Source organism: Klebsiella sp. M041, from assembly GCF_059759695.1.
The window spans coordinates 226,678-342,020 of sequence record NZ_JCAXWU010000003.1; the positions used below are offsets into that span (position 1 = coordinate 226,678).

The window sequence follows — 115,343 nt, forward strand, 5'->3', positions numbered from 1 at the left end:
GTTGAACGGATCGCGACCGAGAAGTTGCAGATGCAACACGTCGATCCATCACAAGAAAATATCGTTGTACAGAAATAAGGATTATTGCGACGGATGAAAGCAGCGCCAAAAACGCCAAAAGCAAAACGTCAGGAAGAACAGGCCAACTTTATCAGTTGGCGTTTTGCGTTGCTGTGCGGCTGCATTCTGCTGGCGCTGACTTTCCTGCTGGGGCGCGTTGCCTGGCTACAGGTGGTCAGCCCGGATATGCTGGTGCGTCAGGGCGATATGCGTTCCCTGCGCGTACAGGAAGTGTCCACCGCGCGCGGGATGATTACCGACCGCTCCGGACGTCCACTGGCGGTCAGCGTGCCGGTGAAAGCTATCTGGGCCGATCCGAAAGAACTCCATGATGCCGGCGGGGTAACCCTGGATACGCGCTGGAAGGCGCTGGCGGATGCCCTCAATATGCCGCTGGATCAGCTGGCGACGCGCATCAATACCAATCCGCGGATGCGTTTCATCTATCTGGCGCGTCAGGTTAACCCTGACATGGCCGACTACATCAAAAAACTGAAGCTGCCGGGCATTCATCTGCGTGAAGAATCCCGTCGTTACTACCCTTCCGGGGAAGTGACCGCTCACCTCATCGGTTTTACCAACGTCGACAGCCAGGGGATTGAAGGGGTCGAAAAAAGCTTTGATAAATGGCTCACCGGCCAGCCGGGCGAGCGTATCGTGCGTAAAGACCGCTATGGCCGGGTAATTGAAGACATCTCTTCCACCGACAGCCAGGCGGCGCACAACCTGGCGCTGAGTATCGACGAGCGTCTGCAGGCGCTGGTCTATCGTGAGCTGAACAACGCCGTGGCCTTTAACAAAGCCGAGTCCGGCAGCGCGGTGTTAGTGGACGTGAACACCGGCGAAGTGCTGGCGATGGCCAACAGCCCGTCCTACAACCCAAACAACTTCGCCGGCACGGCGAAAGACACCATGCGTAACCGCGCCATCACCGACGTCTTCGAACCGGGTTCGACGGTGAAGCCGATGGTGGTGATGACGGCGCTGCAGCGCGGTATCGTCAACGAAAATACCGTGCTCAATACCGTGCCTTATCGAATTAACGGCCACGAAATTAAAGACGTGGCGCGCTACAGCGAATTGACCCTGACCGGGGTGCTACAGAAGTCGAGTAACGTCGGTGTTTCTAAGCTGGCGTTAGCGATGCCGTCCTCAGCGTTAGTAGATACTTACTCACGTTTTGGGCTTGGAAAGGCGACCAATTTGGGGTTGGTCGGAGAACGCAGTGGCTTATATCCTCAAAAACAACGGTGGTCTGACATAGAGAGGGCCACCTTTTCTTTCGGCTACGGGCTAATGGTAACCCCGTTACAGTTAGCGCGAGTCTACGCAACGATTGGCAGCTACGGCATCTATCGCCCGCTGTCGATTACCAAAGTTGATCCACCGGTTCCGGGCGAGCGTGTCTTCCCGGAATCACTCGTTCGTACCGTCGTTCATATGATGGAAAGCGTGGCGCTGCCCGGCGGCGGCGGCGTGAAAGCGGCGATCAAAGGCTATCGCATCGCGATTAAAACCGGTACGGCGAAAAAAGTGGGGCCGGATGGCCGCTATATCAACAAATATATTGCTTACACCGCAGGCGTTGCGCCCGCCAGCCATCCGCGCTTTGCGCTGGTGGTGGTGATCAACGACCCGCAGGCAGGTAAATACTACGGTGGCGCCGTTTCCGCGCCGGTGTTCGGTGCCATCATGGGCGGCGTATTGCGCACCATGAACATCGAACCGGATGCGCTGGCAACGGGCGAAAAAAGTGAATTTGTAATTAATCAAGGCGAGGGAACAGGTGGCAGATCGTAATTTGCGCGACCTTCTCGCTCCATGGGTGCCAAACGCACCGGAGCGCATTCTGCGAGAGATGACGCTGGACAGCCGGGTGGCGGCTTCCGGCGATCTCTTTATCGCGGTACAGGGTCATCAGGCGGACGGGCGTCGTTATATCCCGCAGGCGATAGCGCAAGGTGTGGCTGCCATTATTGCTGAAGCGCAGGGCGAAGCGAAAGACGGTGAGATCCGTGAAATGCACGGCGTGCCGGTTATCTACCTGAGCCAGCTTAACGAACGTTTATCGGCGCTGGCCGGGCGTTTTTATCATCAGCCGTCGCAGCAGCTGCGTCTGGTGGGCGTGACCGGTACCAACGGCAAAACCACCACCACCCAGCTTCTGGCGCAATGGGCGAAACTGCTCGGCGAAACCAGCGCGGTGATGGGGACCGTCGGCAACGGGCTGCTGGATAAAGTGGTGCCGAGCGAAAACACCACCGGCTCTGCGGTCGATGTTCAGCACGTGCTTTCCGGCCTGGTCGAGCAGGGGGCAACCTTCGGCGCGATGGAAGTCTCTTCCCACGGGCTGGTGCAGCACCGCGTGGCGGCCGTGCAGTTTGCCGCCTCGGTATTTACCAACCTGAGCCGCGACCACCTCGACTACCATGGCGATATGGCGCACTACGAAGCGGCGAAATGGCTGCTGTACTCCACCCACCATTGCGGCCAGGCCATCGTCAACGCTGACGATGAAGTCGGTCGTCGCTGGCTGGCGAAGCTACCGGACGCGGTGGCGGTGTCGATGGAAGATCATATCAATCCGAACTGCCACGGCCGCTGGCTGAAGGCCACCGCGGTCAACTATCACGACAGCGGCGCCACCATCCAGTTTGACTCCAGCTGGGGCAACGGTGAAATCGAAAGTCGCCTGATGGGCGCCTTTAACGTCAGCAACCTGCTGCTGGCGCTGGCCACGCTGCTGGCGCTGGGCTATCCGCTGGCCGATCTGCTGAAAACGGCGGCTCGTTTACAGCCGGTATGCGGCCGTATGGAAGTGTTCAGCGCGCCCGGTAAACCGGCCGTGGTGGTGGATTATGCCCATACGCCTGACGCGCTGGAAAAAGCGCTGCAGGCCGCGCGCCTGCACTGCAGCGGCAAGCTGTGGTGCGTCTTCGGCTGCGGCGGAGACCGCGACAAAGGCAAGCGTCCGCTGATGGGGGCGATTGCTGAAGAGTTCGCCGATATCGTGGTCGTCACTGACGACAACCCGCGTACCGAAGAGCCGCGGGCGATTATCAACGATATTCTGGCCGGCATGCTCGATGCAGGTCATGCAAAAGTGATGGAAGGCCGTGCGGAAGCGGTGACCAACGCCGTGATGCAGGCGCAGGAGAACGACGTGGTGCTGGTGGCGGGTAAAGGCCATGAAGATTACCAGATCGTCGGCAACCGTCGTCTGGATTATTCCGACCGCGTCACCGTCGCGCGTCTGCTGGGAGCGGTAGCATGATTCGCTTTACGTTAAGCCAGCTCGCCGCGATCGCTCATGGCGAACGGCAGGGTAGCGATATCGCTATCGACGAGGTGACCACCGACACCCGTAAAATCACGGCGGGCTGCCTGTTTGTGGCGCTGAAAGGCGAGCGTTTCGACGCCCATGATTTTGCCGAACAGGCGAAAGTGGCAGGCGCCGGCGCGCTGCTGGTGAGCCGTCCGCTGCCCTGCGATCTCCCGCAGGTGATTGTGAAAGATACCCGGCAGGCTTTCGGCGAGTTGGCCGCCTGGGTACGTCAGCAGGTGCCGACTCGCGTCGTCGCCCTGACCGGCTCGTCCGGTAAAACCTCGGTCAAAGAGATGACCGCGGCGATCCTCAGCCAGTGCGGCAACACGCTGTATACCGCCGGCAACCTGAACAACGATATCGGCGTACCGATGACCCTGCTGCGTCTGACCAAAGAACATCAGTACGCGGTGATTGAGCTTGGCGCCAACCACCAGGGCGAAATCGCCTGGACCGTCAGCCTGACGCGTCCGGAAGCGGCGCTGGTCAACAACCTTGCCGCCGCGCACCTTGAAGGTTTCGGCTCGCTGGCGGGCGTGGCGAAGGCGAAGGGCGAAATCTATACCGGTCTGCCGGAAAACGGCATCGCCATTCTCAATGCCGACAACAACGACTGGCTGAACTGGCAGGCGGTGATTGGCGATCGCAAAGTGTGGCGCTTCTCGCCGAACGCGGCCAACAGCGATTTCACCGCGACTAACGTGCAGATCACCAGCCACGGCACCGAATTTACGCTGCAGACCCCAACCGGCAACGTTGACGTACTGCTGCCGCTGCCGGGACGCCACAACATCGCTAACGCGCTGGCGGCGACCTCGCTGGCGATGGCGGTAGGCGCCGATCTGGCGGCGGTGAAAGCCGGTCTGGCGCAGCTGCAGGCCGTTCCGGGACGTCTGTTCCCGATCCGCCTGACCGAGAGTCAGCTGCTGCTGGATGACTCCTATAACGCTAACGTCGGTTCGATGACCGCGGCGGTGCAGGTGCTGTCAGAGATGCCCGGCTTCCGGACGATGGTGGTCGGCGATATGGCGGAGCTTGGCGCGGAAAGCGCGGCTTGCCATCGTGAAGTCGGCGAAGCGGCGAAAGCGGCAGGGCTGGATTGTGTTCTCAGCGTCGGCGCCTTGAGCGCGGATATCAGCCGCGCCAGCGGCGTGGGCGAACATTTTAACGATAAAGCTGCCGTGGTGGCTCGCCTGCGCGAGCTGCTGGCGGAGCATAAGATAATGACCATTTTAGTGAAGGGTTCACGTAGTGCCGCCATGGAAGAGGTAGTACGCGCATTACAGGAGACTGGGACATGTTAGTATGGCTGGCCGAACATTTGGTCAAATATTATTCCGGCTTTAACGTCTTTTCGTATTTGACGTTTCGCGCCATCGTCAGCCTGCTGACCGCGCTGTTCATCTCTCTGTGGATGGGCCCGCGCATGATCGCCCGTCTGCAAAAACTCTCCTTCGGCCAGGTGGTTCGTAACGACGGTCCGGAGTCCCACTTCAGCAAACGCGGCACGCCGACCATGGGGGGGATCATGATCCTCACCGCGATCACCGTGTCAGTGCTGCTGTGGGCTTACCCCTCCAACCCGTACGTCTGGTGCGTGCTGACGGTATTAATCGGCTACGGGATCATCGGCTTCGTTGATGACTACCGTAAAGTGGTGCGCAAAGACACCAAAGGCCTGATCGCCCGCTGGAAATATTTCTGGATGTCGGTGATCGCGCTGGGCGTGGCGTTCGCGCTCTATCTGGCCGGGAAAGACACCCCGGCGACCGAGCTGGTGGTGCCGTTCTTTAAAGACGTTATGCCGCAGCTGGGGCTGTTCTATATCCTGCTGGCCTACTTTGTGATCGTCGGCACCGGCAATGCGGTTAACCTGACCGACGGTCTCGACGGCCTGGCGATCATGCCCACCGTCTTCGTCGCGGCGGGTTTTGCGCTGGTGGCGTGGGCGACCGGTAACATGAATTTCGCCAACTACCTGCACATCCCCTATCTGCGCCACGCCGGCGAACTGGTGATCGTCTGTACGGCGATCGTCGGCGCGGGGCTGGGCTTTCTGTGGTTTAACACCTATCCGGCGCAGGTCTTTATGGGCGACGTCGGTTCGCTGGCGCTCGGCGGCGCGCTGGGCATTATCGCCGTGCTGCTGCGTCAGGAATTCCTGCTGGTGATTATGGGCGGCGTTTTCGTGGTGGAGACCCTGTCGGTGATCCTGCAGGTCGGCTCCTTTAAGCTGCGCGGTCAGCGTATCTTCCGCATGGCGCCGATCCACCACCACTATGAACTGAAAGGCTGGCCGGAGCCGCGCGTTATCGTGCGCTTCTGGATTATTTCGCTGATGCTGGTGCTGATTGGCCTGGCGACGCTGAAGGTACGTTAATCATGGCAGATTATCAGGGTAAAAAAGTCGTCATTATTGGGCTGGGCATGACCGGCCTGTCATGCGTGGACTTTTTCATGGCGCGCGGCGTAACCCCGCGCGTGATGGACACCCGCGTCGCGCCTCCCGGGCTGGATAAATTGCCTGAATCGGTCGAATGCCATGTCGGCGGCCTCAATGATACCTGGCTGCTGGCGGCGGATCTGATTGTCGCCAGTCCCGGCATCGCGCTGGCTCATCCTTCGTTGAGCGCGGCGGCGGACGCTGGCGTAGAGATCGTTGGCGATATCGAACTGTTCTGCCGCGAAGCGCAGGCGCCGATCATCGCCATTACCGGCTCGAACGGCAAAAGCACCGTCACCACCCTGGTGGGCGAGATGGCGAAAGCGGCCGGGGTTAACGTCGGCGTGGGCGGCAATATCGGCCTGCCGGCGCTGAAGCTGCTGGATACCGATCGTGAGCTGTATGTCCTGGAGCTCTCCAGCTTCCAGCTGGAAACCACCTCCAGCCTGCAGGCGGTGGCGGCAACCATCCTCAACGTGACTGAGGACCATATGGACCGCTACCCGCTGGGGCTGCAGCAGTATCGCGCGGCGAAGCTGCGGATTTACGAGAATGCGAAGACCTGCGTGGTCAACGCGGACGATGCGCTCACCATGCCGGTACGCGGCGCGGACGATCGCTGCATCAGCTTTGGCGTCGATGTCGGTGACTACCACCTTAACCGTCAGCAGGGCGAGACCTGGCTGCGCGTTAAAGGTGAGAAAGTCCTCAATGTAAAAGAGATGTCTATCACGGGTCAGCATAACTACAGCAACGCCCTGGCGGCGCTGGCGCTGGCCGATGCCGCGGGCCTGCCGCGTGCCAGCAGCCTGAAGGCGCTGACCACCTTTACCGGCCTGGCGCATCGCTTCCAGCTGGTGCTGGATCACAACGGCGTGCGCTGGATTAACGACTCGAAGGCAACCAACGTCGGCAGTACCGAGGCGGCGCTGAACGGCCTGCAGCTTGATGGCACGCTGTATCTGCTGCTGGGCGGCGACGGCAAGTCCGCTGATTTCACCCCGCTGAAGCGCTACCTTGGCGGCGATCGTATCCGCCTGTACTGCTTTGGTCGCGACGGCGCCGAGCTCGCCGAGCTGCGTCCTGAGGTGGCGGTACAAACTGAAACCATGGAACAGGCGATGCGTCAGATTGCGCCCCTGGTGAAAGCGGGCGACATGGTTCTCCTGTCGCCGGCCTGCGCCAGCCTGGATCAGTTTAAGAACTTTGAACAACGGGGCGAGATGTTTGCCCGCCTGGCGAAGGAGTTAGGTTGATGCGTTTCTCTCTCCCACGCCTGAGAATGCCGCAACTGAGCTTGCCTCGGTTGAGACTGCCGCGACTGCCGGGGATGTTTATCTTCGCCTGGCTGTTCGCCGCGCTGAAAGGCTGGGTGATGGGCTCGCGCCCAAAAGATAACGACAGTCTGGTGATGTATGACCGGATGCTGCTGTGGCTGACCTTCGGCCTGGCGGCGATCGGCTTTATTATGGTGACCTCGGCGTCAATGCCGGTGGGGCAGCGTCTGGCGAACGATCCTTTCCTCTTCGCCAAGCGTGACGGCCTGTACATTGTGCTGGCCTTTGTCCTCGCGCTGGTGACGCTGCGACTGCCGATGGATTTCTGGCAGCGCCACAGTACCGCGATGCTGATCGCCTCGATCGTCATGCTGCTGATCGTGCTGGTGGTGGGTAGCTCGGTAAACGGTGCATCGCGCTGGATCGCCCTCGGTCCGCTGCGCATTCAGCCGGCGGAGTTCACCAAGCTGTCGCTGTTCTGCTACATCGCCAACTATCTGGTGCGTAAAGCTGACGAAGTGCGCAACAACCTGCGCGGCTTCTTAAAACCGATGGGCGTGATTTTCGTGCTGGCGATCCTGCTGCTGGCGCAGCCTGACCTCGGTACGGTGGTGGTGCTGTTCGTTACCACGCTGGCGATGCTGTTCCTCGCCGGCGCCAAGCTGTGGCAGTTCATCGCCATTATCGGCATGGGCATCTCGGCGGTGGTCCTGTTGATCCTCGCCGAACCGTACCGTATTCGCCGCGTGACCTCCTTCTGGAACCCGTGGGAAGACCCGTTCGGCAGCGGCTACCAGCTGACCCAGTCGCTGATGGCCTTTGGCCGCGGCGAGATGTGGGGGCAGGGACTCGGTAACTCGGTGCAAAAACTGGAGTATTTGCCGGAAGCGCACACTGACTTTATCTTCGCCATCATCGGCGAAGAACTCGGTTATATCGGTGTGGTACTGGCGCTTTTAATGGTATTCTTCGTCGCTTTCCGCGCCATGTCGATTGGCCGAAAAGCGCTGGAGATCGATCATCGCTTCTCCGGCTTCCTCGCCTGTGCGATTGGTATCTGGTTTAGCTTCCAGGCGTTAGTTAACGTCGGGGCGGCGGCGGGGATGCTGCCGACGAAAGGTCTGACGCTGCCGCTGATCAGTTATGGTGGTTCCAGTCTGCTGATTATGTCGACGGCCATCATGTTGTTGTTGCGAATTGATTATGAAACGCGTCTGGAAAAAGCCCAGGCGTTTACACGGGGTGTTCGATGAGCGGTCAGGAAAAGCGGTTGATGGTGATGGCGGGCGGTACCGGCGGGCATGTGTTCCCGGGACTGGCGGTCGCGCACCATCTAATGGACCAGGGCTGGCAGGTTCGCTGGCTGGGTACCGCCGATCGTATGGAAGCGGATTTAGTGCCGAAAAACGGCATCGAGATTGATTTTATCCGTATCTCCGGCCTGCGTGGCAAAGGGATTAAAGCACAGCTGCTGGCGCCGGTGCGGATCTTCAACGCCTGGCGTCAGGCGCGGGCGATCATGAAGCGTTTCCAGCCGGACGTGGTGCTGGGCATGGGCGGCTATGTGTCCGGGCCTGGCGGTCTGGCGGCGTGGTCGCTGGGGATCCCGGTGGTCCTCCACGAGCAAAACGGCATTGCCGGCCTGACCAACAAGTGGCTGGCGAAGATTGCGAAGAAAGTGATGCAGGCGTTTCCCGGCGCCTTTCCGCATGCGGACGTGGTCGGGAATCCGGTGCGCACCGATGTGCTGGCGCTGCCGCTGCCGGGGCAGCGTCTGGTGGGCCGTCAGGGGCCGATTCGCGTACTGGTGGTCGGTGGCTCTCAGGGCGCGCGCGTCCTGAACCAGACCATGCCGCAGGTGGCGGCGAAGCTCGGCGATACGGTGACCATCTGGCATCAGAGTGGTAAAGGCGGCCAGCAAACCGTGCAGCAGGCCTATGCCGCCGCGGGGCAGCCGCAGCATAAAGTGACGGAATTTATTGATGATATGGCCGCGGCGTATGCCTGGGCAGATGTCGTGGTTTGCCGTTCCGGCGCGCTGACGGTTAGCGAAATCGCGGCCGCGGGCTTACCGGCGCTGTTTGTACCGTTCCAGCACAAAGATCGTCAGCAGTACTGGAATGCGCTGCCGCTGGAGAAAGCCGGCGCGGCGAAAATTCTCGAACAGCCGGCATTCACGGTAGAGGCGGTAGCCTCTACTCTGGCGAGCTGGGATCGGGAAACCTTGCTGGATATGGCGGAACGAGCGCGTGGCGCTTCGATTCCGGACGCTACCGAGCGGGTAGCAGAAGAGGTCAGCGCCGTAGCTTTGGCGCGCTAATTGCGGTGATTTTCACCGCCCGAATACAGAAGTTGATGGCGTAAAGAATGAATACACAAGATTTGGCAAAACTGCGTTCCATAGTGCCCGAGATGCGTCGCGTCCGGCACATTCACTTTGTCGGCATCGGCGGTGCCGGTATGGGCGGTATTGCCGAAGTGTTGGCTAATGAAGGTTACCAGATCAGCGGCTCCGACCTGGCGCCGAATCCGGTGACCCAGCAGCTGTCGCAGCTTGGCGCCACCATTTATTTCAACCATCGCCCGGAAAACGTGCGCGATGCCAGCGTTGTGGTCGTTTCCAGCGCGATTTCCGCCGATAACCCGGAAATCGTCGCCGCGCACGAAGCGCGCATCCCGGTGATCCGCCGTGCGGAAATGCTGGCGGAGCTGATGCGCTTCCGTCACGGGATCGCGATTGCCGGAACTCACGGCAAAACCACCACCACCGCGATGGTGTCCAGTATTTACGCCGAAGCCGGGCTGGACCCGACCTTCGTCAACGGCGGGTTGGTGAAAGCGGCGGGCGTGCATGCCCGTCTCGGCCATAGCCGTTACCTGATTGCGGAAGCGGATGAGAGCGATGCGTCGTTCCTGCATCTGCAGCCGATGGTCGCGATTGTGACCAACATCGAAGCCGACCATATGGATACCTACCATGGCGACTTCGAAAATCTGAAGCAGACCTTTATTAATTTCCTGCACAACCTGCCGTTCTACGGACGCGCGGTAATGTGCGTGGACGATCCGGTTATTCGTGAACTGCTGCCGCGCGTCGGCCGGCAGATCACCACCTACGGTTTCAGCGACGACGCCGACGTTCGCGTAGAAGACTACCGTCAGGTTGGGGCGCAGGGGCATTTCCGCCTGGTGCGTCAGGATAAAGAACTGCTGCAGGTGACGCTCAATGCCCCGGGACGCCATAACGCGCTGAACGCGGCGGCGGCGGTTGCCGTGGCGACGGAAGAGGGGATTGACGATCAGGCGATCCTGCGCGCGCTGGAAAGTTTCCAGGGAACCGGACGCCGCTTTGATTTTCTTGGCGAGTTTCCGCTGGCGGAAGTCAACGGCAAAGCGGGCAGCGCGATGCTGATCGATGACTACGGCCACCACCCGACGGAAGTCGATGCCACTATCAAAGCGGCGCGTGCCGGCTGGCCGGATAAAAATCTGGTGATGGTATTCCAGCCACACCGTTATACCCGTACTCGCGATCTGTACGATGATTTCGCCAACGTGCTGACCCAGGTCGATGCGCTGCTGATGCTCGATGTCTACCCGGCAGGCGAAGCGCCGATCCCGGGCGCCGACAGCCGCTCGCTGTGCCGTACGATCCGCGGTCGCGGTAAAGTCGACCCGATTCTGGTGTCCGACCCGGCGCAGGCCGCGGCGATGCTGGCGTCGGTGCTGACCGGTAACGATTTAGTGCTGGTGCAAGGTGCCGGAAACATTGGAAAAATCGCCCGTCACCTGGCTGAAATCAAACTGATCCCGCAAAAAACGGAGGAGGAGCGCCATGGCTGATAAAATCGCGGTGCTTTTCGGTGGAACCTCCGCTGAACGTGAAGTGTCGCTGAATTCAGGCGCCGCGGTGCTGGCCGGGCTGCGTGAAGCCGGGGTGGATGCCCATCCGGTTGACCCGCGCGATGTCGATATTACCCAGTTGAAAAAGCTGGGCTTTAAGAAAGCGTTTATTGCACTCCACGGCCGCGGCGGGGAAGATGGCACGCTGCAGGGGCTGTTGGATCTGATCCAGCTGCCTTATACCGGCAGCGGCGTGATGGCTTCGGCGATTTCAATGGATAAACTGCGCAGCAAATGGCTGTGGCAGGGGGCCGGATTACCGGTCGCGCCGTGGGTGGCGCTGACCCGCGCCCAGTTTAGCGCCGGATTATCTGCTGATGTCGAACAGCAGATTGCGGAGCTGGGTCTGCCGCTCATCATCAAGCCCAGCCGCGAAGGCTCCAGCGTTGGGATGTCGAAAGTCAGCGAAAGCTGTGATTTAGCGAGTGCACTGGCGCTGGCTTTTCAGCATGATGATGAAGTTTTGGTCGAAAAATGGCTCAGTGGGCCGGAATTTACCGTCGCCATCGTCGGTGAAGAAATTTTACCGTCAATACGTATCCAGGCGGCTGGAACCTTCTATGATTATGAGGCGAAGTATCTCTCTGATGAGACGCAATATTTCTGCCCAGGATTGGAAGATCCAGCGCGTGAGTCAGCCATTCAGAGCCTGGTGCTTAAAGCCTGGAATGTTCTGGGTTGCAAAGGCTGGGGCCGTATTGACGTCATGCTGGACAGCGATGGCCAGTTTTATCTGCTGGAAGCGAATACTTCCCCGGGCATGACCAGCCATAGCCTTGTACCGATGGCGGCGCGTCAGGCAGGAATGAGCTTCTCCCAGCTTGTTGTACGAATTCTGGACCTGGCGGGGTGATATGTCGCAGGCTGCGCTGAATACGCGGAACCATGAAGAGGACGTTTCTTCTTCGCGTCGGAGTAATGGAACGCGGCTGGCAGGGATCGTTTTCCTGCTGGCGGTGCTGTTTACCGTGCTGGTCAGCGGGTGGATGGTTCTTGGCTGGATGGAAGACGCGCAGCGTTTACCGCTGTCGAAGATGGTGGTGACCGGCGAGCGTCACTATACGCGCAATGATGACATCCGCCAGGCGATCCTGGCGCTGGGTTCGCCGGGCACCTTTATGACTCAGGATGTGAACATCATTCAGAGTCAGATTGAACGTCTGCCATGGATTAAGCAGGCGAGCGTCCGAAAGCAGTGGCCCGATGAATTGAAGATTCATCTGGTTGAATATGTTCCGATTGCACGCTGGAATGATCAACATATGGTGGATGCAGAAGGAAATGCCTTCAGCGTGCCGGCGGATCGCACCAGCAAACAGAATTTACCGATGTTATATGGCCCGGAAGGCAGCGAGAACGAAGTGCTGCAAGGGTACCGTGACATGGGGCAGGTGCTGGCAAAGGATAAATTCACGTTGAAAGTGGCGGCAATGACCGCCCGTCGTTCCTGGCAGTTGACGCTTAATAATGACATTAAGCTCAACCTTGGCCGTGGCGACACCATGAAACGGCTTCAGCGCTTTATGGAACTCTACCCGGTTCTTCAGCAGCAGGCGCAGACCGACGGCAAACGGATTAGCTACGTTGATTTGCGTTATGACTCGGGTGCGGCAGTGGGCTGGGTACCTGCTCCCGCAGAGGAAACTAATCAACAACAGAATCAGGCACAGGCAGAACAACAATGATCAAGGCGACGGACAGAAAACTGGTAGTTGGACTGGAGATTGGCACCGCCAAGGTGGCCGCTTTAGTAGGGGAAGTTCTGCCCGACGGCATGATTAATATCATCGGCGTGGGCAGTTGCCCATCGCGTGGTATGGATAAAGGCGGTGTGAACGACCTCGAGTCGGTGGTGAAATGCGTACAGCGCGCCATCGACCAGGCCGAACTGATGGCGGATTGCCAGATTTCATCAGTTTATTTGGCTCTTTCGGGTAAACATATAAGCTGTCAGAATGAAATCGGGATGGTACCGATTTCGGAAGAAGAAGTGACGCTGGACGACGTCGAGAACGTGGTCCATACCGCGAAGTCAGTTCGCGTACGCGATGAGCATCGCGTCCTGCACGTGATTCCGCAGGAATACGCCATTGACTACCAGGAAGGGATAAAAAACCCGGTAGGACTGTCCGGCGTGCGTATGCAGGCGAAGGTACATCTGATTACCTGCCATAACGATATGGCGAAAAACATTGTTAAAGCGGTGGAACGTTGTGGTCTGAAAGTTGACCAACTTATTTTCGCCGGTTTAGCGGCCAGTTATTCCGTATTAACAGAAGACGAACGTGAGCTGGGCGTCTGCGTGGTGGATATTGGCGGTGGTACAATGGATATCGCCGTCTATACCGGCGGCGCGCTGCGTCACACCAAAGTGATCCCGTACGCGGGCAACGTGGTGACCAGCGATATCGCCTATGCCTTCGGTACGCCGCCGAGCGACGCCGAAGCCATTAAGGTTCGTCACGGTTGCGCGTTGGGTTCCATCGTCGGTAAAGACGAAAACGTCGAAGTACCGAGCGTAGGCGGACGGCCGCCGCGTAGCCTGCAGCGTCAGACGCTGGCTGAGGTGATTGAACCGCGCTATACCGAACTGCTTAATCTGGTCAATGAAGAGATCCTGCAGCTGCAGGAACAGCTCCGCCAGCAGGGGGTTAAACACCATCTGGCGGCGGGGATTGTGTTAACCGGCGGCGCGGCGCAAATTGAAGGTCTGGCGGCCTGTGCGCAGCGCGTGTTCCATACTCAGGTGCGCATTGGCGCGCCGCTGAACATCACCGGTTTAACGGACTATGCCCAGGAGCCGTATTATTCGACGGCGGTGGGGCTGCTGCACTACGGAAAAGAGTCACATCTGAGTGGTGAAGCGGAAGTCGAAAAACGCGTGACGGCGTCGGTGGGCTCGTGGATTAAGCGACTCAACAGCTGGCTGCGAAAAGAGTTTTAATTTTTTAAGAGAACGCAGACAATTAGCGTTCTCAGGCGACAGGCACAAAACGGAGAGAAACTATGTTTGAACCTATGGAACTGACCAACGACGCGGTGATTAAAGTCATCGGCGTCGGTGGCGGCGGCGGTAATGCCGTTGAACACATGGTGCGCGAGCGCATTGAGGGTGTTGAATTCTTCGCGGTGAACACCGATGCGCAGGCGCTGCGTAAAACGGCTGTTGGCCAGACTATCCAGATCGGTAGCGGTATTACCAAAGGTCTGGGCGCTGGCGCGAACCCGGAAGTCGGCCGTAATGCGGCGGACGAAGACCGTGAAGCGCTGCGTGCGGCCCTTGATGGCGCAGACATGGTGTTCATCGCGGCAGGCATGGGCGGCGGTACCGGTACCGGCGCGGCGCCTGTTGTTGCCGAAGTGGCTAAGGATCTGGGGATCCTCACCGTGGCGGTGGTCACTAAGCCGTTTAATTTTGAAGGCAAGAAGCGCATGGCGTTTGCTGAGCAGGGGATCACCGAGCTGTCCAAGCACGTTGACTCACTGATCACCATCCCGAACGACAAGCTGCTGAAAGTACTTGGCCGCGGCATTTCTCTGCTTGACGCGTTCGGCGCGGCAAACGACGTCCTCAAAGGCGCGGTGCAGGGTATCGCCGAACTGATCACCCGTCCGGGCCTGATGAACGTCGACTTCGCGGACGTCCGTACCGTGATGTCAGAAATGGGCTACGCGATGATGGGCTCCGGCGTGGCGAGCGGTGAAGACCGTGCGGAAGAAGCGGCTGAAATGGCTATCTCTTCTCCGCTGCTGGAAGATATCGACCTGTCCGGCGCGCGCGGCGTGCTGGTTAACATCACCGCGGGCTTCGACCTGCGTCTGGATGAGTTCGAAACCGTGGGTAACACCATCCGCGCATTTGCTTCGGATAACGCTACCGTGGTTATCGGTACCTCTCTGGACCCGGATATGAACGACGAACTGCGCGTCACCGTAGTGGCGACCGGTATCGGCATGGACAAGCGTCCGGAAATTACCCTGGTGACCAACAAACAGGTTCAGCAGCCGGTGATGGATCGCTACCAGCAGCACGGTATGTCCCCGCTGACGCAAGAGCAGAAGCCGGCGGCAAAAGTGGTGAACGACAATACGCCGCAAACCGCGAAAGAGCCGGATTATCTGGATATCCCAGCCTTCCTGCGTAAGCAAGCCGATTAAGAATCGACTGGAAGTTGGGCATCTGCGCTCTTTGTGCTAAACTGGCCTCCCGATAGTGGTGTACACTTCGGTTGGATAGGTAAATTGGCGAGATTATACGATGATCAAACAAAGGACTCTTAAACGTATCGTTCAGGCGACTGGTGTCGGTTTGCATACCGGCAAGAAAGTCACACTGACGTTACGCCCTGCGCCGGCAAATACCGGGGTCATCTATCGTCGCACCGACTTGAATCCACCGGTAGATTTTCCGGCTGATGCCAAATCTGTGCGTGATACCATGCTCTGTACTTGCCTGGTTAATGAGCATGACGTGCGGATTTCTACGGTTGAACACCTGAACGCCGCATTGGCTGGTCTGGGTATCGACAACATTATTGTTGAAGTCGATGCACCGGAAATCCCGATTATGGACGGCAGTGCGGCTCCGTTCGTTTATTTGTTGCTGGACGCCGGCATCGATGAACTGAACTGCGCCAAGAAATTTGTACGTATCAAAGAGACGGTTCGCGTCGAAGATGGCGACAAATGGGCTGAATTCAAACCGTACAATGGTTTTTCGCTGGACTTTACCATCGATTTTAACCATCCGGCGATTGATGCCAGCACCCAGCGCTATACGCTGAACTTCTCGGCCGATGCGTTCATGCGTCAGATTAGTCGTGCGCGTACCTTCGGTTTCATGCGCGATATCGAATATCTGCAGTCCCGCGGCCTGTGCCTGGGCGGCAGCTTCGATTGTGCCATCGTTGTTGACGATTATCGCGTACTGAACGAAGACGGTCTGCGCTTTGAAGACGAATTTGTTCGCCACAAAATGCTGGATGCGATCGGTGACCTGTTTATGTGTGGTCACAACATTATCGGCGCATTCACGGCGTACAAATCGGGTCACGCGTTGAATAACAAACTGCTGCAGGCTGTTCTGGCAAAACAGGAAGCCTGGGAGTATGTGACCTTCGAAGACGACGCAAAACTGCCAATGGCGTTCCGCGCACCGTCGATGGTTTTGGCGTAAGCCTGACCATTCAGTAAATTCGACTGGTAACCTGGTACTCTCTCCGACCAGGGAACCAGTCGTTTTTCTTTTATAGCCTCTTCCCGTTATTTTTCGCTGCGATTTCTGGGTAATAATTAGCGCGCGTTCGCTGCTTTATTAAGCGTTTTCCCCGGGCAACAGCCTTCATTCATGCTGCCTCAGCGCGCTATTAATGTTAGTATTTGAGCGCAAAATTATTTCTCCGGGTTGCTTTACCCCGTGGACATCAGGTTGTCCTGCGAAAAACGTTAATAAAGAGACAGCCTGAACGACAACGGGTATACCAAAGAAAGGTAATGAACGTGAGTGGATTGCTGACGCGCTGGCGACAGTTTGGCAGACGGTATTTTTGGCCGCATCTCCTGTTGGGGATGGTCGCGGCCAGCCTCGGCCTGCCTGCGCTAAGCAACGGCCATGAGACCGCGACGCCAGCGAAGGCGACCGCCAGCAACCATAATCCGAGCAAAGTTAATTTCTCCCAGCTGGCGCTGCTGGAGACGAATCGCCGGCCAAACTTTACCGTCGACTACTGGCATCAGCACGCCATTCGCACCGTTATTCGTCATCTCTCTTTCGCCATGGCGCCGCAGGCCTTGCCGGTCGCGGAAGAAGCGTCCCCGCTGCAGGCGCAGCATCTGGCGCTGCTCGACACGCTCAGCGCGCTGCTGACGCAGGACAGCACGCCGCCGGTGGTGTTCCGCCAGGCGGCGTATATCCCTTCCTCATATTCTGCCTTCCGCGTCAGCGCCTGGATAAGCCAGGTGGCGGGGATCCGCGCAGGGCCTCAACGTCTCAGCTGAAAATAACCACGGACTATCCTATTTTTTGTGACTCCGCACCGCGGGGCGTTTGAGATTTTATTATGCTTATTAAAATGTTAACCAAGGTTTTCGGCAGCCGTAACGACCGTACGCTGCGTCGTATGCGCAAAGTCGTCAATATCATCAACGGTATGGAACCGGCGATGGAAAAACTCTCTGATGACGAGCTGAAAGCGAAAACCGCTGAATTCCGCGCGCGCCTGGAAAAAGGCGAAGTGCTGGAAAACCTGATCCCTGAAGCTTTCGCCGTCGTTCGCGAAGCCAGTAAGCGCGTGTTCGGCATGCGTCACTTCGACGTTCAGCTGCTGGGCGGTATGGTGCTTAACGATCGCTGCATCGCCGAGATGCGTACCGGTGAAGGTAAAACCCTGACCGCGACCCTGCCGGCCTACCTCAATGCGCTGACCGGCAAAGGCGTTCACGTGGTGACCGTCAACGATTATCTGGCCCAGCGTGACGCCGAAAATAACCGCCCGCTGTTCGAATTCCTCGGCATGACCGTTGGCATCAACATGTCCGGCCTGCCGGCGCCGGCGAAGCGTGAAGCCTACGCTGCCGATATCACCTATGGCACCAACAACGAATACGGCTTCGATTACCTGCGCGACAACATGGCCTTCAGCCCGGAAGAGCGCGTTCAGCGTAAACTGCACTATGCGCTGGTGGATGAGGTGGACTCCATCCTGATCGATGAGGCGCGTACCCCGCTGATCATTTCCGGCCCGGCGGAAGACAGCTCTGAAATGTACCGCAAGGTCAACAAGATCATTCCACACCTGATCCGTCAGGAAAAAGAGGATTCGGACACCTTCACCGGCGAAGGCCACTTCTCGGTGGATGAAAAAGCGCGTCAGGTTAACCTGACCGAACGCGGTCTGGTACTGATTGAAGAGCTGCTGGTACAGGAAGGCATTATGGATGAAGGTGAGTCCCTGTACTCCCCGACCAACATTATGCTGATGCACCACGTTACCGCCGCGCTGCGCGCCCATGCGCTGTTCACCCGCGACGTTGACTACATCGTTAAAGATGGTGAAGTTATCATCGTTGATGAGCACACTGGCCGTACGATGCAGGGCCGCCGCTGGTCCGATGGCCTGCACCAGGCCGTTGAGGCCAAAGAGGGCGTGGAGATCCAGAACGAGAACCAGACCCTGGCCTCTATCACCTTCCAGAACTATTTCCGTCTGTATGAGAAACTGGCGGGGATGACCGGTACCGCCGATACTGAAGCCTTTGAATTCAGCTCCATCTACAAGCTGGATACCGTGGTCGTCCCGACCAACCGTCCGATGATCCGTAAAGACATGGCGGATCTGGTCTATATGACCGAAGCGGAAAAAATTCAGGCGATTATCGAAGATATTAAAACCCGTACCGCAGCCGGTCAGCCGGTGTTGGTGGGGACAATCTCGATCGAGAAATCGGAAGTGGTTTCCCGTGAGCTAACTAAAGCCGGCATTAAGCACAACGTTCTGAACGCCAAGTTCCACGCCAGCGAAGCGGATATCGTCGCCCAGGCAGGCTATCCTTCCGCGGTGACCATCGCTACCAACATGGCGGGCCGTGGTACCGATATTATGCTCGGCGGTAGCTGGCAGGCGGAAGTCGCGGCGCTGGAAAACCCAACGCCTGAGCAGATTGAACAAATCAAAGCCGACTGGCAGGTGCGCCACGATGCGGTACTGGCCGCAGGCGGCCTGCACATCATCGGTACCGAGCGTCATGAATCGCGCCGTATCGATAACCAGCTGCGCGGCCGTGCCGGTCGTCAGGGGGATGCCGGTTCTTCCCGCTTCTACCTGTCGATGGAAGATGCCCTGATGCGTATCTTCGCCTCCGATCGCGTATCCGGCATGATGCGTAAACTGGGGATGAAACCCGGCGAAGCCATTGAGCACCCGTGGGTCACCAAGGCTATCGCCAACGCACAGCGTAAAGTCGAGAGCCGTAACTTCGATATTCGTAAGCAGCTGCTGGAATATGATGATGTGGCCAACGACCAGCGCCGGGCAATTTACACCCAGCGTAACGAACTGCTGGACGTGTCTGACGTCAGCGAAACCATCAACAGCATCCGCGAAGACGTGTTTAAGGCGACTATCGATGCCCATATTCCGCCGCAGTCGCTGGAGGAAATGTGGGATATCGAAGGCCTGCAGGAGCGTCTGAAAAACGACTTCGACCTCGACCTGCCAATCAAAGAGTGGCTGGATAAAGAGCCGGAGCTGCATGAAGAGACCCTGCGCGAACGTATTCTGCAGAGCGCGGTAGAGACCTACCAGCGTAAAGAAGAAGTGGTCGGCGCCGAAATGATGCGCCACTTCGAGAAAGGCGTGATGCTGCAGACCCTGGATTCGCTGTGGAAAGAACACCTGGCGGCGATGGACTACCTGCGCCAGGGTATCCACCTGCGCGGCTATGCGCAGAAAGATCCGAAGCAGGAGTACAAGCGCGAATCGTTCTCTATGTTTGCCGCGATGCTGGAGTCACTGAAGTATGAAGTGATCAGCACCCTGAGCAAAGTGCAGGTGCGGATGCCGGAAGAAGTCGAGGCGATGGAGCAGCAGCGTCGTGAAGAGGCCGAGCGCCTGGCGCAGATGCAGCAGCTCAGCCATCAGAGCGATGATGAAGCCGCTGCACAGGATCTGGCGGCGCAAACCGGCGAACGTAAAGTGGGGCGTAACGATCCCTGCCCGTGCGGTTCCGGTAAAAAATACAAACAGTGCCATGGCCGTCTGAGCTAAGGGCTGATAAAAAAACAAAGGCGCAGAGTTCTGCGCCTTTTTTATGGAGCTGATTCAATGAAAAAACTGCAAATCGCCGTAGGGATAATTCGCAATCCAGAAGGCGACATCTTTATTACCCAGCGCGCCGCCGATGCCCATATGGCGAATAAACTGGAGTTCCCGGGCGGGAAGATTGAATCTGCTGAAACGCCAGAGCAGGCATTGATCCGCGAGCTACAGGAAGAGGTGGGGATTACGGTCACCACGTTTTCACTATTTGATAAGCTGGAGTATCAGTTCCCCGATCGCCACATTACGCTGTGGTTTTTCCTCGTGGAAAGCTGGGAAGGCGAGCCCTGGGGCAAAGAGGGGCAGCCGGGACAGTGGATGGCGCGGCAGGCGCTGGATCCGGCGGCGTTTCCCCCGGCGAATGAACCGGTTATCCGCAAACTTATCTCCCAGGGCTGAGCCCCGGGTCGGGAGACTAACCCAACAGGCGTTGGGTTAGCGTGCCGTCAAATCAGGGCTGCTGTTCGCTCCAGTCATCGCTATCGGAGAGATCGCCCGCGCTGGGGATGCGCTTCTCCTCTGCTGCCCATTCTCCCAAATCGATCAGCTGGCAGCGCTTGCTGCAGAACGGACGATAGGGGCTTTGTTCACCCCATACCACATTTTTGCCGCAGGTCGGACAATTGACGATAGTCTCTTCTGACATGTTATCTCCTTAACAGCAGGCCAGTTCAAAATCAAAGCGCTCCGGCACGATCCCATACTCACTGTCCAGCGGCAGGAAGCGGATGGCGAAACGGCTCTTATGGCCGGAGATCTGCGGATAAAGCTGGTGGGCCAGATCGAGACGCAGGCGCAGCAGATCGGCATCTTCGCCATTATCCTGATAAAAGCCATTGAGGCTGGTCTGTTTGCGAAACTGCCCGGAGTTACGGATCAGATCGAGGATCAGGCTCAGGGACTGGACCAAAGGATCGAGGCTGGCAAGCCAGCTGGCCACCTGCTCGTCACGATGCGCCTGCGGCATATGGAGCCAGATATGCAGGGTCGGTAAATCGAAGCTGCAGCAGCCTCCAGGGATACTCAGACGCTGACGCACTAGCGCAATCAGGCGATCTTCACGCAGAAACTGACCAATGCGCGGCGCGGCCATCAGGGTGCTGGAAGACTGCTTGAGCTGCTGGCGCAGCGCGTTAATACGCTCCTGATCGACTCCCGGCACTTCTGCCCAGGACTGGAGCTTACGCTGCTGGCGCTCCAGCTCTTTGACCAGATCGGTACGCACCTCGCCGCGCTCCAGGACATCCAGCAGATCGCCGGCGTTACGGAAAAAATGGAGCGCATCGGCATGGCTGGCAATCATCGGATGGAAAGCCATCTGCTGGATCAGAAATTCGATGCGCAGCCAGGTGCGCATTTTCTCATTAAGAGGATGTTCAAACAGAACGGGGGTATGCATTACGAGTTTTCCTGTGAGGCGGCCTGCGATGCCAGCGTTAAGTACTTTTCGTGCAGGCGGGCAACATCCGATGCCACTGCATCCGGCGTGCCAGTGTTTTCAATAACATCGTCCGCGACGGCCAGGCGCTGCTCGCGCGTGGCCTGGGCGGCAAGAATATGTTCAGCATGTTCGCGGCTGACCTTATCGCGCAGAATGGTGCGTTCGATTTGCGTCTCTTTTGGCACATCGACGACCAGGACGCGATCGGCCTGGCTGGACAGGCGGTTTTCGACCAGCAAAGGTACGACCCAGAGGAGATAAGGGGAGGTGGCGGCCTGCATCTGGCGGCGCGTTTCCTGCTGAATTAGCGGATGCAACAGCGCGTTGAGCCAGGCTTTTTCCTCCACCTGAGCAAAAATTTTTTCCCGCAGCAGACGGCGGTTTAGCGTGCCGTCGGGCGCGATCATCTGTGGCCCGAAGTGGCCGGCAATGGCCTGGAACGCCGGGGTGCCGGGTTCGACTACCTGGCGGGCGATAACATCGGCATCGATAACGTTAATCCCGAGCTGCGCGAAGGCGTCGGCAACCGTACTTTTACCGCTGCCAATCCCGCCTGTTAACGCGACTGTGTACCCCATATCTTCTGACCCTGAAACGGATTGCTCGTATTTTTTGGTATTCAGACAGCGAGGACGGGCAGTATGCCGGAGAGGCGACAGCGATCTTGTCGTGATGTCCCCGTGCCAACCGGGAGCGCCGTCCGCTATTCTGTTTATTTTAATCAAGCAAATCAAATGGTTAAAAATAATACGCTGGCGGGTGGAGACATAAGCGTTTTTTTCTCCATTCACCAGGTAAATTTATACGATTGTAGCGTAAAAAAAGTGAAAATCGCAGTCTTGCGCGGGCCTGATTCGTGCGTATGATAACGTCACTGGAGTTGTGCTCTCACATTAATGCCATTAACCCCAGGAATTCGCACATGCGTATTGAAGAAGATCTGAAGCTTGGTTTCAAAGACGTTCTTATCCGCCCGAAACGCTCTACCCTCAAAAGCCGTTCTGATGTTGAGCTGGAACGTGAATTCACCTTTAAACATTCAGGCCTGACCTGGTCCGGCGTGCCGATTATTGCGGCAAACATGGATACCGTCGGCACCTTCAGCATGGCGAAAGCGCTGGCCACTTTTGGCATTCTTACCGCAGTACACAAGCACTACACCGCTGAAGAATGGCAGGCGTTTGTCCAGAGCGTATCCGCAGACGTTCTCAAGCATGTGATGGTTTCCACCGGTACTTCCGACGCGGATTTCGATAAAACGCAACAGATCCTCTCTGAGAACCCACAGTTGAATTTTGTGTGCATTGACGTCGCCAATGGCTACTCTGAACACTTCGTTCAGTTTGTGGCGAAGGCGCGCGAAGCCTGGCCGCAAAAAACCATTATCGCCGGGAACGTGGTCACCGGTGAAATGTGCGAAGAGCTGATCCTCTCCGGCGCCGATATCGTCAAAGTTGGCATTGGCCCGGGGTCCGTTTGCACCACCCGTGTCAAAACCGGGGTCGGCTACCCGCAGCTCTCCGCCGTGATCGAGTGTGCTGATGCCGCACACGGCCTTGGCGGCCAGATCATCAGCGATGGCGGTTGCACCATGCCGGGCGATGTGGCGAAAGCCTTCGGCGGCGGCGCTGATTTCGTGATGCTCGGCGGTATGCTGGCGGGCCACGAAGAGAGCGGCGGTACTGTGGTTGAAGAGAACGGTGAAAAATTCATGCTGTTTTACGGTATGAGCTCCGAGTCGGCGATGACCCGCCATGTGGGCGGTGTCGCGAAATACCGCGCGGCGGAAGGGAAAACCGTGAAGCTGCCGCTGCGTGGCCCGGTGGACAATACCGCGCGCGACATTCTCGGCGGCCTGCGTTCAGCCTGCACCTACGTTGGCGCCTCGCGACTGAAAGAGCTGACCAAACGCACCACCTTTATCCGCGTTCAGGAACAAGAGAACCGGGTATTCAACAGCCTGTAACCGGCTGCGCTGGCGCCTGCACGGTGCCAGCGTTTCTCATCCTCCCGCCCCGCCAATGGCATCGCCCAGGTGAAAAACGGGCAAATACATCGCCACCACCAGGATCCCAACCAGCGAGCCGGTTATTACCAGCATCAGGGGTTCCAGATGCGCAGCCAGACTGTCGGCTCGCTGATGGGTCTGCTCACGATGATGATGCGCCAGGTTTTCCAGCATCTGATCCAGCGCCCCCGCGCTTTCCCCCGTACGGATGAGCTGCAGACACAGCGGTGTAAAACCGCCGCAGCGGCTTAACGCCTGCCAGATCGGATCCCCCTGAACGATCAGCGCGCGGGCCTGCGCCAGGCGCTGGCGCCACAGCGGGCACGACAGGGTCTCTTCAACGCTTTGCAGCCCCTGCAGAAAGCTGATACCGGCGCTTTGGGTTAACGCCAGAACGGTGAATATCAGGCTCAGCTGTTGGCCGCCGATCAGGGGGCCGACGAGAGGGAGCGCGTTAAGCAGCTGCTGGCGACGCAGCAGCCAGTCGGCGCGCTGCCGGACCAGCTGGTTGAGCAGCAGCGGGCTCAGCAGAAAGGCCAACAGCAACGGCCAGCCGCGGCTCAGCATGTCGCCTGCCGCAATAACCATTCGCGTCAACAACGGCAGCGGCGTATTGAACGTCTGGTAGATGGCGGTGAATTCGGGAAGGACAAAATAGAGCATTCCAAGCACCACCAGCAGCGCCAGAGTGAGCACGATTAGCGGGTAGCGCAGCGCCTTTTTGACCTTGCCGGCAAGCCGCTGCTGCTCCTGCTGCTGGTTGGCCAGCTGCTGGCAGCAAATATCGAGCTTGCCCGTCAGTTCGCCGGTGCTAATCATCGCCAGATACAGTGGCGGAAAAGCCTGCGGCCACTGCGCCAGTGCGGCAGAGAAGGCTACGCCCTGGGCCAGTTCGCGGCCCAGCGCCTCAAGCAGCGCCTGCCACTGCGCATGCGGTTGCTGCTGCGCCAACAGCGATAACCCTTCCGCCAGCGGTAGCCCGGCCTGCAGCAGGGTTGCCAACTGGCGGATGGTTTCGCTGCTGTAGCGCGGGTGCCACAGGCTTTGCTTCACCGAACAGCGGCGTATAGCCAGCGGCATGATGCGCTGCTGCTGGAGGTGATGCAGCACCTCCGGACGACAGGCTTGCCATAGCATCCCCTGACAAGGAGCGCCTTGTGCATCGACGCCTCGCCAGCGCCAGAGACGCTTAGTCGCCATGGGGGATCCCCAGCACCCGCACCACCTCTTCGAGGCTCGTCAACCCCTGTTCGATAGCCTGACATCCGCTTTCAAAAAGCGTCATCATGCCCGCGGCTCGCGCCAGAGATTCGATCTCAAGGGCGTTGAGTCCCTGGACTATCCCCTGACGTAGCCCCGGGGTGACAGGCAAGACCTCAAACAGCGCCAGACGGCCATGATACCCGTGATAACAGTTTTCGCAGCCTGCTGCCTGCCAGCGCGGCAGCGGGCGGGGCCACAGACTGTGCGGCAGGTCGGCGGCGCTGCCGGCATTGCGCCGGCAGTGGGGGCACAGCTTGCGGACCAGACGCTGGGCGATAACCAGCGAGAGCGCAGAAGAGATCATCCAGCGGGCGATGCCCATTTGCTGCAGGCGAGTGAGGGTTTCGCTGGTGGAATTGGTGTGCAGGGTAGAGAGCACCAGATGGCCCGTTTGAGCGGCTTTCAGCGCGATTTCAGCGGTTTCGGCATCGCGGATTTCACCCACCATCACAATATCCGGGTCCTGGCGTAACAGGGCGCGCAGCACGCTGTGAAAGGTCAGCCCGGCGCGCGGATTGATTTGCGTCTGGTTCATCCCGGCGATAGGGATCTCCAGAGGATCCTCGACGCTACAGATGTTCACTTGCTCCCGGTTTCGGGCCTGCAGGGCGCTATAGAGGGTCACCGTTTTCCCGCTTCCGGTTGGGCCAGTGACCAGCAGCAGCCCCTGCGGCTGATTCAGGGCCTGGCGAAAGGCCGCCAGCTGAGAGGATGAGAGGCCGAGAGCCTCCAGATCCAGCGCCTGGTCAACCTGATGCAGAAGGCGCAGGACAATTTTCTCGCCATAGCGGCAGGGCAGGGTGGCGATGCGAAAGGAGAGCGGCCGTCCGGCGAGGTTCAGCGCGAACTGGCCATCCTGCGGCAAACGATGCTCGGCGATATCGAGATTGGCCATCACCTTGAGTCGTGCGATAACCGGCGCGGCCAGCTCGGGCGCCAGCAGCGGCAGAGCGTGTAGCACGCCATCGACACGCAGGCGGATCCTTAAGTGCGCTTCCGTGGGCTCGATATGAATATCGGACGCCCGCTGACGCAGGGCCTGCTCGAGGATCTGGTTGACCCGCTCGGCGATGTTTTCCGGCCCTGCATTTTGCGCCAGCAGCGCCTGCTTTTCCTGGACTTGCAGGCGCTTATCCATCTGCTCCTGGCTCCAGCATTCAATATCGATCCGTTTTTGCGTCGCGAAACGCAGTGCCTCCATTAGCTCCGTCGGTGGGGTATCGACCACCGCAATGGATATCGTCTGCTCATCGCTGTGCAGCAGCAGGGCGTGATGGCGACGACAGAGAGGGATCAGCTGTTCTGTTTTCATGTTGTCGCCCTCACTTCACCCGGAAGACGTCTTCGCAGGCCTGCTGAAGTGCGCTGTTGTCGGTGATAGTGCAGACCCGCTGCCAGCCGGTGACGCCTTCGGCGTTATCCCAGGTCGGGGTCAGGGTGACGCCCAGTCCGTTGAGACTTTCCTGGCCGGTGAGGGTAACGACGCCTTTGGCCACGCTCATGGCGGAGAGGTAGCGCGTGGTTGTTGGCGAGGGGATGCCATTGCTGCCGCCGTCGCATGTCGTCAGGCCGCCATGATCGAGCGCGCAAAGTTCGATTGCCGTCCGGTAGGGGACAAAGGTCTGCAGCAGGTCGGTGAGGGCGGCTTTACGCAGGTAGTTCTGGTAGGCCGGGATGCCGATGGCGCTGAGAATGGCGATGATGCCGATGACCACCATCAGTTCAATCAGGGTAAAACCTCGTTGTTTATCCATAAGTCGCTCCTTGTTGTGACAGGAGCACTGTGACGGGATTCTGGGGGGCAGGCGAGGAGATGAAAACGATCCGGGAAACCGGGTTCCAGGGTTTTTACCGGGATTGCATGGCGAGCAAGAGCGACTGCGAGTCGGGTCGCAAATTCAGGCCTTCACGCCCGGAAGCGTGAAGGCCAAATCCTCAGCGGAAACGCATCGACAGGTCGAGCGCCTGCACATGTTTGGTCAGGGCCCCGACGGAAATATAGTCGACCCCGGTCTCGGCAAATTCGCGGATAGTGTCAAAGGTGACGTTGCCGGAGACCTCCAGCGCCGCCTGGCCAGCGGTGATTTTCACCGCCTCGCGCATCAGGTCGGTGGTGAAGTTATCGAGCATAATGATATCGGCCCCGGCTTTTAACGCCTGCTCCAGCTCATCCAGCGTTTCCACTTCCACTTCCACCGGCACATCAGGATGCAGCCAGAACGCCTTCTCCACCGCCTGACGGATCGAGCCGGAGGCGATGATGTGGTTTTCTTTAATCAGGAAAGCGTCGAACAGCCCCAGACGATGGTTGGCGCCGCCGCCGCAGAGAACCGCGTATTTCAGCGCGGTACGCAGCCCTGGCAGCGTTTTACGCGTATCCAGGAGTTGGGTTTTGGTGCCGGCCAGCAGGTCGACATAGCGGCGGACGACGCTGGCGACGCCGGAGAGGGTTTGCACAAAGTTCAGCGCCGTACGTTCGCCAGTGAGCAGAATGCGCGATGGGCCTTCCAGCTCGAACAGGGGTTGATCGGCTTTGACCGCGTCGCCATCGGCGACGTGCCAGGTGATAGTCACGTCGTCACCGGCGAGCTGAATGAAGACCTCTTCCACCCAGCGTTTACCACAGAAGACCCCATCTTCGCGGGTAATGACCACCGCATGGGAGCGAGCATCCTGCGGCAATAATTGTGCGCTAATATCGTTGCTGGCGTCGACTTCGCCGCCCAAATCTTCCCGCAGGGAGTGTGCGACAGCATCGGTAATATCGAGATTAATTCGTTCCAGCAGCACGTCACGGCGGCGGTCGGGGTTGTAACGACGAGGCGACATGATAAAGCTCCAGATAGATAAGATTCAGAAGTGGGAAACATGCTAACCTGAACGACGTTTCAGTACCATACACACTTCATCCTTTGGGCCGGCGTGTGGCCCGGAAGCATGAGTTCGCGAAAGGAGATCCCGCATGCAGTTGAACGAGGGATGGCTGGTCGGCGCGCGTCGGGTTCCCTCGCCGCACCATGACTGCCGTCCGGATGAAGAAGCCCCTTCCTTACTGGTGGTGCATAACATTAGCCTGCCACCAGGTGAATTTGGTGGTCCATGGATTGACGCGCTGTTCACCGGCACCCTGGATCCGCACGCGCATCCTTTCTTTGCCGAGATCGCTCATCTGCGCGTTTCGGCGCATTGTCTGATTCGGCGTGATGGTGAAATCGTGCAGTATGTGCCTTTCGATAAGCGTGCGTGGCATGCGGGGGTCTCCTGCTATCAGGGGCGCGAACGCTGCAATGACTTTTCCATCGGCATAGAGCTGGAAGGCACGGATACCCTGGCGTATACCGATGCGCAGTACCAGCAGCTGGCGGCGGTGACGGATCTGCTTATCACGATTTATCCTGCCATCGCCACAAACATCACGGGCCATAGCGATATCGCGCCCGTGCGCAAGACAGACCCGGGACCGGCCTTTGACTGGAAAAAATTTCGTGCGCTGCTCAGCGCGCCGTCAGAAAAGGAGACCTCATGACGCTGTTTACTACGCTGCTGGTGCTTATCGCTGAACGCCTGTTTAAACTGGGCGAACACTGGCAGCTTGATCATCGGCTGGAGGTGGTGTTCCGCCGGATAAAACATTTCTCGTTGCCGGGAACGCTGCTGATGACCCTGGTCGCCGTCGCGGTGGTCTACCTCGTTCAGCGCTTGCTGCAGGGGCAGCTGTTCAACGTACCGCTGCTGGTGTTCTGGATCTTGCTGGGTCTGCTGTGCATCGGCGCCGGCAAGGTTCGGCTGCACTATCATGCCTATCTGAAAGCGGCGTCGCGCAATGACAGCCGCGCCTGCGATGCGATGGCCAGCGAGCTGACGTTGATCCATGGCGTCCCGCCGGGCTGTGATGAGCGCGAGTACCTTAGCGAACTGCAAAATGCGCTGTTATGGATTAACTATCGTTACTACCTGGCGCCACTCTTTTGGTTTGTGGTGGGTGGGGCGTGGGGGCCGCTGACGCTTATCGCTTATAGCGTTCTGCGTGCCTGGCAGACGTGGCTGGCGCGCTACCAGACGCCGCATCACCGTTTGCAGTCTGGAATCGATGGTATCCTGCATATTGTCGACTGGCTGCCGGTGCGTCTGGTGGGGGTTGTCTATGCCCTGGTGGGGCATGGAGAGAAAGCGCTTCCGGCGTGGTTTGCATCGTTAGGCGACCGCCATTCGTCGCAGTATCAGGTATTGACCCGCCTGGCGCAGTATTCCCTGGCCCGTGAACCGCACGTGGATAAAGTGGCGACCCCAAAGGCCGCGGTGTCGATGGCCAAGAAAACCTCGCTGGTGGTGGTGGTGATCATGGCGCTGCTGACGATTTACGGCACCCTGGTGTAACGGCCTGCGCCCGTACTTTATCTGTCAGGATACCCCACCTGCGGGGCTTTGATTGCCGGATGGCGCTGCGCTTATCCGGCCTGGGGCTCACACCACGCAGGCCGGCAAGCAATAGCGCCGCCGGGCGCTATATCTGACGCCGTGCATGTCATGTTGCCGGGGGGCGGCTTCGCCTGACCCGGCCAGGAAAATCCGCGCCCGCGGGCAGCATACCGAACCGCTACAGCGTATCCGCCGGCGGGATGCCGAAGTCGGGCATGCCGTCCTCTCTCCAGGCGACGAGTTTTAGCCGCGTATGACGATTGGGATCATACAGCGGGTCGCCTTCAATCTCGGTGTAATTCCGCGCGTGATATACCAGCACATCTTCCCCCGCCGGCGTTTGGGTAAAACTGTTATGGCCCGGGCCATACTGGCGGTTTTCATAGCTGGTCCGGAACACTGGCTGCGGGGCTTTATGCCAGTTTTCCGGCTGCAGCGGATCGGCCTCCCGGTCGATCCAGAGCAATCCCATGCAGTAGTTTTCATCGGTGGCGCTGGCGGAATAGCTGATGAAAAGCTTATCGCCATGCACCAGCACCGCGGGTCCTTCATTGACCTTAAATCCCCGGCACTCCCAGTCGAACTCCGGCTTGCTCAGCATGACCGGCTCGCCTTTTAGCGTCCACGGGTTGGCCATTTCAGCGAGATACAGGTTTGAGTTGCCCTCGATATGCGGAGATTTTTGCGCCCACAGGTACCAGCGTTTGCCCTGATGGATAAAGGTGGTGGCATCGAGGGCGAAGGTATCGAAAGGCGTCACCACCTGGCCTTTTTCCTGCCAGCGGCCGGTCAGCGGATCGCTGTCGGCGCACTCGATAACGAACATGCGATGCTGGAACATGCCCAGCGCATCCAGATCGTGGGTATGGGTGGCGGCAAAATAGATATACCACTTACCGTCTATCTCATGTAGCTCCGGCGCCCAAATCAGCTGGCTCATCGGCCCGCTTTGCGGTGCGCGCCACACCACTACCGGCTCAGCATCGCGCAACCCCTCAAGGGTTGCCGCGCGCCGGATCTCCAGCCGGTCGTATTCCGGCACTGAGGCAATAAAGTAGTAATGATTCAGGTGGCGCAGAATAAAGGGATCTGCGCGCTGCTCAATAAAGGGGTTTGGCCAGTTGTTCATCAGGCTTTCCTTACGTGTTCACTGGTTTTCAGTTCCTGGTATTCATTCAGCTCGCTGTAGTTGCTGCGGCGCTTCTCTAAATCGCTCTGAATCTGGCGCATCAGGGTGCGGTCAACTTTAAGCAGGCGCACCACGCCGGCGGTGATCAGGTAGCCGACGCCGGGGATGACCGAGAACAGCAGCACGATGCCGTTGAGGGCCGAGGCGCTTTGCGCTTTGGCGCCGGCGTCGTAGCCGTACCATGACAGCAGGAATCCGACCATCGCCCCGGCGACCGCCAGGCCGACTTTAAGGAAAAACAGATTGCCGGAGAAGCTAATACCGGTGATGCGCTTGCCGGTTTTCCACTCGCCGTAGTCGTCAACATCGGACATCAGCGACCAGTGCAGCGGGGAGGGGATCTGATGCAGGATATTGAGCAGGAAGTAGAGCACCATAATCAGCGTGGTGGCGTGCGGATTAAAGAAATAGAAGGCGCAGGAGAAGATCGCCAGCACGATGTTGGTCCAGAAGAAGACCTGCAGTTTGCACCAGCGGTCGGTGAGGACTTTTGCCAACATACTGCCAATCATCATCCCGACCACGCCGAGGCTGATAAACAGCGTGGCAAAATGGGTGCTTTGCCCCATCACCCAGGTAACGTAGTACATGGTGGCGGCCATGCGGATAAAGCCCGGACAGACGTTGCATAGCGTGAGCAGCAGGATGCGTACCCACTGGTCATTTTTCCACACGTCTTTGAGATCTTTTTTCAGTTCATCATTGGTCTGCACCGCCGGGTGGATGCGTTCGCGCACGGTGGCGAAGCAGAACAGGAACATACACATGCCGATAAAGGCCAGCACGGTCATCGCCATCTGATAGCCTTTCGCTTTATCGGCGCCGCCGAACCAGTCGGCCATGGGCAGCAGCGTCAATGACAGCAGCAGCGTGGCGATACCCACCATCACGAAACGATAGGACTGGCAGGCAACACGTTCTTTCGGGTCGGCGGTCATCACCGTTCCCAGCGAGCAGTAGGGTATATTAATCGCGGTATAGGTAATCGACAGCAGAAAGTAGGTAACAAACGCATAGATGACTTTGCTGTTATAGGTCCACTCAGGAGTGGTGAACATCAGCACGCTGAACAGGGCGTAGGGGAAGGCAATCCACAGCAGCCATGGACGAAAGCGACCATATTTACTGCGGGTGCGGTCGGCGAGGGCGCCCATGATCGGGTCGGTCACCGCATCGATGACGCGCACCGACAGCAGCAGTACGCCCACCAGCGCTGGCGCCAGGCCGAAGATATCGGTATAAAAATAGTTAACAAACAGCATGATGGCACCAAAGATGATATTGCATCCGGCATCCCCCATCCCATAACCAATCTTTTCTTTTATTGAAAGTCTATTGTCTGCCATGTGCGGTCTCTCCGTTGCAGTATGGAGAGAATTATTGGCTGCTATCGAGAGAATTACGTTGCAGGAACGCGTTGACGATATGGATAAATAAGCTATGGAAGGGAAAGTGTGAAGCAGATAACAATGCTCTGCGCCCGTTATTAAGGGAGGGGGCGCAGAGCAAAGAGAATTATTGATGAGATGTATTATTGTGCTTTTATGGTGGCGGCGGCTTTCTGTTTAAACAGATAACCCACGCCCAGCACTGCGATCCATACCGGGATCAGCCAAACGGAAATCGCCATCCCCGGGGTCATCAGCATAATGATCAGCACCGCGGCCATAAACAGCAGGCACACCCAGTTACCCAGCGGGTAGAAGAGGGCGGGGAAGCGGGTGGTGACGCCCTGCTGCTGTTTGGCGCGACGGAATTTGATATGCGCGAGGCTGATCATCGCCCAGTTGATCACCAGGGCGGAGACCACCAGCGCCATCAGCAGGCCAAATGCGGATTCCGGCGCCAGGTAGTTGATCAGCACGCACAGGGCGGTGACCACGGCGGAGACGAGAATGGTATTGACCGGCACGCCGCGTTTGTCGACGCTGAGCAGCGCTTTCGGCGCGTTCCCCTGCTGGGCAAGGCCGAACAGCATACGGCTGTTGCAGTAGACGCAGCTGTTATACACCGACAGGGCGGCCGTCAGCACCACCACGTTGAGGGCGTTTGCCACCAGCGTATCGCCAAGCTCATGGAAAATCAGGACGAACGGACTGGTGTCCGCGGTCACGCGCGTCCACGGCAGCAGCGAGAGCAGGACCGCCAGCGAGCCAACATAGAAGATCAGGATACGGTAGATAACCTGGTTGGTGGCTTTCGGAATGCTTTGCTCCGGGTTATCCGCTTCCGCCGCGGTGATACCCACCAGCTCGAGACCGCCGAAGGAGAACATAATGATCGCCATCATCATCACCAGCCCGGTAAAGCCGTGTGGCAGGAACCCGCCTTGATCCCACAGGTTACGTACCGTCGCCTGCGGGCCGCCGTTGCCGCTGAACAGCAGCCAGCCGCCGAACAAAATCATCGCCACGACGGCGACCACTTTGATAATGGCAAACCAGAACTCCATTTCACCGAACACTTTCACGTTGGTCAGGTTAATGGCGTTGATGGCGATGAAGAAAACCGCCGCTGAGGCCCAGGTCGGGATTTCCGGCCACCAGAACTGGATATATTTGCCGACGGCGGTCAGTTCCGCCATGGCCACCAGGACATACAGCACCCAGTAGTTCCAGCCGGAGGCGAAGCCGGCAAAGCCGCCCCAGTATTTATAAGCAAAGTGGCTAAACGAACCGGCTACCGGCTCTTCCACCACCATTTCGCCCAGCTGACGCATGATCAGAAAGGCGATAAAACCGGCAATCGCGTAACCAAGAATGATACCCGGGCCGGCGGACTGAATGACGGACGCGCTCCCCAGAAACAGGCCGGTGCCGATAGCCCCGCCCAGCGCGATGAGCTGGATATGGCGGTTTTTGAGGCCGCGCTTCAGCCGATCGCCGTGCTGTTGACCTTCCATATGAAACCTCGTGTGTGGTTATTTTTTGTGTACGTCATCCGTCAGGTTGCTGCTTCACTGCTGTCCCTGCCAGAAAGCATAGCCAGCGAAAATTTGGGCGAAGTGGCCCACTTTTTACCTGAGTGATGGCGCGCACATATTGTTGTGTTTGTGTATTTTTCGACTTCCGTTTCTGTATTGTTTTGTTTACGGAAGGCGGTGCAGTAATTCAGAAAAAGGCCTTTCGTCTCAGGGAGAATAGTGGTAAGCGCGCTTGAATGCACCTGCTTTATGAAGGGATGATGACCATGTGTTTAAAAAGACATCAATAGACACATTCAGTATTATTCCGACGCATTGTTCTCATTTGGTTATTTATTCGTATTTACTGACTTTATATTCACTTATCTGGTCGTTGAATCGGTTCAGATAGCGTAATTTTTCGTTTCCATTAAGTTAATGCTACCTCTTTATGAGTAAACGTAACATTTGTGCAAGGTTACATTTCTGAAATGTTATTTCTGTAAGGTTGTTAAAATGTCCGTGGTTTACTGATTTCAATCAAAACCTGTATGGACAGAAGGTGAATACTTTGTTACTTTAGCGCTACGAACTTTAAATTGGTAAGACCAATTGACTCCGGGCTAATGGCAGAGACAGGGAATATGGCCTACAGCAAAATCCGCCAACCAAAATTATCCGATGTGATAGAGCAGCAGCTGGAGTTTCTGATCCTTGAGGGGACCTTGCGCCCCGGTGAAAAACTCCCGCCTGAACGCGAACTGGCTAAACAGTTCGACGTTTCCCGCCCCTCGCTGCGTGAGGCGATTCAACGCCTCGAAGCCAAGGGCCTGTTGCTTCGTCGTCAGGGAGGTGGAACGTTTGTACAGAGCCGCCTGTGGCAGAGCTTCAGCGATCCGCTGGTCGAGCTGCTGTCCGATCACCCTGAATCCCAATTCGATCTGCTTGAGACCCGTCACGCGCTGGAAGGCATTGCGGCTTATTACGCGGCGCTGCGCAGCAATGATGAAGATCGCGACCGTATCCGCGAGCTGCATCAGGCTATTGAGCGGGCTCAGCAGTCGGGCGATCTGGACGCCGAGTCCGGCGCCGTCGTCCAGTACCAAATCGCCGTCACCGAGGCGGCACACAATGTGGTTTTGCTCCATCTGCTAAGGTGTATGGAGCCGATGCTGGCGCAAAACGTGCGTCAGAACTTTGAATTGCTGTATGCCCGCCGGGAAATGCTCCCGTTGGTCAGCAACCATCGCACTCGCATTTTCGAGGCGATAATGGCCGGGGAGCCGGAGCAGGCGCGTGAGGCGTCGCACCGTCACCTGGCGTTCATTGAGGAAATTTTGCTGGACCGTAGCCGTGAGCAGAGTCGTAGAGAACGCTCGCTGCGTCGTTTACAGCAACGAAAGGACGAGAACTCCGGTTCTTAAGCGCCATTTTTAGAGCGCGGCAACTAAACGCAGAACCTGTCTTATTGAATTTTTGGTTGTTCAAAGGTGAAGAACGAAGAGTTCAATGGGACAGGTTCCAGATTAATCAACGATTAGATAGATAAGGAATACCCCCCATGTCAGAACGTTTACCAAATGACGTGGATCCGATCGAAACTCGCGACTGGCTACAGGCGATCGAATCGGTCATCCGTGAAGAAGGTGTTGAGCGCGCTCAGTATCTTATTGACCAACTCCTTTCTGAAGCCCGCAAAGGCGGGGTGAAAGTGGCTGCTGGCGCATCGACCGGCGGTTACGTAAACACTATTGCCGTTGAAGATGAACCGGAATATCCGGGTAATCTGGATCTGGAACGTCGTATCCGTTCTGCGATCCGCTGGAACGCCATCATGACCGTTCTGCGCGCATCGAAAAAAGATCTCGAACTGGGCGGCCACATGGCTTCTTTCCAGTCTTCCGCCACCTTCTACGAAGTGTGCTTCAACCACTTCTTCCGCGCACGCAATGAGCAGGATGGCGGCGACCTGGTGTACTTCCAGGGTCACATCTCTCCGGGCGTTTATGCGCGTGCTTTCCTGGAAGGTCGTCTGACTGAAGAGCAGATGAACAACTTCCGTCAGGAAGTTCACGGTAAAGGTCTGTCCTCTTATCCGCACCCGAAACTGATGCCGGAATTCTGGCAGTTCCCGACCGTTTCTATGGGCCTGGGCCCAATCGGGGCGATTTATCAGGCTAAATTCCTGAAATATCTGGAACACCGTGGTCTGAAAGACACCTCCAAACAAACCGTTTACGCGTTCCTGGGCGACGGTGAGATGGACGAGCCGGAATCTAAAGGCGCGATCACCATCGCGACCCGTGAGAAGCTGGACAACCTGGTCTTCGTTATCAACTGTAACCTGCAGCGTCTTGATGGCCCGGTCACCGGTAACGGCAAAATCATTAACGAACTGGAAGGCATCTTCGCGGGCGCTGGCTGGAACGTTATCAAGGTTATCTGGGGCGGTCGTTGGGATGAGCTGCTGCGTAAAGACACCAGCGGTAAGCTGATTCAGCTGATGGAAGAAACCGTTGACGGTGACTACCAGACCTTCAAATCCAAAGACGGCGCTTATGTGCGCGAGCACTTCTTCGGTAAATATCCGGAGACCGCCGCGCTGGTTGCCGACTGGACTGACGAGCAGATTTGGGCTCTGAACCGCGGCGGCCACGATCCGAAGAAAGTTTACGCTGCACTGAAGAAAGCGCAGGAAACCAAAGGCAAAGCGACCGTCATCCTCGCCCATACCATCAAAGGTTACGGCATGGGTGATACTGCTGAAGGTAAGAACATCGCTCACCAGGTTAAGAAAATGAACATGGACGGCGTTCGCTACGTCCGCGATCGTTTCAACGTGCCGGTTGCCGATGCCGATCTGGAAAAACTGCCGTACGTAACCTTCCCGGAAGGTTCCGAAGAGCACACCTATCTGCACGCTCAGCGTCAGAAACTGCACGGCTATCTGCCGAGCCGTCAGCCGAACTTCACTGAGAAGCTGGAGCTGCCGACGCTGGAAGATTTCCGCCCGCTGCTGGAAGAGCAGAATAAAGAGATCTCTACCACTATCGCGTTCGTTCGTGCCCTGAACGTGATGCTGAAGAACAAATCCATCAAAGACCGCCTCGTGCCGATTATCGCCGACGAAGCGCGTACTTTCGGTATGGAAGGTCTGTTCCGTCAGATCGGTATCTACAGCCCGAACGGTCAGCAGTACACCCCGCAGGACCGTGAGCAGGTTGCTTACTACAAAGAAGACGAAAAAGGCCAGATCCTGCAGGAAGGGATCAACGAGCTGGGCGCAGGCGCATCCTGGCTGGCTGCGGCGACCTCTTACAGCACCAACAACCTGCCGATGATCCCGTTCTACATCTACTACTCGATGTTCGGGTTCCAGCGTATCGGCGACCTGTGCTGGCAGGCAGGCGACCAGCAGGCTCGCGGCTTCCTGATCGGTGGTACTTCCGGTCGTACGACGCTGAACGGCGAAGGTCTGCAGCACGAAGATGGCCACAGCCATATTCAGTCTCTGACTATCCCGAACTGTATCTCTTACGATCCGTCCTACGCCTACGAAGTGGCGGTCATCATGCATGACGGCCTGGAGCGTATGTACGGTGAGAAACAAGAGAACGTTTACTACTACATCACGACCCTGAACGAAAACTACCACATGCCGGCGATGCCGGAAGGCGCCGAGGAAGGTATCCGTAAAGGTATCTACAAACTCGAAACCATCGAAGGTAGCAAAGGTAAAGTTCAGCTGCTGGGCTCCGGTTCTATCCTGCGTCACGTCCGTGAAGCAGCGCAGATCCTGGCGAAAGACTACGGCGTGGGCTCTGACGTGTACAGCGTCACCTCCTTCACCGAACTGGCGCGTGATGGCCAGGATTGCGAACGCTGGAACATGCTGCACCCGCTGGAAACCCCGCGCGTGCCGTACATCGCTCAGGTGATGAACGACGCTCCGGCTGTGGCATCCACTGACTATATGAAACTGTTCGCCGAGCAGGTTCGTACTTACGTACCGGCTGACGATTACCGCGTACTGGGTACCGATGGCTTCGGTCGTTCCGACAGCCGTGAAAACCTGCGTCACCACTTCGAAGTTGATGCTTCCTATGTGGTCGTTGCAGCGCTGGGCGAACTGGCTAAACGTGGTGAAATCGATAAGAAAGTGGTCGCTGACGCTATCGCGAAATTCGACATCGATGCAGAAAAAGTTAACCCGCGTCTGGCGTAAGAGGTAAAAGAATAATGGCTATCGAAATCAAAGTACCGGACATCGGGGCTGATGAAGTTGAAATCACCGAGATCCTGGTCAAAGTTGGCGACAAAGTAGAAGCTGAACAGTCGCTGATCACCGTAGAAGGCGATAAAGCCTCTATGGAAGTCCCGTCTCCGCAGGCTGGCGTCGTAAAAGAGATTAAAGTCTCCGTCGGCGACAAAACCGAGACTGGCAAACTGATTATGATTTTCGATTCCGCCGAGGGTGCAGCAGCCGCTGCACCTGCGCAGGAAGAGAAGAAAGAAGCCGCTCCGGCCGCTGCTGCGCCAGCCGCCGCCGCGGCAGCGAAAGAAGTGCACGTCCCGGATATCGGCGGCGATGAAGTTGAAGTCACCGAGATCATGGTTAAAGTGGGCGACACCATCGCCGCTGAGCAATCCCTGATCACCGTAGAAGGCGATAAGGCCTCTATGGAAGTGCCAGCGCCGTTCGCGGGTACCGTGAAAGAGATCAAAATCAACACCGGCGATAAAGTGTCCACCGGCTCCCTGATCATGATCTTCGAAGTCGCGGGCGCTGCGCCTGCGGCCGCTCCGGCACAGGCTGCCGCTCCGGCTGCCGCGGCACCGGCTGCTGCTGCCGGCGCGAAAGACGTTAACGTCCCGGATATCGGCGGCGACGAAGTTGAAGTCACCGAAGTGATGGTGAAAGTCGGCGATAAAGTGGCTGCAGAGCAGTCCCTGATCACCGTCGAAGGCGACAAAGCGTCTATGGAAGTGCCGGCGCCGTTCGCGGGCACCGTCAAAGAGATCAAAATCAGCACCGGCGATAAAGTCAAAACCGGCTCCCTGATCATGGTCTTCGAAGTGGAAGGCGCTGCGCCTGCCGCCGCTCCGGCTCAGGCTGCTGCACCGGCACCGGCTGCTGCGCCGGCTCAGGCCGCTAAGCCTGCCGCGGCGCCGGCTGCGAAAGCAGAAGGCAAAACCGAATTCGCTGAAAACGATGCTTACGTTCACGCGACTCCGCTGATTCGCCGCCTGGCGCGCGAGTTCGGCGTTAACCTGGCGAAAGTGAAAGGCACCGGCCGTAAAGGTCGTATCCTGCGCGAAGACGTTCAGGCCTACGTGAAAGAAGCCGTTAAACGCGCTGAATCCGCACCGGCGGCTGCCGCTGGCGGCGGTATCCCGGGCATGCTGCCATGGCCGAAGGTTGACTTCAGCAAGTTCGGCGAAATCGAAGAAGTGGAGCTGGGCCGTATCCAGAAAATCTCTGGTGCTAACCTGAGCCGTAACTGGGTCATGATCCCGCACGTTACCCACTTCGATAAAACCGATATCACCGATCTGGAAGCGTTCCGTAAGCAGCAGAACGCCGAAGCTGAGAAGCGTAAACTGGACGTGAAATTCACCCCGGTTGTCTTCATCATGAAAGCCGTGGCCGCTGCGCTCGAGCAGATGCCGCGCTTCAACAGCTCGCTCTCCGAAGATGGTCAGCGCCTGACGCTGAAGAAATACATCAACATCGGTGTGGCGGTTGATACCCCGAACGGTCTGGTGGTTCCGGTCTTTAAAGACGTGAACAAGAAGAGCATCACCGAGCTGTCTCGCGAACTGACCACCATCTCGAAGAAAGCGCGCGATGGCAAACTGACGGCGGGAGAAATGCAGGGCGGTTGCTTCACCATCTCCAGCATCGGCGGCCTGGGTACGACCCACTTCGCGCCGATTGTTAACGCGCCGGAAGTGGCCATCCTCGGCGTGTCTAAGTCCGCGATGGAGCCGGTATGGAATGGTAAAGAGTTCGTGCCGCGTCTGATGCTGCCGATCTCTCTGTCCTTCGACCACCGCGTGATCGACGGTGCTGATGGTGCCCGCTTCATTACCATCATCAACAACACCCTGAGCGACATTCGCCGCCTGGTGATGTAATCGAAAAAGCCGGCCTGACGGCCGGCTTTTTTCTGATAACCTCAGGCTGTTTGGGATTATCAGCAACAAAGGACAAAATCGTTTGCCGTTTGTTGTTTAAAAATTGTTAACAATTTTGTAAAATACACGCGGATAGAACGTCCCGGTGGACTTGGGCGTAAGAATAATAGCGTCAGACCCGCCGGATATAAATTACAGAGGTCATGATGAGTACTGAAATCAAAACTCAGGTCGTGGTACTTGGGGCAGGTCCTGCAGGCTACTCTGCAGCTTTCCGTTGCGCTGATTTAGGTCTGGAAACCGTCATCGTAGAACGTTACAGCACCCTCGGTGGGGTGTGCCTGAACGTGGGTTGTATCCCTTCTAAAGCGCTGCTGCACGTGGCAAAAGTTATCGAAGAAGCGAAAGCGCTGGCCGAACACGGCATCGTTTTCGGCGAACCGAAAACTGACATTGACAAGATCCGCACCTGGAAAGAAAAAGTCATCACTCAGCTGACCGGTGGTCTGGCTGGCATGGCCAAAGGGCGTAAAGTGAAGGTGGTTAACGGTCTGGGTAAATTCACCGGCGCTAACACCCTGGAAGTGGAAGGCGAAAACGGCAAAACCGTGATCAACTTCGACAACGCCATCATCGCGGCGGGTTCCCGTCCGATTCAACTGCCATTTATCCCGCATGAAGATCCGCGCGTATGGGACTCCACCGACGCCCTGGAGCTGAAATCCGTACCGAAACGCATGCTGGTCATGGGCGGCGGTATCATCGGTCTGGAAATGGGTACCGTATACCATGCGCTGGGTTCAGAGATTGACGTGGTTGAAATGTTCGACCAGGTTATCCCGGCGGCCGATAAAGACGTGGTGAAAGTCTTCACTAAACGCATCAGCAAGAAATTCAACCTGATGCTGGAAACCAAAGTGACTGCCGTTGAAGCGAAAGAAGACGGTATTTACGTTTCCATGGAAGGCAAAAAAGCGCCAGCGGAAGCACAGCGTTACGACGCCGTACTGGTGGCTATCGGCCGCGTACCGAACGGTAAAAACCTCGACGCAGGCAAAGCGGGCGTGGAAGTGGACGATCGTGGCTTCATCCGCGTTGACAAACAAATGCGCACCAACGTGCCGCACATCTTTGCTATCGGCGATATCGTCGGTCAGCCGATGCTGGCGCACAAAGGCGTCCACGAAGGTCACGTTGCCGCAGAAGTTATCTCCGGCCTGAAACACTACTTCGATCCGAAAGTGATCCCGTCCATCGCCTACACTGAGCCAGAAGTGGCATGGGTCGGCCTGACTGAGAAAGAAGCGAAAGAGAAAGGCATCAGCTACGAAACCGCCACCTTCCCGTGGGCGGCTTCCGGCCGTGCTATCGCTTCCGACTGCGCAGACGGTATGACCAAACTGATCTTCGACAAAGAGACCCACCGTGTTATCGGCGGCGCGATTGTCGGCACCAACGGCGGCGAGCTGCTGGGTGAGATCGGCCTGGCTATCGAAATGGGCTGTGACGCTGAAGACATCGCGCTGACTATCCACGCTCACCCGACTCTGCACGAGTCTGTTGGCCTGGCGGCAGAAGTCTTCGAAGGCAGCATCACCGACCTGCCGAACGCCAAAGCGAAGAAAAAGTAACTTTTTCTTTCAGGCAAAAAGCATAAGCGGCTCCCGGAGCCGCTTTTTTTATGCCTGATGTTTAGAACTATGTCGCTATTCATAAACCGCTACACCTCATACATACTTTGTAAATAGTCACTCAGTAAACTTATAGGTAGTTAACGATATCGATGAGGTGTGTGATGAAACGCTTTTTAACCAGTGCGCTGGTCGCAGCAACGTGCTTATCCGGTGTAGCCTGCGCGGCTGACGCCACGATTCCATGGGCGGATAACAGCGGCGGCACGGAAACGACCCATATCGCGGCGATGGGCCAGGATCTGAATGCCCAGCATCAGCAGGTGACGAAGACCAGTGAAGGGGTATGGGCGGCGAATTCCGGCAGCATCAGCGCTGACGAAGCGGCATTGTCCAGTACGAAACCAGCCTTTGCCGGCGATCCGTCTCTGATGCCCCACCAGGGCTAAGTGAATGAAAACGCCCGGTTGCGTATACGTAACCGGGCGTTTTTTTATGGCTTGACCACCTGCCAGCCGGCGTCAGCGTCGGGGGCAAAGCGCGTTATCGCCTGGGCCTTTGCCGCACTCTCTTCACCGAGATTGGCCTGATAAACCGTATCGTGCTGATCGATCATAAAGCTCATCACGCCGGTTTCCCCCCACGCCACCGGCCATGCCAGCAAGGCGACGCTCTGCTCATCTCTACCGGTGATAATGCGGAAGCGGTAGCCATGGTAGCCGCTGCCGGGTACCGTCGGGCTAAAGGCGGGCCCAAGCGGACTTGGCGCTTCGCCCGGCGAGGTGGGCCAGTACAGACCATCTTTTTTGCCTTCGCTACTGATGATTTTCTGCGCCCAGCGGTGGTTCAGTTGATAGTAATCCTGCTGGGCGTCAACGTAGGCGTGCATGGCGGCTATTGCCGACAGTTCATTACGGCCGATAGCGCGGGTGAGGATCTCCTCTTCGCCAGCGGCCATATCAAAGCGCCAGCCCTGGGATGATTTGACGATGGGGACGGGCAGGCGCCATGCTTCGCTACCAACGTCGAGCCAGGCGTTATCACCCTGCTGCACAATCACATGTTTCACCTGCCAGTCGCGCTGGAAGCGGTCGACGGCAGTGGGGTCGATCCCGTCGGGGGGTAAAAAATGCTGCCAGTTATCGCCAAGCACCTCGCTCAGCGCCGCGTCATTTTGCTGGCCGATCGCCTCGGCCAGCGCGCTCGCGGCCTGCTCGGGGGTGGCATATTGTTGCTGGGCGAAGGCGGCAAGCGGTGACAGTATTAACGTGAACAGGGCAATAGGTAATGGGTTTCTCATTCTGCTCATCCTCAGCGGCGGCGTAGTTCATGGTGTTCAGAAAGACGCTCTCTGGCGCCGTCGCGCTGCTCGCGGTTTACGCTGGAAAACTGACGACTCTGTCGTCCCCGTTCCTGCTGCGCTTGCCAGGAGGGGGCGCGGCTTTCGTTGCCGCTAAGGGCGCTGGCGCGCAGATGATTGACCGTCTGCTGACGCTGGGCGGGCGTGGCGGAATGGAGCTGCTGCCGGCGCTGTTGCTGCTGCGGTGTAGCATTCTGCTCGTGGTTCTTAATGGTTTCCCTACGCTGCTGTTGCTGCGGCGTCGGGTTTTTCAACTGCGCTTTCGCCGCGTCTCGACGCTGCTGGGTTGATGTCGGCGCGCTGTCGTAACCGCGGTAGTTGCTGCGCTGGGTGGCTTGTTTCAACTGCGCCGAGGCCGCCTGACGCTGGGCATCGCGCGAGGGAGTGTTTGCCGCCAGGTTGCCTGCCATGGCGGTCGACGCGCTGCGCTGCTGAAGCTGGGTCATTGCCGCCTGGCGCTGCGCCTCACGATCGACCGGCGCATGCTGGGTCGCGCTCAGTCCGCCGGATACGTTGGTCTGATGAAAGCGCTGGGCGACGGTATTATCGGGGTATGGCACGTGACCGCGATAGGCGGGATTGTGCTGCCAGTTTACGTGGTCGCCCGGCAGGTTTTGTCCGGTAATGCGGTTAAAATTATTCACATTGATATTGATGTTATCGCCATTATGCGAGTATTCCCCGCGGTGGTAGTCGTCATCGTGATGGTGGTAGTCATCATCATCATCCCAGTCGATGCTGCTGAACAGCGCCCAGGTGGTCGCCACGCCCAGGCTGTAACCGAAGCCTTTGACGAAGCTATCGGTAAACTGCTCCCCGGGAGGGGGCGGCAGATAGACCGGAGGATAGGCGCTGTTCGGCCAGGTACCATAGACGGTGGAGGGGTTGTAGTTGGGAACATAGACCACCTGCGGGTCGGTCGGTTCTATTTTTATGACCTGCGTCGGCGCAGGCGCCGCCGCGGTAGTGCTTGACGTTGATACGGTGCTGCTTTTCGAAGTGGTGGCCGGCACAGGCGCCGCTGCGGCGACAATCACTTTTTGCTGCGGCGTGGATTTCAGCGTCCCTGTCTCCTGGGCGATGGCACGCAGGCGCTGTACCGAGTCCATCACATCATGCGGCTGGGCCAAAAACGCATTACCCAGATTTTCCACCCAGGGCGGATTCTCGCCCATCATCGCCAGCAGGGCAGGGAAAGCGACAAGCGATTTGACGCTGGGATCCCATGGCTGGCTGGCAACAGCCTGAACGGCGGGATCCCCTTTCATGGTGGGGTTATCCTGGGACCACTGCACCGCCTGCATGACGTTGTCCGGGTAGGTGGAAGCCATCAGCACCTGCGACAGCAGACTGTCCGGGTAGAGCGCGATGGGGGCAACCCACTGGTCAATCTGCGCCTGGGTGTAGGTGGCGGCCACCGGCTGCGCGGCGGCGGGTGCGGCTGGCGTTGGCGCTGGCGCAGGCTGCGCCGTCGGCTGAGTGACCGTCTCTGGAGTACGGCTTTGCACATAGAGTGTTCCCGCCGCCGCGAGTAAGCCAGCGCTACAGAGCAGGGCGATAATATGGGGTTTGAACGGCAGTGACATAGAAGCTCCTGACCCAAAAAGTAACCCATCTCGCTAAAGTATCGGCGAAAACGGCGCGTTTGCTGAGTATAAGTAAGCGGTATGGCTTTTTATTGATGATTGTTGGGATCGGCCCATGGCGTTGTACGCGGAAAGGAATTTTTGTCGCGGGATTTGAACAGAAAGCCTGCAATATCCTGCCCTTAACGATTCAGCTAAATTTTAATGTTGCTTTTTTGTAAACAGATTAACACCTTTCAAAAATCCTGCTATGCTGCCGACGCGGTATCGGGCATTTACCCTACAAACTGCTGTCTCACAGGAGCGTGAAGAAAATCGCCCAGCCACTAAATCCTTCAAGATGCGTCAAGGCGGCAAACTGCCAATACCGAAGCAGATTGATTGAAGAGGTGTAGGCCGCATTATGACAATGAGAAGCGAGGAGAACCGTCGTGCTAGAAGAATACCGTAAGCACGTAGCTGAGCGTGCCGCCATGGGGATTGTTGCCAAACCCTTAGATGCAACCCAAATGGCCGCGCTGGTAGAACTGCTGAAAAACCCGCCTGCGGGCGAAGAAGAATTCCTGTTAGACCTGCTGATTAACCGTGTACCGCCGGGCGTCGACGAAGCCGCCTATGTTAAAGCTGGATTCCTTGCCGCGATCGCCAAAGGCGAAACGACCTCCCCCCTGGTTACCCCTGAAAAAGCCGTTGAACTGCTGGGCACCATGCAGGGCGGTTACAATATCCACCCGCTGATCGATGCCCTGGACGACGCGAAACTGGCGCCGATTGCCGCGAAAGCGCTGTCCCATACTCTGCTGATGTTCGATAACTTCTACGACGTGGAAGAGAAAGCGAAAGCGGGTAACGAGCACGCTAAACAGGTTATGCAATCCTGGGCCGACGCTGAGTGGTTCCTGAACCGCCCGCAGCTGGCAGAGAAAATCACCGTTACCGTTTTCAAGGTCACTGGCGAAACGAACACTGATGACCTGTCTCCGGCGCCGGATGCCTGGTCGCGTCCGGATATCCCGCTGCACGCCCTGGCGATGCTGAAAAACGCCCGCGAAGGCATTGAACCGGATCAGCCGGGCGTGGTTGGCCCGATCAAACAGATCGAAGCCCTGCAGCAGAAAGGCTACCCGCTGGCCTACGTCGGCGATGTGGTCGGGACCGGCTCTTCACGTAAATCGGCCACCAACTCGGTGCTGTGGTTTATGGGCGACGATATCCCGAACGTGCCGAACAAGCGCGGCGGCGGCCTGTGCCTGGGCGGCAAAATCGCGCCAATCTTCTTCAACACCATGGAAGATGCGGGCGCGCTGCCTATCGAAGTGGATGTGTCAAACCTGAACATGGGCGACGTCATCGACGTTTACCCGTTCAAAGGCGAAGTGCGTAATCACGAGACCAACGAACTGCTGGCCAGCTTCGAGCTGAAAACCGATGTGCTGATCGACGAAGTCCGTGCCGGCGGCCGTATCCCGCTGATCATCGGTCGCGGCCTGACCACCAAAGCACGTGAAGCGCTGGGTCTGCCGCACAGCGATGTCTTCCGTCAGGCGAAAGACGTAGCGGAAAGCACCCGCGGCTTCTCGCTGGCGCAGAAAATGGTTGGCCGCGCCTGCGGCGTTGCCGGTATCCGCCCGGGCGCCTACTGCGAGCCGAAAATGACCTCCGTCGGTTCTCAGGACACCACCGGTCCAATGACCCGTGATGAACTGAAAGACCTGGCGTGCCTGGGCTTCTCCGCTGACCTGGTGATGCAGTCCTTCTGCCACACTGCGGCCTATCCGAAGCCGGTTGACGTCACCACGCATCATACTCTGCCGGACTTCATTATGAACCGCGGCGGCGTCTCGCTGCGTCCGGGCGATGGCGTGATCCACTCCTGGCTGAACCGCATGCTGCTGCCGGATACCGTGGGCACCGGCGGCGACTCCCACACCCGTTTCCCCATCGGTATCTCCTTCCCGGCGGGCTCTGGTCTGGTGGCCTTCGCCGCCGCGACCGGCGTGATGCCGCTGGATATGCCGGAATCGGTGCTGGTGCGTTTCAAAGGTAAAATGCAGCCGGGCATTACGCTGCGCGACCTGGTCCACGCGATCCCGCTGTACGCCATCAAGCAGGGCCTGCTGACCGTTGAGAAGAAAGGTAAGAAAAACATCTTCTCTGGCCGCATCCTTGAGATTGAAGGTCTGCCGGATCTGAAAGTGGAGCAGGCGTTCGAGCTGACCGATGCCTCCGCTGAACGTTCTGCTGCAGGTTGCACCATCAAGCTGAACAAAGAGCCGATCGTTGAGTATCTGAACTCCAACATCGTCCTGCTGAAGTGGATGATCGCCGAAGGCTACGGCGACCGCCGTACCCTGGAGCGTCGTATCCAGGGCATGGAGAAATGGCTGGCGGATCCGCAGCTGCTGGAAGCCGATGCTGACGCGGAATACGCGGCAGTGATCGACATCGATCTGGCGGATATCAAAGAGCCGATTCTGTGCGCGCCGAACGATCCGGACGATGCCCGCCTGCTGTCTGACGTACAGGGCGAGAAAATCGACGAAGTGTTCATCGGCTCCTGCATGACCAACATCGGCCACTTCCGTGCCGCCGGTAAGCTGCTGGACAGCCACAAAGGCCAGTTGCCGACTCGCCTGTGGGTGGCGCCGCCAACCCGTATGGACGCCGCGCAGCTGACCGAAGAAGGTTACTACAGCGTATTTGGTAAGAGCGGGGCGCGTATCGAAATCCCTGGCTGTTCCCTGTGTATGGGTAACCAGGCGCGCGTCGCCGACGGTGCGACGGTGGTTTCCACCTCTACCCGTAACTTCCCGAACCGTTTAGGTACCGGCGCTAACGTCTATCTGGCCTCTGCCGAGCTGGCAGCGGTGGCTTCTCTGCTCGGTAAACTGCCGACGCCGGAAGAGTACCAGACCTTCGTGGCGCAGGTGGATAAGACAGCGGAAGATACCTATCGCTATCTGAACTTCAACCAGCTGGATCAGTACACTGAAAAAGCTGATGGCGTGATCTTCCAGACCGCGGTGTAAAACCAGTCGGTCAGCCTGGCTGACCGACTGGCTACAAACTCCCCAATGCCCGGTGAACATTGCATCACCGGGCATTTTTATTTCCAAACCTCCTGCCTGTTACGCTTTTTTTCTTTCGGTCTGCTGCGATAATTACTCCATGGGTACAGTGCAGCGGTGACGCATTGCCCTTGCAGAGGAAAAGACGATGGACTACGAATTTCTGCGCGATATTACCGGAGTGGTAAAGGTGCGAATGTCGATGGATCACGAGGCGATTGGCCACTGGTTCAACGAGGAGGTGAAAGACAATCTTGCTCTGCTTGACGAAGTGGAGCAGGCTGCGCGCACCGTGAAAGGCAGTGAACGTTCCTGGCAGCGTGCCGGACATGAATATACGCTGTGGCTGGATGGCGAAGAGGTGATGATCCGCGCCAATCAGCTGGAATTTTCCGGCGACGAAATCGAGGAGGGGATGAGCTACTACGACGAAGAAAGCCTCTCTCTGTGCGGTGTTGAGGATTTCCTGCAGGTGGTTGCCGCCTATCGTGAGTTTATGCAGCAGCGTTGATGACTCGTTTTGCGCCGGGCTGCGGAAAACCGTAGCCCGGCTAAGCGTCGCGTGCGCAGGGCACATCTCCGGTCGCGACGAGTACCTTTCCCCCGCTACCTGCCGGCGCAGAACCCAGGCCCGGCAAGCAAAAGCGCCGCCGGGCATTTGAGGCATTACACGGCAGGAATATTGCGGCCGTAGTAAATCTCGCGCATCTCTTTCCACAGCAGGTCGGTAATGACCTTGCGCTCTTCAGCGGTCAACTCTTCCGGTCGGGTATGGAACATGTAGTGCTTAAGGTCGAACTCCTTAAGCAACATTTTGGTATGGAAGATATTTTCCTGATAAACGTTGACGTCGACCATGTCATACAGCGACTTCATATCGTCAGACATAAAGTTCTGAATTGAGTTGATTTCATGATCGATAAAATGCTTCATCCCATTGATGTCGCGGGTAAAGCCGCGCACGCGGTAGTCAATGGTCACAATGTCCGATTCCAGCTGGTGGATCAGATAGTTCAGCGCTTTGAGCGGTGAAATAACCCCGCAGGTAGAGACTTCGATATCGGCGCGGAAGGTGCACAGGCCGCCTTCCGGGTGGCTCTCCGGATAGGTATGCACGCAGATATGGCTTTTATCGAGATGGGCGACCACGGTTTCAGGCAGCGGGCCGGGGTGTTCGGTCTGGTCGATAAGCCGCGGGTCGACGGGCTCTTCGCTTACCAGAATGGTCACGCTGGCGCCCTGGGGTTCATAATCCTGGCGGGCGATATTCAGGATATTAGCGCCAATAATAGAGCAGGTTTCGCTCAGGATCTCTGTCAGGCGATTGGCATTATAAAGTTCGTCGATATAGGCGATGTAGCCGTCGCGCTCTTCTGCCGTTTTGGCGTAACAGATATCGTAGATACAAAAACTCAGGCTTTTGGTCAGGTTGTTAAAGCCGTGCAGCTTCAATTTTTTCAATTTAGTTCACCCCCTTATTTCGCTTCACGGTGCGGACAGAGCATCATGCAGATATTGTGGTAAGGCGAAGGCCGCCGTATGGATTGCCGGATTGTAGTAACGGCAGGTCAGGTTGGCTTTGTGAAAGCGCGCCTGAATGATTTCGCTGGAAAGATGGCGCAGCGCCTCGTTGTCGCTCGCCCAGGCAAAGGTCATTATCCCGCCGTAATAGGTCGGAATCGCCGCCTGGTAGAAGCTGACGTCGCGAAAATAGTGGCTCAGTTTGCGATGGCTGCCGACCGCTTCATCCTGCTGCAGGAAGCAGACGCCGTTCTGCGCAACGAAAATCCCTCCCGGATTCAGGCAGCGTTTGCAGCCTTCATAAAAAGCCGAGGTGAAGAGGCTTTCCCCCGGGCCAATAGGGTCGGTACAGTCTGAAATGATCACATCAAACGTTTGCGTCGTCTGGTTAACAAAATTGACGCCGTCATCAATCACCAGCGTAAAGCGCGGATCGTCATAGGCGCCGGCGCTATGGTTGGGCAGGTACTGGCGGCAGAATGAGACCACCCCGGCGTCGATTTCCACCATGGTGATGCTTTCGATGCTGCGATGACGAGAGACTTCGCGCAGCATCGCGCCATCGCCGCCGCCGATGATCAGGACATGCTTGGCGTTGCCGTGAGCCAGCAGCGGCACGTGGGTCATCATTTCGTGATAGATAAACTCATCGCGTTCGGTGGTTTGCACGACGCCATCCAGCGCCATCACCCGGCCAAAGGCGTGGTTGTCAAAGATGATCAGATCCTGATGATCGGTTTTTTCGTGGTACAGCACGTTATCAACGCTAAAGTACTGACCAAAATGGTCATGCAGCGTTTCATGCCACAGTGGATTATCGGCCACGGTGAGGCTCCTCCTTCGTTAACATCTGTTACACTCGTAAAACGAGTGCAACATCATAGACAACTATAGATGAGGATGCACGGCGGTTATTGCAGCAATTCGGCAGGAATAACAGCACCGCCCGGAGAGGGCGGTGGGGAGACAGGGCTATTTTGCCGGCGCGGGTTGGCTATCCACTATCCGCACGGAATAGACCATGGTGGCGCCTGGGGGGATCTTCGGTGGCAACCCTTTACTGCCATAGGCTTTGTCGGGCGGGACGACCAGCGTCACGGAGCCGTGGTTCTGCAGGCGCTTCAGCGGCCCGCGAAATACCGGGGGATAGGCATCCAGTTTCTGGGTAAGCGCCTGATCTTTCGTCTCCATATCATTGATCACCGTTCCGTCCGTCAGCATCTCTTTGATCACCACGGTCACCAGATCGTTGCCGCTAATCTTTCCTTTACCCGGGTAATCGATACGGCTGTAGACGCCCTCTTTGAAGACCACACCTTTTTTGCGCGCAAACGCCTGCTGGTATTTCTGACCGGCGCTGATGTTTTTCTGCTCGATTTTATTCAGGTTCTGGAAAACCTGCTGTGAAATGTCAAACAGCGCTTTATTACGCGCCTGTTCGCCGAGGCGAAGCTGGCCGCTGAAAGCATCTTCGATGCCCTGCAGCACCAGGCCAGCGTCGACGTTAACTCCCTGAGTGCGACGAGTCGTGAGGACGTTAAGCGCCTCTGTACCCATCGAGGCGCCGATGGCGTAAGCCTGCTGTTCACCTGGCGCGCTGAGTTTGGCGGCGGTTTTGCCGGTGGTATTTCTCGGCGTGACCGTCAGCTGCGTCCGCAGCAGCTGGATTTCATCCTCTTTCATCCGCAGCTGGGCGTTATCTTTGTCCGCCTGCAGGCGATAGGCCGCCACTATGGCCGCCATCTCGGGGGGCTCATCTTTTGCCGCCACGGCGGCATCGGCGCGGCTCGATGGCGCTTTCTCCGCCGCGGCGAGCCGGTTAGCCAGCGACTGCTTATCGGCGTTAAGGGTTTTGATCTGGTCGAGGGCGGTCTGCTTCTCTTTTTCCGCCGCCGCCAGCCGGTTGACCAGCGGCTGTTTGTCGGCGTTAAGTGCTTTGACCTGGTCGAGGGCGGCCTGTTTCTCTTTTTCGGCCGCCGTCAGCCGGTTGACCAGCGGCTGTTTATCAGCGTTAAGAGTTTTGACCTGGTCGAGAGCAGCCTGCTTCTCTTTTTCCGCCGCCGCCAGCCGGTTAGCCAGAGACTGCTTATCGGCGTTAAGGGTTTTGACCTGGTCGAGGGCGGTCTGCTTCTCTTTTTCCGTCGCCGCCAGCCGGTTGACCAACGGCTGTTTGTCGGCGTTAAGGGTTTTGACCTGGTCGAGGGTGGTCTGCTGCGCCTTCTCTGCCGCGGCGAGCCGGTTAGCCAGCGTCTGCTTATCTGTATTCAGAGCGGTGAGGCTGGCGCTGAGCCGTTTATTTTCAGCTGCGGCTTGCTGAAGCTGTAACGTTAATTGTTGGATCTGCTTCAGCGCGGCGGCCTGACTTTGCTGCAGAGTCGTATTCTGGACTGCGCCTTCTTTTTTAATTAACGCCTCATTTTTCGCGGTGGCGGCGGTTAAGGCGATCTGTAATTCTTTTATTTTGTTATTTAAGGCCGCATGCTCATTCGCGATGGAGGTTTCTGTGGCCGGAGTGTTAGCAAGCTGTTTTTTTAATTGCTGAATAGTTTTATTTTTTTGCTCAATCGTCGCCTGCTGGTTGACGATTCTTTTTTGCAATTGTGCGGTATTGGGCGTCTTTTTTTTATTATCTGCAGGTTGACGATCGCCTGACGTTTGCTTTGCGGTTGCAGCATCGCTTTTTTCATGCGCCTGGGTTTGCTGCTGGGCGTAGTCAAGAAACGCCGGCGCGGCGCCGGCGAAGAAAGGTGTTGAAAGCGCCAGCGCCGCGACGAGCATCAGCAGGGGCGCGTTGAGGGTCAGCGTGGCGGCTCTGTTCATGGCTGCTTGCTTTCACCCCGCTGTACCAGGCTATCGATTAGCGTTTTCTGAATATCGGCGCACAATTTGATGGATTTAAACTGATACATGGAGTCAATGCCAAGCCGGGTGGGATCCGCCACTTTCTCGCGCACGCTGTTATATTGTGACGCCGCACGCACTAAGGCATTGAAGTCATTGCTGAGTTTGGTTGCCTGCTGTGGGTTAACCTCTTTTAGCGAGTCCAGCGCCTGTCGGCAGGATTCAATGCGCGCTTGTTCGCTGGCCGCTCGCTCCTGCTCTGCCTGCTGCTGCGACGTTAGCGGGGTGGTGAGCGGTTTTACCTGCTGGCGAGGGGCGGTATTGCTACAGCCGGCTAATAACATAGCGGCAAGTGGAATAATACGAAGAGTCAGCGAGATATTCACAATTTCAGTCCATGAAGTAGATATATTTTCAACGGATTCTAAAAGGCTGCTTTTTATTTTGCAATATATCATCTGGGATATTTTATTGTTTTTATCTGGCAGGGCTGTTAGTACGGGTTTAATTTATTTATTGGCTTGATATATTGCGAGGTAGATAAAATTTATTTTGTATAAAATAATAATGGTAAATACTAAAGGCGGGTGAGTCGGGGAAAAGCGCGGCGCGTTGCCGCCCGCGCGGGAAATTATTTGACGTAAGCCAGCAGGCTAAGTGAATCGCGGGCCAGCGCTTTACATTTTTTTGCCGTCGGAAGGTTAATGCCGCTGAGATCGCGATAGCTGTCTTCGCCAAGGGCTTTCATGTTGTAGCTGTCGTAGTTGCTCAGATCCCATTGGTTCTGCTGAGCAAAGAACACCAGGGCGCGACGGATCTGCGTGTTGGGCAGGTTCTGGTAGCCACAGTCGTTTTTCAGAAACACAAAAACCGCGGTTAAATCAGCCATGTCTTCCGCTTCTGATTCGCTGAGCGCGTAGCTGTTGGCGGAGAGAGTAAGCAGGCTGCCGAGTACCATTGTTCTGAAAAGCGTCTTCATTTTTTCTACCGTTAGATCACCGACGCTTCAAATTAGCATACTTCTTTACACAGCGCCGATCTTTATTCTTACTCTTCTGCTTGACCTTCCCGTTACGGTAGGGTTTAAGCTCAAATATTCGCCCGCAGAATAAAAGGATGTGAATATGCAACGTCGAGACTTCCTCAAACTGACCGCTGCGGTCAGCATGGCCAGCGCGTTACCGCTTTGGAGCCGTGCGGTCTTTGCGGCCAGTCGCCCGGCCCTGCCGGTACCGCCGCTGTTGACGGCTGATGCGCGCAACCGTATCGCGCTGACCATCCAGGCGGGCAAAACGCAGTTTGGCGCTTTGAACGCCACCACCTGGGGGTATAACGGTTCGCTACTGGGTCCCGCGCTGCAGCTGACGCAGGGGAAGGCTATCACGGTGGACATTACCAACCAGCTGGCAGAGGAGACGACGCTGCACTGGCATGGTCTGGAGGTACCCGGCGAGGTCGACGGAGGACCGCAGGGGGTCATCGCCCCGGGCGCCACTCGGACGGTGAGCTTCACGCCAACGCAGCGGGCGGCCACCTGCTGGTTTCACCCGCATCAGCACGGGACCACCGGTCGGCAGGTGGCGATGGGGCTGGCGGGGCTGGTGCTGATCGAGGATGAAGAGAGCGGACGCCTGCTGTTGCCGAAGCAGTGGGGAATCGATGATGTACCGGTGATTGTTCAGGACAAGAAGTTTACCGCCGCTGGCGAAATTGATTATCAGCTGGATGTGATGAGCGCTGCCGTCGGCTGGTTTGGCGATACGCTGCTGACCAATGGCGCTCTCTATCCTGAACATGCCGCCCCGCGAGGCTGGCTACGTCTGCGCTTGCTGAACGGCTGTAATGCCCGTTCCCTCAATTTTGCGACCAGCGATAAGCGCCCGCTGTACGTGGTGGCCAGCGACGGCGGTCTGCTGGCAGAGCCGGTGAAGGTCAATGAATTGCCGGTCTTGATGGGGGAGCGTTTTGAGGTGCTGGTGGACACCAGCGACGGCAAACCTTTTGATCTGGTGACCCTGCCGGTGAGCCAGATGGGCATGGCCATTGCGCCTTTTGATAAACCACAGCCGGTACTGCGCGTCCAGCCGCTGGTCATTCCTGCCTCCGGTAAGCTGCTGGATACCCTGGCCGCTATGCCGGCGCTACCTTCTCTGACGGGGCTGACGCAGCGTCAGCTCCAGCTGTCGATGGATCCGATGCTCGACAGGATGGGCATGCAGGCGCTGATGGAGAAATATGGCGATCAGGCGATGGCCGGAATGGATCACGGCATGATGGGGCACGGCGGGATGGGCGACATGGGGAATATGCACCATGGCGACATGAGCAACATGAACCACGGGTCCGGCATGGATCATGGCATGTCGTCGGGCAAGGGATTTGATTTCCATAACGCCAACCGCATCAACGGCAAAGCCTTCGACATGAATGTGCCGATGTTCGCCGCCGCCAGAGGCCAGTATGAGCGCTGGGTGATTTCGGGTAAGGGCGACATGATGCTGCATCCGTTCCATATCCACGGCACCCAGTTCCGCATCCTGAGCGAAAACGGCAAGCCGCCAGCGGCGCATCGTCGCGGCTGGAAAGACACCGTGCGTGTGGAAGGGGACGTGAGTGAAGTATTAGTGAAGTTTGATCATCCGGCGCCGAAGGAGTTTGCCTATATGGCCCACTGCCACCTGCTGGAACATGAAGACACCGGGATGATGTTGGGGTTCACGGTTTAGGGCGGTATAGCCCTGGCGCGTGGGAGAGGGGATAAAGACAAAAAAAACGGCAACTTTCGTTGCCGTTTTGCGTTTTATTTCGCCTCATCCGGGAGCGCATAGGCGACGATATAATCGCCCATTTTGGTACCGAACGAGCCGTGACCGCCGGCAGAGATGACAACATACTGTTTGCCATTCACTTCGTAGGTCATCGGGGTGGCCTGACCGCCGGCTGGCAGACGGGCTTCCCACAGCTTCTCACCATTGCTCATATTGTACGCGCGCAGGTAGTTATCCGCGGTCGCGCCGATGAACAGAACGTTGCCCGCCGTGGAGATCGGACCGCCCAGCATCGGCATACCCATGGTGAATGGGAGTTTAACCGGCATCGGGAACGGCAGGCTGTCCTGCGGGGTACCGATACGTTTTTTCCATACCACTTCGTTAGTTTTCAGATCCAGCGCGGAGATATAGCCCCAGGCCGGCTGTTTGCACGGCAGACCGAACGGCGACAGGAACGGGTTCAGGGTGACGCCGTACGGGACGCCGTACTGCGGCTGCACGCCGGACTCGGTGCCTGAGCCTTTCGCATCTTTCGGCGGCTCCATTGGGTTGCCCGGGCCGCGTGGGATCAGTTTAGAGACGAACGGCAGCGCCATCGGGTTGGCGATAGCCACCTGACGGTTCGGATCGACGGAGATACCGCCCCATTCAAACATCCCCAGGTTACCCGGGAAGACGAGGGTGCCCTGCTCAGATGGCGGGGTGAAGATACCCTCATAGCGCATCTGATGGAAAATCACGCGGCACACCAGCTGGTCGAACATGGTGGCGCCCCACATGTCCGCCCCGGTCAGATCTTTCTTCGGACGGAAGCTCAGATCGGAGAACGGCTGGGTTTTGGCGACGTAATCGCCTTTGGCGGCGCCCTGCGGAACCGGTTTTTCCGGGGCCGGGACCACCAGCTCGCCGTTACGGCGATCCAGCACGAAGATGTTGCCGGTTTTCGCCGGAGCATAGACGACCGGCACGGTTTTGCCATTGACTTCAATGTCAGCCAGCGTCGGCTGGGAAGGCATGTCCATATCCCACAGGTCGTGGTGGACGGTCTGGTAGCTCCAGGCCAGCTTACCGGTGGTGGCGTTCAGCGCGACAATCGAGCTGGCATAGCGCTCTTGCTCAGGCGTGCGGTTACCGCCCCAGATATCCGGAGTGGTCACGCCCATCGGCAGATAGACCAGATCCAGTTTGGCGTCGTAGGCGGCAGGCGCCCAGGAGTTGGGTGAGTTGAGCGTGAAGTGATGCTCATCGCTTGGGATGGCGTTCGGATCTTTCGCGCCCGGATCGAAGGCCCACAGCAGTTTCCCGGTATTCACATCAAAGCCGCGGATCACGCCTGACGGCTCGCGGGTAGAGAAGTTATCGGTAACTGCGCCGGCAATCACGATGGTCTTATCGGTGATAATCGGCGGGGAAGTGGGTTCATACATGCCCGGCGTGGTCACCGGCATGTTGGTCTGCAGGTTGAGAATACCTTTGTTGGCAAAGGTTTCGCACAGCTTACCGTTGTCGGCGTTCACTGCGAACAGGCGACCATCGTTCACCGGCAGGATAATGCGGCGCGGACAGTCGGCGACGACGTCGGCAGGGGCGTTATCCGCTTTCGCTTCGTGATACGAGACACCGCGGCAGGTGACGTGCTGGAACGACGGGTCGGCGTTCAGCTGCGGGTCAAAATGCCACTTCTCTTTACCGGAGGCGGCGTCAAGCGCGAACAGACGCTGGTGGGCGGTACACAGGAAGAGCGTGTCGCCGACTTTAATCGGCGTCACTTCGTTAGTGATTTCACCCGGATCGTTCGGCTGTTTCAGGTCGCCGGTGCGGAACACCCAGGCTTCCTTCAGGTTCTTCACGTTGTCGGCGTTAATCTGCTTCAGCGGGGAGAAGCGCTGGCCTTCCTGGTTGCGGCCATAGGCCGGCCAGTCGCCGTCAGCAACGTTGGAGATCGGCGCCGCCGGGGTGGCGTCGGCGCTCAGAGTGCCGTTGATCTCCTGCGGGTCGTTAAAACCGGCCCAGGTCAGCATGCCGCCGCTGATCAGCAAGGCGACGACCAGCGCGCCTACGGCGCCAGCGGAAGGCACCGGCAGACGACGCCAGACAAAGGGCAGGATCAGCCAGATACCAAAGAAGACGAGGATATCGCTACGCGGCGTCAGCGCCCAGAAGTCGAAGCCGACTTCCCAGACGCCCCAGATCATGGTCGCCAGCAGCAGCGCGGCGTACAGCCACAGCGCAGCGCGCTTGCCGCGGAACAGCATCACGGTCACGCCCAGCATCACCAGACCGGCGACGGGGTAGTACCAGGAGCCGCCAAGCACGACCAGCCATGCTCCGCCGATTAAAAGATAGAGGCCGCAGAACGCTGCAAATAGCGCAGTCAGCGTCACCAGGAGCCTTGATTGTTGAGACTTTGTTTCAGCCATAGAAAGTTACTCATGTGTTTGTTAATTTTTTAACTGCAATTAATTATAGGATTTAACAAGTGTGATCGGAATCACAAATATGGCTTTATTAATCCCTGCACCGCAGATTTCTTTTTGCTGGTATACTGGATGGCTTGCCGGTCATCGTCGGGGCGAAAGCAGCGGCTTTGATGATTTATATTTAGAATCAAATGGTTAGTCTTATGAAACATACTGTAGAAGTGATGATCCCGGAATCCGAGATCAAAGCGCGCATCGCGGAACTGGGTCGTCAAATCAACGAACATTATCAGGACAGCGGCAGCGAAATGGTGCTGGTGGGGCTGCTGCGCGGCTCGTTTATGTTCATGGCCGACCTGTGCCGTGAAGTGCAGGTGCCGCATGAAGTCGATTTTATGACCGCCTCGAGCTACGGCAGCGGCATGTCCACTACCCGTGATGTGAAAATCCTCAAAGATCTGGACGAAGACATCCGTGGTAAAGACGTTCTGATCGTGGAAGATATCATCGACTCCGGCAATACCCTGTCTAAAGTGCGTGAGATCCTCAGCTTGCGCGAGCCGAAGTCGCTGGCCATTTGTACGCTGCTGGATAAACCAAGCCGCCGTGAAGTGAATGTCCCGGTTGAGTTCGTCGGTTTCGCCATTCCGGACGAGTTCGTGGTGGGCTACGGTATCGACTACGCTCAGCGCTACCGCCATCTGCCGTATATCGGCAAAGTCACCCTGCTGGACGAGTAAGGGGATATCCCACTCTGGCGCGCGCGCCAGAGTGGCTAAGTCTGAAGGCTATTTGTGGTTGATGTGCTTGATCTTGAGGTTGGAGATCCCGTGGCGATAGCGCTGTTCAAGGGTTTCCCGGCTCACGGCGGTCACATCCAGATCGCGCAGCAGTCCGTCGTGAATGCCATATGCCCAGCCGTGGATGGTCACCTTCTGTCCGCGCTTCCACGCCGATTGCATAATCGTCGAATGTCCCAGGTTGTACACCTGCTCCATTACGTTCAGTTCACAAAGGGTATCCAGACGGCGCTCCTCCGGCATTTCCCCCAGCAGCGAGCTGTGTTTAAACCAGATATCGCGGATATGCAGCAGCCAGTTGTCGATGAGCCCCAGCTCCGGGTTCTCCACCGCCGCCTGTACGCCGCCGCAGCCGTAGTGGCCGCAGATAATAATGTGCTCGACTTCGAGAACATCGACGGCATACTGCACCACCGACAGGCAGTTGAGGTCGGTGTGGATCACCAGATTCGCCACGTTACGATGCACAAACAGTTCGCCTGGCTCCAGGCCGGTGAGTCGCTCAGCGGGAACGCGGCTGTCAGAACAGCCAATCCACAGGAAGCGCGGTTTCTGCGTTTGCGACAGTTTCTCAAAAAAGCCGGGGTCCTCTTCCACCAGCATTTTTGACCATAGTGCATTGTTGCTGATGAGTGTATCTATATCATTCATGGACGTTATCGGCCTGTAACCAAGTAAGTGCGTTGCGCTAATATAGGGTAAGCTCACCTTTTTTAAAACCATCTTAACCCGTGATACTTCCGGCTGCAGATGCGCTGGCCGCGGCAGTACAGCGCAAACGTCAGTCAGGCGGGTTAATGACGTGTCATGACACGAGAAGAGATATTTAATGACCATTGCTCTGGAATTAAAACAGCTCAAAAAAACCTACCCCGGCGGGGTTCAGGCGCTGCGGGGAATTGACCTGCAGGTTGAAGCGGGGGATTTCTATGCCCTGCTGGGCCCGAACGGGGCGGGAAAATCCACGACGATCGGCATCATCAGCTCGCTGGTGAACAAAACCTCCGGTCAGGTCAATGTCTTTGGCTACGATCTGGAGAAAGACGTCGTTAACGCCAAGCGCCAGCTTGGCCTGGTGCCGCAGGAGTTTAACTTTAACCCGTTCGAGACCGTGCAGCAGATCGTCGTTAACCAGGCGGGCTACTACGGCGTTGAGCGTAAAGAAGCCATCGCCCGCAGCGAAAAGTACTTAAAACAGCTCGATCTGTGGGAAAAACGCAGCGAACGCGCGCGGATGCTTTCCGGCGGGATGAAGCGCCGCCTGATGATCGCTCGCGCGTTGATGCATGAGCCGAAGCTGCTGATCCTCGACGAGCCGACCGCCGGCGTCGATATCGAACTACGCCGCTCGATGTGGGGCTTCCTCAAGGATCTCAACGATCGCGGAACCACCATTATTCTGACCACCCACTATCTGGAAGAGGCCGAAATGCTGTGCCGCAACATCGGCATCATCCAGCACGGTACGCTGGTGGAAAACACCTCGATGAAAGCGCTGCTGTCGAAGCTGAAATCAGAGACCTTTATTCTCGACCTCGCGCCAAAAAGCCCGGTGCCGAAGCTCGAGGGCTACCAGTATCAGCTGGTCGATACCTCGACGCTGGAAGTGGAGGTCCTGCGCGAGCAGGGGATTAACAGCGTTTTCGCGCAGCTGAGCGCCCAGGGGGTGCAGGTATTGAGTATGCGTAACAAAGCCAACCGTCTGGAAGAGCTGTTTGTCACCCTGGTGCATGAGCGAAAAGGAGAGTCAGCATGATGCAGCTTTATTGGGTCGCGCTGAAAAGCATCTGGACCAAAGAGATCCACCGTTTTATGCGCATCTGGGTGCAGACGCTGGTGCCGCCGGTGATCACCATGACCCTGTACTTCGTGATTTTCGGTAACCTGATCGGGTCGCGCATCGGCGAGATGCATGGCTTTACCTACATGCAGTTTATCGTGCCGGGCCTGATCATGATGGCGGTGATCACCAACGCTTACGCCAACGTCGCCTCGTCGTTCTTCAGCGCCAAGTTTCAGCGCAACATTGAGGAGCTGCTGGTGGCGCCGGTGCCGACGCACGTGATTATCGCCGGCTACGTGGGCGGCGGGGTGGCGCGCGGGCTGTGCGTGGGTATCCTGGTGACCGCGGTGTCGCTGTTCTTTGTGCCGTTCCAGGTTCACTCCTGGCTGTTTGTCGCCCTGACGCTGCTCCTCACCGCGGTGCTGTTCTCGCTGGCCGGACTGCTGAACGCGGTGTTTGCCAAGACCTTCGATGACATCAGCCTGATCCCGACCTTTGTGCTGACGCCGCTGACCTATCTCGGCGGGGTGTTCTACTCGCTGACCCTGCTGCCGCCGTTCTGGCAGGGGCTGTCGCATCTGAACCCCATCGTCTACATGATCAGCGGCTTCCGCTTCGGCTTCCTCGGTATCAACGATGTGCCGCTGGTGACCACCTTTGCGGTGCTGGTGGTCTTCATCGTCGCCTTCTATCTCCTCTGCTGGTCGTTAATCCAGCGCGGTCGCGGCCTGCGTAGCTGATACTCATCACGGTTAGCGCTTCCGGACGTCAATACGCGAAGCGCTAACCGCTTATCTTTGACCCCCATCACCGATACGCCATCTTCCCCTTGCTACATTATTGGCTGGCTAAGGAGGGAAGCATGCTTGGTTGGGTCATTACCTGCCATGATGAGCTGGCGCAGGAGATGCTGGATCGTCTTGAACAAAAATTTGGTCCGCTGGCCCAGTGCCGGGCGGTCAATTACTGGCGCAATCTCAGCAGCAATATGTTGAGCCGGATGATGTGCGATGCGCTGCATGCCACCGACTCCGGGGACGGGGTCATTTTCCTAACCGACAGAACCGGCGCGGCGCCTTATCGGGCCGCGGCGCTGATGAGCCACAAACATACCCACTGCGAAGTGATCTCCGGCGTCAGCTATTCATTACTTGAAGGAATGTATCTGCTGCGGGACACGTTAAGCAGCGAGGCGTTTCGCCAGGCTATCGTCAGCGCGGGGGGGCCGATGGTGAGCAGCCTGTGGCATCAGCAGCAGAAGAACCCCCCGTTCCGGTTGCGTCATGATACCTTTGGAAATTAAGCAGCGGGACAGATGCCGCTTTTGTTACAATAACCGCCGTTGATGGTTTACCGGTTCGATGCGCATGCTTGTCCGATTTTTTACTCTGCTTCTTTTACTGACCTCACTCAGCGCCTCCGCCAGTCTGCTTAGCCAGCAGGGCAAACCTGTGCGCTATATGCAAACCACCGAAGACGCGGTGATCTGGGCGCAGGTGGGGAACCATGTGGTCAGCGTGGGCAATGTGCGTGCCGGGCAGATCCTCGCGGTTGTCCCGACGGCGGCTGATTACTATGAGTTTCGCTTCGGCTTCGGCACCGGGTTTATTGACAAGGGCCATCTGGAGCCAGTGCAGGGTAAGCAGCGGGTGGAGGACCGTCTGGGGGATCTCAATAAGCCGCTGAGTAACCAGAATTTACTCACCTGGAAAGATACACCGCTCTATGACGCTCCCTCAGTGAGCAGCGCGCCGTTCGGCACGCTGGCCAATAATCTGCGCTATCCGATCCTCAGCAAGCTGAAAGACCGCCTCAATCAGACCTGGTTTCAGATCCGCATTGGCGATCGGCTGGCGTGGGTCAGCAGTCTGGATGCGCAGGAGGATAACGGGATCCCCGTGCTGACCTATCACCATATTCTGCGTGACGAAGAGAACACCCGTTTCCGCCATACCTCGACCACCACCTCGGTACGCGCCTTCAATAACCAGATGACCTGGCTGCGGGATCAGGGGTATACCACGCTGACCCTGTATCAGCTGGAAGGCTACGTGCGCAATAAAATTAACCTTCCGGCGCGGGCAGTCGCCATTACCTTCGATGACGGTTTGAAATCGGTAAACCGCTACGCCTATCCGGTGTTGAAACAGTATGGCTTCCACGCCACCGCCTTTATTATCTCTTCGCGCATCAAGCGTCATCCGCAGCAATGGGATCCGAAATCGCTGCAGTTCATGAGCATTTCTGAGCTCCGGCAGATCCAGGACGTCTTTGACATTCAGTCGCATACCCACTTCCTGCACCGGGTGGACGCCGGCCGGCGGCCGATCTTATTCAGCCGCAATTACCATAATATTCTGTTTGATTTTGCCCGTTCGCGCCGGGCGCTGAGCCAGTTTAATCCACATGTGCTCTACCTTTCCTATCCCTTCGGCGGCTATAACGCCACGGCGGTGCAGGCGGCGAATGACGCCGGGTTTCATATGGCGGTGACGACAGTGCGTGGGAAGGTGAAGCCGGGGGACAATCCGTTTCTGCTAAAGCGGTTATATATCTTACGCACGGATTCGCTGGAGACGATGTCGCGGCTGATCAGTAACCAGCCGCAGGGGTAAACTTCGGCGCTGCGCCTGAGCGCAGCGTCGTGGTCATCAGGCGACCTGCACCGGAATCGCTTTCGCCTGGCGCTTCATTTCGTTGTCGCCTTCGAAATAGGCGATGTTGGGCTGCCAGCGGCGCGCCTCTTCGTCAGACATGGTGACGAAGCTGGCGATGATCAGGATATCGCCGACGCTGGCGCAGTGCGCGGCGGCGCCGTTAACGGAGATGATTCTGGAACCCCGCTCGGCGGCAATGGCGTAGGTGGAGAAACGGTTGCCGTTGGTGACGTTCCAGAGGTGAATGGTTTCATTCTCCAGAATACCGGCCGCATCCAGGAAGTCCTGGTCAATGGCGCAGGAACCTTCATAGTGCAGGTCAGCCTGCGTCACTTTTACGCGGTGGAGCTTGCCCTGCAGCATATTACGCATCATAACTTCTACCCTTCAACCTTAATGTAGCAGAGCGGACACGACGTCCGCCCTGAGAAAAGCCCGGGCAAGTATTGCCCGATTTTTACCCGCTGTCTACTGACCGAGCGTGACGATCTGGTTGTCGATCAGGCGGGCCTGACCGAGCCAGGCGGCCATCAGGATCACCGCGCGCTGGCTGGCGTCGGTCAGCTCAAGCAGGGTGTCGGCATCGCGGATCTGAATGTCGTCGGCACGGAAACCTTTCTCGTTCAGTTCCTGCTCGGCGATAGCGATGATCTCGTCGAGCTGACGGTCGCCGGCGGCCAGTTTTTCCGCCACCGCGCTCAGCACTTTATACAGACCGGGGGCGATTTTGCGCTGGTCGGCGGTCAGATAGCCGTTACGCGAGCTCAGCGCCAGGCCATCCTTCGCGCGGACGATCGGCACGCCGATAATATCGATATCGTAGCCCATGTCGGCAACCATCTTGCGGATCAGCGCCAGCTGCTGGAAGTCTTTCTCGCCAAAGCAGGCGACGTCTGGCTGAACCAGGTTGAACAGCTTACTGACGATGGTCGACACGCCGCGAAAATGGCCCGGACGGCTGGCGCCTTCCAGCATAGTGGACAGGCCGGGGACGTCGACGTAGGTCTGGCCTTCGGTGCCCTGCGGGTAGACTTCCGCCGGCGTCGGCGCGAAGACAAAGTCGACATGACGCTTGTTCAGCTTTTCGCAATCATCCTGCAGGGTGCGCGGGTAGCGCGCCAGGTCATCGGCGCGGTCAAACTGCATCGGATTGACGAAAATACTGACCACCACCACGTCCGCGCTGGCTTTGGCTTCATCAACCAGCTTCATATGACCATCATGCAGGTTGCCCATCGTCGGGACCAGCGCGATACGCTTGCCTTCCTGACGCAGACGGCGGATATGCTGACGCAGCAGCAGCACGGATTCTATAATCAGCACAACAAGACTCCTTAATGGAAACTGTGTTCTTCGCCCGGATAGACCCCGGATTCGACTTCGGCAATATACTGCCGCACCGCGGCGCGGATGTCGCCCGCCTCGGCAAGGAAATTCTTGGCAAATTTCGGAATGTGGCCGCCGGTAATGCCGAAAGCGTCATGCATCACCAGGATCTGCCCATCGGTGACGTTGCCCGCGCCGATGCCGATCACCGGAATGGTCAGGGCTTCGGTGATGCGTTTCGCCAGGGCGACCGGCACGCATTCCAGCACCAGCAGCTGCGCGCCTGCCGCTTCCAGCGCTAACGCGTCTTCAAACAGGGTCTGCGCCGCATCGCCGCGGCCCTGCACTTTATAGCCACCGAATACGTTCACCGACTGCGGCGTCAGGCCGAGGTGGCCGCAAACCGGCACCGCGCGTTCCGCCAGCATCCTCACGGTCTCGGCCAGCCAGGCGCCGCCTTCGAGTTTGACCATATTGGCGCCAGCGCGCATCACGATGGCGGCATTTTCGAAGGTCTGCTCCGGCGTAGCGTAGGCCATAAACGGCAGGTCGGCGAGCAGCAGGCTGTTCGGCGCGCCGCGGCGGACGGCGCGGGTGTGATAGGCGATATCTTCCACGGTGACCGGCAGGGTGGAGTCGTGACCCTGCACCGTCATTCCCAGCGAGTCGCCCACCAGCAGCACATTAATGCCTTCATCGGCGAACAGCTTCGCGAAGCTATGGTCGTAGGCGGTAATGGTGGCAAAGCGCTTCTTTTCCTGTTTGCATTTCTGCAGCAGGGCAATGGTGGTCGGTTTCATAACATTTCCTGATGATGAAAGTCATATTAACCGGCATTCTAACAGCAGCATTTAGAGGGGCAATGATTTTGGGCAACCGATTACGACGATCGCCGTAAATGCTAAAAAAGGAGAGGGAATTACCAGATAGCGGGTTTTGTCGCGCCGAGATCATCCAGTACGGTACGCAGCGCAGGGCCGTCAGGAAAGCGGAGGTCCGGGGCGATCTCGAACAGCGGCCAGAGCATAAAGCCGCGGTTTTTCATATCGTAGTGCGGAACGGTCAGACGCTCGCTGTTAATGACCGCATCGCCAAACAGCATGATATCGAGATCGAGGGTGCGCGGCCCCCAGCGTTCGGCTTTGCGCACCCGACCCTGCTGCAGCTCAATGCGCTGGGTGTGATCGAGCAGCGCCTCGGGGGCCAGCGTGGTTTCCAGCGCGACGGCGGCGTTGAGATAATCCGGCTGATCCTGCGGGCCCAGCGGCGGCGTGCGGTAGAACGAAGAGACGTTCACCACGCGGCTGTAAGGTATTTCGCCCAGGGCGCGGATAGCCGCCTGCACCTGCGCCAGTGGCGAAGCGAGGTTACTGCCGAGGGCGATATAGACCAGGGTCATGCGTTACCCTGGCGCGGCGCGCGCTTGCGCGGACGGCGGTGGCGACGGCGCGGCGCCGGATCGTCCCCGAGGTCGTTGAGCATATCTTTTTGCGCTGGCGGCGCGGCGACCTGGAATTCGCCCCACCATTTGGTCAGACGCTGCAGTTCGCCGTTGTTTTCAGCGCCGGCGCGTAGCTCCAGCAGATCGTAGGCGGCGCGGAATTTCGGATGCTCCATCAGCTTCCAGGCGCGTTTGCCCTGGCGACGGGACATGCGCAGCTGCAACTGCCAGATATCGCGGATCAGGGTGGTGATGCGCTTAGGGATCGCCAGCGTACGGCAGGCTTCGTCCAGTACGTCGTTCATCGCCAGCGCGAAGGCGTCATAGTATGCCAGGCCGCTCTCCTGAGCGATTTTTTGCGCAGTTTCCAGCAGCGGATACCAGAACATCACCGAGAAGAGGAAGGCCGGATTGACGCGCATGTCGTTATGAATGCGGGTGTCGGTGTTCTTCAGCACCTGGTTGATGATCCGCTCCATCGGGCTATCGCCGCGCTCGGTAAAGTAGCGGGTGATGGTCGGGAACAGCGGCTGGAACAGGTTGTATTCCCGCAGCAGCAGGTAGGTCTGATAGCCATGCCCGGCCTGCAGCAGCTTGAGCACTTCTTCGAACAGGCGCGCCGGCGGCACGTCGTGGAGCAGGGCGGCCAGCCGCGGCAGCGGTTCGGCCGTTTCCGGGCTGATGGTCATATCCAGCTTGGCGGCGAAGCGCACCGCGCGCAGCATGCGTACCGGATCCTCGCGATAGCGGGTTTCCGGATTGCCGATCAGGCGGATCACGCCGTCCTGCAGATCCTTCATGCCGCCGACGTAGTCGCGCACGGTAAAGTCCGCCACGCTGTAATAGAGGCTGTTTATAGTGAAGTCGCGACGCTGGGCGTCCTCTTCGATCGAGCCGAAGATGTTATCGCGCAGCAGCATGCCGTTCTGGCCCCGCTGGGAGGTGACGCGATCGGTAGTATGTCCTTCGTGATGGCCACGGAAGGTAGCGACCTCAATGATTTCCGGCCCGAACATCACGTGCGCGAGGCGGAAACGGCGCCCGACCAGACGGCAGTTGCGGAACAGCTTACGCACCTGATCCGGCGTGGCGTTGGTCGTGACGTCAAAATCTTTTGGCTTTTTGCCAAGCAGCAGGTCGCGGACGCCGCCGCCGACCAGCCAGGACTCGTAGCCCGCCTTGTTGAGGCGGTACATGACCTTGAGGGCGTTTTCACTGATATCTTTGCGGGAAATAGCATGCTGCTCACGCGGGATCACCGTCATAGGCGTTGGTTCGACGGCGGCTTCTGCCTCGCGCTCCTCACGGCTTAGCACCTTACGGCAAAAATTAGCGACTCGGGTAAAAATGGTGCACCTCGTAGTGTCAGACGGACTTCAGATCAACTGTACAGTGTAAAAATAGCGGCTAATCATAGCTCAGCGGGAGCCATTTGAGAATGCTCGATTTTCGCGGGCTGCCAGTTGGCGACGGCCTGGGCGAGTAAATCAGCGACGCTCAGGGCCTGCCACTCCCCGGCGATCTCCTGATTCAGAAAGCGGAGCGCGCGGACGATTTCGGGGCGCGGATCGCCTTCCGGCAGCGCCGGCGCGTGGTTTTGTTTAGAGAGCTTATTGCCGTCGGCATTGAGGGCCAGCGGCAGATGGAGGTAGTCCGGCGCCTGCCAGCCAAAATGCTGATACAGCGAAATCTGCCGCACCGTCGGCTCAATCAGATCGGCGCCGCGGACGATCTCGGTGATCCCCTGAAAGTGATCATCGACCACCACCGCCAGGTTGTAGGCAAACAGCCCGTCGCGACGGTGGATAATAAAGTCTTCACGCGCCAGCGGCTCGTTGGCGACCAGCGTGCCGCGCAGGCGGTCGGTGAACTGCAGAACCGGACGGGTCTGGCGCAGACGCAGCGCGGCGTTTTCCGCCCCCAGGCCAAGGTCGCGGCAGTGACCATCGTAGATCCCGCCTACGGCGTGGATCCGCGCGCGGGTGCAGGTGCAGTAATAGCTCAGCCCTTGCTCACCCAGCCAGGCCAGCGCCTCGCGGTAGGCTTCGTGCCGTTGCGACTGCCAGAGCACTTCGCCGTCCCAGTGCAGACCGTAGTGGTCGAGCTGGCGCAGGATGGTGTCGGCGGCCCCGGGGACTTCGCGCGGCGGGTCGATATCTTCAATACGAACGCGCCAGATACCCTGGTTCGCGCGGGCTTGCAGGTAGCTGCCGAGCGCGGCGATCAGAGAGCCGAAGTGGAGTTCGCCGGAGGGGGAGGGAGCAAAGCGCCCTATATAGCGTGAGTCAGTCATGATACGGACAACAGAACCAGGCGGGAGAGACTCCCGCCAGAGAGTGAGGCAGCAGGGGATTAGCCCGCCATCTGTTTTTCGCGAATTTCCGCCAGGGTTTTGCAGTCAATGCACAGATCCGCTGTCGGACGCGCTTCCAGACGGCGAATGCCGATCTCCACGCCGCAGGATTCGCAGTAGCCGAAGTCTTCGTCTTCAACTTTTTTCAGCGTTTTCTCGATCTTTTTGATCAGTTTACGTTCGCGGTCGCGGTTACGCAGCTCCAGGCTGAACTCTTCTTCCTGGGCGGCACGGTCTACCGGGTCCGGGAAGTTAGCAGCTTCATCCTGCATGTGCGATACGGTGCGATCCACTTCATCCCTGAGTTGATTACGCCATGCTTCAAGAATACGCTTGAAGTGCGCCAGCTGGGCTTCGTTCATATACTCTTCGCCCGGTTTCTCTTGGTACGGCTCCACCCCAGCGATGGCGAGAATACTCAGGGACGATGTTTTACGGTTTTGCCCTTCTTGCATGTTGCTTCTCCTTAACACGCACTATCGATCCCCATGTGGGGGAAAATCAGGCCGCTATAAATAGCAGATGCTTTTCCGGATAGCAATTATCTAAACGTTACACTTGACAACCCTGTGAAGAAAAGCGTATTCGCGCTTGCGACCCGAACACTATTTAGCCACTTATTTACCGGGGTTTAACACCACGGCGATCGGCTTATTCAGAGTCATCCTCGTCGTAGAAAGTTCCGCTTTCCAGGCGAGAATTTCCACCCCCTTGTCGCGGGCTTCTGTTAACAGCTGTGCGTATCTGGCATCAATATGATGCGCGGGAGAGAAACGGTCAATTGCCGAATGCAGGACGGCAAATAAAATCACCGCGCGGTCGCCATTTGCCGCGACGGCCATCAGCTCCCGCAGGTGCTTCTGACCGCGTGTGGTCACCGCATCGGGAAAATAACCGTATTCTTTCTCCGCCAACGTAACCGATTTCACTTCAATATAGCAGTTTTGGCGATCATCTGCCTGTAACATAATATCGATACGGCTATTCTCTGCGCCATATTTCACTTCGCTTTTCAGCTGGTTATAGCCTGAAAGTTCAGGGATTATTCCGGCGGAAATCGCCTCTTTCGCCAGCGTATTCGCGCGCAGCGTATTGACGCAAATAACGGCGCCCTGCTGCGTTTCAGTTAATTCCCAGGTGTGGGCATATTTGCGCTTCACATTATCAGAGGTGGAATACCAGACGGTGTCGCCCGGGGCGGCGCAGCCGGTCATCGCCCCGGTATTCGGGCAGTGGAGCGTCAGCTCGCGGCCATCGGGGGTCACCACGTCGGCAAGAAATCGTTTGTAACGTTTAAGCAAAATGGCGGGCTGCAACGGCGGATCAAACTGCATCAACTTTCCTTATCAAACGGATAATGTTCCAGCGCCGTGTAGCGCGTGCGCCCCCGGCTAAAGCTGGATTCATAGAGCACGAACTCGTTCACCGGAAACGTCCAGCGAAAGCCGGGCGGCGGGATCGGCACCGCCTGGCGGGCGTCGCGCCACAGGGTAATATGCGGATGAAACGGCTGCGGACTCTGATAGCAGCCGCTGCGCGCCGCCTGAGCGCGCAGCATGCTGGCGAGCTGCAGCAGGCCGCGCGGCGGCTGACGGGTCCCGAGCCAGACCACCCGCGAGCGCAGCCACTGTCCGGCATCGTCCAGCGTCAGGGTAAAGCCCGGCGGCTGGAGGCGGCCGGCGAGGGCGGTCAGCGCCCGCTGTTTTTCCGCGCTCACCTCGCCGAGAAACGCCAGCGTGAGGTGAAGGTTATCCGCCGCGACGGGCCTGCCGGCATCCTCCGGGAAGTGCGTTGCCCGCCACTGGACAATCTGTTTGCGGATGGCAGGCGGCAGTTCAATCGCAAAAAACAGCCTTTTCGGCTCAGACATGATAGAGACTCGGTAATGAATTAGGGGGATGCTACAATGCGAGCCCCTGAATGTTAACCCCCGGAGCCTTTTGTGTCCTCATTGCCGGTTGCCGCCGTCCTCCCAGAACTGTTATCCGCCCTGCAGCATGCGCCGCAGGTTTTGCTCAACGCGCCGACCGGCGCCGGGAAGTCGACCTGGCTGCCGCTACAGATCCTTGCCGAGGGCAACATCACGGGACGCATTCTCCTGCTGGAGCCGAGGCGTCTGGCGGCGCGCAATGTCGCGCAGCGGCTGGCTGAACTGCTCGGCGAAAAGCCGGGGGAGACCGTGGGTTACCGCATGCGCGCCGAAACCTGCGTCGGACCGCAGACCCGCCTGGAGGTGGTCACGGAGGGGATCCTGACGCGCATGATCCAGCGCGATCCCGAGCTGACGGGCGTGGGGCTGGTGATCCTCGATGAGTTTCACGAGCGCAGCCTGCAGGCGGATCTGGCGCTGGCCCTGCTGCTTGATGTCCAGCAGGGGTTACGTGACGATCTCAAACTGCTGATTATGTCGGCGACCCTCGATAACGAGCGCCTGCAGCGTCTGCTGCCGGAGGCGCCGGTGGTGGTCTCGGAGGGGCGCGCTTATCCGGTGGAGCGTCGCTTCAGCCCGCTCTCCGCGCACCAGCGTTTTGATGAGGCGGTGGCGGTAGCGGCGGCGGAGCTCCTGCGGCATGAACAGGGGTCGATGCTGCTGTTTCTGCCCGGCGTCGGCGAGATCCAGCGCGTTCTCGACCAGTTGACGGAGCGCGTGGCGGAGGATGTCATCCTCTGTCCGCTGTATGGCGCGCTGCCCCTGAGCGAGCAGCGCAACGCGATCCTCCCGGCGCCGGCCGGGAAGCGCAAAGTGGTGCTGGCCACCAACATTGCCGAGACCAGTTTGACCATCGAGGGCATCCGCCTGGTGGTCGACAGCGCCCAGGAGCGTATTGCCCGCTTTGACCCGCGCACCGGCCTGACCCGGCTGGTGACGCAGCGCATCAGCCAGGCATCGATGACGCAGCGCGCCGGACGCGCCGGTCGTCTCTCCCCGGGGATCTGCCTGCATTTGCTTGGCAAAGAACAGGCCGAACGAGCGGCGGCGCAGAGCGAACCGGAGATCCTGCACAGCGATCTGTCGGCGCTGTTGCTGGAGCTGCTGCAGTGGGGGTGCCACGATCCGGCCGCGCTGGCCTGGCTGGATCAGCCGCCGGCGGTGAACCTGGCCGCCGCGCGCCGCCTGCTGGAGGCGCTCTCGGCGCTGGACGGCGAGCGGCTGTCGGCGTTTGGCCGCAAAATGGCGACCCTCGGCAACGAGCCCCGGCTGGCGGCGATGCTGGCCGCTGCGCAGACCGATGACGAAGTGGCGACGGCGGCCAGGCTGGCGGCGATCCTCGAGGAGCCGCCGCGCGGCGGGCTGGTGGATTTGGCCGCCGTCTTTTCCCGTCAGCAGGCCAACTGGCAGCAGCGGGCGCAGCAGCTGATGAAGCGTCTGGCCTGCCGCAGCGGCCAGCCCGACGCCGGACGAATGGCCGCGCTACTGGCGTCGGCCTTCGCCGACCGCATCGCCCGTCGCCGCGGTCAGGAGGGGCGCTATCAGCTGGCGAACGGCATGGGCGCGATGCTTGACGCCGACGACGCGCTGGGCCGCCATGAGTGGCTGATCGCTCCGCTGCTGCTGCAGGACAGCGCCTCGCCGGATGCCCGCATGCTGCTGGCTCTGCCGGTGGATATCGGCGAGCTGATCGCCGCCCGTCCCGAGCTGGCGCAGCGTTCCGACACGGTGGAGTGGGATGAAGCGCAGGGGACGCTGAAAGCCTGGCGGCGGACCGTGACGGGCCAATTGGTGATCAAGACCCAGCCGCTGGCGAAGCCTTCTGAAGCGGAGCTGCATCAGGCGATGCTCAACGGTATTCGTGAGAAAGGCCTTGCGGTGCTCAACTGGACGCCAGAGGCCGAGCAGCTGCGACTGCGGCTGCAGTGTGCGGCGCAGTGGCTGCCGGAAGAGGCATGGCCCGCGGTGGATGACGCTTCGCTGCTGGCCTCGCTGGAGGCATGGCTGCTGCCGCAGATGAACGGCGTTCACTCGCTGCGGGCGCTGAAGGCGTTGGATCTGCGTCAGGCGCTACAGGACTGGTTGCCGTGGCCGCTGCGCCAGAAGCTGGATCGCGAGCTGCCGACGCACTATACCGTGCCGACCGGCAGCCGTCTGGCGATCCGATACCATGCGGAGAACCCGCCGGCGCTGGCGGTGCGTATGCAGGAGATGTTCGGCGAGGCCACGACGCCGGTTATCGCCGAGGGGCGGGTGCCGCTGGTGCTTGAGCTGCTGTCGCCCGCCCAGCGTCCTCTGCAGATCACTCGCGATCTCAGCGCCTTTTGGCAGGGAAGCTACCGCGAGGTGCAAAAAGAGATGAAGGGACGTTATCCGAAACACGTCTGGCCGGACGATCCGGCCAACGCCGCCCCGACCCGGCGCAGCAAAAAATATTCGTAGCCCCAGGCGCCGGGCGGCATTCTGCCCGGCCAGGCGAACCACTCACGCTAGACCATCTGCTGCCAGAGAAAAACGCCCCCTCCCGCCAGCGCCAGCCAGGGGCCGAAGGCCAGCGGCTGCTGCAGCGACTGCCGGGTCCACAGGCGCTGCAGCAGGGTCCACGCCAGCCCGCTGGCCGAGGCGAGCAACAGCACCTGCGGCAGAGCCTGCCAGCCGCACCAGGCGCCCAGCGCCGCCAGCAGCTTAAAATCGCCATAGCCCAGGGCCTCTTTGCCGGTCAGCAGGCGGAACAGCCAGTAGACCGACCACAGCGCCAGATAACCGGCCATCGCCCCGGCGACCGCGTCCGGCAGCGCAATGTACACCTCGTTAAGATTAAACAGCAGTCCGGCCCACAGCAGGGGCAGGGTCAGGCGATCGGGCAGCAGCTGGGTCTGGGCGTCAATCCGCGCCAGTATCAGCAGGAAGGAGAGCAGCACCAGGCCGCCCGCCAGCGCCAGGCCCGGCGCGAGCAGCGCCCCGGCGAGGATAAACAGCAGGCCGGTGGCCAGCTCGGTCAGCGGATAGCTCCACGAGATGCGCGCCTGACAGCAGCGGGCGCGACGGCCTAGCCAGAGGAAGCTGAGCAGCGGGATATTGTCCCGCCAGGCTATCGGCTGGCGACACTGCGGGCAGGATGAGCCCGGCGTGCTGAGGGTTATCGGCTCGTCGTCCGCGGTTTGGGTCAGCATGCGCGGCAGACGGTAGATCACCACGTTGTAAAAGCTGCCCAGCGCCAGGCCGAACAGCAGCAGGAAACCATACCAGACAAGGGGAAAATGCAGCGATAAAGCGGCTAATGTCGTCATTTTTGCTCCTTTAATCACCATTTTCCCTGCAGCTGCCACGGCGTCGGGCCCGGGGCGTTTTTCGCCATCGGGCGGGTGACCAGCAGCGCCAGCAGGGGCGGCATCCCCTGACGGGGCTGTAGCGTACCGCGAAACAGATAGCGGCCATCGGGCGACAGGGTTCCCTGGCCGCTGAGGCTCAACTGATGAGAATCCTGGCGGATGGCCAGCGCCACGGCGCCGTTCGCCGTACAGCTTAAGGCGCCACTGACCTGGGCCAGCTCCAGGCTACCGACCGGAGAGTGCAGCCGGGCCTGACGCCACTGCGCGCGTCCGGCGGTGATTTGCCGGCAGCGCCCCTCGCTGAAGTGCGCTTCGGCCAGGCTGAAAGTGACCTCTCCCTCGGCGCTGACGGGCATAGTCGGCGTTAGCCAGCGTCCAAGCAGGCTGGCGGGGGCGGTGAGCCGCCCCTCCTGCAGACGCAGATCGCGGATGCCCCACAGCCGGGCCTGGCCCTCCACGCCGCGGGGATCGCTGAGCGCGACCTGCCAGCCAGCCAGGGTGAGCGACCACGTCAGCCGCTCAAGCCGCACGCCGCGCCAGGAGACCGACTGCGCCGCGCCGCGCCAGATGCTGCCGCTAAGGTTGGCCACCTGTACCTCGGGCGGCAGCATCGGGACTAACAGACGCGCCGGGGCGGTGGCGGTCAACCACAGCAGATAGAGCGCCAGCAGTAGCCCACCTGCGAGCCCGTTAGCTTTCATCGTCGCGCTCCAGCAGCAGATGGTTGACCGTGACCCAGCCCGGCCGCGACGGCTGCCCGGTTACGGACAGCGAGATCGCGTTGACGCCGCGCATCGCCGGGGCGTCCAGCCAGTCCATTAGCGCCTGGAAGGCGCAGGGCTGAAGGGTGACCTGCAGACGTTTCCCCTGCGGCTGCAGACGAACGACTTCCAGCCCGTGGCTCGCCGCCTCGCGCATCACCAGCGCGGTGAGCGCCTCTTTTGCCGCCGGCGCGGGCTGCTGGCTGAGCTGCTGCAGGCGCGGACCCTGCTGCGTCATCCAGCGCAGGCTGGCCTGCTCTTTCACCAGGGTTTGCCGCCACTGCGCCTCGCGGGCCCGCCAGGGCTGCCACAGCCCGTACCAGAGGGCGCAGGCTGTCAGCAATCCCGCCAGGCCGAGCAGCAGGCGCTGCTCCGACAGCGTGCGCTGCCGCCACCAGATGAGCAGATTAGCCATCGTTTTCCTCCAGCGTCAGTTGTCCTTCAATGCCATCCGGCCTGGTGGTCATGTCGCCTGGCCGGACGTGAAACCGCGGCTGCGCTCGCTGGGTAAACTGCTCCAGCGCCCGGGAAGAGGCCGCGGCGATATCCAGCTGCAGACGATTGCCTGCGGCATCCCAACTCAGCGCCCGCAGGCGGATCCCCGGCGTTTCGCTGATGATGTTTTGCAACGCGCTGAGGCGGTCGACGAGGGGGGCATGCTGCGCCTGACGGGCAAGGCTTTGCAGATGCTGCTGCATCTGCAGTCGCGGGTTAATCACCTTTTTCTCCGTTGGAAACCAGCGATGATAGTAGGCCCGGCCGGCCTGTCGGGCGGCCTCGGCCTGGCGCGCCAGATCGCGATGATCCAGCACGCTGTTCACCGCCGCCAGCAGCGCCAGGGCCAACGCGGCATACCGCGCCGGACGCCAGCTCGTCTGATCAGGCCGCCGACGGCGGACGGCGAACTCCCCCTGCAGCAGACTGAGCTTCTGCGCCGCCGGATGACTTGCGGCAAGGGAGAGCAGCGTCTGCGCAGGCTGCGCGCGCCACTCTCCCGGCGCCGCGGGGGGAGGCGAATAGCTGTCGATGACGTGCTCTTCCGCCTCGCCCTGCAGCAGCTCCGCCAGCCAGGGGCTTTCCGCCGCCATGCCGGCCCATGGCTGGTGGCGGATCAGCCACTGGTCGTCCGCCTGCACCGCGCTCCACGCCGGCGGTTGCCAGGGCAGGGCCAGCACATCGGGCGTCAACGCCAGGGGCCGTAGCGAGAGCGACTCGCAGCGCGCCAGCCAGTCGCGCATTTTTTGCCGCTGCACGGCGACGATCTCGCACTGGGCCTGCTGGCGGTGGAGCAGGGCAAAATGGGTGGCTTCCACCTCGTCGGCCAGCTGCTCTTCCAGCAGGAAGGGGGCCACCTGCAGCGGCGGTTTACGCAGGCCCGCCGGCAGGGTGAGGGTGTGAAACGCGCAGTCGCTGGCCGGGATCAGCACCCAGGCCGGGTAATGCGCCGCCAGCGTCGGGAAAGGGCTGGCGTCGTCAGCCGGCCACCGGCCGCTGGCTTCGTGGTGCGGCTCGCCGGGGGCGAAGAGTTGCCAGTGCAGCGGCGCCTGCCCGGGGGCGAAGCGCACGATCAGCATGGCCTGGGGGGAAGCGTTAAACTTATTCATCAACCACCATAGAAAGTCCGTATCGCCGCTGGACGACGGTAAAGGCGCGCCCCTCCTGTTGCAGGACGCTGTGCAGCTGAAAGCGAAGGTTGCCGGTCACCACGGTGAAGGCGGCGATAAAGCGTGTGCTGTGCACCGTCAGCCAGGGACGGGCGAGCGTGGTATCGGTTTTCTGCAGCGTCGGCTGCGCGAGAAAGGCGGCGACGCTGCTCCACCCGGTTCGCGGGCGGTTGTACAGCAGCTGTTGCGCCTCCTGCAGCGTCAGATCGCCGGGAAAGAGGGCCGCCAGCAGGGCGGCCTGGGAGGGGCGCAGGGTGTTGACATTGACCTGCAGCGCATCATCCGGCTGGACGCAGACGAAGGGGAGCAGGCGCTGATAGAGCGCGGCGTCCATTCCGGCCAGCAGGCGCAGCTCGCTGACATCCTGCATCGGCTGGTTGGCGGCGAGATAGCCCGGGGTTTGCGCCATATAGACCTCGTCTTCCGCGCCGTTCAGCCGCGGCTGGCCGTCGCTGTCCGTCCAGTCGCCGAGGGCGGCGGCTATCTGGCTGGCGCGCAGCGGCGACTCGCCGAGCAGCGCCAGCAGCCGGGCGAAGACGTCGGTCGGGTAGGGCGTACCGCCGCTGGTCTCATCCGCGCGATGGTTGATGGCATTGAGATTAAAGCAGGCGTGCCCGTCGCGGATCGTGGCGAGGATTTCGCCATCGTCGAGGGTAAAGCGGCGCCCCTCCTGCGCCCAGGTTTGCGCCAGGTTCGTTTGACTGGGCGAGTCCAGCGCGTCGCGTTGCAGTAGCGCGGCGGCCATGTTTTCCGCCGCCAGGGCGTACCATCTGGCCTGCAGATTATCGAGGGTCACGGCGGTGTGTTGATACATGACCGAGGTGCGTTCGGTCATGGCGCTGGCGAGGATCATCATCAGGGCGAGGATGAACAGCACCATCAGGAGCGCGACGCCGCGTTGCCGATTTTTCACTGGCCGCCTCCCGGGGTGAGTAAAAACAGGCGGGTTATCTCCCCGCTGTTCGCCAGCGTCAGGGTGATCTCCAGCCCCTGCGGCAGCGACTGCGAGCGGTCCCAGGTCTCCTGCCAGCGCCCGTCGGCATAAAACCGCAGGCGAAACGCCGTCACCTCGCGCAGCAGCACCCGGACCGTCGGCTGGCTGCCGGTCAGCGGATCCTGTTGATCGAAGCTGAGCCGTTCAAGCTGCTGCTGGCGCAGGCGGTAGCTGACGTTCTGGATCTCCGAGCGCGGGAGGATCCCCAGCGGATTCGGCCAGCCGCTGCGGCTGAAGGCCAGCCCCCAGTCGTCGCTCTGCAACTGGAAACGTCCGGCGAAGAAAAGCGTGTCGCTGTTTCTGGCGCGACGGGGAATGATGTGCGTGACATCATCGGCGATCTGGCGAAAGGCGCGCTGGAGGGCGGCGATCTGCTGGCTCTTCTCACGGGTCAGGCCATCGGCGCGGATGACGTTCTGCAGCACCATCACGGCGGCGGCGCTGAGGACGGCGAGGATAGCCAGCGCCAGCAGCGTTTCAATCAGGGTGAAACCGCGCATTTTCGTTATCATGGCGACGTCACCCAGGTGCGCAGCGTCGCCAGCGGCGCGGGATCGCTTTTTTGCCGCCGGACCTCCACGTCCAGCGCCCGCAGCTGCGGCAGCGCGGTTTCCACCCCCTGCCAGCGGACGAACCAGCGCGTCCCGGCGGCCTCCACGGTGGTTTCGGACCAGCTGAGGGCGGGCCAGCGTTTCTCCAGCCGCAGCTGCACCAGCTGATTATCCGCCAGCCAGCTGGCGAGGATTTTCTCTTCCATACGCCCAAGCTGGCGCGTCTGTTGCAGGGTGGACTGCATCACCGCCAGGCCGGCGAGGGCGAAAATCACCAGCGCGACCATCACTTCGATAAGCGTCATTCCGCTCTCGCGTTTCATGGCTGCTCCCGCGCCGCCAGCGGCTGACTGTCGCCCTGGGCGTCGATGTTGATGCCCGTCGCGGCGTCAATCCGCAGCTGAAACGGCGTGACTTCGCCGCCGGGGAAGATGATCACGTCGGGCTGCTCGCCCGGCGTCCACGCCTGGCCGTCGGGAAAGCGCAGCGTCAGCCTGGCCTGCGGGAGGGTTTCCGCCGTGGTGGCGCGCCCGGCCTGCAGCGGCAGCCACTGCGCGTTGCCCCAGCGGTCGTCAGCCGCCGCCGGGGCGCCTTCGTCTGCAGGCTGCAGGCGCATAAACTGCCAGCGGTCAGGGTGGATGACGATCCCGAAGAGCTGGCCGGTTTGCTGCCCGCGCTCGCGGACAAAGTCCAGCTGCGCCTGAAAGCGCGCCAGGATCTGCGTGGCCTCCTGGGTACGGGCGGAGGGAAACGCCAGCAGCACCATGCTGGCGCTGACGCCGATCAGCAGCAGGACCAGCATCATTTCCAGGAGGGTGAAACCGCGCTGAGACACTATTTCTTCCCGAGGGTCCAGTTGCCGATGTCGTCATTGGTGTCGGGCATCCCGTCCGGGCCGACGCTGAAGACGTCGATGGCGCCATGCTGACCGGGGCTTAACAGCTGATACTCATTTCCCCACGGGTCCTGCGGCAGGCGGCGGATATAGCCCCCTTCCGGGTAGTTGCGGGCATGCGGCTCGGCGGCCGGGGCGGTCACCAGCGCCTGCAGTCCCTGTTCGGTATTCGGGTAGCGGCTGTTGTCCAGCTTATACATGTCCAGCGCCCCCTCGAGTGCCACCAGATCGCTGACCACCTTCTGGCGGTCCGCTTTCTCCTTGTTGCCCATCAGGTTAGGTACCACCAGGCTGGCGAGGATGCCGAGAATGACGATCACCACCATAATTTCCAGTAACGTGAAGCCGCGTTGCCGTTGCATAGTTTTCTCCATTAATACAGTCACATACTCATAAGGGTATTCAGTTGCAGGATCGGCTGCAGGATGGCCAGCACGATAAACAGCACCATGCCGGCCATGGTGACCACCAGCAGGGGCTCAAACAGGCTGAGGGACATCTGGATCTGCGCGCTCAGCTCCCGGTCCTGGTTCTCCGCCGCGCGCTCCAGCATGGCGGTCAGCTCACCGCTCTGCTCGCCGCTGGCGATCATGTAGCGCATCATCGGCGGAAACAGCGCCGTGGCCTCCAGCGCGCGATGCAGGCTGACGCCCTCGCGCACCGATTCGCTGGCGGTCTCCAGCTGGCTGCGCGCCCAGGCATTGCTGAGGACGCCGGCGCTGATGCGCATCGACAGCAGCAGCGGCACCGCGCTGGCGTTGAGAATGCTTAAGGTGCGGGCGTAGCGCGCGCTGTTGACGCTGCGCGTCACGCGGCCGAGGACCGGCAGACGCAGCAGCGCCCGGTCCCAGGCGAGCCGCCGGGCGGGCTGGCGCAGCAGATAGCGCAGCCCCAGCAGCGCCAGGAATGACAGCAGCACCAGCCAGGGGCCCGCGCTGCGCACAATGTCGCTCAGGCTCATCAGCAGCCGGGTAGAGAAGGGCAGGGCCTGTTTTAGATGGACAAACTGCTCGACGACTTTCGGCACCACGGTGGAGAGCAGAATGGCGATCACGCTGATGGCGACCAGCGTCAGCACGATGGGGTAGATCATCGCCTGTAGCAGGCGGGCGCGAAGCTGCTGGCGCTGCTCGGTATAGTCCGCCAGCCGGTTCAGCACGCCGTCGAGATGGCCGGAGGTTTCGCCGGCCGCCACCATGGCGCAGAACAGGCCATCGAAACAGGAGGGATAGGCGCGCATCGCCTCCGCCAGCGAATGGCCTTCAAGCACTTTGCTGCGCACCCCGGCCATTAACGTTCTCAGCGACGCCTTTTCGCACTGCTGGGCGACGGCATCGAGCGCTTTTTCCAGCGGAATGCCGGCGGCGACCAGGGTGGCCAGCTGGCGAGTGAGCAGGGCTAAATCACCGGCGCTGGTGCGCCGGGCGATCAGCCCGCCGCGCCACAGCCGGCTCGCCGGGTCGGCGGCGGCCACTTCCAGCGCCAGCCAGCCCTTGTCCCGCAGCAGCTGGCGGGCGTGGCGGGCGGAGTCGGCCTGTTGAACGCCGCGGCGGGTTTTGCCCTGCGCGTCCAGCGCCTGATAGCGAAAGAGGGCCATCTCAGACGCTGTCCGCCGTTTGCTGTTCGGTGACCCGCATCACCTCCTCCCAGCTGGTGATCCCCGCCAGCGCTTTATCGCGCCCGGCATGGCGCAGGGTCTGCCAGGCTGGCCCCAGCTGCTGGATCAGGGTGATCTCATTTTCGCCGCGATGAATGGCGGCGCGGACGCGGTCGTCAATGAGCAGCAGCTCGTGAATGCCGGTGCGTCCGCGATAGCCGGTGAAATTACACCGGGCGCAGCCTTTTGGCTGCCACAGCGGCGTACCGGCCGGGACCGCCATCTGCCGGGCGGCGTCAGCATCCGCCTGCCAGGGCTGACGACAGTGCGGGCACAGCCGACGCACCAGCCGCTGCGACATCACCGCCAGTAGCGAAGTAGAGAGTAAAAAGGGCTCCACTCCCATATCCTGCAGGCGGGAAACGGCCCCCAGCGCGCTGTTGGTGTGCAGCGTCGACAGCACCAGGTGGCCGGTCAGCGAGGCCTGGACGGCGATCTGGGCGGTTTCGCCATCGCGGATTTCGCCCACCAGCACCACGTCCGGATCCTGGCGCAGAATGGCGCGCAGGCCGCGGGCGAAGGTCATCTCGACTTTGGCGTTGACCTGGGTCTGGCCGATGCCTTCCAGCTCATACTCCACCGGATCTTCAATGGTCATGATGTTGCGCTCCCGGGCGTCGAGGCGGCTGAGGGCGGCGTAGAGCGTTGTGCTTTTCCCGGATCCGGTCGGTCCGGTGACCAGAATGATGCCGTGTGGCCGGGCGATCAGCGCGTCGACCTGGTCAAGCAGGGCGGGGGGCATGCCCAGCGTCTGCAGATCCAGGTTGACGCTGTTTTTGTCCAGCAGGCGCAGCACCACGCGTTCGCCGTGGCTGGAGGGCAGGGTGGAGACGCGCACGTCTATCGCCCGCCCGCCGATACGCAGCGCCATGCGGCCATCCTGGGGCACCCGTTTTTCGGCAATGTCCAGGCTCGCCATCACCTTGATGCGCGAAATGAGCAGCGCGGCCAGCCGCCGCTGCGGGCGCAGAATTTCCCGCAGCACGCCGTCGACGCGAAAGCGAATTTGCAAATGGCGCTCATAGGTTTCGATATGGATATCGGAGGCTTTCTCTTTGATGGCCTCGGTGAGCATGGCGTTGATCAGACGGATAATCGGCGCATCGTCTTCGCTGTCGAGCAGATCGTCGGTATCCGGCAGCTCTTCGGCGAGGGTATAGAGGTCAAGCTCATTGCCGATGTCGGCCATCATCCGGTGCGCTTCCGCCGAGTCGCGCTGATAGCTGAGCACCAGCACTTTCTCGAACGCTTCCGGCGCCAGACGGCTGACGCTCATCGGCCCGTCCGCCAGGCGGCGCGCTTCCAGCAGCGCCCGGGCGGCGGTATCAGCGCGGCACAGCGCTTCGCAGCGTTCGCCGTCGCTGAGCAGCACCAGATGGTGCGCGCGGGCCCACGCGAAGGGCAACAGCGGACGGCGTTCGGCAGCTGGCGTCATGGGCGGCCTCCGAGGTTAAAGGCGTCAATGGCGGCGCTAACCTGGCGGAAGGCCTGGGTCTCCTGCTGCGGATAGATGTGCAGCAGATCGTTGCTTAGCGATGCTTCGCTGCTCTCTTTGCCCCGCTGTTTGGTTTGCGCATCGTTGAAGGCGGTGTACTGGCCGGAGGAGGCCCGGCGGTACTCATCGCGATCGCGAATAATGGTCGGGCGGATAAACAGCATCAGGTTGCGTTTCGACACTTTCTTGCTGTCGGAGCGGAACAGCGCGCCGATCACTGGGATGTCGCCGAGCAGCGGCACTTTGTCGGCGCTATCGGTGACGCTTTTATCCAGCAGCCCGCCAACCACCACCGTTTCACCGCTGCCCACCAGCACGGCGTTATTCACCGTCCGGGTATTAAAGGTCGCCCCGAGATCGCTGCTGGTGCTGGAGGCCGAATCGGCGACGCTCGATACTTCCTGCTCAATCTCCAGCAGCACGGCATCGCCTTCGTTAATCTGCGGTTTCACCTTCAGCTTAATGCCCACGGTTTTGCGCTCGACGGTATTGAAGATGTTGTCGCCGGAGGTGGTTTGCGAGCCGGTTAACACCGGGACTTCCTGGCCGACGTTGAAGGTGGCTTGCATATTGTCGAGGGTGACGATGCTGGGGGTGGCCAGAATATCGTTCTTGGTACTGCTGGAGAGGGCGGTGAGCAGCATCGCCCAGTTCCCCTGGTAGAAGCCGGCGGCGATACCGTTAAACGAGCCGAGGGCGCTGGCCAGCGAGCTGCTGATGGTACCGTCTTTGTTGTACTGGTTGGCGCCGGCGATCGCGGTGGAGATCGGCAATCCGCTGTTGGTAAACTGGGTCATGCCGGCGTTTTTATTGGCCCACTGGATACCGAGGTTGAGTCCGTCGGCATCCTGCACTTCGGCGATAATCGCCTCCACCAGCACCTGCGGGCGGCGGATATCCAGCTGGGCGATCACCCGCTCCAGATCGTTCATCACGTCCGGCGCCGCGGTGACGATCAGGGCGTTGGTCTGGCCGTGGGCTTTGATAATAATATTTTTATCGATCGCGGCCACCGGCTTGGCGCTTTGCTTATCGTTCTGCAGCGAGCTGCTGATCCCGGTCAGGACCTCCACCAGATCGGCGGCTTTGGCGTACTTCAGGTAGATCACTTTGGTGTTGCCCTGCACCGCCTGCTGGCGGTCGAGCTGTTTGATCATGGCGATAATGCGCTGGCGCGAGTTTGGCTCGCCGCTCACCAGCACCGAGTTGGTGCGCTCATCGGCCACCACGTTCGCCACCATCGATCCCGGCAGCGCCGACTTGCTGGTGTCTTTATTGAGTTCGGTAACCAGTTTGACCACCTCCGCGGCGGAGGCCCAGGAGAGAGGCACGGTCACCACGCTGCGATCCCCGGCGTTGTCGACGCGTTCGACAATGGTCAGCAGGCGTTTGATCACCGCCGCGCGGCCGGTCATCAGCAGGACGTTGGAAGGTTCATAATGGACCACGCTGCCGGCGCCAGCGTTATCGTTCAGCTGGCGGAGCAGCGGCGCGAGATCGCGAGCGGCGACGTTGGTCAGGGGCACCACCCGGGTGACGACCTCATCGCCTTCGCCCGGCGCGGCCTCGCTGGCGACCGGAACGGCCGAGGTCTTGGCGTCTTTGGCGCGGACCACCTTCAGCACGCCGTTATTCATATTAATCACGGCGAAGCCATATACATCCAGCACGCTGAGGAAGAATTGATAATATTGCTCTTCATTGAGCATATCGTAACTGCGCACGGTGATAGTGCCGCGTACGCTGGGATCGATAATCACCGTTTTATTCAGGTTTTTGCTGACGGTATTGATAAATTCCTGGATATCGGTGCCTTTAAAACTGGCGGAAAATTCCTCCGCGGCGGCCGGAGAAAATAGCAGCGGGGTTAATATCAGCAGCGCAGGAAGCATTTTTCGCAGGCGTTTCATGGTTGGCAATTATTCATCCCCCAGGGAGAAAGCAATATCGTGTCGTTGGCCTTCCCGCTCAACGGTTAGCGTTATTTCGGTCATATCGGCCAGATTCTGCAGCGCCTGTTGCGCTTGTTCCTGATCGCGTAAATCGATGCCATTTAAGGCGATCGCCAAATCATTTGCCTGCAGGCCGGCCTGGCGAAACAGCGAGGCATCTTTGCCAGGGTTAAGTCGGTAGCCCTGCAGTTTGTCGCCGCTGAGTACCGGCGAAATCGTTAAATAAGTGAGGATATTTTGCGGCTGCTCACGGAGTCGCTTCATAAGGGGCGGACGGGGCGCGGCGGCGGGCGATGACGACGACGCGCGGGTATCGTTAAATAATAAAATGGCCTCCTGGCGCCCCTGATAGTTGACGATGATCCGGTCTGGCAGGATGGCAGCGATCTGTGCATCGTATCCCGGGGTGGTATCGCCGACGCTAAGGCTAACCTGCTGATTTCCTTTTTCAATAATCGCGATGGAACGCGCCGGGTTGCTGCTGGCGAGCAGCCCGGCCAGGCGTAGCTTCAGGCTGGAAACCGGCACCTGATCGAGGCTGGTGGCCTCCGCTGGCGCGGGGGGATTTTTCGTCGCCAGGCCAAACAGGGTAAATGCGGGCCGCACGTTTTTTAATTCCGGTTCCGCTGCCGGAGGCGCGGTTAACGGCAGGGCGGAAATATCCTCAGAACTGACAGGGAATACCACTCGCCAGGTTAATTTCGCCAGCTGCGGAATGGCGGTTATTAATATGATGAGCGTCACAAATCGGGGTAATAATTTAATTATCCCTTTATTTATATTTGTTAACCCCATCACAGAAATTGGCATTTTAATCCCTTTGCTAATTTATTTTTCTGCACGCTGGCGTAATACCCTACCGAAACAGGTAGGTGATTATTGGCTTTTGAATGAATTATTGCCGGAGAGTGGCGATAAGCGTGGCGAATCATAATCAGTTTGCGGTTTGCGGTCGTCATTCCCTTTATTCATTTACTCCCCCGGCTTCCTACGCCCCCCTCTCATTTGTGGGGGATGATTGCGCCTGAGAAAGCAAAAATATCTAATTAGCGCGCTGTAAAGATATTCATCCTTTCTTACCTTTTATAATTTAATAAGCATATTAGGGACTATCGAATGCTCAGATATACCTGTCATGCCCTATTTCTTGGATCGTTAGTATTATTGAGTGGCTGTGATAACAGCTCTTCCTCCTCTTCCTCTGGCTCACCTGGCGAACCCGGTAATCCTGGCACGCCCGACCCGCAGGATGTCGTCGTCCGTTTACCGGACGTTGCCGTCCCTGGCGAAGCGGTACAGGCCTCTGCCAACCAGGCTGTCATTCATCTCGTCGATATCGCCGGCATCACCAGCAGCACGCCGGCCGACTATGCCAGCAAAAACCTCTATCTGTGGAATAACGAAACCTGTGATGCGCTGAGCGCGCCGGTGGCGGACTGGAATGATGTCAGCACCACGCCGACCGGCAGCGACAAATATGGCCCTTACTGGGTGATCCCGCTGACTAAAGAGAGCGGGTGTATCAACGTGATCGTCCGCGATGGCACCAATAAGCTTATCGACAGCGACCTGCGCGTCTCTTTCAGTGATTTCACCGATCGGACGGTATCGGTCATCGCCGGCAACAGCGCGGTCTATGACTCCCGCGCCGACGCCTTCCGCGCCGCCTTTGGCGTGGCGCTGGCCGAAGCGCACTGGGTCGATAAGACCACTCTGCTGTGGCCGGGCGGGGAAAATAAACCCATTGTGCGCCTCTATTACAGCCACAGCAGTAAGGTGGCCGCCGACAGTAACGGCGAATTTACCGATAAGTATGTCAAGCTGACCCCGACCACCGTCAGCCAGCAGGTGAGCATGCGCTTCCCTCATCTCGCCAGCTATCCTGCCTTTAAGCTGCCGGATGACGTCAACGTCGAGGAATTGCTGCAGGGCGAGACGGTGGCGATATCCGCCGAAAGCGATGGGATACTGAGCTCCGCCACCCAGGTGCAGACCGCCGGCGTGCTGGATGATACCTATGCCGCCGCCGCCGAGGCGCTGAGCTATGGCGCCCAGCTGACCGATAGCGGCGTGACTTTCCGCGTCTGGGCGCCCACGGCGCAGCAGGTCGAGCTGGTGCTCTACAGTGCGGACAAGAAAGTGGTTGCCAGCCACCCGATGACCCGCGACAGCGCCTCCGGCGCCTGGTCCTGGCAGGGAGGGAGCGACCTGAAAGGCGCGTTCTACCGCTACGCGATGACGGTCTACCACCCGCAGTCGCGCAAAGTCGAGCAGTACGAAGTGACCGATCCCTACGCCCACAGTTTGTCGACCAACTCGGAGTACAGCCAGGTAGTCGATCTGAACGACAGCGCGCTGAAGCCGGAAGGCTGGGACGGGCTGACGATGCCGCACGCGCAGAAAACCAAAGCTGACCTGGCGAAGATGACGATCCACGAATCGCATATTCGCGATCTCTCCGCCTGGGATCAAACCGTTCCTGCGGAGCTGCGCGGTAAGTATCTGGCGCTCACCGCCCAGGAGAGCAATATGGTTCAGCATCTGAAGCAGCTGTCGGCCTCGGGCGTGACCCATATTGAGCTGCTGCCGGTCTTCGATCTGGCGACGGTCAATGAGTTCAGCGACAAAGTCGCCGATATTCAGCAGCCGTTCAGTCGCCTGTGCGAGGTCAACAGCGCGGTGAAGAGCAGCGAGTTCGCGGGCTATTGCGACAGCGGTTCGACGGTTGAAGAGGTGCTGACTCAGCTGAAGCAGAACGACAGTAAGGATAACCCGCAGGTGCAGGCGTTGAATACGCTTGTGGCGCAGACCGACTCCTATAACTGGGGCTACGATCCGTTCCACTACACAGTACCGGAAGGATCCTACGCCACCGACTCGGAAGGCACGGCGCGCATTAAAGAGTTCCGCACCATGATTCAGGCGATCAAGCAGGATCTGGGAATGAACGTCATTATGGACGTGGTGTACAACCACACCAACGCCGCCGGCCCGACCGACCGCACCTCGGTGCTGGATAAGATCGTCCCCTGGTACTATCAGCGTCTGAACGAAACCACCGGCAGCGTGGAATCGGCCACCTGTTGCTCCGACTCGGCGCCAGAGCACCGGATGTTCGCCAAGCTTATCGCCGATTCACTGGCGGTATGGACCACCGATTATAAGATCGATGGCTTCCGCTTCGACCTGATGGGCTACCACCCGAAAGCGCAGATCCTCTCGGCCTGGGAGCGCATTAAAGCGCTGAACCCTGATATCTACTTCTTTGGCGAAGGCTGGGATTCCAACCAGAGCGATCGCTTTGAAATTGCCTCGCAAATCAATCTCAAAGGCACCGGGATCGGCACCTTCTCCGATCGTCTGCGCGACGCCGTGCGCGGCGGCGGACCGTTCGACTCCGGCGATGCATTGCGCCAGAACCAGGGCGTGGGCAGCGGGGCCGGCGTTCTGCCGAATGAGCTGACCACCCTGACCGACGATCAGGCGCGCCATCTCGCCGATCTGACCCGTCTCGGCATGGCCGGTAACCTTGCGGACTTCGTGCTGATCGACAAAGACGGCGCGGTGAAGAGAGGCAGCGAGATTGATTATAACGGCGCGCCTGGCGGCTACGCGGCTGATCCGACGGAAGTCGTGAACTATGTGTCAAAACACGACAACCAGACGCTGTGGGACATGATCAGCTACAAAGCCGCTCAGGAGGCGGATCTCGACACCCGCGTCCGGATGCAGGCGGTGTCGCTGGCCACGGTCATGCTCGGCCAGGGGATCGCCTTTGACCAGCAGGGCTCGGAGCTGCTGCGCTCCAAGTCCTTTACACGCGACTCGTATGATTCCGGCGACTGGTTTAACCGCGTGGATTACTCCCTGCAGGACAACAACTACAACGTCGGTATGCCGCGCAGCAGCGATGATGGCAGCAACTATGACATCATCGCCCGCGTGAAGGACTGGGTGGCCACCCCGGGTGAAGCCGAGCTCAAGCAGATGACCGCGTTTTATCAGGAGCTGACCGCGCTGCGTAAGTCATCTCCGCTGTTTACCCTCGGCGACGGCGCGACGGTGATGCAGCGTGTGGACTTCCGCAATACCGGCGCCGATCAGCAGACCGGTCTGCTGGTGATGACCATCGATGACGGGATGCAGGCTGGCGCCAGTCTGGACAGCCGCGTCGACGGTATCGTGGTGGCGATTAACGCCGCCCCGGAAAGCCGGACGCTGCAGGATTTCGCCGGCACATCGCTCCAGTTGAGCGCCATCCAGCAGGCGGCGGGCGACCGTTCGCTGGCCAGCGGCGTGCAGATTGCCGCTGACGGCTCGGTCACGCTGCCGGCCTGGTCGGTTGCTGTTCTCGAATTGCCGCAGGGCGAATCGCAGGGCGCCGGCCTGCCGGTGAGCAGTAAATAACGTGACGTGGGGCGCCCGTAAGGGCGCCTTCTCGTTATCGTGAGGGAACAGGAGATCGTGGTGATTGTTCGTGATGACAGTGAAAGAGGGATCCCCCCGTTGGTGGCGCATCAGCCGCCTTCCGCGCAGGCGGACGCGCCGGTGATCCGCGGCCGGATGGTGCAGATCCCAGGCTGGATTATCCCGCTGTACGCCGGATTATTATTCGCGCTCGGCTGGTTTGGCGGCGAGCAGTGGCGTCATCCGGCACCGCCGCAACCGCTGCCCTTGCCGGTGGCGCATGCGGCGCTTCTGCCGTTAACCGCTGCCGGAGAGGCCGCGCCAAAGACGCCGCCGCCGGCGACAAAACCCAGCGCGCCCGCCGCGCCGGTGGTGGACAGCGATACGCTGCCGCCTCTGCGCTATAGCGCGCATGTCTACGCCTCGTTAGCGGAAAAGCGCAGCATTGTGTTAAATGGCAAAGCGTGGACGGAGGGCGACTCCCCGCTGCCCAATCTGGTGGTGGAGCAGATCCAGCAGGATGTGACGATCTTTAGCTTCAACGGCACGACCTTTACCCTCGCGGCGCTGGAGGACTGGCCCGGGGGGAAAATTGACGAGGAGCCGAAAGGCGAATAAGGGGCACGCGCAATAAAATGCGCGTTGAAGATATTTTGCTTAGTCGCCGCGCAGGCTGGCAATAAAGGGAGCAAGCTGGCGATTAAATTGACTGCACTGGGCGGCTTCCGGGGTGCTGTCCTGTAAAAGCTGTTGGTAAAGCCGGTCGCTATTTTGGCTTAACGTTGCCGGGTCAATATTTCCCCAGCCGCGCGCTTTGCCGACATTCACCGCCGCGCGATAAATAGCTTCATCGGCGGGCAGATCGCTACGATTACATTTATTCTTGAGATAGCGCGTTCCTGCCGCCACGGACGAGAGCTGCTCGAGCTGCGCCTGGCTACTGATGGCCGGACTGAGCGTTGAGGCGGGTTTCTGTTGGCAGCCAGAGAGCACGGCCACCACGCAAAGCGGAAATATAAGCGGAATGCGCATAGTAGAGTAATCAAAATAATGAATCACTGGCCGCTAGTTTAACAAATATTTCCCTGGTGTCATCATAAAATATGATTCTGCATAAATGTTAACAGGCTCTCATTTTTATTGGCAGAAACTCGATTAATCCCCTTTACTTCTTTCAATAATAAACATTGGCGGCCGGAAAATATATTTTCTGCGGCAGATGATGCCGCCGCATTTGGCATCAGGGCGAGCGTCATTTTTTATGTTATTAAAAAACATACTCTTTCCCATCTTGTTACGTGAGTACGAGGTAAAATGCTGGTTAAGAATGTCGCATTTTAGTGCTATCCTGTATGCCCTGAACATTACGTGCTATGTTCTGACTCATTCTGCCAGTGATGCGTTTAACACAATGATTTTATGGTGAATTTTTATTGTTAGTATCATGTGAAACGAAGCAAACCAACCCTTTGAAAGATGGGCGGCGCGTTCTGCCCGCCAGCAGGTTGTCGTCCCGAGGGTAAGCAGCCAGGACGTTAATTTGAGAGATTTCTTCTTCCTCTGAACAGGGGAAGTATTGAGAATCAGGCCTTTGCGCCTGAACGTTGCGGAGAAAAAGCATGGCGGGAGATGACCGCGAGCCTATCGGACGTAAGGGAAGACCCTCACGTCCGACAAAACAGAAAGTCACCCGTCGCCGGGTCCGGGAAGAGGACTACGACGACGAGTATGATGACGATGATTATGAGGATGAGAAACCGGTGCCGAGAAAAGCCAAAGGCAAAGGTGGCAAGCCTCGTCGTAAGCGCAGCTGGCTGTGGCTGCTGGTCAAGCTGGGGATTGTCTTCGCGGTGCTGATTGCCGCCTATGGCGTCTACCTCGACCAGAAAATCCGCAGCCGCATTGACGGTAAAGTCTGGGAGCTGCCGGCCGCGGTCTATGGCCGAATGGTGAACCTTGAGCCGGACATGCAGATCAGCAAAAACGAGATGGTGCGTCTGCTGAACGCCACCCAGTATCGTCAGGTCAGCGCGATGACGCGTCCCGGCGAATATACGGTGCAGGCCAACAGCATCGAGATGATCCGCCGTCCGTTCGATTTCCCGGACAGTAAAGAAGGGCAGGTGCGCGCGCGTCTGACCTTCGACGGCGACCATCTGGAAACCATCGAGAATATGGATAACAACCGCCAGTTCGGTTTCTTCCGCCTCGATCCGCGGCTTATCACCATGCTGCAGTCGCCGAACGGCGAGCAGCGTCTGTTCGTGAAGCGCAGCGGCTTCCCCGACCTGCTGGTGGATACGCTGCTGGCGACCGAAGACCGCCACTTCTACGAGCACGATGGTATCAGCCTCTATTCCATCGGCCGTGCGGTGCTGGCGAACCTGACGGCAGGCCGGACGGTGCAGGGGGCAAGTACCCTGACCCAGCAGCTGGTGAAAAACCTGTTCCTCTCCAGCGAACGCTCCTACTGGCGTAAAGCCAACGAAGCGTACATGGCGCTGATCGTCGACGCCCGCTACAGCAAGGATCGCATCCTTGAGCTGTATATGAACGAGGTGTACCTCGGTCAGAGCGGCGATAACGAAATTCGCGGCTTCCCGCTGGCCAGCCTGTACTACTTTGGCCGTCCGGTGGAAGAGCTGAGCCTCGACCAGCAGGCGCTGCTGGTGGGGATGGTGAAAGGGGCCTCGGTCTATAACCCGTGGCGCAACCCGAAACTGGCCCTTGAGCGACGCAATCTGGTGCTGCGCCTGCTGCAGCAGCAGCAGGTCATCGACCAGGAGCTGTACGACATGCTGAGCGCGCGTCCGCTGGGTGTGCAGCCGCGTGGCGGGGTGATTTCACCACAGCCGGCGTTTATGCAGATGGTGCGTCAGGAGCTGCAGGCGAAGCTGGGCGATAAAGTGAAAGATCTCTCCGGCGTGAAGATCTTTACGACCTTCGACTCGGTGGCGCAGGATGCCGCGGAAAAAGCGGCCACCGAAGGGATCCCGGTACTGAAGAAACAGCGCAAGCTGGCAGATCTGGAAACCGCCATGGTGGTGGTGGACCGCTTTACCGGTGAAGTGCGGGCGATGGTCGGCGGCGCGGAGCCGCAGTTCGCCGGCTACAACCGTGCGATGCAGGCCCGCCGGTCGATTGGTTCTCTGGCCAAGCCGGCGACCTATCTGACCGCGCTGAGCCAGCCGAACCAGTATCGCCTGAATACGTGGATCGCCGATGCGCCAGTGACTATTCGCCTGTCCAACGGCCAGACCTGGTCGCCGCAGAACGACGATCGTCGCTTCAGCGGCCAGGTGATGCTGGTGGATGCCCTGACCCGTTCGATGAACGTGCCGACGGTTAACCTCGGGATGGCGCTGGGCTTGCCGGCGGTGGTCGATACCTGGACCAAACTGGGGGCGCCGAAGAATCAGCTCAACGCCGTGCCGGCGATGCTGCTTGGCGCGCTGAACCTGACGCCAATTGAAGTGGCCCAGGCCTTCCAGACCATCGCCAGCGGCGGCAACCGTGCGCCACTCTCCGCCCTGCGGTCAGTGATTGCGGAAGATGGCACGGTGCTGTATCAGAGCTACCCGCAGGCGGAGCGCGCGGTGCCTGCCCAGGCGGCCTACATGACGCTGTGGACCATGCAGCAGGTGGTGCAGCGCGGGACGGGGCGTCAGCTGGGCGCGAAGTATCCGGGCCTCCATCTGGCGGGGAAAACCGGGACCACCAACAATAACGTCGATACCTGGTTTGCCGGGATCGACGGTAGCCAGGTGACCATCACCTGGGTGGGTCGCGATAATAACCAGCCAACCAAACTGTACGGCGCCAGCGGTGCGATGTCGATTTACCAGCGTTATCTGGCGAACCAGACGCCAACGCCGCTGGTGCTGACGGCGCCTGAAGACGTGGTCGACATGGGCGTGGACAGCAACGGCAACTTCGTCTGCAGCGGCGGTATGCGTTCGCTGCCGGTGTGGACGACGCAGCCGGATGCGCTGTGCCGCCAGGGCGAGATGATGCAGCAGCAGCAGTTGCAGCAGCAGGAAGCGAACAACCCGTTCAATCAGTCCGGGCAGCAGCAGCCTCAGCAGCAACAGCAGCAGCAACAGCAGCCGCCGAAGCAGCAGGAGAAGAGCGACGGCGTCGCGGGCTGGATCAAGGATATGTTCGGCAGTAACTGATTAAGCCCTAAGACCAGACCCCTTAAGACGAAAGTATTAAGGGGTTTTTTTATGCCTGTAAAAAAGTTAACGGCTCTTTAACTCCATAATAACTATCTGGTTATTAATTCAGCCTTCAACCCGCAGCGACAGGCATATCGCTTGCCTTGCCTTCAACGTTTCGCCTATTATATCGCCCGTCATAATAATAATTCTCGTTTACGTTATCATTCACTTTCATCAGAGATATACCCATGGCGCGTCCAAAAACTGCTCAGCCAAATCACTCGCTGCGTAAAGTCGCAGCTGTAGTAGCCACGGCGGTTAGCGGCATGTCTGTCTACGCACAGGCAGCAGAACAACCGAAGAAAGAAGAAACCATCACCGTCGTTGCCGCCCCGGCCGCCCAGGAAAGCGCCTGGGGACCGGCGCCGACCATCGCGGCGAAACGCTCCGCCACGGCGACGAAAACCGATACCCCGATAGAAAAAACGCCGCAGTCTGTGTCGGTGGTGACGCGCCAGGAGATGGAGATGCGTCAGCCGACGACGGTAAAAGAGGCGCTCTCCTATACGCCAAGCGTCTTCTCCACCCGCGGCAGTTCGACCACCTATGACGTGGTCACCATTCGCGGCTTCACCACCTCGACGACCGTCAACACCAACCAGTATCTGGACGGCATGAAGCTGCAGGGGAATAACTACTCTGAAGTCTCCATGGATCCTTACTTCCTGGAGCGCGTGGAAGTGATGCGCGGGCCAACCTCGGTGCTGTACGGCAACAGCAACCCGGGCGGTATCGTCAGCATGGTCAGCAAACGCCCGACCACCGAGCCGCTGAAAGAAGTGCAGTTTAAGATGGGCACCGACAATCTGTGGCAGACCGGGTTTGACTTCAGCGACGCCATTGATGATGCCGGCGTCTGGTCCTACCGCCTGACCGGCCTGGGCCGCAGCCAGGATGCCCAGCAGCAGATGGCGAAATCGACCCGCTACGCGGTGGCGCCCTCCTTTAGCTGGCGTCCGGATGATAAAACCGACTTCACCTTCCTGAGCAACTTCCAGAATGATCCGGATGCGGGCTACTACGGCTGGCTGCCGCGCGAAGGCACCGTGGTGCCGTATTACGACGCCAACGGTAAGGCGCATAAGCTGCCGACCGATTTCAACGAAGGCGAGGCGGATAATAAAATCTCCCGCCGCCAGAAGATGGTGGGCTACAGCTTCTCCCATCAGTTCGATGACACCTTTACCGTGCGGCAGAACCTGCGCTATGCCGATGTGCATACGCTCTATCGTTCGGTGTACGGCAACGGCTATGTCGCGCCGGGCTACATGAATCGCGCCTATGTGCGCTCCGACGAGCACCTGAACACCTTCACCGTCGATACTCAGCTGCAGTCTGATTTCGCCACCGGCGCGGTTAGCCATACCCTGCTGACCGGCGTGGACTACTCGCGGATGCGTAACGATGTGGATGCCGACTACGGGACGGCGGATCCCATCAGCATGAACAATCCGCAGTACGGTAACCCGAATATTCAGGTCACCTTCCCGTACGCGGTGCTCAACCGGATGGAGCAGACTGGCCTGTACGCGCAGGATCAGATGGAGTGGGATAAATGGGTGATGACCCTGGGCGGCCGTTACGATTACGCCACGACCTCAACGTTAACCCGCGCCACCAACAGCCTGGCGGAGAACCACGACCAGCAGTTCAGCTGGCGCGGCGGCATCAACTACCTGTTCGATAACGGTATCTCTCCGTACTTCAGCTACAGCGAATCGTTTGAACCGGTATCGGGCGCCAGCAGCAGCGGTAAGCCGTTCGATCCGTCGCGCGGTAAGCAGTATGAAGCCGGCGTGAAATATGTGCCGAAAGATATGCCGGTGGTGGTCACCGCGGCGGTCTATCAGCTGACCAAAGACAAGAACCTGACGGCGGATCCGGCTAACCAGGCGTTCAGCATCCAGACCGGCGAAATCCGCTCCCGCGGCCTTGAGCTGGAGGCGAAGGCGGCGGTGAACGCCAATATTAACGTCACCGCAGCCTACAGCTACACCGATGCGGAGTACACTCACGATACGGTGTTCAACGGCAAACGTCCGGCGGAAGTGCCGCGTAACATGGCCTCCCTGTGGGCGGATTATACCTTCCACGAAACCGCGCTGAGCGGTCTGACGATTGGGGCCGGGGCGCGCTATATCGGTTCAACGGTCAGCTACTACAAAAATGACACCAGCACCGGTAAGAAAAATGATGCCTTTAGTGTGGCCGGTTATGCGCTGATGGATGCGACGGTGAAATACGATCTGGCGCGCTTTGGCCTGCCGGGCTCGTCGGTCGGCGTCAACGTCAACAACCTGTTCGACCGCGAATATGTCTCCAGTTGCTACAGCGAATACGCCTGCTACTGGGGGGCCGGACGTCAGGTCGTCGCCACCGCCACCTTCCGTTTCTAACCACCTACGGGCGCGGTTCGCCGCGCCCTTTATCAGGTTATCGCTATGCAGGAACAGACTCCGCACGCAGAAACCACCTTTGCGCTGGATCGCGTCACTTTCCGTGTGCCTGGCCGCACGTTGCTCCATCCGCTCTCGCTCACCTTCCCGGCCGGAAAAGTCACAGGCCTGATCGGCCATAATGGCTCCGGCAAGTCGACGTTACTGAAAATGCTTGGCCGCCATCAGCCGCCTTCTGCAGGCGATGTGCTGCTGGACGGCCAGCCGCTGGAGAGCTGGGGCAGCAAAGCCTTTGCCCGCAAAGTGGCCTATCTGCCGCAGCAGCTGCCGCCGGCCGAAGGTATGACGGTGCGCGAGCTGGTGGCGATCGGCCGCTATCCGTGGCACGGCGCGCTGGGTCGCTTTGGCGCGGCGGACCGCGAGAAAGTGGAAGAGGCGATTGCGCTGGTAGGGCTGAAGCCGCTCGCCCATCGTCTGGTGGACAGCCTCTCCGGCGGCGAACGTCAGCGGGCGTGGATCGCCATGCTGGTGGCGCAGGATAGCCGCTGTCTGCTGCTCGATGAACCCACCTCGGCGCTGGATATCGCCCATCAGGTTGATGTCCTCGCGCTGGTGCATCGTCTCAGCCAGCAGCGCGGCCTGACGGTGATCGCCGTCCTGCACGACGTTAATATGGCGGCCCGCTACTGCGACTATCTGGTGGCCCTGCGCGGCGGGGAAATGATCGCCCAGGGGACGCCGGCGGAACTGATGCGCAGCGATACCCTGGAACAAATCTACGGCATCCCGATGGGGATCCTGCCGCACCCGGCCGGCGCGGCGCCGGTAAGCTTTGTCTATTAATGATGACCCCGACTCAGATAACCCGACGTCGCCTGCTGACCGCGATGGCGCTCTCGCCGCTGCTGTGGCAGATGCGCGGCGCGCAGGCGGCGAACGTTGACCCGCAGCGTGTGGTCGCCCTGGAGTGGCTGCCGGCGGAGCTGCTGCTGGCGCTGGGCGTCACGCCTTACGGCGTGGCCGATATCCCTAACTATCGCCTGTGGGTAAACGAGCCCGCGCTGCCCGACTCGGTGATCGATGTCGGTTTGCGCACTGAACCCAATCTTGAGCTGCTGACGCAGATGAAACCGTCGTTTATCGTCTGGTCAGCAGGCTACGGCCCGTCGCCGGAGAAGCTGGCGCGTATCGCCCCCGGTCGCGGATTCACCTTTAGCGACGGCAAACGCCCGCTGGCGATGGCTCAGCGCTCGCTGCTGGAGATGGCTGACCTGCTGGGCAAACCGCAGCAGGCTCAGCGCCACCTGGCGGAGTTTGAGGCGCTGATGGCGAGCCTGAAGCCGCGCTTTGCCGGACGCGGCGACCGTCCGCTGCTGATGATCTCCCTGCTCGATCCGCGCCACGTTCTGGTGTTTGGCGAAAACTGCCTGTTCCAGGAGGTGCTTGACCGCTTTGGTATTAAAAACGCCTGGCGCGGCGAAGCGGCGTTCTGGGGCAGCGTTAGCGTTGGCATCGACCGGCTGGCGGCGTTTAACGAGGCCGATGTGATCTGTTTTGATCATGGTAACGAGCGGGAGATGACCCAGCTGCTGGCGACCCCGCTGTGGCAGGCGATGCCGTTCGTGCGCGCGGGGCGCTTCCAGCGCGTTCCGGCGGTGTGGTTCTATGGCGCGACGCTGTCGGCGATGCATTTTGCCCGCGTGCTGGCCGAGGCCCAGGGGAGTCCGGCATGAATACGCGTATTTCACCGTTAGCCAGTATCCTGCTGGCCGCGCTGCTGGTCGCCGCCTTCGCGTTGAGTATCGTCAATCTCAATGTCGCCTTGCCCTATGCGCAATGGCGGCAGGCGCTGCGGCAGCCGGATAGCGATCAGATTGCCCAGATGCTGTTTCATTACAGCCTGCTGCCACGGGTGGCCGTTTCACTGCTGGTGGGGGCCGGGCTGGGACTGGTCGGCGTACTGTTCCAGCAGGTGCTGCGCAATCCGCTGGCGGAGCCGACCACCCTTGGCGTCGCCACCGGCGCGCAGCTGGGGATAACGGTCACCACGCTGTGGGCCATCCCCGGCGTGCTGGCGTCGCAGTTTGCCGCGCTGGCCGGGGCCTGTCTGGTGGGTGCGCTGGTGTTTGGCGTCTCCTGGGGCAAGCGTCTGTCGCCGGTAACGCTGATCCTGGCGGGCCTGGTGGTCAGCCTCTACTGCGGGGCGCTTAACCAGCTGATGGTGATTTTCCATCACGACCAGCTGCAGAGCATGTTCCTGTGGAGCACCGGGACGCTGACGCAAACCGACTGGAGCGTGGCGCAGCGCCTGTGGCCGCAGCTGCTGGGCGGGGCGATACTCACCCTGCTGCTGCTGCGTCCGCTGACTCTGATGGGGCTCGATGACGGGGTGGCGCGCAACCTGGGGCTGGCGCTGTCTCTGGCGCGCCTCGGCGCCCTGACGCTGGCGATCGTGATGAGCGCGCTGCTGGTCAATGCGGTCGGGATTATCGGCTTTATCGGCCTGTTCGCGCCGCTGCTGGCGAAAATGCTCGGCGCCCGTCGACTGCTTGCCCGGCTGCTGCTGGCGGCGCTGATCGGCGCGCTGCTCCTGTGGCTTTCCGATCAGGTGATCCTCTGGCTGAGCCGGGTATGGCGGGAAGTCTCCACCGGCTCGGTCACCGCCCTGATTGGCGCGCCGCTGCTGCTGTGGCTGCTGCCGCGGCTGCGCAGCATCAGCGCCCCGGTGATGAACGGCGGCGATAATGTGCAGCCTGAACGCTATCACGTGCAATGGTTTGTTCTCGGGGGCGTCGCGTTGCTGCTGCTGGCGATGAGCGTAGCGCTGGCCTTTGGTCGCGATGCCCACGGTTGGCTGTGGGCTCACGGCGATCTGCTGGAGCAACTGCTGCCCTGGCGCTGGCCGCGAGTGCTGTCGGCGCTGTCCGCCGGGGTGATGCTGGCGGTCGCCGGCTGTATTATCCAGCGCCTGACCGGCAATCCGATGGCCAGCCCGGAAGTGCTGGGCATCAGCTCCGGCGCCGCCTTTGGCGTGGTGCTGATGCTGTTCTTCGTGCCTGGCGACGCCTTTGGCTGGCTGCTGCCGGCCGGGAGCCTTGGCGCGGCGGCCACTTTGCTGATCATTATGCTGGCCGCCGGACGGGGCGGTTTCTCGCCGCATCGGATGCTGCTGGCGGGGATGGCGCTCAGTACCGCCTTCACCATGCTGCTGATGATGCTGCAGGCCAGCGGCGATCCGCGCATGGCGCAGATCCTGACGTGGATCTCGGGGTCGACTTACAGCGCGACGCCGGAGAGGGTGGTACGCAGCGGCGCGGTGATGCTGGTCCTGCTGGCGCTGGCGCCGCTCTGTCGCCGCTGGTTAACCATCCTGCCGCTGGGCGGGGAGGCGGCGCGGGCGGTGGGCATGGCGCTGACGTCATCGCGGATTGTTCTGCTGCTGCTGGCGGCCTGCCTGACGGCGGCGGCGACGCTGACCATCGGCCCGCTGAGCTTCGTCGGGCTGATGGCGCCGCATATTGCGCGCATGATGGGCTTCCGGCGAACGCTGCCGCATATGGTGATCTCCGGACTGACTGGCGGGCTGCTGCTGGTCTTCGCCGACTGGTGCGGACGGATGATCATGTTCCCGTACCAGATCCCGGCGGGGCTGCTGTCGACCTTTATCGGCGCGCCGTACTTTATCTATTTGCTGAGGAAGCAGAGCCGCTAACGATCCCGGATGGCCTCAACATCCCCGGTGGCGCGAGTGCTTACCGGGGCTACAGCGCTGTGCGATTTGGTAGCCCGGATAAGGCGCAATGCGCCGCATCCGGGAAAATCCCTGCGTCACCAGGCATTCAAGCACCTTACAGTTTGGCAAATACCCGGCGCGCGGCGTCGATGGTATTGTCGATATCTTCCTCGCTGTGGGCGACGGACATAAAGCCGGCCTCAAACGCTGACGGCGCCAGGTACACGCCTTCCTCCAGCATCAGATGGAAGAAGCGCTTGAAGCGTTCGACGTCGCACTTCACCACGTCCTGATAGCAGGTGACGGTTTCGGCATCGGTAAAGAAGATGCCGAACATGCCGCCGACGTTATTGACCACCAGCGGGATCCCGGCGTCACGCGCCGCATCCAGCAGGCCTTGCGCCAGCTGGTTGGTCAGCTCGGTGAGGGTTTCATGCACGCCCGGCTGCGCCACTTCGCTTAAGCAGGCGAAGCCGGCGGCCATGGCGATCGGGTTACCGGAGAGGGTTCCGGCCTGGTAGACCGGACCGGTGGGCGCCAGCGCGTCCATCACCTCGCGACGGCCGCCGAAGGCGCCTACCGGCATCCCGCCGCCGATGATTTTCCCGAGACAGGTCAGATCCGGCTCCACGCCGTAATAAGCCTGCGCGCCCGCCAGCGCCACGCGGAAGCCGGTCATCACTTCGTCGATGATCAGCAGGGCGCCAAATTCGTCGCACAGCGCGCGCAGGCCCGGCAGGAACTCCGGCTGCGGCGGAATGCAGTTCATATTCCCGGCGACCGGCTCGACGATGATGCAGGCGATATCCTGCGGATACTGCTCGAACGCCGCGCGCACGGAGGCGAGGTCGTTATAGGTGCAGGTCAGGGTATGTTTGGCGAAATCAGCCGGCACGCCCGGCGAGTTCGGCTGGCCGAGGGTCAGCGCGCCGGAACCGGCTTTCACCAGCAGGCAGTCGGCATGGCCGTGGTAGCAGCCTTCGAACTTGATGATCTTGTCGCGGCCTGTGAAACCGCGCGCCAGGCGAATCGCGCTCATGGTGGCTTCGGTACCGGAGTTCACCATGCGCACCATATCCATGGTCGGCACCAGCTCGGTCACCAGCGCCGCCATTTTTACTTCCATTTCGGTCGGCGCGCCAAAGCTCAGGCCGCGGGACGCCGCCTCGATCACCGCGTTGCGGATCGCCGGATGGTTGTGGCCCAGCACCATCGGACCCCAGGAGCCGACATAATCGATATAGGCTTTTCCATCCACGTCATAGAGGTAAGCGCCATCCGCGCGTTCGATAAACAGCGGGGTGCCGCCGACGCCGGTGAAGGCGCGGACCGGCGAGTTAACGCCGCCGGGGATCAGTTCACGCGCAGCGTGGTACAGATTTTCAGATTTGCTCATGGCCAGGGTCCTGGTTCGTGAAAAATGTTTTATCGGCTATTCTAAGTTATTCCAGGATGGTTATGAAAGTTTTGCCCAATTGAAACAATGTGCCGCAAGGGCATTTTTTTGACGACGCAGCGCGCCGGGGCGGCTAAAATGCCTCTCTCTTCATTTGTATTACCAATAATTGATAACGGCATGAAAGCAGAAACTCCCTCTTTTGAAGCACATCAGTTCGTGCGGGTGCGTCGCGGCGATGCGGTGCGCCGGTTGATTCAGCGCGATAAAACGCCGCTGGCGGTGCTGTTTATGGCGGCGGTGGTCGGCACGCTGGCCGGACTGGTGGGCGTGGCGTTTGAAAAGAGCGTGAACTGGGTGCAGAACCAGCGGATCGGCGCCCTGGCGCAGGTGGCGGACCACTGGTATCTGGTCTGGCCGCTGGCGTTTATCTTGTCGGCGCTGCTGGCGATGGTCGGCTATTTCCTCGTGCGCCGCTTTGCGCCGGAGGCTGGCGGATCGGGGATCCCGGAAATCGAAGGGGCGCTGGAGGAGCTGCGGCCGGTGCGCTGGTGGCGCGTGCTGCCGGTGAAATTCATCGGCGGCATGGGGACCCTGGGCGCCGGAATGGTGCTGGGACGCGAGGGGCCGATGGTGCAGCTTGGCGGCAACATTGGACGCATGGTGCTGGATATTTTCCACATGCGCAGTCCGGAAGCGCGGCACACGCTGCTGGCGACCGGTGCGGCGTCGGGGCTCTCAGCGGCCTTTAACGCGCCGCTGGCCGGTATCCTGTTTATCATCGAAGAGATGCGCCCGCAGTTCCGCTACAACCTGATCTCCATTAAAGCGGTATTTACCGGCGTGATCATGTCGAGCATTGTGTTTCGCATTTTCAACGGCGAGGCGGCAATTATAGAGGTGGGCAAGCTGAGCAATGCCCCGGTGAATACCCTGTGGCTGTACCTGGTGCTGGGGATGCTGTTTGGCTGCTTTGGCCCGCTGTTTAATTTTCTGGTGCTACGCACCCAGGATCTGTTCCAGCGCATTCACGGCGGCAACATCAAAAAATGGGTGTTAATTGGCGGGGTCATCGGCGGGCTTTGCGGCCTGCTGGGGCTGATGCAGCCCTCCGCGGTGGGGGGCGGCTTTAACCTGATCCCCATCGCCGCCGCCGGTAACTTCTCCGTCGGTTTGCTGCTGTTCATCTTTATTGCCCGCGTGGTGACCACGCTGATCTGCTTCTCTTCCGGCGCGCCGGGCGGCATTTTCGCTCCGATGCTGGCGCTCGGCACGCTGCTGGGCACGGCGTTCGGCATGGCGGCTATTCCGCTGTTTCCGTCCTACCATCTCGATGCCGGCACCTTCGCCATTGCCGGTATGGGGGCGCTGCTCGCCGCCTCGGTGCGCGCGCCGCTGACCGGGATTGTGCTGGTGCTGGAGATGACCGATAACTATCAGCTCATTTTGCCAATGATTATTACCTGCCTTGGCGCAACACTACTGGCGCAATTCCTCGGCGGTAAGCCTTTGTATTCGACCATTCTGCAACGTACTCTGGCGAAGCAGGAGGCCGAGCAGGCGGCAAAAGCGCAGCAGGCACCCCGGGAGAATACTTGAACGATTTACCAGGGTATTAGATAATGGCTCAAAAGGTCCGGTTATTCTTTAACCGGCCGGAAGTATCAATGGGAGCAAAAAATGAGTGATGACGTAGCGTTGCCGCTGGAGTTTACCGAAGCCGCAGCCAATAAAGTAAAACACCTGATTGCGGATGAAGATAATCCGAACCTGAAACTGCGCGTGTATATCACCGGCGGCGGTTGCAGCGGTTTCCAGTATGGCTTCACCTTCGACGATCAGGTGAACGAAGGGGATATGACCATTGAGAAACAGGGTGTCGGCCTGGTGGTTGACCCGATGAGCCTGCAGTACCTGGTCGGCGGCTCTGTCGACTATACCGAAGGGCTGGAAGGTTCACGCTTTATCGTGACCAACCCGAATGCGAAAAGCACCTGCGGCTGCGGGTCCTCGTTCAGCGTTTAAAGCGAGCGCGGCAGGGGCTTTTTCTCGCAGCGAGAGGGCGCCAACGCTAAAAACGGTAACCTCAGGGTTACCGTTTTGCTTTTATGGCCGTCCGTTATCGTCCAGGGCAAACGTCGGCAGCTTCAGGTGCCAGCGGATCGCCGCCAGCCGGATCGCCAGGGTCACCAACATCCCCATCATTGCCGAATTCTCCAGCGGGAGATGGAAGGTGTCGTGCGCGGTGGCGTGGACAATGCCGCCGACAATACAGGCGGTGGCGTAGATCTCGGTACGCAGAATCATAGGAATTTCGCGCGCCAGCACGTCGCGGATTATCCCGCCGCCAACGCCGGTCACCACCCCCATGCATACCGCTACCAGCGGGCCGCTGCCGGCGAGAAAGGCTTTATTGACGCCGATGCCGACAAACACCGCTAAACCGACGGCGTCGAGCACCGGCAGGATCCATTTCGGCAGCCGGCGCGGCTGGCGGACCAGCAGGATGGTCAGCATGCTGGTGACCATCGCCACCACCAGATCGGTGGGATCTTTGACCCAGAATACCGGGCCATTCGCCAGCGCCATGTCGCGGATGGTTCCGCCGCCCACCGCCGTCACCACGCCTAACACCAGCACGCCAAACGGGTCCATGCGTAATTTTCCGGCCAGCAGAACGCCGGAGATCGCGAAAACGGCCGTGCCAATAATATCCAGCCAATAGACAAGCATCGTTGATTCCCACTGAACATCCGCTTTACCGGATGGTTATTTTACCTGGTCGAGCGCCGCACAAAGTTGTTTGGCGGCGAGGATAATACGTGGGCTTGCGCGTTCAAACCAGTCGCTGTGTAACGCAATCAACGAAATGGTGAGCTGATGTTGCCAAAAGCGCTGCGCCTCGGCGATGCGGCTGGCGTCGCCGGTCACCACAATCGCCTGCGGCTGACGGGCCAGCACCTGTTCGCGGCTCACCTGCGGCCAGGGAACACGGCTGGCGGCAAAGATATTCTCGCCGCCGCACAGCCTCAGCACCTGATCCTGAATCGAGCCGGGGCCGCTGGTGAACAGCGGGGCGGAACCGAACTGCAGGAAGACGCGTTTCTTCGGCGCGCTGGCATAGCGCGCTTTCAGTGCATCGTATTCCTGCTGCATCGCCTGCGCCGCCTGCTGCGCTTTTTCCGGCTGCGGGCTCCACTTCGCCAGTTGACGCAGGGTGGCGATGATCTCTTCGATGGTCGAAGTCTGCACCCAGAGGACGTGGATCCCCAGGGACTGCAGCTGGTTAACCTGACGTTCGGCATTACCGCCGCGCCAGGCCAGCACCAGGTCTGGCTTTAACGCTACGATGCGCTCCAGGTTCATCCCCTGCCAGCTGGCAACCTGCTCAATCGTTTTGGCCTGCGGCGGATAATCGGAATAGCTACTGACGCCGACCGGCGTGATCCCGGCGGCAAAGGCCAGTTCGGTATTGGCGGGGGAGAGGGTGATCACCCGCGGCGCGGCCAGCAGCCACGCCGGGGCGAGTAACAGCAGCGCGGCAAGCGCGAAGGAGAGCGACTTAGCCACGTGCCAGGTTCTGGACCAGATTCTCCACCATCAGGGTGGACTGTCGGGCGGCGACCGCAAGGAACTCCTCAAAGCTGAGGTGAGACTGCTGGTCGGCCACATCGGAGATGGCGCGAACCACCACGAAGGGAACCTTAAAGTTATGGCAAACGTGAGCGATAGCGGTCGCTTCCATTTCCACAGCGATCGCCTGCGGGAAATTATGGCGGATCTTCGCCAGACCGACAGAGCCGTTAATGAAGGCATCGCCGCTGACGATCAGGCCGCGAACGGCATTGAGATCTAACGCGTTAATGCAGCTCTCCGCGGCGGCCACCAGTTTTTCGTCCGCTTTAAAGCCCGCCGGGCAGCCAGGCAGCTGGCCGTACTCATAACCGAAGGCGGTGACGTCGGCGTCGTGGTAGCGCGCTTCATCGGAGACGACGATATCGCCGACCTTCAGCGTCGGCGCCAGGCCGCCGGCAGAGCCGGTATTAATGATCACGTCAGGCTGGCAACGCTCCAGCAGCAGGGTCGCGCCCATCGCCGCCGCCACTTTCCCGATACCAGACTTCAGCAGCGCGACGTCAACGCCGTGAAGTTGGCCGGTATAGATTTCGCTCCCGCCAATAGTGATAGTCTGGCGGTTTTCGATTTTGTCGCGCAGAAGGGTAACTTCCTCTTCCATAGCGCCAATAATGCCAATTTTCATAGATTTACTCGCGATGTGTCAGGTTTAGTTGCATAGTCTATCATGCGCTTAAGGGGAAGCGTATTGCTCGCGCGGGAGAGGCTATGGCAAAGATTGATTTTCGCAACAAGATAAACTGGCGTCGACGCTTCCGTTCGCCGCCGCGTGTCGAGACGGAGCGCGACATCCTGCGGATCTTCGAAAGCGATCGGGGACGGATCGTCAACTCGCCGGCCATCCGTCGCTTACAGCAAAAAACTCAGGTCTTCCCGCTGGAGCGCAACGCGGCGGTGCGTACCCGTCTGACCCACTCGCTGGAGGTGCAGCAGGTGGGGCGTTACATCGCCAAAGAGGTACTGAGCCGGCTGAAAGAGCAGAGGCTGCTGGAAGAGTATGGCCTGGAAGAGCTGACCGGGCCATTCGAGAGCGTGGTGGAGATGGCCTGCCTGATGCACGATATCGGCAACCCGCCGTTTGGCCATTTTGGCGAGGCGGCGATTAACGACTGGTTCCGCCAGCGTCTGGCGCCCGGCGATGCGCTCGGGCAGCCGCTGACCGACGATCGCTGTGAAGTGCAGGCATTACGCCTGCAGGAGGGGGAAACGTCGCTTAACGCGCTGCGCCGCAAAGTGCGCCAGGATCTCTGTTGCTTTGAGGGCAACGCCCAGGGCATTCGTCTGGTCCATACGCTGATGCGCATGAATCTAACCTGGGCGCAGGTCGGCTGTATTCTGAAATATACTCGTCCGGCGTGGTGGTCCGAGGCGACGCCAGCCAGCCACAGTTATTTAATGAAGAAGCCTGGCTACTATTTAGCCGAAGAGGAGTATGTGGCGCGCCTGCGTAAAGAACTGGATCTGGCGCCTTACAATCGGTTCCCATTAACCTGGATTATGGAAGCCGCGGATGACATCTCATATTGCGTCGCGGATCTCGAGGACGCGGTGGAAAAACGTATTTTCAGCGCTGAGCAGCTTTATCAGCATCTTTACGACGCCTGGGGCAGCCATGAAAAAGGATCGTTATTCTCGCAGGTGGTGGAAAATGCCTGGGAGAAATCACGAGCCAATTCCCTGAAGCAGAGCGCGGAAGATCAGTTTTTTATGTATTTGCGGGTGAACACGCTGAATAAGCTGGTGCCCTACGCGGCGCGCCGATTTATTGACAACCTGCCGGCCATCTTTACGGGCGACTTTAATCATGCGCTGCTCGAGGACGACAGCGATTGCAGTCAGCTGCTGGAGCTTTATAAAAATGTGGCGATGAAACAGGTGTTTAGCCATCCGGATGTCGAGCAGCTGGAATTGCAGGGCTACCGGGTGATCAGCGGCCTGCTGGATATCTATCAGCCGCTGCTGAAATTATCACTGGAGGATTTCAGCGAATTAGTGGCGCAGGAGCGGGTACGGCGTTTACCCATTGCCTCCCGGCTGTATCAGAAACTTTCAACCCGCCACCGGCTGGCCTATGTGGAAGCGGTAAATAAGCTCGCGCGCACAGCGCCTGAATTTGCGCTGATGGAATACTATTATCGCTGCCGTCTGATTCAGGATTATATCAGCGGGATGACGGATTTATATGCGTGGGATGAATATCGACGACTGATGGCGGTGGAATAGGCTGGAGTTTTGTAAAGATGGACAATAAATTTTTACTTTTTCCAGAAACTTAATTCCGGAACTTAGCGCTATAAAATGACTCTGATAGTCACGTACACAGCAACTTTCGTTTTCTGATATTGAGATTGAAACTGATGAAAAAAACCACGTTAGCAATGAGTGCACTGGCTCTGAGTTTAGGTCTGGCATTGTCCCCGCTCTCTGCGAGCGCGGCGGAAACGGCATCTTCGGCCACTAACGCGCAGCAGATGCCAAGCCTGGCCCCGATGCTGGAGAAAGTGATGCCGTCGGTGGTGAGCATTAACGTTGAAGGTAGCACCACCGTTAATACCCCACGGATGCCGCGTAACTTCCAGCAGTTCTTTGGCGATAACTCGCCGTTCTGCCAGGATGGTTCTCCATTCCAGAGTTCGCCGTTTTGCCAGGGCGGCGGACAGGGCGGTCAGCCTGACGGCGGCCAGCAGCAGAAATTCATGGCGCTGGGCTCCGGCGTGATTATTGATGCGGCCAAAGGGTATGTGGTGACCAACAACCACGTCGTGGACAACGCCACCACGATTAAGGTCCAGCTGAGCGATGGTCGTAAGTTTGATGCCAAAGTCGTGGGTAAGGACCCGCGCTCTGATATCGCGCTGATTCAGATTCAGGATCCGAAAAACCTGACGGCAATTAAGCTTGCCGACTCTGACGCGCTGCGCGTCGGCGACTACACCGTGGCTATCGGTAACCCGTTCGGTCTGGGCGAAACCGTGACCTCCGGGATTGTTTCCGCGCTGGGTCGTAGCGGCCTGAACGTGGAAAACTACGAAAACTTTATCCAGACCGATGCGGCGATTAACCGCGGGAACTCCGGCGGCGCGCTGGTGAATCTCAACGGCGAGCTGATCGGCATCAACACCGCCATTCTGGCGCCGGACGGCGGCAACATCGGTATCGGTTTCGCTATCCCGAGCAACATGGTGAAAAACCTGACCGAGCAGATGGTGAAATATGGCCAGGTGAAACGCGGCGAGCTCGGCATCATGGGCACCGAACTGAACTCTGAGCTGGCGAAAGCGATGAAAGTCGACGCCCAGCGCGGCGCCTTCGTCAGCCAGGTGATGCCGGGGTCGGCGGCCGCGAAAGCGGGCATTAAAGCCGGCGACGTGATCACCTCCCTCAACGGGAAGGCGATCAGCAGCTTCGCCGCGCTGCGTGCTCAGGTCGGCACCATGCCTATCGGCAGCAAGGTTGAGCTTGGCCTGCTGCGCGATGGCAAACCGGTGACCGTCACCGTCGAACTGCAGCAGAGCAACCAGACCCAGGTTGACTCCAGCACCATCTTCAACGGGATTGAAGGGGCGGAAATGAGCAACAAGGGTCAGGACAAAGGCGTGGTGGTCAATAATGTGAAAGCCGGCACCCCGGCGGCGCAGATTGGCCTCAAGAAAGGCGACATCATTGTCGGGGCCAACCAGCAGCCGGTGAAAAACATCGCCGATCTGCGGAAAATCTTCGACGCCAAACCGTCCGTGCTGGCGCTGAACATTCAGCGCGGCGACGCCTCTATCTACCTGCTGCTGCAGTAATCGTCAGCGCTTGATCCCAGCCCCTTCCCTCGCCGAGGGCAGGGGCTTTTTTTCGTTCTGTGACCGCTTCCACAACTCCACATATCTCATCCGGGCTTCGGGCATATGCACAATGCAGCAGGGCGACGACTCTTTTATGCTGGTGCCCTGCAAAGGGGAGGATTACATGGCTGGCTGGCATCTCGATACCAAAATGGCGCAGGATATTGTGGCGCGGACGATGCGCATCATCGATACCAACATCAACGTGATGGATGCCCGCGGGCGGATTATCGGCAGCGGCGATCGGGAAAGGATTGGTGAATTGCACGAAGGCGCGCTGCTGGTGCTTTCTCAGGGGAGGGTGGTGGATATCGACGACGCGGTGGCTCGCCATCTGCACGGGGTGCGCCAGGGCATTAACCTGCCGCTGCGCCTGGAGGGGGAGATCGTCGGGGTGATCGGCCTGACCGGCGAGCCGGAGTCGCTGCGAAAATATGGCGAGCTGGTGTGCATGACGGCAGAGATGATGCTGGAGCAGTCGCGACTGATGCATCTCCTGGCGCAGGACAGCCGTCTGCGCGAAGAGCTGGTGATGAACCTGATTCAGGCGGAAGAGCATACCCCGGCGCTGAACGAATGGGCTCAGCGATTAGGCATCGACCTGAATCAGCCGCGCGTGGTGGCGATGATTGAGGTGGACAGCGGCCAGCTCGGCGTAGACAGCGCGATGGCGGAATTACAGCAACTGCAGAACGCGCTGACCACGCCCGATCGCCATAATCTCGTGGCCATTGTCTCGCTCACGGAAATGGTGGTGCTGAAACCGGCGCTGAACAGCTTTGGCCGCTGGGACGCCGACGATCACGTCCGGCGCGTCGAGCAGCTTATTGCCAGGATGAAAGAGAATGGCCAGCTCCGTTTCCGCGTGGCGTTGGGCAACTTCTTCACCGGCCCCGGGAGTATCGCCCGCTCTTACCGTACCGCTCGCACGACGATGATGGTGGGCAAGCAGCGGATGCCGGAGAGTCGCTGCTATTTCTATCAGGATTTGATGCTGCCGGTGCTGCTTGACAGCCTGCGCGGCGGCTGGCAGGCCAATGAGCTGGCCCGTCCGCTGGCGCGTCTCAAGGCGATGGATAACAACGGGCTGCTGCGGCGAACGCTGCAGGCGTGGTTTCGCCATAACGTGCAGCCGCTGGCGACGTCGAAGGCGCTGTTTATTCATCGCAATACGCTGGAGTACCGGTTGAATCGTATCTCGGAGCTGACGGGGCTGGATCTTGGCAGCTTTGACGACCGGCTGCTGCTGTATATCGCGCTGCAGCTGGATGAACAACGCTAAGGCGTGGAGGTAAAAAATGCCGGGTAGCGACTCGCCATACCCGGCCTGGACGATGCATGCTGTCGGTAGCGGCTTGATACCGCCAGCCCGGTCAGGCGACGCGCCGCCGGGGATGCGCTTACTTACGGGTGAGCTTTTCCAGATCGGCTTCGATTTCGCTGATCTTATTGGTGACCACGCTTTCCAGATGGCGTAAATCGTCGAGGATTTTACGCTTGAGATCGATTTCAGTGCGATCGCGCTGGCAGATCTGATCCAGCTCATCGATGACGTAGCGCAGATTGGGGCTGATCTCCTGGACCTCTTTGTAGCCCTGGCCGACGCCGTCGGCGACGACGGTTTTGCGCTGACGCGGATATTTGAACTTCACGCTCTTGGCGAAGAATTCGCCTTTGTCTTTCTGAAAATAGATTTTCAGAATGTCGTTGTTAGCTTCCTGCCGCAGGCTATAGCGATCGATCTCATCAGGGTTGGTAATGCCAAGACTTTTCAGATTATCGTACATAACGGTACCTTTGATAGCATCATAACCATTGAATAATTAACGAAAAAATCCATTCTCGCCAGCATCAAATATAAAAAAAGCGGGATATCTCCCGCTTTTTATTTGCTTTAGTCGATGGTGCGCAGCAGTTCGTTAATGCCGACCTTGCCGCGAGTTTTAGCATCGACTTTCTTCACGATCACTGCGCAGTACAGACTGTATTTACCATCTTTCGACGGCAGGTTGCCTGACACCACTACCGAGCCAGCCGGCACGCGGCCGTAGAAGACTTCGCCGGTTTCTCGATCGTAGATTTTGGTGCTCTGACCCAGGTAAACGCCCATGGAGATCACGGAGCCTTCTTCGACAATCACCCCTTCAACTACTTCAGAGCGCGCGCCGATGAAGCAGTTGTCTTCGATGATGGTCGGGTTCGCCTGCAGCGGCTCCAGTACGCCACCGATGCCGACGCCGCCGGACAGGTGAACGTTTTTACCGATCTGCGCGCAGGAGCCGACGGTGGCCCAGGTGTCAACCATGGTGCCTTCGTCAACGTAGGCGCCGATGTTAACGTAGGACGGCATCAGCACGGTGTTGCGGGCGATGAACGCGCCCTGGCGCACCGCTGCCGGCGGCACCACGCGGAAACCTTCTTTCTGGAAACGCGCTTCGTCATAGTCAGCGAATTTCATCGGTACTTTATCGAAGTAGCGGCTTTCCGCACCATCGATAACCTGGTTATCGTTAATACGGAAAGAGAGCAGTACCGCCTTCTTCAGCCACTGATGCGTCACCCACTGACCGTCGATCTTCTCAGCGACGCGCAGCGCGCCGGAATCCAGAAGGGCAATAACCTGGTTAACCGCTTCGCGGGTCACGGTATCCACATTGGCCGGCGTGATGTCGGCGCGACGCTCGAAGGCGGACTCAATAACGTTCTGTAACTGCTGCATTGTTTCTTTCCATTCACTAAAAAAAATACGTCACCCTTTATCGTTTGGATTGAGGGCCGCTGTCAACCGTTGTTGCACTTCTTGTTGCAGCTCATTATTAAGGGCACGCCGGTCGGCGGTAGCGATTATAAATAAATCTTCTACTCGCTCACCAATTGTCGTAATTCGCGCCCCGTGAAGCGAAATTCCGAGGTCGGCGAACACCTGACCGACGCGGGCGAGCAGCCCGGGCTGGTCAAGGGCAATCAGCTCGAGAAACGATTTGCGATCGGTATGGGTCGGCAGGAAATTCACCTCGGTGTCCACCGAAAAATGACGCAGCTTTGCCGCCTGACGACGGGGCGCCGGGGGCTCCCAACTGCGCTGGGTGATGGTCTGTTCCAGACCCTGGCGGATCGCCTCGTGGCGGTCGGCGGACAGCGGACTGCCGTCAGGCTCAAGGACGATAAAGGTATCCATCGCCATGCCGTCGCGGGTGGTGAAGATCTGCGCGTCGTGGACGCTGAGGTTGCGACGGTCCAGTTCGCCACACACCGCGGCGAACAGGTAAGGGCGATCCGGGCTCCAGATAAAAATCTCCGTTCCGCCGCGAGTGGCCTGCGAGCTCAGGAGGATCATCGGCTTATTCAGATCGTGGCGCAGCAGGTTGCGGGCGTGCCAGGCGAGCTGCGTCGGCGTATGTCGCACGAAATAGTTGGCGCGGCAGCGGTTCCAGATTTGATGCAGCGCCTCTTCATTAATATTGTCCATCCGCAGCAGGGCCAGCGCCTGCAGCTGATGGTGACGCACCCGTTCGCGCATGTCCGGGGTGCTTTGCATGCCGCGACGCAGCTGTTTTTCAGTGGCGAAATAGAGTTCGCGCAGCAGGCTCTGCTTCCAGCTGTTCCACAGGGTTTCGTTGGTGGCGCAGATATCGGCGACGGTCAGGCACACCAGATAGCGCAGGCGATTTTCCGTTTGCACCTCCTCGGCGAACTGCTTAATCACCTCCGGATCCTGAATATCGCGCCGCTGGGCGGTGACCGACATCAGCAGGTGGTGACGCACCAGCCAGGCGACCAGCTGCGTTTCACGGGAGTTCAGCCCGTGCAGTTCGGCAAATTTCAGCACATCCTGTGCGCCGAGGATCGAGTGGTCGCCGCCGCGCCCTTTGGCGATGTCGTGGAACAGGGCGGCGATTAAAATCAGCTCCGGGTGCGTTAAGCGCGGCCACAGTTCCACGCACAGCGGGTGGCGGCTACGGGTCTCTTCTTTAGCAAAGCTCTCCAGCTTGAGCATCACGCGGATGGTATGTTCATCGACGGTGTAGGCGTGAAACAGGTCGAACTGCATCTGGCCGACGATATGGGACCACTGCGGCATATAGGCCCACAGCACGCTGTGACGATGCATCGGCAGCAGTCCGCGACTCACTGCCCCCTGATGGCGCAGCATGCTGAGAAAGAGCGTGCGCGCCTCCGGGATATAGCACAGCGGCTGGGTCAGATGGCGGCGGGCGTGGCGCAGATGGCGCAACGTCGTGGAGTAGATGCCGGTGATGGTGCTGTTGCGCACCATGATATAAAACATGCGCAGAATGGCCTGCGGCTCGCGAATAAACAGCGTATCGTCACGCAGATCGATCAGCGTGCCGCGCAGCTGGAAATCATCATCGATCGGGCGCGGTTTTTCATCCTCGGTCAGGGCGAGGATGGCCTCTTCAAACAGCTGCAGCAGCATCTGGTTCAGCTCGCTCACCCGGCGGGTGACGCGGAAGAAGTCCTTCATCATATGCTCAATCGGCTGGTTGCCGTCGCCTTCATAGCCGAGCCGGCGGGCGACGCTGAGCTGGCGGTCGAAAAGCAGGCGGTTGTCATAGCGAGTGAGTTCGAGATGCAGCGCGAAGCGGATACGCCACAGCTGGTGCAGACACTCGTTGAGCTCATTGCGCTCGGCCTCGGTCAGAAAGCCGAAGCCGACCATCTCATCCATCGAGGTGGCGCCGAAATGGCGGCGAGCCACCCACTGTAGCGTATGGATATCGCGCAGGCCGCCGGGGCTGCTTTTCACGTCCGGCTCGAGGTTATAGCTGGTGCCGTGATAGCGCTGATGACGGACGTTCTGCTCTTCGACTTTCGCGGCGAAGAACTTTTCTGATGGCCAGAAGCCGTCGCTAAAAATATGTTTTTGCAGTTCAAGGAACAGCGCGACGTCGCCGATCAGCAGGCGCGATTCGATTAAGTTGGTGGCGACGGTGAGATCCGAAAGCCCTTCCAGCAGACACTCTTCGAGAGTGCGCACGCTGTGGCCTACCTCCAGTTTGACGTCCCACAGCAGCGTCAGCAGTTCGCCGACCTTTTGCGCCTGGTCGTCCGGCAGCTTTTTGCGGCTGAGGATCAGCAGATCGACGTCAGAGAGCGGATGCAGCTCGCCGCGGCCATAGCCGCCGACGGCCACCAGCGCCAGGTCGCAGACGGATTCAAAGCCGCAGGCGATCCACAACCGCTGCAGCAGCTGGTCGATAAATTCGGTGCGCGCCGCAATGAGCTGCTCCGCGGCGATACCGGCGTCAAACGCCTCGCCCAGCCAGTGCTGAAAGGTATCGATGTGCGCCTTAATTGCAGCACAGTTCAGATCGCCCTGCGGCCAGCTCACCGGATGTTCCGGCGGGATGGGCAGAAGGGGGGAGGCTGTGTCAGGTAATGAGTTGCTCATCGCGTCACCATAAGAAAAAACTATCTAATAAAAAAGCCGGCGGGCGCCGGCTTTTCATCATTCATCGTGCGAGATTATCGCCGGGATGGTGTCATCCTTACGTAGCGTCAGAATTTCGCAGCCGTTGTCTGTCACCACAATAGTATGCTCGTACTGCGCAGACAAGCTCCGGTCTTTGGTTTTCACCGTCCAGCCGTCTTTCATGCTGCGGATCTCTTTTTTACCGGCGTTGACCATCGGCTCGATGGTGAAGGTCATGCCTGGTTTGAGCACGACGTTGGTTTCCGGCGAGTCGTAGTGCAGCACCTGCGGCTCTTCATGGAAGCCCCGGCCGATGCCGTGACCACAGTATTCGCGAACCACGGAGAACCCTTCCGCTTCCACATATTTCTGGATCGCCGCGCCGATGGTGCGCAGGTTGATGCCCGGCTTCACCATCTTCAGCGCCAGGTACAGGCTTTCCTGAGTGATGCGGCACAGGCGCTCGCCAAGAATCGTCGGTTTGCCGACGATAAACATTTTGGAGGTATCGCCATGGAAATCATCTTTAATGACGGTCACGTCGATATTCACGATATCGCCATCTTTCAGCAGCTTGCCGTCGTCAGGGATACCGTGACAGACCACTTCGTTGACCGAAATGCAGACGGATTTCGGATAGCCGTGATAGCCGAGACAGGCGGAAATGGCCTTCTGCTCGTTAACGATATAGTCGTTACAGATACGGTCCAGTTCGCCAGTGCTGACGCCCGGCTTAACCCAGGGTTCGATCATTTCCAGCACTTCAGCGGCCAGGCGACCGGCAACGCGCATTTTTTCAATATCTTCAGATGTCTTAATAGAGATAGCCATGGAGTATGTCCAGCAGTGTCGATATTTTCGACAATAATAGAGTAAGTCCTGTCAATGGTAACAGTCCGGGCAGGCTGGTGCCAAACTGAGAATCATTAACAGCACGTGACGTCAACAAGAGTTGGTGTCTGGATGGATTTTGTGATATAAAGCGCGCCGGACTTCCGTTCCATCTCAGATACACAAGGATGGGACGTAAGCGACATCGCTCACTTTGTGTAATAACACACACGTATCGGCACATATTCCGGGGTGCCCTTCGGGGTCGGTAATATGGGATACGTGGAGGCATAACCCCAATTTAATCTATAGAGGTTTTAAACATGGCAACTGTTTCCATGCGCGACATGCTCAAGGCTGGTGTTCACTTCGGTCACCAGACCCGTTACTGGAACCCGAAAATGAAGCCGTTCATCTTCGGTGCGCGTAACAAAGTTCACATCATCAACCTTGAGAAAACCGTACCGATGTTCAACGACGCTCTGGCTGAACTGAACAAGATCGCTGCTCGTAAAGGTAAAATCCTTTTCGTTGGTACTAAGCGCGCTGCAAGCGAAGCGGTAAAAGACGCTGCTCTGAGCTGCGACCAGTTCTTCGTGAACCATCGCTGGCTGGGCGGTATGCTGACTAACTGGAAAACCGTTCGTCAGTCCATCAAACGTCTGAAAGACCTGGAAACTCAGTCCCAGGACGGTACTTTCGACAAGCTGACCAAAAAAGAAGCGCTGATGCGTACTCGTGAGCTGGACAAGCTGGAAAACAGCCTGGGCGGTATCAAAGACATGGGCGGCCTGCCGGACGCACTGTTCGTTATCGACGCTGACCACGAGCACATCGCTATCAAAGAAGCAAACAACCTGGGCATCCCGGTATTTGCTATCGTTGATACCAACTCTGATCCGGACGGCGTAGACTTCGTTATCCCGGGTAACGACGATGCAATCCGCGCAGTAAGCCTGTACCTGGGCGCTGTTGCTGCTACCGTTCGTGAAGGTCGCTCTCAGGACCTGGCTTCTCAGGCGGAAGAAAGCTTCGTAGAAGCTGAATAATAAGGTTTAAGCCCTTATTAGTACCGTGTATGAATAGGGGCCCATTATCGGCCCCTTTTTTCAATTTACGCTGTTTGGCCGTTGGCCGGGCAGTATCCACATCTCCCGAGGATTTTAGAATGGCTGAAATTACCGCTTCCCTGGTAAAAGAGCTGCGCGAACGTACTGGCGCAGGCATGATGGATTGCAAAAAAGCGCTGACTGAAGCGAATGGCGACATCGAGCTGGCAATCGAAAACATGCGTAAATCCGGCGCGATCAAAGCGGCGAAGAAAGCAGGCAACGTGGCTGCTGACGGCGTGATCAAAACCAAAATCGAAGGCAACTACGGTTACATTCTGGAAGTTAACTGCCAGACTGACTTCGTTGCTAAAGATGGTGGTTTCCAGGCATTTGCTGACAAAGTACTGGACGCCGCTGTTGCAGGTAAAATCTCCGACGTTGAAGTTCTGAAAGCGCAGTTCGAAGAAGAACGTGTTGCCCTGGTTGCTAAAATCGGTGAGAACATCAACATCCGTCGTATCGCTGTTCTGGAAGGCGACGTTCTGGGCAGCTACCAGCATGGTGCGCGCATCGGCGTTCTGGTTGCCGCTAAAGGCGCTGACGAAGAGCTGGTTAAGCAGCTGGCAATGCACGTTGCCGCAAGCAAGCCGGAATTCGTTAAGCCGGAAGACGTGTCTGCTGAAGTGGTAGAGAAAGAGTACCAGGTTCAGCTGGACATCGCGATGCAGTCCGGTAAGCCGAAAGAAATCGCAGAGAAAATGGTTGAAGGCCGCATGAAGAAATTCACCGGCGAAGTTTCTCTGACTGGTCAGCCTTTCGTCATGGAGCCGAGCAAATCTGTTGGTCAGCTGCTGAAAGAGCACAACGCTGACGTGACTGGCTTCATCCGCTTTGAAGTGGGCGAAGGCATCGAGAAAGTTGAGACTGACTTTGCAGCAGAAGTTGCTGCGATGTCCAAGCAGTCTTAATTTTTACAAGGAGCCGCCTGAGGGCGGCTTCTTTTTGCGCCCATTTTGTAAATTCAGCCAACTGCTTATAGTGACCGCGCTGAAATGCGACATACAATGTCGCCGGAATTCTCACATCTCATTCGTTGACAGTCTCAGGAAAGAAACATGGCTACCAATGCAAAACCCGTCTACAAACGTATTCTGCTGAAATTAAGTGGCGAAGCGCTGCAGGGCTCAGAAGGCTTCGGTATTGATGCAAGCATACTTGACCGCATGGCTCAAGAGATCAAAGAGCTGGTTGAGCTGGGTATTCAGGTTGGCGTAGTAATTGGTGGCGGTAACCTGTTCCGTGGTGCTGGTCTGGCGAAAGCGGGTATGAACCGCGTTGTGGGCGACCACATGGGCATGCTGGCTACGGTTATGAATGGCCTCGCGATGCGCGATGCGCTCCACCGCGCCTATGTGAACGCTCGTTTGATGTCCGCCATTCCGCTGAACGGCGTGTGCGACAACTACAGCTGGGCAGAGGCGATCAGCCTGCTGCGCAACAACCGCGTGGTGATCCTTTCCGCGGGTACCGGCAACCCGTTCTTTACCACCGATTCCGCAGCCTGCCTGCGCGGGATTGAAATTGAAGCCGATGTGGTGCTGAAAGCCACCAAGGTTGACGGCGTATTCACCGCCGATCCGGCCAAAGATCCTTCCGCCACGATGTACGATCAGCTGACCTACAGCGAAGTGCTGGAAAAAGAGCTGAAAGTGATGGATCTGGCGGCCTTCACCCTGGCGCGTGACCATAAATTGCCGATTCGCGTCTTCAACATGAACAAACCTGGCGCGCTGCGTCGCGTGGTGATGGGCGAAAAAGAAGGCACATTGATCACGGAATAATTCCCGTCAGCGCCAAATCCGGGTAAGATTCCGCTTTACTTTCGCGGGGATATTACCCGGTGATTTTCATTAAATCTGACTATACTTAGCTCATTTTCCGACGGGTGCCCCGTCTGGTCTGACTGAGACAAGCTTTCAAGGATTCGTAACGTGATTAGCGATATCAGAAAAGATGCTGAAATCCGCATGGAAAAATGCGTCGAAGCATTCAAAAACCAAATCAGCAAAATTCGCACGGGTCGTGCTTCTCCGAGCCTGCTGGACGGGATTGTTGTTGAATACTACGGTACGCCGACCCCGCTGCGCCAGCTGGCCAGCGTCACCGTCGAAGACTCCCGTACCCTGAAAATCAACGTCTTTGACCGTTCTATGTCCGCGGCTGTTGAAAAAGCGATCATGGCGTCCGACCTCGGTCTGAACCCAAGCTCTGCCGGTAGCGATATTCGTGTTCCGCTGCCGCCGCTGACCGAAGAGCGTCGTAAAGATCTGACCAAGATCGTGCGTGGTGAAGCTGAGCAGGCGCGCGTTGCCGTACGTAACGTTCGCCGCGACGCCAACGACAAAGTCAAAGCGCTGCTGAAAGAGAAAGAG

102 protein-coding genes and 1 pseudogene (2 of these 103 only partly in view) are annotated in these 115,343 nt (G+C 59.0%); 51 read left to right on the forward strand and 52 right to left on the reverse strand.

Features of this window, described 5'->3' with window-relative positions; translation table 11 throughout:
* The 17 genes from ftsL to mutT form a co-directional block, all read left to right on the forward strand.
* Window positions 1-78, forward strand: partial view of a cell division protein FtsL gene (gene ftsL, locus AC6CWS_RS04935; protein WP_002888550.1) — the 3' end only. 288 nt of this gene lie to the left of the window's left edge; only the last 78 of its 366 coding nucleotides appear in the window; the start codon falls outside the window, past its left edge; it ends in the stop codon at window positions 76-78.
* A gap of 15 nt (window positions 79-93) precedes the next feature.
* The gene (locus AC6CWS_RS04940; protein WP_023291977.1) at window positions 94-1,860 is read left to right on the forward strand and encodes a peptidoglycan glycosyltransferase FtsI; all 1,767 of its coding nucleotides are present in this window, start codon (window positions 94-96) and stop codon (window positions 1,858-1,860) included.
* Window positions 1,847-3,334 carry a UDP-N-acetylmuramoyl-L-alanyl-D-glutamate--2,6-diaminopimelate ligase gene (gene murE / locus AC6CWS_RS04945; protein WP_023291978.1) on the forward strand — a complete coding sequence of 496 codons (1,488 nt, stop codon included), beginning with the start codon at window positions 1,847-1,849 and terminating at the stop codon, window positions 3,332-3,334. Before AC6CWS_RS04940 ends, murE begins: the two co-directional genes overlap by 14 nt.
* Entirely contained in the window at window positions 3,331-4,689 is a 1,359-nt protein-coding gene (gene murF / locus AC6CWS_RS04950; protein ID WP_065882760.1) for a UDP-N-acetylmuramoyl-tripeptide--D-alanyl-D-alanine ligase, read from the forward strand. The genes murE and murF overlap by 4 nt, the downstream gene beginning before the upstream one ends.
* On the forward strand, window positions 4,683-5,765 hold the full coding sequence (gene mraY, locus AC6CWS_RS04955) for a phospho-N-acetylmuramoyl-pentapeptide-transferase (RefSeq protein WP_004204335.1): 1,083 nt from the start codon (window positions 4,683-4,685) through the stop codon (window positions 5,763-5,765). The genes murF and mraY overlap by 7 nt, the downstream gene beginning before the upstream one ends.
* Window positions 5,766-5,767: 2 nt before the next feature.
* Window positions 5,768-7,084: a UDP-N-acetylmuramoyl-L-alanine--D-glutamate ligase gene (murD, locus tag AC6CWS_RS04960; protein WP_065882759.1), complete on the forward strand. Its 1,317-nt coding sequence runs from the start codon at window positions 5,768-5,770 to the stop codon at window positions 7,082-7,084.
* A complete protein-coding gene (gene ftsW, locus AC6CWS_RS04965; RefSeq protein WP_004204337.1) occupies window positions 7,084-8,358 on the forward strand; it encodes a cell division protein FtsW in 1,275 nt (424 codons plus the stop codon). The genes murD and ftsW overlap by 1 nt, the downstream gene beginning before the upstream one ends.
* On the forward strand, window positions 8,355-9,425 hold the full coding sequence (gene murG, locus AC6CWS_RS04970) for an undecaprenyldiphospho-muramoylpentapeptide beta-N-acetylglucosaminyltransferase (protein WP_032429099.1): 1,071 nt from the start codon (window positions 8,355-8,357) through the stop codon (window positions 9,423-9,425). The genes ftsW and murG overlap by 4 nt, the downstream gene beginning before the upstream one ends.
* Before the next feature lie 47 nt (window positions 9,426-9,472).
* Window positions 9,473-10,948 carry a UDP-N-acetylmuramate--L-alanine ligase gene (murC, locus tag AC6CWS_RS04975; RefSeq protein WP_065882758.1) on the forward strand — a complete coding sequence of 492 codons (1,476 nt, stop codon included), beginning with the start codon at window positions 9,473-9,475 and terminating at the stop codon, window positions 10,946-10,948.
* Window positions 10,941-11,861, forward strand: a complete 921-nt coding sequence (locus AC6CWS_RS04980) for a D-alanine--D-alanine ligase (RefSeq protein ID WP_065882757.1) — start codon at window positions 10,941-10,943, stop codon at window positions 11,859-11,861. Before murC ends, AC6CWS_RS04980 begins: the two co-directional genes overlap by 8 nt.
* 1 nt (window position 11,862) lies before the next feature.
* Window positions 11,863-12,693, forward strand: coding sequence for a cell division protein FtsQ (ftsQ, locus tag AC6CWS_RS04985; protein ID WP_004204342.1), 831 nt, complete (start codon window positions 11,863-11,865; stop codon window positions 12,691-12,693).
* Complete coding sequence (gene ftsA, locus AC6CWS_RS04990; protein WP_004204343.1) at window positions 12,690-13,952, forward strand: cell division protein FtsA; 1,263 nt, start codon at window positions 12,690-12,692, stop codon at window positions 13,950-13,952. The genes ftsQ and ftsA overlap by 4 nt, the downstream gene beginning before the upstream one ends.
* A 62-nt stretch (window positions 13,953-14,014) precedes the next feature.
* Complete coding sequence (gene ftsZ, locus AC6CWS_RS04995; protein ID WP_002888628.1) at window positions 14,015-15,166, forward strand: cell division protein FtsZ; 1,152 nt, start codon at window positions 14,015-14,017, stop codon at window positions 15,164-15,166.
* Window positions 15,167-15,266: 100 nt separating this feature from the next.
* Window positions 15,267-16,184, forward strand: coding sequence for a UDP-3-O-acyl-N-acetylglucosamine deacetylase (gene lpxC / locus AC6CWS_RS05000; RefSeq protein ID WP_002888632.1), 918 nt, complete (start codon window positions 15,267-15,269; stop codon window positions 16,182-16,184).
* 323 nt (window positions 16,185-16,507) lie between these two features.
* The gene (secM, locus tag AC6CWS_RS05005; RefSeq protein WP_196531386.1) at window positions 16,508-17,005 is read left to right on the forward strand and encodes a secA translation cis-regulator SecM; all 498 of its coding nucleotides are present in this window, start codon (window positions 16,508-16,510) and stop codon (window positions 17,003-17,005) included.
* A 62-nt stretch (window positions 17,006-17,067) separates the two neighbouring features.
* Window positions 17,068-19,773, forward strand: a complete 2,706-nt coding sequence (secA, locus tag AC6CWS_RS05010) for a preprotein translocase subunit SecA (RefSeq protein WP_023291985.1) — start codon at window positions 17,068-17,070, stop codon at window positions 19,771-19,773.
* Window positions 19,774-19,830: 57 nt separating this feature from the next.
* Window positions 19,831-20,223 (forward strand): 8-oxo-dGTP diphosphatase MutT, encoded by a 393-nt coding sequence (gene mutT / locus AC6CWS_RS05015; protein ID WP_065882756.1) that lies wholly within the window; start codon window positions 19,831-19,833, stop codon window positions 20,221-20,223.
* 52 nt (window positions 20,224-20,275) lie between these two features.
* Here mutT and yacG read toward each other — a convergent pair whose 3' ends face one another.
* From yacG to coaE, 3 genes are read right to left on the reverse strand one after another with little or no spacing between them, the layout of a single operon-like run.
* Window positions 20,276-20,470: a DNA gyrase inhibitor YacG gene (gene yacG, locus AC6CWS_RS05020; protein ID WP_004204348.1), complete on the reverse strand. Its 195-nt coding sequence runs from the start codon at window positions 20,468-20,470 to the stop codon at window positions 20,276-20,278.
* A 9-nt stretch (window positions 20,471-20,479) separates the two neighbouring features.
* Complete coding sequence (gene zapD, locus AC6CWS_RS05025; protein ID WP_017901182.1) at window positions 20,480-21,223, reverse strand: cell division protein ZapD; 744 nt, start codon at window positions 21,221-21,223, stop codon at window positions 20,480-20,482.
* Complete coding sequence (gene coaE, locus AC6CWS_RS05030; RefSeq protein WP_065882755.1) at window positions 21,223-21,843, reverse strand: dephospho-CoA kinase; 621 nt, start codon at window positions 21,841-21,843, stop codon at window positions 21,223-21,225. Before coaE ends, zapD begins: the two co-directional genes overlap by 1 nt.
* A gap of 344 nt (window positions 21,844-22,187) precedes the next feature.
* On the opposite strand from coaE, the gene AC6CWS_RS05035 reads away from it, so the two are divergent.
* The gene (locus AC6CWS_RS05035; protein WP_023291988.1) at window positions 22,188-23,231 is read left to right on the forward strand and encodes a GMP reductase; all 1,044 of its coding nucleotides are present in this window, start codon (window positions 22,188-22,190) and stop codon (window positions 23,229-23,231) included.
* Window positions 23,232-23,267: 36 nt separating this feature from the next.
* On the opposite strand, the gene hofC is transcribed toward AC6CWS_RS05035, so the two are convergent.
* The 4 genes from hofC to nadC all read right to left on the reverse strand — a co-directional run bounded on the left by hofC (window position 23,268) and on the right by nadC (window position 27,365).
* Window positions 23,268-24,473 (reverse strand): protein transport protein HofC, encoded by a 1,206-nt coding sequence (gene hofC, locus AC6CWS_RS05040; RefSeq protein ID WP_048336404.1) that lies wholly within the window; start codon window positions 24,471-24,473, stop codon window positions 23,268-23,270.
* A complete protein-coding gene (gene gspE / locus AC6CWS_RS05045) occupies window positions 24,463-25,848 on the reverse strand; it encodes a type II secretion system protein GspE (RefSeq protein WP_023291990.1) in 1,386 nt (461 codons plus the stop codon). Before gspE (AC6CWS_RS05045) ends, hofC begins: the two co-directional genes overlap by 11 nt.
* A 10-nt stretch (window positions 25,849-25,858) precedes the next feature.
* On the reverse strand, window positions 25,859-26,290 hold the full coding sequence (gene ppdD / locus AC6CWS_RS05050) for a prepilin peptidase-dependent pilin (RefSeq protein ID WP_004204358.1): 432 nt from the start codon (window positions 26,288-26,290) through the stop codon (window positions 25,859-25,861).
* 181 nt (window positions 26,291-26,471) lie between these two features.
* Window positions 26,472-27,365: a carboxylating nicotinate-nucleotide diphosphorylase gene (gene nadC, locus AC6CWS_RS05055; RefSeq protein ID WP_023291991.1), complete on the reverse strand. Its 894-nt coding sequence runs from the start codon at window positions 27,363-27,365 to the stop codon at window positions 26,472-26,474.
* Window positions 27,366-27,498: 133 nt separating this feature from the next.
* On the opposite strand from nadC, the gene ampD reads away from it, so the two are divergent.
* Window positions 27,499-28,062 carry a 1,6-anhydro-N-acetylmuramyl-L-alanine amidase AmpD gene (ampD, locus tag AC6CWS_RS05060; RefSeq protein WP_023291992.1) on the forward strand — a complete coding sequence of 188 codons (564 nt, stop codon included), beginning with the start codon at window positions 27,499-27,501 and terminating at the stop codon, window positions 28,060-28,062.
* Window positions 28,059-28,913, forward strand: a complete 855-nt coding sequence (ampE, locus tag AC6CWS_RS05065) for a beta-lactamase regulator AmpE (RefSeq protein WP_065882754.1) — start codon at window positions 28,059-28,061, stop codon at window positions 28,911-28,913. The genes ampD and ampE overlap by 4 nt, the downstream gene beginning before the upstream one ends.
* 220 nt (window positions 28,914-29,133) lie before the next feature.
* Here ampE and AC6CWS_RS05070 read toward each other — a convergent pair whose 3' ends face one another.
* The 3 genes from AC6CWS_RS05070 to aroP form a co-directional block, all read right to left on the reverse strand.
* Window positions 29,134-30,084 carry a glycoside hydrolase family 43 protein gene (locus AC6CWS_RS05070; protein ID WP_048296696.1) on the reverse strand — a complete coding sequence of 317 codons (951 nt, stop codon included), beginning with the start codon at window positions 30,082-30,084 and terminating at the stop codon, window positions 29,134-29,136.
* The gene (locus tag AC6CWS_RS05075) at window positions 30,084-31,490 is read right to left on the reverse strand and encodes a glycoside-pentoside-hexuronide (GPH):cation symporter (RefSeq protein ID WP_017901173.1); all 1,407 of its coding nucleotides are present in this window, start codon (window positions 31,488-31,490) and stop codon (window positions 30,084-30,086) included. Before AC6CWS_RS05075 ends, AC6CWS_RS05070 begins: the two co-directional genes overlap by 1 nt.
* 185 nt (window positions 31,491-31,675) lie before the next feature.
* Window positions 31,676-33,046 carry an aromatic amino acid transporter AroP gene (gene aroP, locus AC6CWS_RS05080; protein WP_004204364.1) on the reverse strand — a complete coding sequence of 457 codons (1,371 nt, stop codon included), beginning with the start codon at window positions 33,044-33,046 and terminating at the stop codon, window positions 31,676-31,678.
* Between the two features lie 644 nt (window positions 33,047-33,690).
* On the opposite strand from aroP, the gene pdhR reads away from it, so the two are divergent.
* From pdhR to AC6CWS_RS05105, 5 genes are all read left to right on the forward strand, one after another.
* The gene (gene pdhR / locus AC6CWS_RS05085; protein ID WP_002888699.1) at window positions 33,691-34,470 is read left to right on the forward strand and encodes a pyruvate dehydrogenase complex transcriptional repressor PdhR; all 780 of its coding nucleotides are present in this window, start codon (window positions 33,691-33,693) and stop codon (window positions 34,468-34,470) included.
* A 137-nt stretch (window positions 34,471-34,607) separates the two neighbouring features.
* Window positions 34,608-37,271, forward strand: coding sequence for a pyruvate dehydrogenase (acetyl-transferring), homodimeric type (aceE, locus tag AC6CWS_RS05090; protein ID WP_023291996.1), 2,664 nt, complete (start codon window positions 34,608-34,610; stop codon window positions 37,269-37,271).
* 14 nt (window positions 37,272-37,285) lie between these two features.
* On the forward strand, window positions 37,286-39,184 hold the full coding sequence (gene aceF, locus AC6CWS_RS05095; protein ID WP_023291997.1) for a pyruvate dehydrogenase complex dihydrolipoyllysine-residue acetyltransferase: 1,899 nt from the start codon (window positions 37,286-37,288) through the stop codon (window positions 39,182-39,184).
* A 206-nt stretch (window positions 39,185-39,390) separates the two neighbouring features.
* Window positions 39,391-40,815 carry a dihydrolipoyl dehydrogenase gene (lpdA, locus tag AC6CWS_RS05100; RefSeq protein ID WP_002888731.1) on the forward strand — a complete coding sequence of 475 codons (1,425 nt, stop codon included), beginning with the start codon at window positions 39,391-39,393 and terminating at the stop codon, window positions 40,813-40,815.
* Window positions 40,816-40,979: 164 nt separating this feature from the next.
* Window positions 40,980-41,264 carry a hypothetical protein gene (locus tag AC6CWS_RS05105; protein WP_044521032.1) on the forward strand — a complete coding sequence of 95 codons (285 nt, stop codon included), beginning with the start codon at window positions 40,980-40,982 and terminating at the stop codon, window positions 41,262-41,264.
* A gap of 44 nt (window positions 41,265-41,308) precedes the next feature.
* On the opposite strand, the gene AC6CWS_RS05110 is transcribed toward AC6CWS_RS05105, so the two are convergent.
* Both AC6CWS_RS05110 and AC6CWS_RS05115 read right to left on the reverse strand, forming a co-directional pair.
* Window positions 41,309-42,115 (reverse strand): DUF2950 family protein, encoded by an 807-nt coding sequence (locus tag AC6CWS_RS05110; RefSeq protein WP_065882753.1) that lies wholly within the window; start codon window positions 42,113-42,115, stop codon window positions 41,309-41,311.
* An 11-nt stretch (window positions 42,116-42,126) separates the two neighbouring features.
* Window positions 42,127-43,761 carry a DUF3300 domain-containing protein gene (locus AC6CWS_RS05115; protein WP_080901685.1) on the reverse strand — a complete coding sequence of 545 codons (1,635 nt, stop codon included), beginning with the start codon at window positions 43,759-43,761 and terminating at the stop codon, window positions 42,127-42,129.
* A gap of 431 nt (window positions 43,762-44,192) precedes the next feature.
* Here AC6CWS_RS05115 and acnB point away from each other — a divergent pair, with 431 nt between their 5' ends.
* Together acnB and yacL are read left to right on the forward strand one after the other, a co-directional pair.
* On the forward strand, window positions 44,193-46,790 hold the full coding sequence (gene acnB, locus AC6CWS_RS05120; RefSeq protein WP_004204372.1) for a bifunctional aconitate hydratase 2/2-methylisocitrate dehydratase: 2,598 nt from the start codon (window positions 44,193-44,195) through the stop codon (window positions 46,788-46,790).
* Window positions 46,791-46,977: 187 nt separating this feature from the next.
* Entirely contained in the window at window positions 46,978-47,340 is a 363-nt protein-coding gene (gene yacL, locus AC6CWS_RS05125; protein WP_004204373.1) for a protein YacL, read from the forward strand.
* 155 nt (window positions 47,341-47,495) lie between these two features.
* Here the strand turns inward: yacL and speD are convergent, their stop codons facing one another.
* The 6 genes and pseudogenes from speD to AC6CWS_RS05155 all read right to left on the reverse strand — a co-directional run bounded on the left by speD (window position 47,496) and on the right by AC6CWS_RS05155 (window position 52,170).
* Window positions 47,496-48,290 (reverse strand): adenosylmethionine decarboxylase, encoded by a 795-nt coding sequence (speD, locus tag AC6CWS_RS05130; protein WP_004204375.1) that lies wholly within the window; start codon window positions 48,288-48,290, stop codon window positions 47,496-47,498.
* Window positions 48,291-48,314: 24 nt separating this feature from the next.
* Window positions 48,315-49,175: a polyamine aminopropyltransferase gene (gene speE / locus AC6CWS_RS05135; RefSeq protein ID WP_065882751.1), complete on the reverse strand. Its 861-nt coding sequence runs from the start codon at window positions 49,173-49,175 to the stop codon at window positions 48,315-48,317.
* Window positions 49,176-49,322: 147 nt separating this feature from the next.
* The gene (locus AC6CWS_RS05140; protein WP_498256389.1) at window positions 49,323-50,093 is read right to left on the reverse strand and encodes an FKBP-type peptidyl-prolyl cis-trans isomerase N-terminal domain-containing protein; all 771 of its coding nucleotides are present in this window, start codon (window positions 50,091-50,093) and stop codon (window positions 49,323-49,325) included.
* A gap of 93 nt (window positions 50,094-50,186) precedes the next feature.
* A pseudogene (locus tag AC6CWS_RS05145) lies at window positions 50,187-50,429 on the reverse strand (peptidylprolyl isomerase); the annotation flags it as partial.
* 737 nt (window positions 50,430-51,166) lie between these two features.
* Window positions 51,167-51,577 (reverse strand): YuaE family lipoprotein, encoded by a 411-nt coding sequence (locus AC6CWS_RS05150; protein ID WP_023292003.1) that lies wholly within the window; start codon window positions 51,575-51,577, stop codon window positions 51,167-51,169.
* 245 nt (window positions 51,578-51,822) lie between these two features.
* The gene (locus AC6CWS_RS05155) at window positions 51,823-52,170 is read right to left on the reverse strand and encodes a YacC family pilotin-like protein (protein ID WP_004204381.1); all 348 of its coding nucleotides are present in this window, start codon (window positions 52,168-52,170) and stop codon (window positions 51,823-51,825) included.
* 145 nt (window positions 52,171-52,315) lie between these two features.
* Between AC6CWS_RS05155 and cueO the strand changes: the two genes are divergently transcribed.
* Window positions 52,316-53,917 carry a multicopper oxidase CueO gene (cueO, locus tag AC6CWS_RS05160; RefSeq protein ID WP_043521999.1) on the forward strand — a complete coding sequence of 534 codons (1,602 nt, stop codon included), beginning with the start codon at window positions 52,316-52,318 and terminating at the stop codon, window positions 53,915-53,917.
* A gap of 74 nt (window positions 53,918-53,991) precedes the next feature.
* On the opposite strand, the gene AC6CWS_RS05165 is transcribed toward cueO, so the two are convergent.
* The gene (locus AC6CWS_RS05165) at window positions 53,992-56,382 is read right to left on the reverse strand and encodes a glucose/quinate/shikimate family membrane-bound PQQ-dependent dehydrogenase (RefSeq protein ID WP_032455031.1); all 2,391 of its coding nucleotides are present in this window, start codon (window positions 56,380-56,382) and stop codon (window positions 53,992-53,994) included.
* A gap of 79 nt (window positions 56,383-56,461) precedes the next feature.
* On the opposite strand from AC6CWS_RS05165, the gene AC6CWS_RS05170 reads away from it, so the two are divergent.
* Both AC6CWS_RS05170 and hpt read left to right on the forward strand, forming a co-directional pair.
* Entirely contained in the window at window positions 56,462-56,581 is a 120-nt protein-coding gene (locus tag AC6CWS_RS05170) for a hypothetical protein (RefSeq protein WP_032426021.1), read from the forward strand.
* Window positions 56,582-56,585: 4 nt separating this feature from the next.
* Complete coding sequence (hpt, locus tag AC6CWS_RS05175; protein ID WP_004204384.1) at window positions 56,586-57,122, forward strand: hypoxanthine phosphoribosyltransferase; 537 nt, start codon at window positions 56,586-56,588, stop codon at window positions 57,120-57,122.
* Window positions 57,123-57,170: 48 nt separating this feature from the next.
* On the opposite strand, the gene can is transcribed toward hpt, so the two are convergent.
* Window positions 57,171-57,833 carry a carbonate dehydratase gene (gene can, locus AC6CWS_RS05180; RefSeq protein ID WP_004204385.1) on the reverse strand — a complete coding sequence of 221 codons (663 nt, stop codon included), beginning with the start codon at window positions 57,831-57,833 and terminating at the stop codon, window positions 57,171-57,173.
* 178 nt (window positions 57,834-58,011) lie between these two features.
* Between can and AC6CWS_RS05185 the strand changes: the two genes are divergently transcribed.
* The 4 genes from AC6CWS_RS05185 (at window position 58,012) to AC6CWS_RS05200 (ending at window position 61,580) form a co-directional block, all read left to right on the forward strand.
* Window positions 58,012-58,938, forward strand: coding sequence for an ABC transporter ATP-binding protein (locus tag AC6CWS_RS05185; protein WP_004204387.1), 927 nt, complete (start codon window positions 58,012-58,014; stop codon window positions 58,936-58,938).
* Window positions 58,935-59,705 (forward strand): ABC transporter permease, encoded by a 771-nt coding sequence (locus AC6CWS_RS05190; protein WP_004204389.1) that lies wholly within the window; start codon window positions 58,935-58,937, stop codon window positions 59,703-59,705. The genes AC6CWS_RS05185 and AC6CWS_RS05190 overlap by 4 nt, the downstream gene beginning before the upstream one ends.
* Window positions 59,706-59,827: 122 nt before the next feature.
* Window positions 59,828-60,268, forward strand: coding sequence for a PTS sugar transporter subunit IIA (locus AC6CWS_RS05195; RefSeq protein ID WP_065882749.1), 441 nt, complete (start codon window positions 59,828-59,830; stop codon window positions 60,266-60,268).
* 58 nt (window positions 60,269-60,326) lie between these two features.
* On the forward strand, window positions 60,327-61,580 hold the full coding sequence (locus tag AC6CWS_RS05200) for a polysaccharide deacetylase family protein (RefSeq protein ID WP_023292008.1): 1,254 nt from the start codon (window positions 60,327-60,329) through the stop codon (window positions 61,578-61,580).
* A 36-nt stretch (window positions 61,581-61,616) separates the two neighbouring features.
* On the opposite strand, the gene panD is transcribed toward AC6CWS_RS05200, so the two are convergent.
* From panD to thpR, 9 genes are all read right to left on the reverse strand, one after another.
* A complete protein-coding gene (gene panD, locus AC6CWS_RS05205; protein ID WP_004204397.1) occupies window positions 61,617-61,997 on the reverse strand; it encodes an aspartate 1-decarboxylase in 381 nt (126 codons plus the stop codon).
* 93 nt (window positions 61,998-62,090) lie between these two features.
* Entirely contained in the window at window positions 62,091-62,945 is an 855-nt protein-coding gene (gene panC, locus AC6CWS_RS05210; RefSeq protein ID WP_004204399.1) for a pantoate--beta-alanine ligase, read from the reverse strand.
* A gap of 11 nt (window positions 62,946-62,956) precedes the next feature.
* A complete protein-coding gene (panB, locus tag AC6CWS_RS05215) occupies window positions 62,957-63,748 on the reverse strand; it encodes a 3-methyl-2-oxobutanoate hydroxymethyltransferase (RefSeq protein WP_023292010.1) in 792 nt (263 codons plus the stop codon).
* A gap of 119 nt (window positions 63,749-63,867) precedes the next feature.
* Window positions 63,868-64,347 (reverse strand): 2-amino-4-hydroxy-6-hydroxymethyldihydropteridine diphosphokinase, encoded by a 480-nt coding sequence (gene folK / locus AC6CWS_RS05220; RefSeq protein WP_048296707.1) that lies wholly within the window; start codon window positions 64,345-64,347, stop codon window positions 63,868-63,870.
* Window positions 64,344-65,738 (reverse strand): polynucleotide adenylyltransferase PcnB, encoded by a 1,395-nt coding sequence (gene pcnB, locus AC6CWS_RS05225; protein ID WP_071787251.1) that lies wholly within the window; start codon window positions 65,736-65,738, stop codon window positions 64,344-64,346. The genes folK and pcnB overlap by 4 nt, the downstream gene beginning before the upstream one ends.
* 62 nt (window positions 65,739-65,800) lie before the next feature.
* Window positions 65,801-66,682 carry a tRNA glutamyl-Q(34) synthetase GluQRS gene (gene gluQRS / locus AC6CWS_RS05230; RefSeq protein WP_048296709.1) on the reverse strand — a complete coding sequence of 294 codons (882 nt, stop codon included), beginning with the start codon at window positions 66,680-66,682 and terminating at the stop codon, window positions 65,801-65,803.
* A gap of 59 nt (window positions 66,683-66,741) precedes the next feature.
* Window positions 66,742-67,197, reverse strand: a complete 456-nt coding sequence (dksA, locus tag AC6CWS_RS05235) for an RNA polymerase-binding protein DksA (protein WP_002888845.1) — start codon at window positions 67,195-67,197, stop codon at window positions 66,742-66,744.
* A 162-nt stretch (window positions 67,198-67,359) separates the two neighbouring features.
* A complete protein-coding gene (gene sfsA, locus AC6CWS_RS05240) occupies window positions 67,360-68,076 on the reverse strand; it encodes a DNA/RNA nuclease SfsA (RefSeq protein WP_023292014.1) in 717 nt (238 codons plus the stop codon).
* A complete protein-coding gene (gene thpR / locus AC6CWS_RS05245) occupies window positions 68,076-68,612 on the reverse strand; it encodes an RNA 2',3'-cyclic phosphodiesterase (protein WP_023292015.1) in 537 nt (178 codons plus the stop codon). The genes sfsA and thpR overlap by 1 nt, the downstream gene beginning before the upstream one ends.
* 72 nt (window positions 68,613-68,684) lie before the next feature.
* Between thpR and hrpB the strand changes: the two genes are divergently transcribed.
* Window positions 68,685-71,114 (forward strand): ATP-dependent helicase HrpB, encoded by a 2,430-nt coding sequence (gene hrpB / locus AC6CWS_RS05250; protein WP_065882748.1) that lies wholly within the window; start codon window positions 68,685-68,687, stop codon window positions 71,112-71,114.
* 47 nt (window positions 71,115-71,161) lie between these two features.
* On the opposite strand, the gene AC6CWS_RS05255 is transcribed toward hrpB, so the two are convergent.
* Genes AC6CWS_RS05255 through AC6CWS_RS05320 form a run of 14 tightly spaced genes read right to left on the reverse strand, consistent with a single transcriptional unit; the run spans window position 71,162 to window position 82,905 of the window.
* Window positions 71,162-71,962, reverse strand: a complete 801-nt coding sequence (locus tag AC6CWS_RS05255) for a prepilin peptidase (protein ID WP_065882747.1) — start codon at window positions 71,960-71,962, stop codon at window positions 71,162-71,164.
* A gap of 14 nt (window positions 71,963-71,976) precedes the next feature.
* The gene (locus AC6CWS_RS05260; RefSeq protein ID WP_049014316.1) at window positions 71,977-72,705 is read right to left on the reverse strand and encodes a type II secretion system protein N; all 729 of its coding nucleotides are present in this window, start codon (window positions 72,703-72,705) and stop codon (window positions 71,977-71,979) included.
* Window positions 72,695-73,180 carry a type II secretion system protein M gene (locus tag AC6CWS_RS05265; protein WP_080901681.1) on the reverse strand — a complete coding sequence of 162 codons (486 nt, stop codon included), beginning with the start codon at window positions 73,178-73,180 and terminating at the stop codon, window positions 72,695-72,697. Before AC6CWS_RS05265 ends, AC6CWS_RS05260 begins: the two co-directional genes overlap by 11 nt.
* Window positions 73,173-74,369: a type II secretion system protein GspL gene (gene gspL, locus AC6CWS_RS05270; protein WP_065882745.1), complete on the reverse strand. Its 1,197-nt coding sequence runs from the start codon at window positions 74,367-74,369 to the stop codon at window positions 73,173-73,175. Before gspL ends, AC6CWS_RS05265 begins: the two co-directional genes overlap by 8 nt.
* Window positions 74,362-75,342, reverse strand: coding sequence for a type II secretion system minor pseudopilin GspK (gene gspK, locus AC6CWS_RS05275; protein ID WP_077269661.1), 981 nt, complete (start codon window positions 75,340-75,342; stop codon window positions 74,362-74,364). The genes gspL and gspK overlap by 8 nt, the downstream gene beginning before the upstream one ends.
* On the reverse strand, window positions 75,339-75,935 hold the full coding sequence (gspJ, locus tag AC6CWS_RS05280) for a type II secretion system minor pseudopilin GspJ (protein ID WP_023292022.1): 597 nt from the start codon (window positions 75,933-75,935) through the stop codon (window positions 75,339-75,341). The genes gspK and gspJ overlap by 4 nt, the downstream gene beginning before the upstream one ends.
* Complete coding sequence (gene gspI, locus AC6CWS_RS05285; protein WP_032452553.1) at window positions 75,932-76,297, reverse strand: type II secretion system minor pseudopilin GspI; 366 nt, start codon at window positions 76,295-76,297, stop codon at window positions 75,932-75,934. Before gspI ends, gspJ begins: the two co-directional genes overlap by 4 nt.
* The gene (gene gspH / locus AC6CWS_RS05290; RefSeq protein ID WP_065882744.1) at window positions 76,294-76,809 is read right to left on the reverse strand and encodes a type II secretion system minor pseudopilin GspH; all 516 of its coding nucleotides are present in this window, start codon (window positions 76,807-76,809) and stop codon (window positions 76,294-76,296) included. The genes gspI and gspH overlap by 4 nt, the downstream gene beginning before the upstream one ends.
* Window positions 76,809-77,231, reverse strand: coding sequence for a type II secretion system major pseudopilin GspG (gspG, locus tag AC6CWS_RS05295; RefSeq protein WP_002889054.1), 423 nt, complete (start codon window positions 77,229-77,231; stop codon window positions 76,809-76,811). The genes gspH and gspG overlap by 1 nt, the downstream gene beginning before the upstream one ends.
* 20 nt (window positions 77,232-77,251) lie before the next feature.
* Window positions 77,252-78,466 (reverse strand): type II secretion system inner membrane protein GspF, encoded by a 1,215-nt coding sequence (gene gspF, locus AC6CWS_RS05300; protein WP_065882743.1) that lies wholly within the window; start codon window positions 78,464-78,466, stop codon window positions 77,252-77,254.
* Between the two features lies 1 nt (window position 78,467).
* Window positions 78,468-79,961, reverse strand: a complete 1,494-nt coding sequence (gspE, locus tag AC6CWS_RS05305; RefSeq protein ID WP_044521064.1) for a type II secretion system ATPase GspE — start codon at window positions 79,959-79,961, stop codon at window positions 78,468-78,470.
* Complete coding sequence (gene pulD, locus AC6CWS_RS05310; RefSeq protein ID WP_023292027.1) at window positions 79,958-81,931, reverse strand: GspD family T2SS secretin variant PulD; 1,974 nt, start codon at window positions 81,929-81,931, stop codon at window positions 79,958-79,960. Before pulD ends, gspE (AC6CWS_RS05305) begins: the two co-directional genes overlap by 4 nt.
* A gap of 9 nt (window positions 81,932-81,940) precedes the next feature.
* Window positions 81,941-82,783 carry a type II secretion system protein GspC gene (gene gspC / locus AC6CWS_RS05315; protein ID WP_080901680.1) on the reverse strand — a complete coding sequence of 281 codons (843 nt, stop codon included), beginning with the start codon at window positions 82,781-82,783 and terminating at the stop codon, window positions 81,941-81,943.
* Entirely contained in the window at window positions 82,768-82,905 is a 138-nt protein-coding gene (locus AC6CWS_RS05320) for a hypothetical protein (protein ID WP_032429281.1), read from the reverse strand. Before AC6CWS_RS05320 ends, gspC begins: the two co-directional genes overlap by 16 nt.
* 184 nt (window positions 82,906-83,089) lie before the next feature.
* Between AC6CWS_RS05320 and pulA the strand changes: the two genes are divergently transcribed.
* On the forward strand, window positions 83,090-86,380 hold the full coding sequence (gene pulA / locus AC6CWS_RS05325) for a pullulanase-type alpha-1,6-glucosidase (RefSeq protein WP_065882741.1): 3,291 nt from the start codon (window positions 83,090-83,092) through the stop codon (window positions 86,378-86,380).
* Window positions 86,381-86,440: 60 nt separating this feature from the next.
* A complete protein-coding gene (gspB, locus tag AC6CWS_RS05330) occupies window positions 86,441-86,998 on the forward strand; it encodes a type II secretion system assembly factor GspB (RefSeq protein ID WP_065882740.1) in 558 nt (185 codons plus the stop codon).
* A gap of 39 nt (window positions 86,999-87,037) precedes the next feature.
* Here gspB and gspS read toward each other — a convergent pair whose 3' ends face one another.
* Window positions 87,038-87,412 (reverse strand): type II secretion system pilot lipoprotein GspS, encoded by a 375-nt coding sequence (gene gspS, locus AC6CWS_RS05335; protein WP_023292031.1) that lies wholly within the window; start codon window positions 87,410-87,412, stop codon window positions 87,038-87,040.
* A 587-nt stretch (window positions 87,413-87,999) separates the two neighbouring features.
* Between gspS and mrcB the strand changes: the two genes are divergently transcribed.
* From mrcB to fhuB, 5 genes are all read left to right on the forward strand, one after another.
* A complete protein-coding gene (mrcB, locus tag AC6CWS_RS05340) occupies window positions 88,000-90,555 on the forward strand; it encodes a bifunctional glycosyl transferase/transpeptidase (protein ID WP_032455574.1) in 2,556 nt (851 codons plus the stop codon).
* A 233-nt stretch (window positions 90,556-90,788) separates the two neighbouring features.
* Window positions 90,789-92,996: a ferrichrome porin FhuA gene (gene fhuA, locus AC6CWS_RS05345; RefSeq protein WP_065882739.1), complete on the forward strand. Its 2,208-nt coding sequence runs from the start codon at window positions 90,789-90,791 to the stop codon at window positions 92,994-92,996.
* Between the two features lie 45 nt (window positions 92,997-93,041).
* On the forward strand, window positions 93,042-93,839 hold the full coding sequence (gene fhuC / locus AC6CWS_RS05350; protein ID WP_032452785.1) for a Fe3+-hydroxamate ABC transporter ATP-binding protein FhuC: 798 nt from the start codon (window positions 93,042-93,044) through the stop codon (window positions 93,837-93,839).
* Window positions 93,839-94,729, forward strand: a complete 891-nt coding sequence (gene fhuD / locus AC6CWS_RS05355) for a Fe(3+)-hydroxamate ABC transporter substrate-binding protein FhuD (protein WP_032452786.1) — start codon at window positions 93,839-93,841, stop codon at window positions 94,727-94,729. Before fhuC ends, fhuD begins: the two co-directional genes overlap by 1 nt.
* Window positions 94,726-96,708: a Fe(3+)-hydroxamate ABC transporter permease FhuB gene (gene fhuB / locus AC6CWS_RS05360; RefSeq protein WP_065882738.1), complete on the forward strand. Its 1,983-nt coding sequence runs from the start codon at window positions 94,726-94,728 to the stop codon at window positions 96,706-96,708. The genes fhuD and fhuB overlap by 4 nt, the downstream gene beginning before the upstream one ends.
* Before the next feature lie 136 nt (window positions 96,709-96,844).
* On the opposite strand, the gene hemL is transcribed toward fhuB, so the two are convergent.
* A complete protein-coding gene (gene hemL / locus AC6CWS_RS05365; RefSeq protein ID WP_017900647.1) occupies window positions 96,845-98,125 on the reverse strand; it encodes a glutamate-1-semialdehyde 2,1-aminomutase in 1,281 nt (426 codons plus the stop codon).
* A 180-nt stretch (window positions 98,126-98,305) separates the two neighbouring features.
* On the opposite strand from hemL, the gene clcA reads away from it, so the two are divergent.
* Window positions 98,306-99,724: a H(+)/Cl(-) exchange transporter ClcA gene (gene clcA / locus AC6CWS_RS05370; RefSeq protein WP_077269660.1), complete on the forward strand. Its 1,419-nt coding sequence runs from the start codon at window positions 98,306-98,308 to the stop codon at window positions 99,722-99,724.
* Between the two features lie 81 nt (window positions 99,725-99,805).
* Complete coding sequence (gene erpA / locus AC6CWS_RS05375) at window positions 99,806-100,150, forward strand: iron-sulfur cluster insertion protein ErpA (RefSeq protein ID WP_002889275.1); 345 nt, start codon at window positions 99,806-99,808, stop codon at window positions 100,148-100,150.
* Window positions 100,151-100,231: 81 nt separating this feature from the next.
* On the opposite strand, the gene AC6CWS_RS05380 is transcribed toward erpA, so the two are convergent.
* The 3 genes from AC6CWS_RS05380 to mtnN are packed head-to-tail and all read right to left on the reverse strand — an operon-like array spanning window position 100,232 to window position 102,386.
* Window positions 100,232-100,858 (reverse strand): TRIC cation channel family protein, encoded by a 627-nt coding sequence (locus tag AC6CWS_RS05380; RefSeq protein ID WP_065882737.1) that lies wholly within the window; start codon window positions 100,856-100,858, stop codon window positions 100,232-100,234.
* A gap of 36 nt (window positions 100,859-100,894) precedes the next feature.
* Window positions 100,895-101,695, reverse strand: coding sequence for a vitamin B12 ABC transporter substrate-binding protein BtuF (gene btuF, locus AC6CWS_RS05385; RefSeq protein ID WP_023292039.1), 801 nt, complete (start codon window positions 101,693-101,695; stop codon window positions 100,895-100,897).
* Entirely contained in the window at window positions 101,688-102,386 is a 699-nt protein-coding gene (gene mtnN, locus AC6CWS_RS05390) for a 5'-methylthioadenosine/S-adenosylhomocysteine nucleosidase (protein ID WP_004204440.1), read from the reverse strand. Before mtnN ends, btuF begins: the two co-directional genes overlap by 8 nt.
* Window positions 102,387-102,469: 83 nt before the next feature.
* Here mtnN and dgt point away from each other — a divergent pair, with 83 nt between their 5' ends.
* From dgt to cdaR, 3 genes are all read left to right on the forward strand, one after another.
* Window positions 102,470-103,984 (forward strand): dGTPase, encoded by a 1,515-nt coding sequence (gene dgt / locus AC6CWS_RS05395; RefSeq protein WP_049013573.1) that lies wholly within the window; start codon window positions 102,470-102,472, stop codon window positions 103,982-103,984.
* 134 nt (window positions 103,985-104,118) lie between these two features.
* Complete coding sequence (gene degP, locus AC6CWS_RS05400) at window positions 104,119-105,552, forward strand: serine endoprotease DegP (RefSeq protein WP_023292042.1); 1,434 nt, start codon at window positions 104,119-104,121, stop codon at window positions 105,550-105,552.
* A gap of 166 nt (window positions 105,553-105,718) precedes the next feature.
* Window positions 105,719-106,876: a DNA-binding transcriptional regulator CdaR gene (gene cdaR / locus AC6CWS_RS05405; RefSeq protein WP_023292043.1), complete on the forward strand. Its 1,158-nt coding sequence runs from the start codon at window positions 105,719-105,721 to the stop codon at window positions 106,874-106,876.
* Between the two features lie 118 nt (window positions 106,877-106,994).
* Here the strand turns inward: cdaR and AC6CWS_RS05410 are convergent, their stop codons facing one another.
* The 4 genes from AC6CWS_RS05410 to map form a co-directional block, all read right to left on the reverse strand.
* Window positions 106,995-107,381 carry a DUF3461 family protein gene (locus AC6CWS_RS05410; RefSeq protein ID WP_002889292.1) on the reverse strand — a complete coding sequence of 129 codons (387 nt, stop codon included), beginning with the start codon at window positions 107,379-107,381 and terminating at the stop codon, window positions 106,995-106,997.
* Window positions 107,382-107,488: 107 nt separating this feature from the next.
* On the reverse strand, window positions 107,489-108,313 hold the full coding sequence (gene dapD, locus AC6CWS_RS05415; protein ID WP_002889295.1) for a 2,3,4,5-tetrahydropyridine-2,6-dicarboxylate N-succinyltransferase: 825 nt from the start codon (window positions 108,311-108,313) through the stop codon (window positions 107,489-107,491).
* Window positions 108,314-108,343: 30 nt separating this feature from the next.
* Window positions 108,344-111,007, reverse strand: coding sequence for a bifunctional uridylyltransferase/uridylyl-removing protein GlnD (gene glnD / locus AC6CWS_RS05420; protein WP_023292044.1), 2,664 nt, complete (start codon window positions 111,005-111,007; stop codon window positions 108,344-108,346).
* Window positions 111,008-111,064: 57 nt separating this feature from the next.
* Window positions 111,065-111,859 carry a type I methionyl aminopeptidase gene (map, locus tag AC6CWS_RS05425; protein ID WP_004204446.1) on the reverse strand — a complete coding sequence of 265 codons (795 nt, stop codon included), beginning with the start codon at window positions 111,857-111,859 and terminating at the stop codon, window positions 111,065-111,067.
* Between the two features lie 323 nt (window positions 111,860-112,182).
* Here map and rpsB point away from each other — a divergent pair, with 323 nt between their 5' ends.
* From rpsB to frr, 4 genes are all read left to right on the forward strand, one after another.
* Window positions 112,183-112,908, forward strand: a complete 726-nt coding sequence (gene rpsB / locus AC6CWS_RS05430) for a 30S ribosomal protein S2 (protein WP_004204447.1) — start codon at window positions 112,183-112,185, stop codon at window positions 112,906-112,908.
* A 119-nt stretch (window positions 112,909-113,027) separates the two neighbouring features.
* Window positions 113,028-113,879, forward strand: coding sequence for a translation elongation factor Ts (tsf, locus tag AC6CWS_RS05435; protein ID WP_004151930.1), 852 nt, complete (start codon window positions 113,028-113,030; stop codon window positions 113,877-113,879).
* A gap of 147 nt (window positions 113,880-114,026) precedes the next feature.
* The gene (pyrH, locus tag AC6CWS_RS05440; protein WP_002889306.1) at window positions 114,027-114,752 is read left to right on the forward strand and encodes a UMP kinase; all 726 of its coding nucleotides are present in this window, start codon (window positions 114,027-114,029) and stop codon (window positions 114,750-114,752) included.
* Window positions 114,753-114,902: 150 nt separating this feature from the next.
* Window positions 114,903-115,343: the 5' portion of a ribosome recycling factor gene (gene frr / locus AC6CWS_RS05445; protein WP_002889308.1), read on the forward strand. The gene runs 117 nt beyond the window's last position; the window shows 441 of its 558 coding nt (coding positions 1-441); the start codon lies at window positions 114,903-114,905; the stop codon falls past the right edge of the window.

Bases quoted from the DNA above. Each gene is read 5' to 3' on its own strand.
- AC6CWS_RS04940 (WP_023291977.1), top strand. From the start codon at position 94: ATGAAAGCAGCGCCAAAAACGCCAAAAGCAAAACGTCAGGAAGAACAG.
- murF (WP_065882760.1), top strand. From the start codon at position 3,331: ATGATTCGCTTTACGTTAAGCCAGCTCGCCGCGATCGCTCATGGCGAA.
- mraY (WP_004204335.1), top strand. From the start codon at position 4,683: ATGTTAGTATGGCTGGCCGAACATTTGGTCAAATATTATTCCGGCTTT.
- murD (WP_065882759.1), top strand. From the start codon at position 5,768: ATGGCAGATTATCAGGGTAAAAAAGTCGTCATTATTGGGCTGGGCATG.
- ftsW (WP_004204337.1), top strand. From the start codon at position 7,084: ATGCGTTTCTCTCTCCCACGCCTGAGAATGCCGCAACTGAGCTTGCCT.
- murG (WP_032429099.1), top strand. From the start codon at position 8,355: ATGAGCGGTCAGGAAAAGCGGTTGATGGTGATGGCGGGCGGTACCGGC.
- murC (WP_065882758.1), top strand. From the start codon at position 9,473: ATGAATACACAAGATTTGGCAAAACTGCGTTCCATAGTGCCCGAGATG.
- AC6CWS_RS04980 (WP_065882757.1), top strand. From the start codon at position 10,941: ATGGCTGATAAAATCGCGGTGCTTTTCGGTGGAACCTCCGCTGAACGT.
- ftsQ (WP_004204342.1), top strand. From the start codon at position 11,863: ATGTCGCAGGCTGCGCTGAATACGCGGAACCATGAAGAGGACGTTTCT.
- ftsA (WP_004204343.1), top strand. From the start codon at position 12,690: ATGATCAAGGCGACGGACAGAAAACTGGTAGTTGGACTGGAGATTGGC.
- ftsZ (WP_002888628.1), top strand. From the start codon at position 14,015: ATGTTTGAACCTATGGAACTGACCAACGACGCGGTGATTAAAGTCATC.
- lpxC (WP_002888632.1), top strand. From the start codon at position 15,267: ATGATCAAACAAAGGACTCTTAAACGTATCGTTCAGGCGACTGGTGTC.
- secA (WP_023291985.1), top strand. From the start codon at position 17,068: ATGCTTATTAAAATGTTAACCAAGGTTTTCGGCAGCCGTAACGACCGT.
- mutT (WP_065882756.1), top strand. From the start codon at position 19,831: ATGAAAAAACTGCAAATCGCCGTAGGGATAATTCGCAATCCAGAAGGC.
- yacG (WP_004204348.1), bottom strand. From the start codon at position 20,470: ATGTCAGAAGAGACTATCGTCAATTGTCCGACCTGCGGCAAAAATGTG.
- zapD (WP_017901182.1), bottom strand. From the start codon at position 21,223: ATGCATACCCCCGTTCTGTTTGAACATCCTCTTAATGAGAAAATGCGC.
- coaE (WP_065882755.1), bottom strand. From the start codon at position 21,843: ATGGGGTACACAGTCGCGTTAACAGGCGGGATTGGCAGCGGTAAAAGT.
- AC6CWS_RS05035 (WP_023291988.1), top strand. From the start codon at position 22,188: ATGCGTATTGAAGAAGATCTGAAGCTTGGTTTCAAAGACGTTCTTATC.
- hofC (WP_048336404.1), bottom strand. From the start codon at position 24,473: ATGGCGACTAAGCGTCTCTGGCGCTGGCGAGGCGTCGATGCACAAGGC.
- gspE (WP_023291990.1), bottom strand. From the start codon at position 25,848: ATGAAAACAGAACAGCTGATCCCTCTCTGTCGTCGCCATCACGCCCTG.
- ppdD (WP_004204358.1), bottom strand. From the start codon at position 26,290: ATGGATAAACAACGAGGTTTTACCCTGATTGAACTGATGGTGGTCATC.
- nadC (WP_023291991.1), bottom strand. From the start codon at position 27,365: ATGTCGCCTCGTCGTTACAACCCCGACCGCCGCCGTGACGTGCTGCTG.
- ampD (WP_023291992.1), top strand. From the start codon at position 27,499: ATGCAGTTGAACGAGGGATGGCTGGTCGGCGCGCGTCGGGTTCCCTCG.
- ampE (WP_065882754.1), top strand. From the start codon at position 28,059: ATGACGCTGTTTACTACGCTGCTGGTGCTTATCGCTGAACGCCTGTTT.
- AC6CWS_RS05070 (WP_048296696.1), bottom strand. From the start codon at position 30,084: ATGAACAACTGGCCAAACCCCTTTATTGAGCAGCGCGCAGATCCCTTT.
- AC6CWS_RS05075 (WP_017901173.1), bottom strand. From the start codon at position 31,490: ATGGCAGACAATAGACTTTCAATAAAAGAAAAGATTGGTTATGGGATG.
- aroP (WP_004204364.1), bottom strand. From the start codon at position 33,046: ATGGAAGGTCAACAGCACGGCGATCGGCTGAAGCGCGGCCTCAAAAAC.
- pdhR (WP_002888699.1), top strand. From the start codon at position 33,691: ATGGCCTACAGCAAAATCCGCCAACCAAAATTATCCGATGTGATAGAG.
- aceE (WP_023291996.1), top strand. From the start codon at position 34,608: ATGTCAGAACGTTTACCAAATGACGTGGATCCGATCGAAACTCGCGAC.
- aceF (WP_023291997.1), top strand. From the start codon at position 37,286: ATGGCTATCGAAATCAAAGTACCGGACATCGGGGCTGATGAAGTTGAA.
- lpdA (WP_002888731.1), top strand. From the start codon at position 39,391: ATGAGTACTGAAATCAAAACTCAGGTCGTGGTACTTGGGGCAGGTCCT.
- AC6CWS_RS05105 (WP_044521032.1), top strand. From the start codon at position 40,980: ATGAAACGCTTTTTAACCAGTGCGCTGGTCGCAGCAACGTGCTTATCC.
- AC6CWS_RS05110 (WP_065882753.1), bottom strand. From the start codon at position 42,115: ATGAGAAACCCATTACCTATTGCCCTGTTCACGTTAATACTGTCACCG.
- AC6CWS_RS05115 (WP_080901685.1), bottom strand. From the start codon at position 43,761: ATGTCACTGCCGTTCAAACCCCATATTATCGCCCTGCTCTGTAGCGCT.
- yacL (WP_004204373.1), top strand. From the start codon at position 46,978: ATGGACTACGAATTTCTGCGCGATATTACCGGAGTGGTAAAGGTGCGA.
- AC6CWS_RS05140 (WP_498256389.1), bottom strand. From the start codon at position 50,093: ATGGCGGCCATAGTGGCGGCCTATCGCCTGCAGGCGGACAAAGATAAC.
- AC6CWS_RS05155 (WP_004204381.1), bottom strand. From the start codon at position 52,170: ATGAAGACGCTTTTCAGAACAATGGTACTCGGCAGCCTGCTTACTCTC.
- cueO (WP_043521999.1), top strand. From the start codon at position 52,316: ATGCAACGTCGAGACTTCCTCAAACTGACCGCTGCGGTCAGCATGGCC.
- AC6CWS_RS05165 (WP_032455031.1), bottom strand. From the start codon at position 56,382: ATGGCTGAAACAAAGTCTCAACAATCAAGGCTCCTGGTGACGCTGACT.
- AC6CWS_RS05170 (WP_032426021.1), top strand. From the start codon at position 56,462: ATGGCTTTATTAATCCCTGCACCGCAGATTTCTTTTTGCTGGTATACT.
- hpt (WP_004204384.1), top strand. From the start codon at position 56,586: ATGAAACATACTGTAGAAGTGATGATCCCGGAATCCGAGATCAAAGCG.
- can (WP_004204385.1), bottom strand. From the start codon at position 57,833: ATGAATGATATAGATACACTCATCAGCAACAATGCACTATGGTCAAAA.
- AC6CWS_RS05185 (WP_004204387.1), top strand. From the start codon at position 58,012: ATGACCATTGCTCTGGAATTAAAACAGCTCAAAAAAACCTACCCCGGC.
- AC6CWS_RS05190 (WP_004204389.1), top strand. From the start codon at position 58,935: ATGATGCAGCTTTATTGGGTCGCGCTGAAAAGCATCTGGACCAAAGAG.
- AC6CWS_RS05195 (WP_065882749.1), top strand. From the start codon at position 59,828: ATGCTTGGTTGGGTCATTACCTGCCATGATGAGCTGGCGCAGGAGATG.
- AC6CWS_RS05200 (WP_023292008.1), top strand. From the start codon at position 60,327: ATGCGCATGCTTGTCCGATTTTTTACTCTGCTTCTTTTACTGACCTCA.
- panD (WP_004204397.1), bottom strand. From the start codon at position 61,997: ATGATGCGTAATATGCTGCAGGGCAAGCTCCACCGCGTAAAAGTGACG.
- panB (WP_023292010.1), bottom strand. From the start codon at position 63,748: ATGAAACCGACCACCATTGCCCTGCTGCAGAAATGCAAACAGGAAAAG.
- folK (WP_048296707.1), bottom strand. From the start codon at position 64,347: ATGACCCTGGTCTATATCGCCCTCGGCAGTAACCTCGCTTCGCCACTG.
- gluQRS (WP_048296709.1), bottom strand. From the start codon at position 66,682: ATGACTGACTCACGCTATATAGGGCGCTTTGCTCCCTCCCCCTCCGGC.
- dksA (WP_002888845.1), bottom strand. From the start codon at position 67,197: ATGCAAGAAGGGCAAAACCGTAAAACATCGTCCCTGAGTATTCTCGCC.
- sfsA (WP_023292014.1), bottom strand. From the start codon at position 68,076: ATGCAGTTTGATCCGCCGTTGCAGCCCGCCATTTTGCTTAAACGTTAC.
- thpR (WP_023292015.1), bottom strand. From the start codon at position 68,612: ATGTCTGAGCCGAAAAGGCTGTTTTTTGCGATTGAACTGCCGCCTGCC.
- AC6CWS_RS05255 (WP_065882747.1), bottom strand. From the start codon at position 71,962: ATGACGACATTAGCCGCTTTATCGCTGCATTTTCCCCTTGTCTGGTAT.
- AC6CWS_RS05260 (WP_049014316.1), bottom strand. From the start codon at position 72,705: ATGAAAGCTAACGGGCTCGCAGGTGGGCTACTGCTGGCGCTCTATCTG.
- AC6CWS_RS05265 (WP_080901681.1), bottom strand. From the start codon at position 73,180: ATGGCTAATCTGCTCATCTGGTGGCGGCAGCGCACGCTGTCGGAGCAG.
- gspL (WP_065882745.1), bottom strand. From the start codon at position 74,369: ATGAATAAGTTTAACGCTTCCCCCCAGGCCATGCTGATCGTGCGCTTC.
- gspJ (WP_023292022.1), bottom strand. From the start codon at position 75,935: ATGATAACGAAAATGCGCGGTTTCACCCTGATTGAAACGCTGCTGGCG.
- gspI (WP_032452553.1), bottom strand. From the start codon at position 76,297: ATGAAACGCGAGAGCGGAATGACGCTTATCGAAGTGATGGTCGCGCTG.
- gspG (WP_002889054.1), bottom strand. From the start codon at position 77,231: ATGCAACGGCAACGCGGCTTCACGTTACTGGAAATTATGGTGGTGATC.
- gspF (WP_065882743.1), bottom strand. From the start codon at position 78,466: ATGGCCCTCTTTCGCTATCAGGCGCTGGACGCGCAGGGCAAAACCCGC.
- gspE (WP_044521064.1), bottom strand. From the start codon at position 79,961: ATGACGCCAGCTGCCGAACGCCGTCCGCTGTTGCCCTTCGCGTGGGCC.
- pulD (WP_023292027.1), bottom strand. From the start codon at position 81,931: ATGAAACGCCTGCGAAAAATGCTTCCTGCGCTGCTGATATTAACCCCG.
- gspC (WP_080901680.1), bottom strand. From the start codon at position 82,783: ATGCCAATTTCTGTGATGGGGTTAACAAATATAAATAAAGGGATAATT.
- AC6CWS_RS05320 (WP_032429281.1), bottom strand. From the start codon at position 82,905: ATGATTCGCCACGCTTATCGCCACTCTCCGGCAATAATTCATTCAAAA.
- pulA (WP_065882741.1), top strand. From the start codon at position 83,090: ATGCTCAGATATACCTGTCATGCCCTATTTCTTGGATCGTTAGTATTA.
- gspS (WP_023292031.1), bottom strand. From the start codon at position 87,412: ATGCGCATTCCGCTTATATTTCCGCTTTGCGTGGTGGCCGTGCTCTCT.
- mrcB (WP_032455574.1), top strand. From the start codon at position 88,000: ATGGCGGGAGATGACCGCGAGCCTATCGGACGTAAGGGAAGACCCTCA.
- fhuA (WP_065882739.1), top strand. From the start codon at position 90,789: ATGGCGCGTCCAAAAACTGCTCAGCCAAATCACTCGCTGCGTAAAGTC.
- fhuC (WP_032452785.1), top strand. From the start codon at position 93,042: ATGCAGGAACAGACTCCGCACGCAGAAACCACCTTTGCGCTGGATCGC.
- fhuD (WP_032452786.1), top strand. From the start codon at position 93,839: ATGATGACCCCGACTCAGATAACCCGACGTCGCCTGCTGACCGCGATG.
- fhuB (WP_065882738.1), top strand. From the start codon at position 94,726: ATGAATACGCGTATTTCACCGTTAGCCAGTATCCTGCTGGCCGCGCTG.
- hemL (WP_017900647.1), bottom strand. From the start codon at position 98,125: ATGAGCAAATCTGAAAATCTGTACCACGCTGCGCGTGAACTGATCCCC.
- clcA (WP_077269660.1), top strand. From the start codon at position 98,306: ATGAAAGCAGAAACTCCCTCTTTTGAAGCACATCAGTTCGTGCGGGTG.
- erpA (WP_002889275.1), top strand. From the start codon at position 99,806: ATGAGTGATGACGTAGCGTTGCCGCTGGAGTTTACCGAAGCCGCAGCC.
- AC6CWS_RS05380 (WP_065882737.1), bottom strand. From the start codon at position 100,858: ATGCTTGTCTATTGGCTGGATATTATTGGCACGGCCGTTTTCGCGATC.
- mtnN (WP_004204440.1), bottom strand. From the start codon at position 102,386: ATGAAAATTGGCATTATTGGCGCTATGGAAGAGGAAGTTACCCTTCTG.
- dgt (WP_049013573.1), top strand. From the start codon at position 102,470: ATGGCAAAGATTGATTTTCGCAACAAGATAAACTGGCGTCGACGCTTC.
- degP (WP_023292042.1), top strand. From the start codon at position 104,119: ATGAAAAAAACCACGTTAGCAATGAGTGCACTGGCTCTGAGTTTAGGT.
- cdaR (WP_023292043.1), top strand. From the start codon at position 105,719: ATGGCTGGCTGGCATCTCGATACCAAAATGGCGCAGGATATTGTGGCG.
- AC6CWS_RS05410 (WP_002889292.1), bottom strand. From the start codon at position 107,381: ATGTACGATAATCTGAAAAGTCTTGGCATTACCAACCCTGATGAGATC.
- dapD (WP_002889295.1), bottom strand. From the start codon at position 108,313: ATGCAGCAGTTACAGAACGTTATTGAGTCCGCCTTCGAGCGTCGCGCC.
- glnD (WP_023292044.1), bottom strand. From the start codon at position 111,007: ATGAGCAACTCATTACCTGACACAGCCTCCCCCCTTCTGCCCATCCCG.
- map (WP_004204446.1), bottom strand. From the start codon at position 111,859: ATGGCTATCTCTATTAAGACATCTGAAGATATTGAAAAAATGCGCGTT.
- rpsB (WP_004204447.1), top strand. From the start codon at position 112,183: ATGGCAACTGTTTCCATGCGCGACATGCTCAAGGCTGGTGTTCACTTC.
- tsf (WP_004151930.1), top strand. From the start codon at position 113,028: ATGGCTGAAATTACCGCTTCCCTGGTAAAAGAGCTGCGCGAACGTACT.
- pyrH (WP_002889306.1), top strand. From the start codon at position 114,027: ATGGCTACCAATGCAAAACCCGTCTACAAACGTATTCTGCTGAAATTA.